This is a genomic window from Paenibacillus sp. BGI2013, assembly GCF_002843485.1.
GTDB lineage: Bacteria > Bacillota > Bacilli > Paenibacillales > Paenibacillaceae > Paenibacillus > Paenibacillus amylolyticus.
In genome coordinates this window covers 403,701-519,043 of record NZ_PJFA01000003.1, presented here as the reverse complement: position 1 = coordinate 519,043, position 115,343 = coordinate 403,701, and the positions used below count along the sequence as shown (strand labels likewise).

At 46.1% G+C, this 115,343-nt stretch carries 102 protein-coding genes (2 of these 102 cut by a window edge); 19 read left to right on the top strand and 83 right to left on the bottom strand.

Annotation, left to right across the window (positions count from 1 at the left end):
* From CXK86_RS09725 to CXK86_RS09690, 8 genes are all read right to left on the bottom strand, one after another.
* On the bottom strand, positions 1 to 485 hold the 5' portion of the coding sequence (locus CXK86_RS09725; RefSeq protein WP_076250053.1) for an ABC transporter permease. The gene continues 1,474 nt to the left of window position 1, outside the view; 485 of the gene's 1,959 nt are visible here — the first part of the coding sequence; it begins with the start codon at positions 483 to 485; its stop codon lies beyond the left edge, outside the window.
* Entirely contained in the window at positions 460 to 1,230 is a 771-nt protein-coding gene (locus tag CXK86_RS09720; RefSeq protein WP_017687815.1) for an ABC transporter ATP-binding protein, read from the bottom strand. The genes CXK86_RS09725 and CXK86_RS09720 overlap by 26 nt, the downstream gene beginning before the upstream one ends.
* A 189-nt stretch (positions 1,231 to 1,419) precedes the next feature.
* Positions 1,420 to 2,418, bottom strand: coding sequence for a sensor histidine kinase (locus CXK86_RS09715; protein WP_076250052.1), 999 nt, complete (start codon positions 2,416 to 2,418; stop codon positions 1,420 to 1,422).
* A complete protein-coding gene (locus CXK86_RS09710) occupies positions 2,415 to 3,128 on the bottom strand; it encodes a response regulator transcription factor (protein ID WP_101313648.1) in 714 nt (237 codons plus the stop codon). Before CXK86_RS09710 ends, CXK86_RS09715 begins: the two co-directional genes overlap by 4 nt.
* An 83-nt stretch (positions 3,129 to 3,211) precedes the next feature.
* Positions 3,212 to 4,186: a diacylglycerol kinase catalytic domain-containing protein gene (locus CXK86_RS09705; RefSeq protein WP_101313681.1), complete on the bottom strand. Its 975-nt coding sequence runs from the start codon at positions 4,184 to 4,186 to the stop codon at positions 3,212 to 3,214.
* A 71-nt stretch (positions 4,187 to 4,257) separates the two neighbouring features.
* Entirely contained in the window at positions 4,258 to 5,301 is a 1,044-nt protein-coding gene (locus tag CXK86_RS09700) for an SPFH domain-containing protein (RefSeq protein WP_101313647.1), read from the bottom strand.
* 453 nt (positions 5,302 to 5,754) lie between these two features.
* Positions 5,755 to 10,131 (bottom strand): glycosyl hydrolase 53 family protein, encoded by a 4,377-nt coding sequence (locus CXK86_RS09695; protein WP_101313646.1) that lies wholly within the window; start codon positions 10,129 to 10,131, stop codon positions 5,755 to 5,757.
* A 257-nt stretch (positions 10,132 to 10,388) separates the two neighbouring features.
* The gene (locus CXK86_RS09690) at positions 10,389 to 11,105 is read right to left on the bottom strand and encodes a YceI family protein (RefSeq protein ID WP_101313645.1); all 717 of its coding nucleotides are present in this window, start codon (positions 11,103 to 11,105) and stop codon (positions 10,389 to 10,391) included.
* Between the two features lie 192 nt (positions 11,106 to 11,297).
* On the opposite strand from CXK86_RS09690, the gene CXK86_RS09685 reads away from it, so the two are divergent.
* The gene (locus tag CXK86_RS09685; RefSeq protein ID WP_036672909.1) at positions 11,298 to 11,984 is read left to right on the top strand and encodes a response regulator transcription factor; all 687 of its coding nucleotides are present in this window, start codon (positions 11,298 to 11,300) and stop codon (positions 11,982 to 11,984) included.
* Positions 11,969 to 13,435, top strand: coding sequence for a HAMP domain-containing sensor histidine kinase (locus tag CXK86_RS09680; protein ID WP_101313644.1), 1,467 nt, complete (start codon positions 11,969 to 11,971; stop codon positions 13,433 to 13,435). The genes CXK86_RS09685 and CXK86_RS09680 overlap by 16 nt, the downstream gene beginning before the upstream one ends.
* A gap of 95 nt (positions 13,436 to 13,530) precedes the next feature.
* On the opposite strand, the gene CXK86_RS09675 is transcribed toward CXK86_RS09680, so the two are convergent.
* A complete protein-coding gene (locus CXK86_RS09675) occupies positions 13,531 to 14,343 on the bottom strand; it encodes an AAA family ATPase (RefSeq protein ID WP_101313643.1) in 813 nt (270 codons plus the stop codon).
* 562 nt (positions 14,344 to 14,905) lie between these two features.
* Between CXK86_RS09675 and CXK86_RS09670 the strand changes: the two genes are divergently transcribed.
* Positions 14,906 to 15,058: a DUF1540 domain-containing protein gene (locus CXK86_RS09670; protein WP_074095586.1), complete on the top strand. Its 153-nt coding sequence runs from the start codon at positions 14,906 to 14,908 to the stop codon at positions 15,056 to 15,058.
* A 202-nt stretch (positions 15,059 to 15,260) separates the two neighbouring features.
* Positions 15,261 to 16,718, top strand: a complete 1,458-nt coding sequence (locus tag CXK86_RS09665; protein ID WP_101313642.1) for a 4-hydroxyphenylacetate 3-hydroxylase family protein — start codon at positions 15,261 to 15,263, stop codon at positions 16,716 to 16,718.
* Between the two features lie 21 nt (positions 16,719 to 16,739).
* Here CXK86_RS09665 and CXK86_RS09660 read toward each other — a convergent pair whose 3' ends face one another.
* The 3 genes from CXK86_RS09660 to CXK86_RS09650 are packed head-to-tail and all read right to left on the bottom strand — an operon-like array spanning position 16,740 to position 18,623.
* Positions 16,740 to 17,306: a nitroreductase family protein gene (locus CXK86_RS09660; RefSeq protein ID WP_101313641.1), complete on the bottom strand. Its 567-nt coding sequence runs from the start codon at positions 17,304 to 17,306 to the stop codon at positions 16,740 to 16,742.
* Positions 17,307 to 17,358: 52 nt separating this feature from the next.
* Entirely contained in the window at positions 17,359 to 18,165 is an 807-nt protein-coding gene (locus tag CXK86_RS09655; RefSeq protein WP_101313640.1) for a hypothetical protein, read from the bottom strand.
* 5 nt (positions 18,166 to 18,170) lie between these two features.
* The gene (locus CXK86_RS09650) at positions 18,171 to 18,623 is read right to left on the bottom strand and encodes a flavodoxin (protein ID WP_017687802.1); all 453 of its coding nucleotides are present in this window, start codon (positions 18,621 to 18,623) and stop codon (positions 18,171 to 18,173) included.
* Between the two features lie 226 nt (positions 18,624 to 18,849).
* Here CXK86_RS09650 and CXK86_RS09645 point away from each other — a divergent pair, with 226 nt between their 5' ends.
* The 3 genes from CXK86_RS09645 (at position 18,850) to CXK86_RS09635 (ending at position 20,984) form a co-directional block, all read left to right on the top strand.
* Positions 18,850 to 19,713 (top strand): class I SAM-dependent methyltransferase, encoded by an 864-nt coding sequence (locus CXK86_RS09645; protein WP_017687801.1) that lies wholly within the window; start codon positions 18,850 to 18,852, stop codon positions 19,711 to 19,713.
* Positions 19,714 to 19,715: 2 nt separating this feature from the next.
* A complete protein-coding gene (locus tag CXK86_RS09640; RefSeq protein WP_101313639.1) occupies positions 19,716 to 20,447 on the top strand; it encodes an RluA family pseudouridine synthase in 732 nt (243 codons plus the stop codon).
* A gap of 192 nt (positions 20,448 to 20,639) precedes the next feature.
* Positions 20,640 to 20,984, top strand: a complete 345-nt coding sequence (locus tag CXK86_RS09635) for an MGMT family protein (protein ID WP_036613313.1) — start codon at positions 20,640 to 20,642, stop codon at positions 20,982 to 20,984.
* A 106-nt stretch (positions 20,985 to 21,090) separates the two neighbouring features.
* On the opposite strand, the gene CXK86_RS09630 is transcribed toward CXK86_RS09635, so the two are convergent.
* The 23 genes from CXK86_RS09630 to CXK86_RS09520 form a co-directional block, all read right to left on the bottom strand.
* Positions 21,091 to 22,602, bottom strand: coding sequence for a DHA2 family efflux MFS transporter permease subunit (locus CXK86_RS09630; RefSeq protein WP_100527271.1), 1,512 nt, complete (start codon positions 22,600 to 22,602; stop codon positions 21,091 to 21,093).
* Positions 22,599 to 23,045, bottom strand: coding sequence for a MarR family winged helix-turn-helix transcriptional regulator (locus CXK86_RS09625; protein ID WP_036613308.1), 447 nt, complete (start codon positions 23,043 to 23,045; stop codon positions 22,599 to 22,601). The genes CXK86_RS09630 and CXK86_RS09625 overlap by 4 nt, the downstream gene beginning before the upstream one ends.
* Before the next feature lie 275 nt (positions 23,046 to 23,320).
* On the bottom strand, positions 23,321 to 23,761 hold the full coding sequence (locus CXK86_RS09620) for a MarR family winged helix-turn-helix transcriptional regulator (protein WP_036613306.1): 441 nt from the start codon (positions 23,759 to 23,761) through the stop codon (positions 23,321 to 23,323).
* A gap of 228 nt (positions 23,762 to 23,989) precedes the next feature.
* Complete coding sequence (gene gyrA / locus CXK86_RS09615) at positions 23,990 to 26,452, bottom strand: DNA gyrase subunit A (protein ID WP_047843513.1); 2,463 nt, start codon at positions 26,450 to 26,452, stop codon at positions 23,990 to 23,992.
* 12 nt (positions 26,453 to 26,464) lie between these two features.
* Positions 26,465 to 28,444 (bottom strand): DNA topoisomerase IV subunit B, encoded by a 1,980-nt coding sequence (parE, locus tag CXK86_RS09610; protein ID WP_036613300.1) that lies wholly within the window; start codon positions 28,442 to 28,444, stop codon positions 26,465 to 26,467.
* Between the two features lie 76 nt (positions 28,445 to 28,520).
* Entirely contained in the window at positions 28,521 to 29,510 is a 990-nt protein-coding gene (locus CXK86_RS09605) for an ABC transporter permease (RefSeq protein WP_036613298.1), read from the bottom strand.
* Positions 29,503 to 30,468 (bottom strand): ABC transporter ATP-binding protein, encoded by a 966-nt coding sequence (locus CXK86_RS09600; RefSeq protein ID WP_100527270.1) that lies wholly within the window; start codon positions 30,466 to 30,468, stop codon positions 29,503 to 29,505. Before CXK86_RS09600 ends, CXK86_RS09605 begins: the two co-directional genes overlap by 8 nt.
* Positions 30,469 to 31,338, bottom strand: a complete 870-nt coding sequence (locus tag CXK86_RS09595) for a GDSL-type esterase/lipase family protein (RefSeq protein ID WP_036672919.1) — start codon at positions 31,336 to 31,338, stop codon at positions 30,469 to 30,471.
* Positions 31,339 to 31,633: 295 nt separating this feature from the next.
* Positions 31,634 to 32,446, bottom strand: a complete 813-nt coding sequence (locus CXK86_RS09590; RefSeq protein ID WP_101313638.1) for a CAP domain-containing protein — start codon at positions 32,444 to 32,446, stop codon at positions 31,634 to 31,636.
* Positions 32,447 to 32,727: 281 nt separating this feature from the next.
* Complete coding sequence (locus CXK86_RS09585; protein ID WP_036613284.1) at positions 32,728 to 33,186, bottom strand: GNAT family N-acetyltransferase; 459 nt, start codon at positions 33,184 to 33,186, stop codon at positions 32,728 to 32,730.
* A complete protein-coding gene (purT, locus tag CXK86_RS09580; RefSeq protein WP_047843517.1) occupies positions 33,176 to 34,363 on the bottom strand; it encodes a formate-dependent phosphoribosylglycinamide formyltransferase in 1,188 nt (395 codons plus the stop codon). The genes CXK86_RS09585 and purT overlap by 11 nt, the downstream gene beginning before the upstream one ends.
* Positions 34,364 to 34,615: 252 nt before the next feature.
* Entirely contained in the window at positions 34,616 to 35,638 is a 1,023-nt protein-coding gene (locus CXK86_RS09575) for an NAD(P)/FAD-dependent oxidoreductase (RefSeq protein WP_076250039.1), read from the bottom strand.
* Positions 35,639 to 35,700: 62 nt separating this feature from the next.
* Complete coding sequence (locus CXK86_RS09570; RefSeq protein WP_101313637.1) at positions 35,701 to 36,690, bottom strand: ABC transporter substrate-binding protein; 990 nt, start codon at positions 36,688 to 36,690, stop codon at positions 35,701 to 35,703.
* 131 nt (positions 36,691 to 36,821) lie between these two features.
* Positions 36,822 to 38,324 (bottom strand): AraC family transcriptional regulator, encoded by a 1,503-nt coding sequence (locus CXK86_RS09565; RefSeq protein WP_180361741.1) that lies wholly within the window; start codon positions 38,322 to 38,324, stop codon positions 36,822 to 36,824.
* A 348-nt stretch (positions 38,325 to 38,672) separates the two neighbouring features.
* Positions 38,673 to 40,523, bottom strand: coding sequence for an ABC transporter ATP-binding protein (locus tag CXK86_RS09560; protein WP_036672925.1), 1,851 nt, complete (start codon positions 40,521 to 40,523; stop codon positions 38,673 to 38,675).
* The gene (locus CXK86_RS09555) at positions 40,520 to 42,292 is read right to left on the bottom strand and encodes an ABC transporter ATP-binding protein (protein ID WP_036613268.1); all 1,773 of its coding nucleotides are present in this window, start codon (positions 42,290 to 42,292) and stop codon (positions 40,520 to 40,522) included. The genes CXK86_RS09560 and CXK86_RS09555 overlap by 4 nt, the downstream gene beginning before the upstream one ends.
* Positions 42,293 to 42,616: 324 nt before the next feature.
* Positions 42,617 to 46,303, bottom strand: a complete 3,687-nt coding sequence (locus CXK86_RS09550) for a dynamin family protein (protein WP_101313635.1) — start codon at positions 46,301 to 46,303, stop codon at positions 42,617 to 42,619.
* Between the two features lie 308 nt (positions 46,304 to 46,611).
* Positions 46,612 to 46,884 carry a hypothetical protein gene (locus CXK86_RS09545; RefSeq protein ID WP_017687779.1) on the bottom strand — a complete coding sequence of 91 codons (273 nt, stop codon included), beginning with the start codon at positions 46,882 to 46,884 and terminating at the stop codon, positions 46,612 to 46,614.
* Between the two features lie 23 nt (positions 46,885 to 46,907).
* Entirely contained in the window at positions 46,908 to 47,603 is a 696-nt protein-coding gene (nth, locus tag CXK86_RS09540) for an endonuclease III (protein ID WP_036607558.1), read from the bottom strand.
* Between the two features lie 163 nt (positions 47,604 to 47,766).
* Positions 47,767 to 50,505 (bottom strand): S-layer homology domain-containing protein, encoded by a 2,739-nt coding sequence (locus CXK86_RS09535; protein WP_036607560.1) that lies wholly within the window; start codon positions 50,503 to 50,505, stop codon positions 47,767 to 47,769.
* Between the two features lie 72 nt (positions 50,506 to 50,577).
* Positions 50,578 to 51,255 (bottom strand): GerMN domain-containing protein, encoded by a 678-nt coding sequence (locus CXK86_RS09530; RefSeq protein ID WP_076250035.1) that lies wholly within the window; start codon positions 51,253 to 51,255, stop codon positions 50,578 to 50,580.
* A gap of 35 nt (positions 51,256 to 51,290) precedes the next feature.
* Positions 51,291 to 52,700 carry an N-acetylmuramoyl-L-alanine amidase family protein gene (locus tag CXK86_RS09525; RefSeq protein ID WP_076250034.1) on the bottom strand — a complete coding sequence of 470 codons (1,410 nt, stop codon included), beginning with the start codon at positions 52,698 to 52,700 and terminating at the stop codon, positions 51,291 to 51,293.
* Positions 52,701 to 52,958: 258 nt separating this feature from the next.
* Complete coding sequence (locus tag CXK86_RS09520; protein WP_076250033.1) at positions 52,959 to 54,365, bottom strand: N-acetylmuramoyl-L-alanine amidase family protein; 1,407 nt, start codon at positions 54,363 to 54,365, stop codon at positions 52,959 to 52,961.
* Positions 54,366 to 54,641: 276 nt separating this feature from the next.
* Between CXK86_RS09520 and CXK86_RS09515 the strand changes: the two genes are divergently transcribed.
* The 3 genes from CXK86_RS09515 to CXK86_RS09505 are packed head-to-tail and all read left to right on the top strand — an operon-like array spanning position 54,642 to position 57,922.
* Positions 54,642 to 55,316 carry a response regulator transcription factor gene (locus CXK86_RS09515; protein ID WP_036607568.1) on the top strand — a complete coding sequence of 225 codons (675 nt, stop codon included), beginning with the start codon at positions 54,642 to 54,644 and terminating at the stop codon, positions 55,314 to 55,316.
* A gap of 29 nt (positions 55,317 to 55,345) precedes the next feature.
* A complete protein-coding gene (locus CXK86_RS09510) occupies positions 55,346 to 56,398 on the top strand; it encodes a HAMP domain-containing sensor histidine kinase (RefSeq protein WP_256719981.1) in 1,053 nt (350 codons plus the stop codon).
* Positions 56,399 to 56,449: 51 nt separating this feature from the next.
* Positions 56,450 to 57,922 carry a serine hydrolase domain-containing protein gene (locus CXK86_RS09505; RefSeq protein ID WP_101313634.1) on the top strand — a complete coding sequence of 491 codons (1,473 nt, stop codon included), beginning with the start codon at positions 56,450 to 56,452 and terminating at the stop codon, positions 57,920 to 57,922.
* A 199-nt stretch (positions 57,923 to 58,121) separates the two neighbouring features.
* On the opposite strand, the gene leuD is transcribed toward CXK86_RS09505, so the two are convergent.
* From leuD to CXK86_RS09480, 5 genes are all read right to left on the bottom strand, one after another.
* Positions 58,122 to 58,724, bottom strand: coding sequence for a 3-isopropylmalate dehydratase small subunit (leuD, locus tag CXK86_RS09500; protein WP_036607574.1), 603 nt, complete (start codon positions 58,722 to 58,724; stop codon positions 58,122 to 58,124).
* 31 nt (positions 58,725 to 58,755) lie between these two features.
* The gene (gene leuC / locus CXK86_RS09495; protein ID WP_076250030.1) at positions 58,756 to 60,177 is read right to left on the bottom strand and encodes a 3-isopropylmalate dehydratase large subunit; all 1,422 of its coding nucleotides are present in this window, start codon (positions 60,175 to 60,177) and stop codon (positions 58,756 to 58,758) included.
* A gap of 373 nt (positions 60,178 to 60,550) precedes the next feature.
* Complete coding sequence (locus tag CXK86_RS09490; RefSeq protein ID WP_076250029.1) at positions 60,551 to 62,008, bottom strand: glycoside hydrolase family 1 protein; 1,458 nt, start codon at positions 62,006 to 62,008, stop codon at positions 60,551 to 60,553.
* 45 nt (positions 62,009 to 62,053) lie between these two features.
* Positions 62,054 to 62,893, bottom strand: coding sequence for a BglG family transcription antiterminator LicT (gene licT, locus CXK86_RS09485; protein ID WP_074095604.1), 840 nt, complete (start codon positions 62,891 to 62,893; stop codon positions 62,054 to 62,056).
* Positions 62,894 to 62,929: 36 nt separating this feature from the next.
* A complete protein-coding gene (locus CXK86_RS09480) occupies positions 62,930 to 64,828 on the bottom strand; it encodes a beta-glucoside-specific PTS transporter subunit IIABC (RefSeq protein WP_076250028.1) in 1,899 nt (632 codons plus the stop codon).
* 361 nt (positions 64,829 to 65,189) lie between these two features.
* Here CXK86_RS09480 and CXK86_RS09475 point away from each other — a divergent pair, with 361 nt between their 5' ends.
* Positions 65,190 to 66,110: a LysR family transcriptional regulator gene (locus CXK86_RS09475; protein WP_036607891.1), complete on the top strand. Its 921-nt coding sequence runs from the start codon at positions 65,190 to 65,192 to the stop codon at positions 66,108 to 66,110.
* Positions 66,111 to 66,343: 233 nt separating this feature from the next.
* On the opposite strand, the gene CXK86_RS09470 is transcribed toward CXK86_RS09475, so the two are convergent.
* The 4 genes from CXK86_RS09470 to CXK86_RS09455 all read right to left on the bottom strand — a co-directional run bounded on the left by CXK86_RS09470 (position 66,344) and on the right by CXK86_RS09455 (position 70,335).
* Positions 66,344 to 66,529 (bottom strand): hypothetical protein, encoded by a 186-nt coding sequence (locus CXK86_RS09470; RefSeq protein ID WP_017687767.1) that lies wholly within the window; start codon positions 66,527 to 66,529, stop codon positions 66,344 to 66,346.
* A gap of 91 nt (positions 66,530 to 66,620) precedes the next feature.
* Entirely contained in the window at positions 66,621 to 67,442 is an 822-nt protein-coding gene (locus tag CXK86_RS09465) for a carbon-nitrogen family hydrolase (protein ID WP_101313633.1), read from the bottom strand.
* Between the two features lie 73 nt (positions 67,443 to 67,515).
* Positions 67,516 to 69,138, bottom strand: a complete 1,623-nt coding sequence (locus tag CXK86_RS09460; RefSeq protein ID WP_101313632.1) for an ABC transporter substrate-binding protein — start codon at positions 69,136 to 69,138, stop codon at positions 67,516 to 67,518.
* A 201-nt stretch (positions 69,139 to 69,339) separates the two neighbouring features.
* Positions 69,340 to 70,335 carry an ABC transporter substrate-binding protein gene (locus CXK86_RS09455; RefSeq protein ID WP_101313631.1) on the bottom strand — a complete coding sequence of 332 codons (996 nt, stop codon included), beginning with the start codon at positions 70,333 to 70,335 and terminating at the stop codon, positions 69,340 to 69,342.
* Positions 70,336 to 70,595: 260 nt separating this feature from the next.
* Here CXK86_RS09455 and CXK86_RS09450 point away from each other — a divergent pair, with 260 nt between their 5' ends.
* From CXK86_RS09450 to CXK86_RS09420, 7 genes are all read left to right on the top strand, one after another.
* Positions 70,596 to 71,804, top strand: coding sequence for a pyridoxal phosphate-dependent aminotransferase (locus CXK86_RS09450; protein ID WP_101313630.1), 1,209 nt, complete (start codon positions 70,596 to 70,598; stop codon positions 71,802 to 71,804).
* 361 nt (positions 71,805 to 72,165) lie between these two features.
* On the top strand, positions 72,166 to 73,269 hold the full coding sequence (gene proB / locus CXK86_RS09445) for a glutamate 5-kinase (protein WP_047843533.1): 1,104 nt from the start codon (positions 72,166 to 72,168) through the stop codon (positions 73,267 to 73,269).
* Positions 73,270 to 73,327: 58 nt separating this feature from the next.
* A complete protein-coding gene (locus CXK86_RS09440) occupies positions 73,328 to 74,575 on the top strand; it encodes a glutamate-5-semialdehyde dehydrogenase (RefSeq protein WP_036671975.1) in 1,248 nt (415 codons plus the stop codon).
* Positions 74,576 to 74,611: 36 nt separating this feature from the next.
* Positions 74,612 to 75,472 carry a pyrroline-5-carboxylate reductase gene (gene proC / locus CXK86_RS09435; protein ID WP_036671976.1) on the top strand — a complete coding sequence of 287 codons (861 nt, stop codon included), beginning with the start codon at positions 74,612 to 74,614 and terminating at the stop codon, positions 75,470 to 75,472.
* Entirely contained in the window at positions 75,469 to 76,692 is a 1,224-nt protein-coding gene (locus CXK86_RS09430) for a 2,3-diketo-5-methylthiopentyl-1-phosphate enolase (RefSeq protein WP_076250022.1), read from the top strand. Before proC ends, CXK86_RS09430 begins: the two co-directional genes overlap by 4 nt.
* Entirely contained in the window at positions 76,689 to 77,366 is a 678-nt protein-coding gene (locus CXK86_RS09425) for a 2-hydroxy-3-keto-5-methylthiopentenyl-1-phosphate phosphatase (protein WP_076250021.1), read from the top strand. Before CXK86_RS09430 ends, CXK86_RS09425 begins: the two co-directional genes overlap by 4 nt.
* 3 nt (positions 77,367 to 77,369) lie before the next feature.
* The gene (locus tag CXK86_RS09420; RefSeq protein WP_076250020.1) at positions 77,370 to 78,023 is read left to right on the top strand and encodes a methylthioribulose 1-phosphate dehydratase; all 654 of its coding nucleotides are present in this window, start codon (positions 77,370 to 77,372) and stop codon (positions 78,021 to 78,023) included.
* A 163-nt stretch (positions 78,024 to 78,186) separates the two neighbouring features.
* Here CXK86_RS09420 and CXK86_RS09415 read toward each other — a convergent pair whose 3' ends face one another.
* The 25 genes from CXK86_RS09415 to CXK86_RS09295 all read right to left on the bottom strand — a co-directional run bounded on the left by CXK86_RS09415 (position 78,187) and on the right by CXK86_RS09295 (position 102,853).
* On the bottom strand, positions 78,187 to 79,476 hold the full coding sequence (locus CXK86_RS09415) for a multi-tm2 domain protein (protein WP_076250019.1): 1,290 nt from the start codon (positions 79,474 to 79,476) through the stop codon (positions 78,187 to 78,189).
* Between the two features lie 37 nt (positions 79,477 to 79,513).
* The gene (locus CXK86_RS09410) at positions 79,514 to 79,966 is read right to left on the bottom strand and encodes a hypothetical protein (protein ID WP_047843538.1); all 453 of its coding nucleotides are present in this window, start codon (positions 79,964 to 79,966) and stop codon (positions 79,514 to 79,516) included.
* On the bottom strand, positions 79,959 to 80,459 hold the full coding sequence (locus CXK86_RS09405) for an RNA polymerase sigma factor (protein ID WP_237174728.1): 501 nt from the start codon (positions 80,457 to 80,459) through the stop codon (positions 79,959 to 79,961). The genes CXK86_RS09410 and CXK86_RS09405 overlap by 8 nt, the downstream gene beginning before the upstream one ends.
* Before the next feature lie 247 nt (positions 80,460 to 80,706).
* Positions 80,707 to 81,411 (bottom strand): DnaD domain-containing protein, encoded by a 705-nt coding sequence (locus CXK86_RS09400; protein ID WP_076250018.1) that lies wholly within the window; start codon positions 81,409 to 81,411, stop codon positions 80,707 to 80,709.
* A gap of 20 nt (positions 81,412 to 81,431) precedes the next feature.
* Positions 81,432 to 82,727, bottom strand: a complete 1,296-nt coding sequence (gene asnS, locus CXK86_RS09395) for an asparagine--tRNA ligase (RefSeq protein ID WP_017687752.1) — start codon at positions 82,725 to 82,727, stop codon at positions 81,432 to 81,434.
* A gap of 101 nt (positions 82,728 to 82,828) precedes the next feature.
* Entirely contained in the window at positions 82,829 to 84,034 is a 1,206-nt protein-coding gene (locus tag CXK86_RS09390; RefSeq protein ID WP_036671987.1) for an acetate/propionate family kinase, read from the bottom strand.
* Positions 84,031 to 84,903, bottom strand: a complete 873-nt coding sequence (locus CXK86_RS09385; RefSeq protein WP_017687750.1) for a 3-hydroxyacyl-CoA dehydrogenase family protein — start codon at positions 84,901 to 84,903, stop codon at positions 84,031 to 84,033. Before CXK86_RS09385 ends, CXK86_RS09390 begins: the two co-directional genes overlap by 4 nt.
* 133 nt (positions 84,904 to 85,036) lie before the next feature.
* Positions 85,037 to 86,539: an AAA family ATPase gene (locus tag CXK86_RS09380; RefSeq protein WP_047843540.1), complete on the bottom strand. Its 1,503-nt coding sequence runs from the start codon at positions 86,537 to 86,539 to the stop codon at positions 85,037 to 85,039.
* Positions 86,532 to 87,059 (bottom strand): hypothetical protein, encoded by a 528-nt coding sequence (locus CXK86_RS09375; RefSeq protein ID WP_017687748.1) that lies wholly within the window; start codon positions 87,057 to 87,059, stop codon positions 86,532 to 86,534. Before CXK86_RS09375 ends, CXK86_RS09380 begins: the two co-directional genes overlap by 8 nt.
* Before the next feature lie 302 nt (positions 87,060 to 87,361).
* Entirely contained in the window at positions 87,362 to 87,892 is a 531-nt protein-coding gene (locus tag CXK86_RS09370) for a DUF5590 domain-containing protein (protein WP_047843541.1), read from the bottom strand.
* A gap of 37 nt (positions 87,893 to 87,929) precedes the next feature.
* Positions 87,930 to 89,237, bottom strand: coding sequence for an amidohydrolase (locus CXK86_RS09365; RefSeq protein WP_076250017.1), 1,308 nt, complete (start codon positions 89,235 to 89,237; stop codon positions 87,930 to 87,932).
* Positions 89,224 to 89,877, bottom strand: a complete 654-nt coding sequence (locus tag CXK86_RS09360; protein WP_076250016.1) for a redox-sensing transcriptional repressor Rex — start codon at positions 89,875 to 89,877, stop codon at positions 89,224 to 89,226. Before CXK86_RS09360 ends, CXK86_RS09365 begins: the two co-directional genes overlap by 14 nt.
* A gap of 219 nt (positions 89,878 to 90,096) precedes the next feature.
* A complete protein-coding gene (gene dinG / locus CXK86_RS09355) occupies positions 90,097 to 92,958 on the bottom strand; it encodes an ATP-dependent DNA helicase DinG (protein WP_076250015.1) in 2,862 nt (953 codons plus the stop codon).
* A gap of 142 nt (positions 92,959 to 93,100) precedes the next feature.
* Entirely contained in the window at positions 93,101 to 93,724 is a 624-nt protein-coding gene (locus CXK86_RS09350; RefSeq protein WP_306068488.1) for a tetratricopeptide repeat protein, read from the bottom strand.
* Between the two features lie 117 nt (positions 93,725 to 93,841).
* Positions 93,842 to 94,225 (bottom strand): aspartate 1-decarboxylase, encoded by a 384-nt coding sequence (panD, locus tag CXK86_RS09345; protein WP_017687742.1) that lies wholly within the window; start codon positions 94,223 to 94,225, stop codon positions 93,842 to 93,844.
* Positions 94,218 to 95,114, bottom strand: coding sequence for a pantoate--beta-alanine ligase (panC, locus tag CXK86_RS09340; protein WP_076250013.1), 897 nt, complete (start codon positions 95,112 to 95,114; stop codon positions 94,218 to 94,220). Before panC ends, panD begins: the two co-directional genes overlap by 8 nt.
* Positions 95,111 to 95,989 carry a 3-methyl-2-oxobutanoate hydroxymethyltransferase gene (gene panB, locus CXK86_RS09335; RefSeq protein WP_076250598.1) on the bottom strand — a complete coding sequence of 293 codons (879 nt, stop codon included), beginning with the start codon at positions 95,987 to 95,989 and terminating at the stop codon, positions 95,111 to 95,113. Before panB ends, panC begins: the two co-directional genes overlap by 4 nt.
* 343 nt (positions 95,990 to 96,332) lie before the next feature.
* Positions 96,333 to 97,310 carry a biotin--[acetyl-CoA-carboxylase] ligase gene (locus CXK86_RS09330; RefSeq protein ID WP_047843547.1) on the bottom strand — a complete coding sequence of 326 codons (978 nt, stop codon included), beginning with the start codon at positions 97,308 to 97,310 and terminating at the stop codon, positions 96,333 to 96,335.
* Positions 97,297 to 98,595, bottom strand: coding sequence for a CCA tRNA nucleotidyltransferase (locus CXK86_RS09325; RefSeq protein ID WP_036672006.1), 1,299 nt, complete (start codon positions 98,593 to 98,595; stop codon positions 97,297 to 97,299). The genes CXK86_RS09330 and CXK86_RS09325 overlap by 14 nt, the downstream gene beginning before the upstream one ends.
* A 62-nt stretch (positions 98,596 to 98,657) precedes the next feature.
* Positions 98,658 to 99,818: an N-acetyl-alpha-D-glucosaminyl L-malate synthase BshA gene (gene bshA / locus CXK86_RS09320; RefSeq protein ID WP_036672009.1), complete on the bottom strand. Its 1,161-nt coding sequence runs from the start codon at positions 99,816 to 99,818 to the stop codon at positions 98,658 to 98,660.
* A 99-nt stretch (positions 99,819 to 99,917) separates the two neighbouring features.
* The gene (gene bshB1, locus CXK86_RS09315; protein ID WP_076250012.1) at positions 99,918 to 100,616 is read right to left on the bottom strand and encodes a bacillithiol biosynthesis deacetylase BshB1; all 699 of its coding nucleotides are present in this window, start codon (positions 100,614 to 100,616) and stop codon (positions 99,918 to 99,920) included.
* The gene (gene mgsA, locus CXK86_RS09310) at positions 100,613 to 101,053 is read right to left on the bottom strand and encodes a methylglyoxal synthase (RefSeq protein WP_017687735.1); all 441 of its coding nucleotides are present in this window, start codon (positions 101,051 to 101,053) and stop codon (positions 100,613 to 100,615) included. The genes bshB1 and mgsA overlap by 4 nt, the downstream gene beginning before the upstream one ends.
* A gap of 11 nt (positions 101,054 to 101,064) precedes the next feature.
* A complete protein-coding gene (gene dapB, locus CXK86_RS09305; RefSeq protein ID WP_036607633.1) occupies positions 101,065 to 101,868 on the bottom strand; it encodes a 4-hydroxy-tetrahydrodipicolinate reductase in 804 nt (267 codons plus the stop codon).
* 80 nt (positions 101,869 to 101,948) lie between these two features.
* On the bottom strand, positions 101,949 to 102,473 hold the full coding sequence (locus tag CXK86_RS09300; protein WP_017687733.1) for a tetratricopeptide repeat protein: 525 nt from the start codon (positions 102,471 to 102,473) through the stop codon (positions 101,949 to 101,951).
* Between the two features lie 50 nt (positions 102,474 to 102,523).
* Complete coding sequence (locus tag CXK86_RS09295) at positions 102,524 to 102,853, bottom strand: nucleotide pyrophosphohydrolase (protein ID WP_076250011.1); 330 nt, start codon at positions 102,851 to 102,853, stop codon at positions 102,524 to 102,526.
* A 171-nt stretch (positions 102,854 to 103,024) separates the two neighbouring features.
* Between CXK86_RS09295 and CXK86_RS09290 the strand changes: the two genes are divergently transcribed.
* Positions 103,025 to 103,894, top strand: a complete 870-nt coding sequence (locus CXK86_RS09290) for a YitT family protein (RefSeq protein WP_076250010.1) — start codon at positions 103,025 to 103,027, stop codon at positions 103,892 to 103,894.
* A 121-nt stretch (positions 103,895 to 104,015) separates the two neighbouring features.
* Here the strand turns inward: CXK86_RS09290 and CXK86_RS09285 are convergent, their stop codons facing one another.
* The 14 genes from CXK86_RS09285 to hisC form a co-directional block, all read right to left on the bottom strand.
* The gene (locus CXK86_RS09285; RefSeq protein WP_076250009.1) at positions 104,016 to 104,885 is read right to left on the bottom strand and encodes a sporulation protein YpjB; all 870 of its coding nucleotides are present in this window, start codon (positions 104,883 to 104,885) and stop codon (positions 104,016 to 104,018) included.
* Between the two features lie 66 nt (positions 104,886 to 104,951).
* Positions 104,952 to 105,578, bottom strand: coding sequence for a DUF1405 domain-containing protein (locus CXK86_RS09280; protein WP_036607641.1), 627 nt, complete (start codon positions 105,576 to 105,578; stop codon positions 104,952 to 104,954).
* 113 nt (positions 105,579 to 105,691) lie between these two features.
* Positions 105,692 to 106,576: a menaquinol-cytochrome c reductase cytochrome b/c subunit gene (locus tag CXK86_RS09275; RefSeq protein ID WP_076250008.1), complete on the bottom strand. Its 885-nt coding sequence runs from the start codon at positions 106,574 to 106,576 to the stop codon at positions 105,692 to 105,694.
* Positions 106,577 to 106,597: 21 nt separating this feature from the next.
* Entirely contained in the window at positions 106,598 to 107,269 is a 672-nt protein-coding gene (gene qcrB / locus CXK86_RS09270; protein ID WP_017687726.1) for a menaquinol-cytochrome c reductase cytochrome b subunit, read from the bottom strand.
* A gap of 15 nt (positions 107,270 to 107,284) precedes the next feature.
* Positions 107,285 to 107,827 (bottom strand): QcrA and Rieske domain-containing protein, encoded by a 543-nt coding sequence (locus CXK86_RS09265; RefSeq protein WP_017687725.1) that lies wholly within the window; start codon positions 107,825 to 107,827, stop codon positions 107,285 to 107,287.
* Positions 107,828 to 108,019: 192 nt separating this feature from the next.
* On the bottom strand, positions 108,020 to 108,442 hold the full coding sequence (locus CXK86_RS09260; protein ID WP_076250007.1) for a DUF2487 family protein: 423 nt from the start codon (positions 108,440 to 108,442) through the stop codon (positions 108,020 to 108,022).
* Between the two features lie 153 nt (positions 108,443 to 108,595).
* Positions 108,596 to 108,775, bottom strand: a complete 180-nt coding sequence (locus CXK86_RS09255) for an IDEAL domain-containing protein (protein ID WP_017687723.1) — start codon at positions 108,773 to 108,775, stop codon at positions 108,596 to 108,598.
* A gap of 23 nt (positions 108,776 to 108,798) precedes the next feature.
* Positions 108,799 to 109,305: a gamma carbonic anhydrase family protein gene (locus CXK86_RS09250; RefSeq protein ID WP_036607653.1), complete on the bottom strand. Its 507-nt coding sequence runs from the start codon at positions 109,303 to 109,305 to the stop codon at positions 108,799 to 108,801.
* A 44-nt stretch (positions 109,306 to 109,349) separates the two neighbouring features.
* The gene (locus tag CXK86_RS09245; protein ID WP_036607656.1) at positions 109,350 to 110,468 is read right to left on the bottom strand and encodes a hypothetical protein; all 1,119 of its coding nucleotides are present in this window, start codon (positions 110,466 to 110,468) and stop codon (positions 109,350 to 109,352) included.
* Positions 110,469 to 110,702: 234 nt separating this feature from the next.
* Positions 110,703 to 111,302 (bottom strand): histidine phosphatase family protein, encoded by a 600-nt coding sequence (locus CXK86_RS09240; RefSeq protein ID WP_036607658.1) that lies wholly within the window; start codon positions 111,300 to 111,302, stop codon positions 110,703 to 110,705.
* A 43-nt stretch (positions 111,303 to 111,345) separates the two neighbouring features.
* Positions 111,346 to 111,981 carry an anti-sigma factor family protein gene (locus CXK86_RS09235; protein WP_036607660.1) on the bottom strand — a complete coding sequence of 212 codons (636 nt, stop codon included), beginning with the start codon at positions 111,979 to 111,981 and terminating at the stop codon, positions 111,346 to 111,348.
* Positions 111,978 to 112,571 (bottom strand): RNA polymerase sigma factor, encoded by a 594-nt coding sequence (locus tag CXK86_RS09230; protein WP_036607662.1) that lies wholly within the window; start codon positions 112,569 to 112,571, stop codon positions 111,978 to 111,980. Before CXK86_RS09230 ends, CXK86_RS09235 begins: the two co-directional genes overlap by 4 nt.
* Before the next feature lie 726 nt (positions 112,572 to 113,297).
* Positions 113,298 to 114,392, bottom strand: coding sequence for a prephenate dehydrogenase (locus tag CXK86_RS09225; protein WP_076250006.1), 1,095 nt, complete (start codon positions 114,390 to 114,392; stop codon positions 113,298 to 113,300).
* Positions 114,393 to 114,418: 26 nt separating this feature from the next.
* Positions 114,419 to 115,343: the 3' portion of a histidinol-phosphate transaminase gene (gene hisC, locus CXK86_RS09220; RefSeq protein WP_076250005.1), read on the bottom strand. It continues 176 nt past the right edge of the window; only the last 925 of its 1,101 coding nucleotides appear in the window; its start codon lies off the right edge, out of view; its stop codon occupies positions 114,419 to 114,421.

Below are 115,343 nucleotides of genomic sequence, written 5' to 3'. Positions count from 1 at the left end.
AATAACAGAAAGGCCCCGATCGTAATCAGAATCGCCTTCACGGGAAAATAAAAGGGCAGATCATCCATCCCGATAAAACGAGTGGTTAACATCAGGAACAGCTTGGACAACAACATACCTCCGCCGATACCGGCAATAATGGACAGGCAGCCGATCAACATGTTTTCCAAAATGACCAATCTCCGAATCTGTGCGGGTTCTGCACCAAGTATGGTCAGAATGCCAAACTCTTTATTCCGAGATTTGAGAAAAGCACTGATGGAATACATAACAAAGAAAAATGCAAACACATATACGATAATTGAAGCGATCTGCATTCCCGTAGCGGTTGTGTCACCCATCGGCAACTCTGTCACATACGGATGATAAATGAACACCGCATAAGCGAAGAATATCATGACCATAAACACACTACTTAGAAAAAAAGCAATATACGCTCGCCCATTACGGCGGATGTTATTAAACGCGAACTGAGGAAAGCTCATGTGAATTCCCTCCCCAGAAGGATAAAGTATCAATGATCCGCTGGAAAAACGTCTGTCGATTATCTCCACGGTGTACCTCGGCTGCCAGCTTTCCGTCCTTAATGAACACGATGCGGTTGCAATAACTTGCAGCAAGCGGGTCATGTGTGACCAACATAATGGTTGTTTTCTCCTGCTGGTTAATCTGTTCAAGTGACTCCATGACCGCTTGGGATGACGTAGAATCCAGCGCACCGGTTGGTTCATCCGCCAAAACAATCGAAGGCATATTGATCATGGATCTCGCAATGGCTGTTCGTTGTCGCTGTCCGCCCGAAATTTCGTAGACTCGTTTATCCAGAATATGATCAATCCCAAGCTTCGCTGTAATGCGATGTAGTCTGCTCTCCATCTCCTTTAGTTTGACCTTGTCCAGTGTCAATGGAAGTACAATATTCTCAGCAACAGTCAGCGTGTCCAACAGATTGAAATCCTGAAAGACAAATCCGAGTTCTCGACGTCGGAACATGGCAAGTTCTTTCTTTTTCATATCAAACGGGTTCATGCCATTAATCAGCACCTTGCCTGAGCTGGGTTCATCAATGGTGGAGACCATGTTTAACAATGTGGTTTTGCCACTGCCCGACGGGCCCATAATACCCACAAACTCACCTTGCTTGATTGTCAGATGAATATCACTAAGGGCTTGAGTCTGCACTTTGCCCTGATATACTTTGTTCAGTCCCGATACCTGTAACATTTCCATGCGTAATTCCCTCCTAATCCGTCATTCTTTATACGTTAATTCTATTCTTATCCTAACTGACCTCCCGTAACGGTGCTATCGAATTACCTTAAACTTCTCTTACAACGCGTTTAAGGTTCTGTTCCCCTGCCTCCTCTATGACACTTCTGTGCATTAAAAAAAGCACCTCGCCCATGGGCAAAGCGCTCTTTACTTCGGATATTTCGAATGAATCCAGCTGAATCTGACCAACGTTCCCTCATTTGGCTCCGAAAACAACTCCACACGGTTATCCAGGCGGGCACTGATCTCACGAACCAGATATAATCCCATTCCAGTAGATTCGTGATATTGTCTGCCCCGTTCACCTGTAAAATAAGGATTGAACACGCGATGAATATCCTCGGACGAGATGCCGATCCCCTCATCCTGAATGTCCAGGATTGTACGCTCTTCCTGCTTATAGCCTGTAATGATCACTTTTTTGCCTGATTTGCTATCGGAATAGTTCACGGCATTGGTCAAAATCTGGGTGAACATGAACCGCAGCCACTTGGAGTCACTGTAGATCTGAAGGTCACCCTCCATACGGATATCCGGCGTAATGCCTCTGCGAATAAACAAACGTCGGTTCTCTGCAATGCTACTCCGAAGCACCTCATGCAGAGACAGCAGCTCTACACGAAAATCCCCTTCGAACTGTTCAAGCCGTGATGAATGCAAGACCATTTCAAGTCCTTTGCGCAGCTTATCCAGCTCATCCTGAATACTGCCAGCCGTCTCATCGTCCACATCTTCCAAGGTCAGTTGGATAATGGACAACGGGGTCTTCATCTGATGAACCCAGCGATTCATGAATACCACCTGCTGTTCCTTGCTAGTACGTAACTGCCCCATCTCGTTCTGCCGATTACGCTCCAGTTCATGTAACAATTGCTGGATGGCTTCCGCCACGACCGAATTTCCAAGCGCTTGGAAAGGCTCGTTTACCAGTTTTCGTGGTTGTTCAAGCAGACGATAATACGCTCGCAGCTGGAAGTAACGTATGATCAGATAGACCAACAGCACAACAGTACTGATCAGCATGCCATAGAGAACAATCTTCATCGGACGGCCCTCACCAGAGAGCCAGTAGACACACGGAACCAGCAGCATCTGTAACACATAAAATCCAACTAACATCTGGTGGTCTTTCAGGAACAGTCTCATTTCCCTTTCCCCTGTGAGGACGAATCCAGATCCAACACACGATAACCCGCTCCGCGAACCGTCTCCAAAATCTCTTCTGCACCCAGCTCCTTCAACTTCCGGCGAACACGTGTAATATAGACATTCAACGTATTATCATCGATAAAATGCTGATCTTCCCACATTTGTTCTAACAATTTTTCTCGGCTGACAACTCGCCCTGCCTTCGCCATCAGCGCTTCCACCAGTATCGCTTCCTTCTGTGTTAGCTCGGTAGAACGCTCATCATATTCCAATACAAATCGCTCAGGATAAAGGATCATGGGACCGTTCTTCACCTTCACTTCCTGTTGAACAGCAGCGTAAGAACCATAGGCTCTGCGTAGCTGACTACGTACTTTGGCAAGAACGACTTCATATTGAAAAGGTTTTGTAATATAATCATCCGCTCCATGTTCCAATGCCATAATCTGATCCATACCACTATCACGAGCCGATATGAATAAAATGGGACATATGGAATGTGTGCGTATCTGCCTGCACCAGTAGTATCCATCATATTGAGGCAAATTCACATCCATCAGCACAAGGTCCGGCTTCACTTCCACAAATTCATCCAGTACATGACGAAAATCATCTGTGACCTGTACCTGGAATCCATTTCGGGTCAGATAAGCCGCCAGTAATCCTGCTAACTTGGCATCATCTTCAACCAACAATATCGACTGCATCGTTAACCCTCTTTCCGTTTCCTGACGTCAGTGTATCACACCTAGTTACCCATTCTAGTCGGAAACGACTTGAAAATAAAGCTTTAGACCACGAGACGCCCTCTCTTCTCTGCCAACCCAATGATGGCTTCCACCCCTGAGTTAAACTCAAGAAAGTCCTGCTCGACCCCATCGCTGAAAATAACACCATCCTCTGGCATCTGGGATACAATGTGCAGTGGTTGTTTTGAATGGATCTGCCCAAACACCAGATTGGCCGCAGTCGTTCGGCTCGGAAAAGGTTCACGTACTGAAAAATATAAGTACGGCGCATCCCAGTTAAAATGATTCAGCTCCTGCCTGCTTCCATGATTGGATGCCGATGCTGTAGCAACCTCTGCTTCGGAATGCATGTTCTGCCATGCAGCCGACCCTACAATTCCTGTGGCGCCGGCCAGCACACTTTTGAACCAGCCTGTCGATCCCATGCCTGTGGATACAATGATGCCACTAGAAGATTGTTGTTCTGTGGATGAACCCAAACGCACTTCATAACGAGCCGATACATGTGTCTTACGACCAATGAACAGATCATTCACACCATATAGATACTGTCCATCATTGAGTTCCACTTTGGCGAGAGTGACTTCTTTCAAGGTTCGTTGCTTTCGAATGACATCAGGAACAATGAAGCTTAGATCTTCCACGGTAAAAGGTAATAACACGCCATCCCAACGCATCGGGTCCGGATTCACACCGATGAGCGGCTGCTCGGTTACGTATTTGAGGGTGTTGGCTACAAGCCCATCCTGTCCAACCACGACCACGATATCCTGCTCTCCAAAGATAAAATTGGGTACATGTTCGCGATCAATCGTCTGAACGCGGCCCAATTGACCCAGTTGCTGCTGTGCCTGCTGCACAGATAGCCTATAACGACGGTCTTCCTCCATATAATCACTGAAGTCTGCGCCCAGACGTTCAATATAGAACTGAGCTTGCTGCACCGTGTTATATCGAACCACCAGCTCTTCCAGTCGGGTCCGACGTTTCACCAGAATCAGCTTGTGTTCACTCATCCGATCATCTGCCGTGGCCTGCTGACGTACTGATTTCCCTGCCTGCTCTGCTTGCTCTCTTCTTCCTAATCTCATCTCGCTCGACCTCCCTGATCTCTGCCTGGCGTAGGAGACATTAATCCCTGTAACAGATCCGGCGAGATATTTAGTTGCCCAATCTTGCCTGCATTTTCAGCCAGTTCCTGGAACGCGAGTGCGATCAGCTTATCAGAATTCATGCCCATATTCGCCATTGCTTGCAGTACATTGGGCTGTACATTTTGCAATGAGTTCATCACGGCAGCAATCTCATACGCTTTGGCATCTGCCTCGGCATTGTGATTAGCAATGGTTAACTCAATCAGTTGTTGCTTCCGTTCCTCCATCGCTGTATTGAACTGAAGCTGCTCCTGCTCCATCTCATTTTGTTTCTGTTTCACCGAGCGCTCAGCCTGCAATTGGGTCTCACGAATCTGCTGTTTCTTCGTCTCTATGGCAATTTCGGTGTTCAGTTCGTTCTCTTTCACTCGTCTTTCCTGTTCAATCGAGGCATTACGACGTACATAGAGCGCTTCATCTGCCTGACGCAAAATCTCTTCCCGCGCTTGTGCTTCCAATGCACGCATCGTCTCTTTATTAGGCAGAATGGCCAGTATCGATAGACTCATCAACTCAACGCCCAATTTCTCCAACTCTTCACTTTGCACAACCTCGCGTTTCATGCTGCTTGCCAGCCGTTCACTGGATTGAATAGCTTCTTTCAGCGGCATTTGCTCCAGATGTTTCTTGGTTAGTACTTTCGCTGTGGTGATCACCCGTTGATCCAGCTTGCCGGGGTCGTCGGAGATATACCGATTTTTGCGCAAATTGTACGTGTAATTCAGGCTCTGGGTTATTTTCAGGTAATCCACAATGCGATAGCTTAGCTGCCCTTGCACAGTAACCGTCTGATAATCCGCCGTAATCTCTTCGAACATGAACGGTACATCCACCGAGGATACGGGTAGAACCACTACCGATGTGGTCGGCTCATAGTAATAGAAGGACAATCCGACACCTTGACGTTGTACCTCACCATTTTTCACTTTCATGACATACTCACTGGGTTGAAATTTCGCAAATCGGAATCCAAACATGGCTCATTCCCCATTTCTTAATATTGTCGTTTTGATATTATCGAAATGATAACAAATGGATTCAATATTGTCAATACGACATTAACAAAATGTTTATATGCCTATTTAGAGAAAGCGGGTCCGTTCTATATAAGTTGAACTAAAGATTATTTACACTGACACTCCGATGACAGAATAACCTTCTAATCGCTGTTATCCCCAGATTTTTTCGATTCCCTTTTCTAAAGGGAAAATCCGGTGATAAAGGCGAACGCTTCGCTTTTTCAGTTTTTTCTGTCCTCTCCGTTATCGTGTAAATCAATAGTTAAACTTATATAATCTCTTTTCACAAAAAATAAAGAGACCGAATCCTATGATCCGATCTCTTTACCTGCTTTGTTATTTTCTATTCATGCGTGTTAATGATGCCATTAGGCACCTTTCGTAATCAAAAGCGGACTTTTCTAACTATCTCTAATACAGTTGTTCCATCATTCTGGCGACTGCAACAGCCCCTTGTGCACGGTTCGCTGTTTCTTTCGGAGCAAACGTGCCATCAGGCATGCCATTTAGCAGTCCAAGTTGTTGCATCGAGGCTACAGCTTCTTTGGCATATCCGGCGATCTCGGCGTTGTCTACAAACACCATATTTCCTTGAACAGAATTGGTCGCATCCTCACGCTGCACAACCTTCAGTGCTCTGTTCAGCATAACGGCCATTTCTTCTCGTGAAATGCGTTCATTCGCTCCAAAGCTTCCATCTGCTCGGCCTTGAATTATTTCCATTTCCATTCCAAGTCGTACTGAATCGGTATACCACTGCCCTTCCTTCACATCCGTTGGTGTTGAAATAGATGGATCCGGCTGGCGTGCATCACCAATACCTTTAATAATCATTTGCAAAAATTGTGCTCTGGTCAGTTCACCTTGCGGGGCAAAACGAGTTGCGCTCATCCCCGAAATAATCCCTTTACCGTAGAGGTTCTGTACCTCTTGGATTGCCCAATTGTGATTTTGCAAATCATGTAATGGCACTTCAACTTCTGCAATGACATAACTGCCGGATTCCAGCGGTTTGAACGCCATCGTTTTGGTCTTATCATCGTACTTGGAATACGCAACAGGTTTCATTTCTCCACTTGGAGATATGGAATGTACAACCATAACTGCATCATTCTTCTTAGGTTGCTCCACATTGGATAGAGCAACTTCAACTGCTCTGTTTGTCCATTGCAATGGCTTATTGTTCATTAACAGATTCACATCAACAATTGCATGATTACCGATCGTTGCTTTTTGCGATGTGGACAATGTATCTGTCGATCCTTTTGCTACTACGATGTCGAACGTTCCCTCAGTCTCCGCAATGGTTAGAGGGAGTGATCTCAGAGGAACACGAACGGTAGTCTGTCCTACAACTACATCCAGGGATTTCACTTCCTCGGAACGAATCCATTCCGCCAGTTGACTTGCAGCCAACTGGAATGTGACTGTCTTGGCTGTGTCGGGTACATCTGCAAGCAGTTTCAACGTACCATTTCCTGCATCCATGGATTGCAGTATCTGAGTTAATTGAGATACATCTGGACGAATCGAATACCTGTCATTCCCGGTTGCTGTTCCTTTTACCGTTATTAGACCCTTAACTGGCGGATTACCAGGTTCAACCGGTGGTGTTACAGCCGGATTCCCCGTTGAAGGAGCTGTTCCCGGGTTGAAAGGTTGTGATGGTACACTTGGTTGTGATGGCTGGCCAGGGCCAGGTGTTACATCTTGACGTACAAGCTTACTCACAGCATCTTGTAACGCACGATCCGCATTGCTTACATCTTGCGTTGAAGATTCAACATCCAGAATGAATGCCTTCGCTTCAGAAAGTGCCTTACTGAACACATTCCAGCTTGATGTCGTGTATTCGGTTTGTTTTAATTTCTCAGCGGTATCTACAGTAGTTTGCAGTGCAGATTTGTCCGCTGGGAACGTACCGTATGCTTCAAATTCCATGAATCCTACCCATGTGGGACCTGTTTTAATCGTTACCCGAATGTAACGTCCCTCCGTGCCTTCTGGAAGTACATGGCTAGGTGCGGTTGATACAACTACATCACTTGTGGTGTCCACTACTTTCACAAAATTTTTGTTATCGTTGGACACTTCGATCGTATATTTGATGCCGCCACTCCACATCGACATTTCGATTTTACGGAGGTTAGCAACCTGACCCAAATCCACTTGCCACCAGCTATCCTTACTCTGGTCTGTTCCCCATGAAGTGTTCGGATTGTTGTCAATTGCACCTTCAGGAGAGTTGGCTTGATTGCCTCCTGTCCCTGCACTACTTGAAGCCGTTGCCGTTTTGCCCGTTGTTAAAGCCTCCAGAGAGACTAGATTAGTAAAGGCTTGTTTCAACGTACTCAGTGCTGAATTCACCTCAGACTGGACAACAGCATTGTTATCTCGGACCTGAATCGCTGCCTGCAAAGACTGTTCCAATACAGACCAGCTCCGGCGTGTATAGGAAGATTTAGTCTGCTGCTGCATTTGTTGAATGTACTGGTGCAGTTGTGTTTTGTCCACATTGGATAGACCTTGAATGGCATCATGCAAACGTTTAACCGCTGTATTCGCATCCGTCTGTGTTGCTCTTGGATCATTCAAGATCTGATCAGCGCCTTCCAGCGCTTTGGTCAATACCGCCCAAGTGGCCGCAGACCAGTCAGCCTGCTGATACGTACGCGCTTCCGCTATTTTAGCTCTGAGCTCGTCAAGCTGCGGGGTGATAACCTGCATCTGCTGCATCACACGTTCCAATGCTGTTGTCGCTGCATCTGTATCTAATTGAGTTACCCCACCCGGCGTGTATGCCTGTTGGTACACATCATTCGCTGTCGAGATTGCCGGAGCCAGAGTCACCCAGCTTTCCGGAGTAAAATCAGTCTGTACCAATGATTTGGCTCGTGTAAGTGCCGCATCCAGTTGCTGGCGGTCTGCGGGCAGAATACCCAGTCCGCGTTTGTAAACATCAAGGGACCATAACGCTCTGCCTTCATACGAATGCCCGCCGTTGGCCGGAAATTCATCGTAGTCAAACATCGCTTGGTTCTCCCATGCATTACCTTCGGATGCAATCCAGCCTACACCCGCCGGAATCCACGCTGGCTCCCAGTAGAAAAAACCTGCGCCATGATTCCCTGGCACGTTCGCAATCATGTCCATAATGCCGGCGATGGCATCATATTGACCTTGAACGGTTGCTGGGAAGTCTGCTCCCCCAACATGAAGCGCTTCGTCCGATCCGATGATATTTCCATGAGCGTCCCCGTTTTTGTAGGAAAACGGATAGGACGTTTCAGCGATAATGACATCTTTGCCAAACTCGACTGACACTTCATTCATCGTTTTCTGTACATCCGCAAACGTCCCATGCCAGAACGGGTAATACGACAGTCCGATAATGTCATATTCCAGTCCGCCAGCACTTAACTCTTTAAAGTACCATTTGAACGTATCCACCTTGCCACCTTCAGCCAGATGGATCATAATCTTCACCTTATCCGCGTTATCGGTGATCTCCCCTTCTACTGCACGTACAGCATCAATTCCGCTTTTCAGCAATGCAACATTTAGCTTAAAATCCACGTCGCTGCTTAAGCCGTTCAGAACACCACTGTTGATCTCATTACCGATCTGCACCATATCAGGCATAGCGCCCTTAGCTTTCATTTCTCCCACAACTTCATACGTATAGTTGTATACGGCCTGCTTCAGCTCTTCGGGGGAAAGACCTTCCCAAGCTTTGGGACGAAGCTGCTGGCCCGGGTGCGCCCACTCATCCGAGTAGTGGAAATCCAACAGGATCTTCATACCTTTTTGCTTCACTCGCTTGGCCAAACGAATGACATCTTCCTTGTCGTTGTATCCCCCTGATTTCTGTGGATCATTCCACAGACGAAGACGCACATAATTGACACCGCGATCCTTGAGAATATCGAGCAAATCACGCTCTGTACCGTTGCTGTCCACGTATTTTCCGCCTTTATCCTCAATGGCAGTCAACGTGGAAATATCGACACCTCTGACATAGTCTGCACGATACCCCTCAACGATCACCTTAGCTTTAAGCTGAGGCTCTGGAGGCGCACCATATACAACTCCTGTTACCGTAAATTCGCCTGCAGAGGCGTATTGCATAGGGTCGATATGATCCCAAGTCACAGGTACCATTCCCGATTTTTCATTCTGAAACTGTGCCTTTACCTCGTTGGGCAGAATTGGAGCACTTCTGGTCACCGTTCTCACTTCGATCTCATCATATCCTTTAATATTGGCTGGTTCAGTTCCTTCTGCTTCTCCCCACACTTTGAACTCCAATATTTCCGGCCAGACTCCCTCACCCTTGTAAAAGGAGATGTTCAGTCTGATGTATCGTACATCATTCTGCTGAAACGTCAGATCAGCGATCTGTTTGGGATCGGCATTTTCATTTTGATCAGCAACGTTGGTCCATGCCTGCTGATCAGCAGATGTTTCTACCATATATTTCACAACCGTGTTTTCTCTCCACGTTATCTCCGCTCCGGACAGATTGTAGTCTTCACCCAGATCAATCATCACCCACTGTGGTTGTTCCGTTGTCACTCCAGCCTTAGCAGCCCAATGCGTGTCACTTTTACCATCAACCAAGTGCTCCTTTTTGCTCCAATGCTCCAAATATTCTGTGCTTACCGAAACCGCCTTGTTAAGTGCCACGTTCACTTTTGCATCTTCTGCAGCCGCTGGACGAACCATCAACCCCAGATCACAGAACAGCATCAGTAATACCAGACACCCGCTTATGTACCTCTTGTTCACTCTTGATCTCCCCCTTTTTGTGTTTGATTGTGCATGGATCAATGAATGTTATGAATCCTCCTCATTGTAAGCGCTTAATAGCGATAGGCGACACGGCATAATCCAAAGGAAACAGCAGTTATTTTAACAATATGATCCTGTGATAGTTACATTTGAGCTATATCGATCACGCTATTTTGCAAAAGAAAGCAAAAAATCTGTCCGTCTACCGTAAGGCAGAACAGAACAGATTTTCAGGTATATGATCATTGTTACACTTATTTAGTAAGTTTCAATTCAAGCTGTACCTGGATATCATTTTCAGTCGAGAGCACAACGGAGTGTGGATTTTCCATTCCGAAATCTTCGAACGTTACCATCGATGTTGCCGACAACAATACTGCATTATTCTCATAAGCAGCTTTTGCATCAAAAGTTACTTCTTTTTCAATACCTTTAACCGTAATGGTACCATTCATTTTGATATCAACCGTTTGACCGACAGGCCATTCCGCAGGTACCCCTTCAAATGAAGTCGCTGTAAATGTAGCTTGTGGATATGTAGCAACGTCGAAGAAATCGGCTTGCTTCACGTGACCATCACGCTGTCCATTTCCGGAATCAATTCCGTCCATCTTGATCTGTCCTTCTGCCTTCATCTGAGCAGCATCGTCTACGTTAATTGTCCAATTGCCTGTTACCTGCTCGTCCACAAAGTTAACGGTCTCCTGTGATGTAGTTACGGAGAAATATACTTTGGAACCTTCGCTGATGCTCCAGTCTCCGTTCAGTTGCTCTGCTCCAGCAGTTTCATTGGCTACAACCGTTCCTGTGCTATCTACAGCTGTGGTGGAAGTCGCTGTGCTCGCAGGAAGCACCTGCTCAATCTCCACGTTGTTCCCCAAGTAACTGTTTGTGATATAGTAACCACCGCCACCGATTACGGCAACCGCCGCTACACCTGTAATAAGCCATGCTTTTGCTTTCTTGTTCATCTCTATGTTTCCTCCAGTACATGATTGTTTAGGTTGCTTCTTGGAGTGAATCATATCAATTGAATGTGTCAGGAAGAAGTCAAGATAAGACAAGTCACATATTTTTTTGAAATCCGTAATACAGGATTGGCTTTATGCTCTGGCTCATGTAAAATCAGTACAAGTTTACAAAGCGAAAGGAGAACGCTTTTTTTGAAATCCATACTTATCGTCGAGGATGAGCAAGCTATTGCACGAGTATTGGCTGCTTATCTGAGAAAAGCAGAATTTGAAGTTCATCATGCAGCAGATGGACCGACTGCACTTACCCTTTTTGATACCGTAACGCCTTCCCTTGTATTACTTGATGTGATGCTGCCAGGAATGGACGGATGGGATCTGCTGCGGATTATTCGTGAAAAAAGTGCTTGTCCCGTGATCATGCTAACTGCACTAGATGACATTTCAGACCGTCTCAACGGACTAAATGCCGGTGCTGACGATTATATGAGCAAACCTTTTGTACCGGAAGAAGTGGTCGCCAGAGTTAATGCGGTGTTGCGCCGTAATCCACATTGGACCTCAGGTGGCAAAGAGAAGCGTTCCTTTGGAAATCTCGTCATTGATCTTGCTGCCAAGCAGGTGCTGCTGAACGGTGCAGAGGTTGCACTCACACCTCGTGACCTGTCGTTACTGTTCTTCCTGTCCGATTATCCGAATCGTACATTTACCAGAGATCATCTTATTGAACAGGTATGGGGGATGGACTATGATGGCAGTGATCGTGCTGTGGATCTATCGATTAAACGACTACGTCAAGCCCTCTCCCACTGGTCGCCAGAGACGGGAGAAATTCGGACGTTGCGAGGAATGGGGTATCAATTTTGGATCGCCAACTGAAACAGAAGAAACCCAAACGAACGATATCCATTCTGTCACACTGGACACTGCGATATTTTCTCATTTTGTGCATTGGTTTCACGATTATTGCGGCAGGGGCACTCTACTGGATTCGAACAACTTCCATTGAGAAAAGCCTCAAAACCGCAGAACTGCTTGGTCTGGAGATTGCCGATCGAGTGACCAGTGAGAATAATATGCTTCGAGTTCCACCCGATCTGGACAGACTGGTAACCAAGCGAGAGAAACTATTCAACACAGATCATTATTTTTGTGTCATGATCTTGGACAATAACAATCAATTGATCTTTTCCCAGCCTAAAATGGAGCAAAAAGATGTGCATTATCGACTGTCAGACGACTATCTTGAACCGCGAAACAACAAATATGCAGGTGTAACGGTCAACATATCCGAGGGCGATCAAACCTTGGGCAAAGTGTGGGTCATGCAGTCCAAACAATCCATTACATTTGGTCCAGAGACGATATGGCTCGTGGCTCTAATCCTCGGAGGACTAATCCTCTGTGGATGGTTTACAATCTATCTCCTGTCCAAAAAGTTATCCAGACCGATTCGTCAGGTCGCCTATGCCGCTGAACAGATTCGAGGTGGCAATTATGATGTGAGTCTTGACTTGAATACACGAGAACGTGAGATCAATGAACTTGTAAATTCATTTCGCGATATGGCCACTCGTCTCCAACAACTTGAAGAATGGCGTACACTTTCGCTGGCAGGGGTAAGTCATGAACTCAAGACACCGGTAACTTCCATCAAGGGGCTCGTTATGGCAGTACGTGACGATGTTGTGAGTCCACAGGAAGGTAAAGAATTTTTGGATATCGCTTTGAAGGAATCTGAACGCATGGAGCGAATGGTCGCAGATTTGCTTGACTATAACGCCATGGCTGCAGGAAGTGTTGCCGTTCGCAAGGAACGGACGGATCTGAAACTGTTGGTCGGTGAGATCATCTATCAGTGGAAGATTGCGTATGAAGACAAAATGCCAGAGGTTCAGCTGCACGCACCTCCAATTAACTTTTTTACCATGGGGGATGCTCTCCGCATTCAGCAGATCATTGTCAATTTGCTTAATAACGCACTTCATGCCACAGCTCCTGAACAGAAGGCTGTCTTCGATATTTATCTAAGTACAGAAGAACAGATGCTTTACGTTGATGTTAAGGACCACGGCACAGGCATCGCAGCCGAAGAACAACCCAAAATCTTCGAACGGTTCTATCGTGGAGAACTCAAAAAACGTCGTAACCGCGGCCTGGGTCTAGGATTAACATATAGCCGCCTACTCGCTCAGGAACAGGGCGGTGAACTGACACTTGTCTCCAGCAGCCCGGAAGGCAGCATGTTCAGATTAAGCCTGCCACGCTGGACTGCAACACAAGAAGCCATGAATACAGAAAAAGCATACGGAGCAGCCGTTAAAGTATAAAGCACCTCGCTAACATGACAACTAGCCCAGAACTCCATTCAGGAGACTGGGCTAGTTCAACGTGTTCCTTGTTGCTTTATCCAGAATAGAAGCAATCAACACTCTAATAAACGTGGTCTGTATTCATCGTAAGCATCCGAGATCAGTTGCTTATGAAGTGCACTACTGGCAATGATTGCTTTCCGCTTTGCTTTCAGAACGATCTGCTCTATATCCGCATAACTGCACCCAGTCAAGCGTTCACATATGTAATCTTCCAGCCGAGTCTCCTGTTCAAATGCCCCTACCAATTTGCTGATATACAATTTGCGACTCGAATCATCAGGCATACCGTAGGTCATCTTCGTATCAAACCGCCGCCAGATGGCGTGATCCAGCTGGGTTTCCAGATTCGTCGCAGCCACCAGAATACTGTCCCCATCGAATTCGTCCAGACATTGCAACAACGTATTGACGACACGAGCCATCTCTTTCACTTCATCATTGCTCTCACGTGTCCGGCCTATGGCATCAAATTCATCCAGAAATAACACACAGGGATTCATTCGTGCATATTCGAATAACTTACGTACGTTACTCCCCGTCTCCCCAAGATGGCTATGAATGATCGCATCTAATCTCACAAGAACCAATGGCAGATCAAGGCGCTCCGCCAGATGTGATGCCGTTAATGTTTTTCCCGTACCGGGAGGCCCGAACATGACCATTTTGTTGGGGATTGATACATCATGCTCTCTGAACTTTTCTTTCATGCCCAGGATGGTGACAAATTCATTAATGATGCGTTCATTTTCAGCGGAAAATACAATATGCTGGGCTTTGCGTCTACACTCTTTCGGCGTGTAAAAAGCAGCCATATCGATCCCTTTCGCGCGGGGAATCCGGTTCATATGGTTTATTTTGCTCATGTATACACATGCTCCTTCATTTATGGTTTCAGTCCATGATTCAAGTTATATAAGTTGAACTAATGAATATTTACACTGACCACTTCGATGACAGAACAACCTTCCGATCGCTGTTATCCCCAGATTTTTTGATTAAATTCCTAGAGGGGAAATCCAGGGATAAAGGCGAAGTATATGCTTCCGATGCAGCTTTTTTTCCAAAAGCTTTTAGCTCCGCTCCTTCAGGTTCTTTCTGTCCTCTCCGTTTTCGTGTAAATGTTTAGTTCAATTTATATAGAATCAATTAGACTTTTAATCGTAATTATTACTATTAAATAATAACATACTACTGCCTTTTTGCAAATATAACCACAGCACGTCCACTATTTTGCCACAGATGGGGGCATTTGGTTGCAAGCTTCAATAAAATTTGCTATTCTAAGTGTGCATCGTTGTGTATAACGCAAAAAAGCCCTCCGAATTTCACGAGAGCAAAAATTTTCCAGATTAACAAGCGGCAACTTGTTATATCCGGATTCTTTATACCAACGACTGTAATCCAATTAAAGTGAGGTTAACAATCATGGCAAAAGACGTATTGTGTGAAGTTAATTCCTGTCGTCACTGGGCTCAAGAGAACAAATGTAACGCTTCTTCGATCTACATTGTGAGTCACAGTTCCAAAGAAGCAAGTCAGTCTGCTGAAACAGACTGCAAGACTTTTGAAGTAAAATAAGTAATTTCAATTGATCCACTTAAAGGAGCCCTTACCGGTTCCTTTTTTCTTTGTCTATTGTAACAAGAATGATAATTATTATCAAGCCCTATTCTGTAAAAATCCTTCTCACCTCTTCAATGCACATTGGACAGATGACCTACGTACACTACGTAAGAAGTCAGTATGCCCATGAACGATTAGAACCAAGAGGTGAATAACAATGCCTGTTAAAAGTGGCACACAGTATCGCGAACGAATTGATGCACAGTCCGTCCCTTGCTGGTACAAAGGTAACCTTATTACTGGAAAACGCTCTGAACATGTAGCATTTGCTGGTTTGATGGAGACTCAGATGTACATGTATGATCTGCAATCTGATCCTAAATTTGCAGAAACGATGACGTATGCCTCCCCGGCAGACGGCAAACCTGTGGGCATATCCTTCCTGCCTCCAACCAGTGCCGACGACCTCCGTAAACGACGGGAAGGGATGAATATCTGGGCAAATGTGCATCACGGCTTTCTTGGTCGCTCACCCGATTACATGAATACAGCCATAATGTCCTTTTACACAGGTGCCGATCTCCTGAACGAACTATCTCCCCAATATGCAGAAAATCTCAAAAATTATTATGCGTACTGCCGTGATCATGATATCACACTATCCCATGCCTTCATTCAGCCATATGCCAGCAAAATCTCAGGGCAATTGGATGCTACTGAAGATGCTATTGCCGCAAAGGTCGTGGATCGCACCGAGGAAGGTCTCATTATTAGCGGAGCATTCATGATGGCTACACAAGCTGCCACTTCGGATGAGATTTTTGTCTATCCGTCACCTTCTCCCGCCCCATTTGATGACGAAAATCCATTTGCATTCTCTTTTGCTGTCCCCAATGATCTTCCGGGTATCAGTCTGGTATGCAGGGATACCTACGCGGCCGAATCTCACGCTAACTATCCGCTGAGCTCCAGGTATGAAGAAATGGACAATATCGTCATCTTTGACCGGGTGCTCGTTCCGCATGAACGGATATTTTTTGCAGGAAGTGAGGAAATGTCCTCGCGTCTCTTCAGTGGTAGCAACTTTCATATTCACGCTGGTCATCAGGTATTGTGTCGTTATATTGCCAAGACGGAATTTGTTCTCGGTACAATCCAGCTTCTCACGGATACGCTGGATCTGAATACGGAAGCACATGTTATAGAGAAAACTGCACGTGTGTTCGCAGGTCTTGAATCGTTAAAAGCATTAGCTTTGGCCGCGGAGGCAGGTGCAATACCAGACGGAAGAGGATTTGTATTACCTGCACCCAAACCATTGATGGCAGCCAATCTCCTCTTTCCGAAACTTTATCCTGAGATGATTGAAATTCTGCAACTCTTGGGTTCGAGCGGGGTAATTATGATCCCTCAGGAAGAAGAGTTTCAATCCGATATCGCTCCTTCACTGAATATATATCTGAAAGGGAACGATATGGCTTCTCACGAACGCAACGCTCTGTTCCGCCTAATCTGGGAGCTTGGATCTGGTTCATTCGGGGGCAGACAGACCCAATTCGAACGATTCTTTTTTGGCAATGTCCTTACCGTATCCAATCGGTTGTTCTCCGTCTACAACAAAGATCAGACGAATCGTCAGCTCGTTCGTGATTTTCTATTCAACACCAGCAAATAAGAGAACTAATGAATCATTTTTTTAGACCAGATGGTCATATACCGTCATCAGTTCAGAGGCCGGTCTGCTTGCATCCATATCCCGCAATGCAGGCTGGTCTCCGTAACCGATATGGAATACCCCCAGCACCTTCTCTTCACTTGTCAAACCCATCAAATTCATAAACACAGGATGTTGTTGATAATCATTGATCTTCCAGACCGCATTCAATCCCTGTTCCGCAGCCAGAATACTAAAGCGTTTGCTCCAGGCTTTGGCCGGCAGAAGATCATCCTCACGGGCATTTCTAGGCGCCACGACAACCAGATGGGTAGGAATCGCTTCCGTGTATTGATATGTAGCCCAATCGCCGTAGCGATCAGCTAGGTGGGGTGGATAGCTCTGTCTGACCGCTTCCAGATAAAGCTGTCGTCCTTCGCCTGCAAACAACATAAACCTCCAAGGTTCTGAACTCATTACATATAATGAAGGATCAGCTTCATCAAGCAACTTTCGTATAACCGACTGGGGTACTGGCAACGGACTGAATTCGCAAGTTCCTGCACGTCTCTTGCTGCTCCTTATATCTTGACTTAGACCGGTAGACATGGCAACTTCCCCTCCTCTATCTGCATGATATATCGTTATCCTTCAACTGTCTTCACATTAACCATGTTTTCTTCGGTTCAATAGCTTCCGTTCTCCAGCGATCTACCTCTTCATGGATGCGAGCTTTATCACGCGTCGTAAACTGTTCTGACTCCACCACTTCTGCTTGCGGCATGCTGTCACGTATCAAGCGAATGTAGTCCATGGAACGTATCAGAGACTGGCGTCCAGGGATGTACCTGATTTTGCGTCCTTCCAACAAGCAGTATATCTCGATCATACCCGGTAATTTTCCGAAGGCTTCCCAGCAGAATGCACTGACCATATGCTGAAACGCCTCAACTACGTTTGGATCATGGACAACCATATATTTCTGAATAAGCAGCGAATCCCAGCCTTCTGGTTGCCAGGCCGCCTGAAATATCATCGATAAATGCATGGATAATGCAGGTAACTCCGTTCTCCACTGTTCAAAAAGAATGGCTGGATGCTTCAAATCATCGTTCATTGCAATGGCGAGTGACAATTCATCCGTAATCTTGTTCTTCACATCCCAGTAATGGAGAACAGATTCGAAACCATCCGTCTTTCTGGGCCACCACTTCTCAAGTAAATACTGTACGGGTACCTCTTTGCGAACATCGGGGTCGAGACTGTAAAAAGCATTGACCGCATGGCTCACCGCATATTGTACACGGTGCCTCCATTGCAGTGGAAGACGCTGCTCAGACACTGGTTCAGGGCGGATGAATCGATGTGGGCTGCGCAGCATTTCTTCCAATCTGTAATCTTCAAGCAGACGTCCAGGAAGATCATTCCTTCCGACTGCCATCGCTGCCTGAACATTATGTCTTAACATGATCTTTAGGACACCTGTAATCCGGCAGCAGCGAAGCGTTTGCCAAAGTCACGGCATGTTTCTTTCTCCTGCTCAAGCGGACTATACTCAATTTTCAACATCTCTGGAGATACCTCCGCCCCACGCTCCTGCAGCTTGGCAGCCGCCAGATCAACTGCACCGCAGAACTGCTCATACGAGGTGTCACCACTACCAAACACCGCAGCTCTCTTACCACTCAGGTCAAGCTCATCCAGCTCCTCATAGAAATCAAGGAATTCATCTGGCAACTCCCCGTCTCCCCAGGTGTACACACCGATCATGAATCCGTCATAGTCCAATACATCAGATGCATTACAATCCGTTACGGATTTCAGGTCTGCCTCGTGGCCTCCCTGTGTAATTCCTTCCACAATCAGTTCTGCAATTTCTTCTGTATTTCCTGTCATGCTCGCATAAGCCACTAACAATTTAGCCATCTATTTTTCCCTCACTTTATTTGATCATGTTATATTCTCTCTATGAAGAAAGAATGAATTTTTGATTAACAAAATCATATGTGATAATGATTATCATTGTCAAATTAAATTTTTGGTTATCTTTGTTTTTCAGTATATGGTGCACTCCCGTCCCCCAACTGGCGTCCAAGCCCTTTTTTGTTGTACAATAGTATCCAAATGACTTTTGAAGGATGGATAAATCATTATGTACGTAGCTAAGAATTGGAAGGACTATGAAGTAATCGACACAGGAGGCGGCGAGAAACTGGAGCGTTGGGGAGATGTGATTTTACGCAGACCCGATCCACAGATTATCTGGCCCCTTGAGCAAGAAACCAATGAATGGCGTCAGGTGCATGGTCACTATCATCGCAGTTCTTCCGGTGGCGGTAACTGGGATATGAAAAAGCCCATTCCCGAGCGCTGGACGATCGGATACGAAAACCTGAAATTCCACATTAAACCTACCAGCTTTAAGCACACTGGCCTGTTCCCTGAACAAGCTGCTAACTGGAGCTGGATGATGGATAAAATCTCCAATGCAGGACGCCCTATTTCTGTCTTGAACCTGTTTGCCTATACAGGCGGAGCAACGGTAGCCGCAGCTTACGCAGGCGCTTCTGTTGTGCATGTGGATGCAGCTAAAGGCATGGTTCAATGGGCCAAGGAAAATGTTCAATTATCCGGACTGGCTGATCGCCCTGTTCGTTTTATTACAGATGATGTATTCAAATTTGTACAACGGGAACAACGTCGCGGAAATCGTTACGACGCCATTATTATGGACCCTCCTTCATATGGCCGTGGCCCTAATGGAGAGACATGGAAACTGGAAGAGAACCTATATCCTTTCCTGAAGTCATGTATGACGATCTTGTCGGATAATCCATTATTCATGCTGGTTAACTCCTACACTACGGGCATTTCCTCTACGGTTCTGCGCAACATGTTGACCATGACGATGTCTGCTCAGTACGGTGGTGACATTACTGCAGGTGAAATTGGTCTGCCGATCACACGTAGTGGTCTTGATCTGCCTTGTGGTATTCTGGGCCGTTGGGAGTCTTAATCATGTCAGAACATCGGCATGACCACGATGCGATTCCGATTCTGTTTGAAGACAACCATCTGTTAGGCATTACGAAGCCGGTCAATGTACCTACCCAGGAAGATTCATCAGGTGATCCGGATTTGCTTACATTGCTGAAGCAGGATCTGAAAGAACGATACAACAAACCTGGCAATGTTTATCTCGGGTTAGTACACCGACTTGATCGTCCTGTTGGAGGGGCAATGATTTTTGCCAAGACTTCTAAAGCAGCTTCGAGATTGTCCGAGACTGTGCGGGGACGTCATTTCCGTAAAATATATGCGGCTGTTGTACATGGCAAGTTACCTGCACAGCAGGGAACGTTAAAACACACGCTCCTGAAAGATACACGTACAAATACCGTTACTGTTGTACCTAAAGGTACGGCTGGCGGTAAGGATGCCGTTCTGGATTACCGTGTTATCGGCGAGACAGACCGTTACAGCCTCGTCCATATCGAACTGCACACCGGCAGATCTCATCAGATTCGAGTGCAAATGAAAGAAATCGGCTGCCCTCTGTACGGGGATCAGAAGTACGGCGCAAGCGTGAATAAACCCGGGCAACAGATTGCTCTATGGTCGGCGATTGCTGCTTTTCCTCATCCAGTTACTAAGGAAGAAGTTATTCTGCAATCTTTGCCTGCAAGAGAATTCCCCTGGGCAGAATGGCCCGCTGCCGTGTACCAAAAAGCTTTTGGACAACCTCAATAAGTACGTGTTCAAAAGACTGGTTTTCAGTACCGATACGATGGGATCAGAAGCGGTATTATCGAACAACCTCTATAAGTGCACAGGATCAGGTTACATCTGTCCATACAACGTGTCGTTCAGATTCTGTATCTGAACGACACGTTTTTTCATGTTTTCAGCTATATACCTAAAATACAGAGAGGAGACATCATGATGACCCCGTTTACCAAACAAGTCGTTGCGATCATCGCGGCGATTCCTGAAGGTAAAGTGATGACTTACGGTCAGATTGCAGCACATGCTGGAAGTCCAAGAGCCGCGAGACAAGTCGTACGTATTCTGCACTCGATGAGCCGCAAGGAACGTCTGCCCTGGCACCGTGTCGTCAATGCAAAAGGAGAAATCTCCATACCGGACGAACACTCGCGCATGATGCAGGAAACAGAACTGATTAGCGAAGGTGTGGAGTTTCAACTGAACGGAACCATTAATCTCAAACAGTTCGGTCATGAGCCCGATCCTGTATTTCTTATCGATCCAACGATCCAGCCCGAATAATAAAAGTACTCTCCTCCTATCGCGCACACCAAAAAAAGAGAACTCAGGCAGTTAGGGTTACCCCTTCGACTGCTAGAGTTCTCTTTTTGGTTTTATCTGATATTCGTTATGCTGTAGCCGTTGCTTTTTCCTGTTCTACAGTAACAGGCTCAACAGCTGGTTTTGTTTTCCGAATAAAGAACGCCATGATCAAAGCAACCACGGTCATTCCGGTAGCCACGATGAATGCATAGTTAACGCCGTAAATCGTTGCATCTGCTGTAGCTGCTAACATCGCTGTCTTATTATTAGGGTCAACTTGGCCAGCAGCCACTGCATCCGCCAGATGTGTTTTGAGCTTACTACTCATGATAGTAACCAGAATGGCTGTACCGATCGCACCGGCAACTGTACGCAATGTATTGGACATCGCTGTACCATGCGCGTTCAGACGTTGAGGCAATTGATTCAGACCTGCTGTCTGGATAGGCATCATCAGCATCGACATACCGAACATACGAGCCGTGTAGATAAACATCATGTAGCCGTAGGTAGTATCGATTGCCAGACGACTCAGTCCAAAAGTTGTAATTGCCGTAATGGCAAGACCTGCAACCGAAAGCCAGCGTGCGCCCACTTTATCAAATATGCGACCTGTAATTGGGGACATAATCCCCATCAATATCGCACCGGGCATCATCAGAAGTCCTGATTCAATCGGTGAGAATCCACGAATGTTTTGCAGGAAAATAGGAAGCAGAATCATACCTGCAAACATCGCCATGGTCACGAGCATATTGATAATCGTTGTTAATGTATACATGTTGTACTTGAAAATACGGAACTCAAGGAGCGGATGATCTGTTGTCAGTTGACGAATAACGAATAGAATCAGGGATATCGCACCTACGACGAGACATCCAATGACAATTGCACTGCCCCATCCATCGGTACCCGCATCACTGAATCCGTAGAGCAAACTACCAAAACCAAGTGTAGATAAAATAACGCCTGGATAATCCAGTTTAGGTCTGGACTGACGTGTTACGTTTTTGACAAAAGCAATACCAATTGCCGTTGCAATAATAGAGAATGGCAAGATGATGTAGAACAACAATCTCCAGGAATAATGCTCAACCACATAACCTGAAAGTGTAGGCCCAATCGCAGGAGCCAGAATCATCGCAATCCCCATGGTTCCCATGGCCTGACCGCGTTTCTCAATCGGGAAGATGGTCAGGAATACAACGGTCATCAGAGGCATCAGGATACCTGCACCTGCCGCTTGAATGACACGACCTACCATCAGAATGGTGAAGGTTGGACTAAGACCACAGACTAATGTACCTATGGTAAAGAGAGTCATGGCTGTAATAAAAATTTGACGTGTTGAAAATTTGGCAATCAGATATGCCGTAATCGGAATCAGTACACCGTTCACAAGCATGTAACCCGTAGTTAACCATTGGGCTTTGTTTGCATTGATCGCGAGGTCTTCCATGATTTTAGGAAGCGCTACGTTCATCAGGGTTTGGTTCAGGAATGCCACAAAGGCACCAATTAACAATGCCGCTACAATTGGGCCTTTCTTGATGTTGTCCATCGCTGAGGATGGAGCTGCAGCAGTAGTCGTACTCATATGTTGTTCATCTCTCTTCCTTCTAACTTTTCAATCATTTGACTATGAATTCTAAGTAGGTGCTCAAGGTCTTCCTTCGATATGTCCAGAATGGGTGATACTCTTTCCATCCACAAATGGTGCGTTTCCTGTTGGGCCTGTTCCCCTTTATCCGTAATCTGAAGCTTAACGGATCGGCGGTCAGCATCCGAACGTGTCCGAACGATATACTCGCCTTTGACGAGCCGCTCCACAACAGCGCTCATGGAACTGCTGCCCATATGGCATAGCTCAGCCACTTCGTTGATGCCAATGGAAGGACGCTCCCTCAGAATGGATAACACCATAAACTGGATCGAAGTCAGCTCGATCTCCTTGTTTTCATTCCAAAATGCTCGAAAAAGCATTTGATTCACTTGGCGGAACGAATTAATAATATAGAATACTTCATACGTATCAGTCATTGTTTCACCCTTTTACTTTTGGAATATAATATTTCGTACACGAAATATCAGGGGAACAATTATTTATTATAACAAAAATATTTACATAGTCAACTCTTTACATATGAATTCACAAAAATAATATTAGGACATACTAACTGTGCTACAGCCATGCCTTTACCCAACTAACCTGGACACCGTGTGTAGCATATGTAATTTGTAAATAAAATAACCATAGGGCTCCTGCATGAAACGAGCAGGCACTCCTATGGTTATTCAGAAGAATCAGCATGGTATCATACCGAAGTAGATAAGGCAGGCTCTTTGGTTTTGGGTGTTGTCATTTTGCCTAACAGATATACCAGCAATTGTTGATTGTGCATCGAAATGTTACTGAGAACAGAGTTCATGAATTCATTACGGATGGTGATTCCCCGCTCTGTCTCCATTCTTCCTTTCTCTGACAGAGATACCCACACAATACGTCGATCCTGATTATCCCGATTCCTGCGAATCAGATCATTCTTCTCCATTCGATCGAGCAGCATGGTTACAGCAGCTGGTGTAGTCGACAGATAAGGAATCAGATCCGAAGGTTTCATCTTCTGATGGTCTTCAAGTACCTCCAGTACAGCCAGCTGAGCCTCCGTTAATGAGGGTGCCAGCTCTTGATCCATATGCAATTTATAATCTTTGGTCAACCTGGACCAGCACTTGGCAAAATCGGAATTATACATCTTCCATCGCTCCTCTCTGCAACCGGTTATCACTTCACCTGCTTAAGTTTTCGCGCTCCAAAGCCGCATTCCTGCTGCCTTTTTTCAATTTCCTAGCGATCGACCGTAATCGACGAAGGTTGTTAAACTTTGCATGAATGCCCTCTTCTAATCCGCCTTCGAACAACAAAAAAAGACTTCTCGCATGACAGGATTAGCTGTTCTGCGAAAAGTCTCGTTTGTTTGTTTTTATGAAGATGATGCTGGTTGATTCTCATTGAAGTCCCTTAGAAGTTCAACGATCTCGTCCTGTTTGTCCACATGAACGATCAGCTTGCCAATATGTTTGCGCTCTGTAATCGGAACACCTTCCGAAGAGATCGGGAACACTTGGCCTTCTTTGGTCATTACAGTGATCTTACGTTGCTCTTTGCAATAGAACGCTCCAACAATACGGCTACCATTCGGTTTCACACGTTTGCCTTCTTTGAACTCGAATGTGGCAAGCCCCTTGCCTCCACGACTCTGTATAGCGTAATCCAGAAGTAATGATCGTTTACCATATCCCAGATCGGACAACACGGCAACTTCACCTTCATCTCCTTCTACCCATAGAGCCGATACAACTTCATCTGTATCTCTTAACTGAATACCACGAACACCACCGGATACACGTCCCATTGGATTAACCTCATCCTCTCGGAAACGAATCGCCATGGCTTCTTTTGTAATCAACATAATATCTTGACCACCTGTACTTAGATGTACAGATAACACTTCATCGTCCTTGCCCACTTTACATGCCGCAACTGCACCGGAACGTTTGGTAACGTAATCCTTCAGCTCCGTTCGTTTCACCTGTCCTCTTCGTGTAACGAAGACCAGACTGTGATTTGGCTCTTCAAAGGATTTCACAGCAAGCACACTTGCAATACGGTCATCTTTCGCAAGGGGAATGACATTCACAATGGCTGTGCCTGGATCTTTCCACTTGAATTCAGGTACCTGGTGAACAGGTAACAGGAAGTACTGACCTTTCCTCGTAAAGACAAGCAAGTTCTCAAGCGTATTTACTTCCAGAACCTGAGCGATATAATCGCCGTCTTTCACACCACTTCCGCTCCGTTCACCACCAGAACGTGTAAAGGACTGCATGCCTGTACGTTTCACATATCCCTCTTTGGATAACGTAACAAATACATCTTCCGCATTCACAAGTACTTCGAGATTAACCTTAAGTTCTTCCACTTCACCCTGGATCGCAGAACGACGGTCTATGCCGTATTTCTCACGAATCTCCATCAATTCCTTGCGGATGACTCCGATGAGCTTGCGGTCACTATCCAGAATGGATTGTAATTGTGCAATCTTTTTCATCAGTTCACCGAGTTCCTTCTCCAGAGAATTGATCTCCAGATTCGTCAAACGGTACAATTGCAACGTAAGGATGGAATCCGCTTGGCGTTCCGTGAATCCAAACATCCACATCAGGTTGTTTTGGGCATCTTGACGGTTCTTCGACGCTTTGATGGCCGCAATGACCTCATCAAGGATGTTAAGTGCTTTTACCAAGCCCTCGAGCACATGCGCACGGTCTTGCGCCTTCTCCAGCTCAAACCGGGTACGGAATGTTACAACCTCCCGCTGATGGGCAATGTAAGCCTCGAGAATCGATTTCAATCCTAATTGATGAGGTGCTTTATTCACAATCGCAACCATATTGAAATTATAGGTGACCTGCAGGTCGGTTTTCTTCAGCAAATAAGCCAAAATACCTTGTGCGTCCGCTTCTTTTTTCAACTCAACCACGATTCGCAGACCTTCACGTCCGCTCTCATCACGCACTTCGGCAATACCTTCAACCTTCTTCTCAAGTCGGATGTTCTCCATCGCTGTAACCAGACGAGATTTCACGACCTGATAAGGAATTTCGGTAATGACGATCTGCTGTTTGCCACCGCGCATGTTTTCAATCTCGGTTTTGGACCGGATATAGATCCGTCCCTTACCTGTGCGATAGGCATCCAGAATGCCGTCACCGCCCATAATCAATCCGCCTGTTGGAAAGTCAGGACCCTTCATAAACATCATGATTTCGTCCAGCTCAATCGACGGTTTCTCCATCACAGCGATCGAAGCATCAATGACTTCACGCAAATTGTGTGGAGGAATCTCCGTTGCAAATCCGGAGGAAATACCGCTGACACCATTAACCAGCAAGTTCGGATAACGGGATGGCAATACAACCGGTTCTTTGGCCGTATTATCAAAATTATCCTTAAACAGAACCGTCCGTTTCTCGATATCGCGAAGCATCTCCATCGCGATGGGCGACAAACGGGCCTCCGTATACCGCATCGCCGCTGCCGGGTCATCATCCTGTGATCCCCAGTTACCATGACCGTCCACGAGCATATGGCCCATTTTCCATGGCTGAGCCATCCGCACCATGCCCTCATAGATGGAGGAGTCACCATGTGGATGATAATTACCCATTACGTCCCCAACGGTTTTGGCAGACTTGCGGTAAGTCTTGTCAGGCGTATTACCTGAATCGTACATGGCGTATAAAATACGCCGTTGTACTGGCTTCAACCCATCCCGGACATCCGGAATGGCTCGATCCTGAATAATATATTTGGAGTAGCGACCGAAACGGTCCCCAACGACCTCTTCGAGAAAGGCCGGCATAAATTGTTCTGATGGACTCATTCCAAGCACCTTCTATTCTTCGTACTCTGTAAAGTCGACGTTCTCTACAATCCAGCGTTTCCGCGGATCAACCTTATCACCCATGAGCGTAGATACACGACGTTCTGCTTTTGCTGCATCAACAATCTGTACCTTCAGCATCGCACGAGTTTCCGGATTCATTGTTGTCTCCCACAGTTGATCCGGATTCATCTCACCAAGACCTTTATAACGTTGAAGCTCAACATTATTACCGAATTCCTTCATATAATTGGCCAGTTCTTCATCCGTCCATGCATATCGAACACTCGCAAGCTTACCAGACTTACGAGTAAGTTTGTACAATGGCGGCTGAGCAATATATACTTTGCCTGCATCAATTAAAGGCTTCATATAACGATAAAAGAAGGTCAACAGCAGCACCTGAATATGTGCGCCGTCCGTATCCGCATCGGTCATAATGATAATTTTGGAATAATTGCTGTCTTCAACTGCAAATTCGGTTCCTATGCCCGCCCCGATCGCCGCTGTAATGGCGCGGTATTCTTCATTTTTGAGAATGTCGGCCAGCTTTGATTTTTCCGGATTGAGCGGTTTTCCCTTGAGCGGCAGAATAGCCTGAATCTTCGAGTCACGTCCCTGTTTGGCAGAACCACCTGCGGAATCCCCTTCGACAATAAATAACTCATTTCGGGTAAAATCCTTTGATTGCGCCGGCGTTAGTTTGCCGTTCAGGTTGGAACTTTCGCTACGTTTCTTGCCTGTGCGCATATCATCACGTGCTTTGCGGGCTGCTTCTCTGGCTCTGGAGGCTTGGACCGCTTTGCGAATTAACGTTTGCGCTACCTGCGGGTTTTCTTCCAGAAACCGTTGAATATTCTCGGACACGACCGAATCCACTGCACTTCGAGCGGAAGCGCTGCCGAGCTGATCCTTGGTCTGACCTACGAACTCAACCTCTGACATCTTGACACTGATGACGGCCATCATACCTTCACGCAAATCATTGCCTTCAAGGTTTTTATCTTTTTCCTTAATCATGCTGGTACGGCGCGCGTAGTCATTCATTACACGAGTATACGCAGCCCTGAATCCGGTCTCATGTGTACCGCCACCCCGAGTAGAGATCGAGTTCACGAACGAAGCCAGCGTTTCGGTATAACCCGCGTTATACTGGATTGCCACTTCGACTTCAATGTCATCCTTCTCCGCATAGAAGTGAATAACATCATGCAGCACATCTTTATTTTCGTTAAGAAAAGCAACAAACTGGCTTGCTCCACCTTCATACATGTATTCATCCTGATTGCCCGAACGTTCATCCTTGAGCACAATTCTCAGACCCGAATTCAGAAAAGCAATCTCCTGAAGACGTTCTGCCAATGTATCATAATTAAATTGAATACCGCTCTGGAACACCCGAATATCCGGTTTAAATGTAACTTTTGTACCTGTCCGATTGGTATTGCCCAACACTTCGAGACCGGAGACCGGTTCACCGACATGTTCAATCCCTTTTTTGTCCTTCCAATACTCGAATCGCTGACGATGAATCTTGCCATCACGGAAAATCTCGACTTCAAGCCACTCGGACAATGCGTTAGTAACTGACGCACCTACACCGTGCAAACCGCCTGATTTTTTGTATCCTGATCCACCGAACTTTCCGCCTGCGTGCAAAATCGTAAACACGACCTGGGGAGTAGGAATCCCTGTTTTATGTATACCTGTCGGAATTCCCCTTCCGTTATCCTGAACCGTAATAGAACCGTCCTTATGCAGCGTGATATCGATTTTGGAGCAGAATTTGGCGAGATGTTCGTCGACAGCGTTGTCGACAATTTCCCATACCAAATGATGTAAACCTGAAGTGCTGGTGCTACCGATGTACATCCCCGGCCGTTTCCGTACCGCTACCAACCCTTCAAGTACTTGAATGTCGTCCGCGTCGTAGCCTGAAGACCCCTGTCCTCCGCCTGTCGAACCTGCCGACATATCGATTTGCTCGACCATTCATGCTCCCCCTTCTTAACTTGCAACTAAAAAAATGCCTAAAATGCAAACAGATGTTTTCTTATCCTTGTCCATTTTAATTCAAGATATCCCGTTTCGTAAAGACAAGGAATGACACAATGAGTGAAGCAATGCCCCAAACACTAAGCACAATAAGGGAAAAACCTAAATTCATACCCTCGATTGGAGGTAACCCGCCAGACAAATAATTCGGAAGTTCGAGGTTAACCATGAACAAATACTTCGCGGTCTGCCAGGACGCTGCCATACTCGTCAAGATTGTTCCTGCAATCAAAGCGGCCATCATGATAACAATACTTGCAGCAGTACTGCGCACAAGCACAGATACCATAAATGCAAGCATAGCCACAATTACACTCACAAACCAGATCAGTCCTGCCTGCATGAGCATGTACAGCCACTGGTCTACAGCATGCACTGCCGACATATCGACATCTGTTCCCACAACTTTGAATCCTGTGAAGATTGGCATGTTGAAGCCTTTATAACCAAAGACCGCACCCGATATGACATAACATATAATGTAGGCTGATACCACTATGATCGAAACAAACATAATCAGCGTAATTAATTTACTCAAAAGCACTTTCCAGCGTCTAACCGGACGCGTTAAAAGCATTTTAATCGTACCTGTCGTACGTTCACCAGAAACAAGATCTGAAGCAATAGCCATGATTAACAGTGGAATAAACAATCCAACCGCGTTGTTCATGAACTCCCGCGTAAAGGTGACACCGCCCGGTTCTTTGGGATTGATGTCATTCTCAAGATAATACTGCATCTGCTGGATATATACTGTTCTATATTTTTTGTACTCTTCAGGTACCCGATCGCTACCGAGCGAATTTTGATTGTCTGTGATGGCCTGTTGCAGTTCAAGACGCCAATCGCCGCCAAACTTGTCGCGATTATTCTCGGCAGATTTCATCTGGGCATACGTAAACATCGGTACGAGGACCGCAAGTACAATAAATATAATATAAAGCCGTTTTTTCTTCACCATCTTAATCGTTTCATTGCGGATCAGCGGCATGATATTACTCAATGGATTCACCTTCTGTCATTTTTAAGAATAGTTGTTCAAGCGTAGGCTGGATCCGCTGTACCCCTTCAACCTGTACACCAGCTTGAACCATCTGTTGCACCATATCAGGAATTCGATCTTCGTGCATCTCGGCAACCACAGCGTTGGGACCAAGGCCCGCAACAATGGTATCATCCATCACATCCGCAGGTCGACCTACCAGAGCAATGCCTGCATCCTGCAACATTTTTTTGCCTTGCTCCAGTGGTGAAACATGCCATATAGCCAACTTCGAATGATCTTCAATCAGTTCGCTTACACCTCCAACAGCAAGCACACGCCCAGCACTGATAATGGCTACTCTGTCACAGAGAAGCTGGATCTCACTTAACAAGTGACTGCTGACAAATACAGCCATACCTTCGCTGGCAAGTTGCTTAATAAAGACACGAAGTTCCTTAATCCCTTTTGGATCAAGACCATTTGTCGGTTCATCCAGAATAAGCAGACGCGGTCGCCCAAGCAGCGCTTGTGCAATACCGAGCCGTTGACGCATACCCAATGAGTACGTTCTGACTTTATCGTGAATCCGCTGATCCAGACGCACAATATCTACAACTTCCTGAATTCGTTCATTGTCCACCCCTGGTTGCATGCGAGCGAAATGCTCCAGGTTCTCCCACCCTGTCAGATATGTATATACCTCCGGATTTTCAACAATGGAGCCTACATACTTCAAAGCACGCTCAGGGTCCCGATTCACATCATAACCACAAACTTTAATTTTTCCTTCTGTTGGTTTGATCAGATCGACCAGCATCCGTATCGTAGTTGTTTTGCCGGCACCGTTGGGACCGAGAAATCCGAAGATTTCACCAGGTTTTACGTCAAATGTAACGTCCTTAATGATCCATTTGCGTCCGATCCGCTTTTTCAGATTCTGTACGGATAGGACGGAATCATACTGCTGCTCTGCCATTTAATTTCCGCTCCCTTCTGCCGGTGTATCTGCCTGGAATTCCTGTGCAATCCGAACTGCAATTTGCTCATAACCTTGTCCGTTGGGATGGAAATGATCTGACGAGAGATACTCCCCCAGATGATTTTCAAACAAATCGAATGTAGGGACCAGTGTCATCTTGTCCTCATTGTTCAAAATAGCCAGTGCAGCATCGTTCCATGCAGCCACCACTGCATTACCTGGCTTCTCCAGTTCCTTCACATCGCCAAATGGATTGTACAACCCTATGTACGCAATCTGCGCATCGGGATTAATTTCTTTTACTTTCTTCAATATCTCTTGAAGGCGCTTCGACGTTTCCGGCAAAGCCGCTGCCAGCTGCTCTGCTGTTGGCGGATCTTCCCCCTGTAGAACTTGTCCTCCCTGGAACAAATCATTTGCGCCGATCGAGAGCAAGATAAAATTGGATTGTTGTAAGACGTAACGTACGCCTTGCTCATCGAGTTTTTCCAATAAAGCATCTGTTCTCAAACCGTTTACACCCAGATTATTAAGAACCTGAACGTCATATCCTTTATCTTTAAGCAGATTCCCTGCACGTCTCACAAAACCGAGTCCTTCATCATCACCCGTGCCTCTTGCCAGAGAATCACCGATGACGGCCATCCGAATCTTGCCATCTTCCACGACAGCCGGTTCCCCCTCGATATCCTTAGATGGAGCAGTTGCCTCCTGGCCTGTCGTTAATGCGGAATCTCCCTCGGGGAAAATCACGTCTTTTATGGCGTAACCAAATCCAAATAACAACAACAAAGTTGCCAAGATGGATACTGTACTGACAGTTCTCCAGATCCATGGTGCTGAATCCAGGCTTTTTTTCTTTTTCATCATCACATCTCCACTCATGTACACCAGTCCGGGTGCTTTATAATTTATAATGACTTTACATTAAGGCGTGTCTGAAAATCCGCTTACTTCGGAGTTTTCAGACACGCCCTGATGATGCTATTCCTAAATAACATAAATGTTCTGTCGTTAATTTGCAAACTTTGGCGCTGCATTCACAGAATTCATTTTTTATATGTCATTTTACGGAAAAAAGGTTATGCCATACACAGATTTGAACTGTGTACTGGCATAACCTTGTGGAAAAGAAAATCATACTTTCTTCATTATAAATCGATTACTTACCGATAAACTCTTGTGCCCAGTATCCGTTGTAGAAACCTACACCGATATGCGTAAAGTTTTTGCTCAGAATATTGGCACGGTGACCTTCACTATTCATCCAAGCTGTAACAACTTCCTGTGGTGTTTTTTGTCCTTGGGCAATGTTCTCACCTGCATAGCTGTAAGTTACTCCGAATTGTTTCATCATATCAAACGGAGAACCATACGTAGGTGACTGGTGATCAAAATAGTTGTTGTTACTCATATCTTTTACTTTAGCAACAGCTACTTTGTCCAGAAGTGCATCTGAAGTCAGAGCGTTCAGACCTGCTTTAGCACGCTCAGCGTTCACAAGTTTTACAACTTGAGTAGCAAAGTCGGATTGTGTACTTTCGCTACCATTATTACTTGTATTGTTACCTGTATTACCTGTGTTACCCGTGTTTGAAGGATCTTTAGCCGGTGTAGTTTCCGGTTTTTCTTGAGCTGGTTGTGTTGGTTTAGCCGGTTGCTCAGGCTTAGTTGTAGGCTGAGCAGGTTTTGTTGTTGGTTGAGTTGGTTTTGTTGTCGGCTCAGCAGGTTTCGTCGTTTGATCAGGCTGCGTAGCAGGTTTCTCTACAATTTGCCCCTCGGATACGGTGTATCCATTTTGTTTGAGCCATTTCTCAATGTAAGCTTTCAAGCTGTCTGTGCTTGTAATTTTGTACGTTGTGATAGTCTTATATGTTGAATCTGCAGCAGACGCGGAAGCAGGAAGCATTACCCCTACGGCCAGTACGGCTGTCAGACTACTCGTTACGACAGTTTTCATCCATTTCTTTTTCAAATTCATTCATCTCCTTAAGATTAGTTATTACAACTTTGTAATTAATACTCTAGCAGTATATCAATTCGACAGGAGATTGTGAACCTACAAAATATGGAAAAGTAACTTTTTTGTCATTTTTTAGAGTGTTACAGATTTTACAAAAGCAAAAAAAAAAAGACATTCGGACTAAAAATGCTAGTCGAATGTCGCTTCACCATCTATTTATCATTCACCACACCAGAATGTGCAGATCAGGATATCATGAGAATTTCCATGCAATAGAAGAAACTTTATTTGTACTATAGAAGAACTTTACTGAACCGATAACCTCTCTTCTGAAAACCAATGTGCTCATAAAAAGAGTACGTTGTTGAAGTCACTTCACGGTTTGCACCCGTGACAAACAGTTGTTTACCACCTTGCTGTCTGCCCCAATCTTCGGCACGAGCCATCAGACGACGGGCAATCCCACCACCACGATGTTCTTGACCTACAATCAGGGAAGTAATTTGTGCGGCAGGTTCTGGATAGGCATGACTTTGCACACATTGCAAGCCAATCACACCAATAATTTGTTCATCCACTTCGGCAACAAGCATGCATGCGTTTGGATTGGTTTCCAAACATTCAATACGTTCTTTCATGACATTGGTTGTTGTCGGATAGCTGACCTCTCGCATCAGTCCCGTTACCGCTTCAGCATCTCGTAGCTCACACTCTCGGATCATCAGTACAGGGGCCTCAACATTATTGGACATGATTTACCTCCACTTTCAGCATATTAGCGGCTTGCACCGCTGTTTTACGAGCTTCTTCCACATCTTGACCAGCACTTAAGGCTACAGCCATTCGGCGTCCTACTTTGGTCTCAGGTTTGCCAAATACACGAATCTGAGTACGAGGAAGAGCCAGTGCTTCTTCAATCCCGCCTACAGTAAAGTCAGATGTTTCATCATTAGCCTTCAGCGTTGCTGAAGCTCCCGGTGTCAACAGATGTACACCTGTGACCGGAAAACCAAGAATTGCACGTACATGCAGCGCAAACTCGGAACTGTCTTGCGTCACCATTGTAACCATACCTGTGTCATGTGGACGAGGAGATACCTCGCTGAACACAACACCATCCGATGTGAGGAACAATTCCACTCCAAACAGTCCATACCCGCCAAGTTCATCCGTGACGGATTTGGCAATATGACAAGCTTGCTGCCATTGCTCAGGAGTCATTGCATGAGGCTGCCAGGATTCGACATAATCCCCATCCTTCTGAATATGACCAATAGGAGGGCAAAATACGGTGCCTGATACAGACCTAACGGTAAGTAATGTAATCTCACTGTCAAATTGCACAAAGCTCTCCACGATAACACGAACGGATTTGCCACGAGCCCCCGAAAGAGCAATGTTCCAGCAATCCTCCACGTCGCCCGGTGTTCGGCATACACTCTGCCCTTTGCCGGAAGAACTCATTAATGGTTTAATGACACAAGGTGTGCCAAGCTCACGTACGGCTTCCTGAAGTTGTTCCAGGTTGTCCGCAAAAAGGTAATCAGCTGTCGGAAGTTTCAATTGTTCGGCTGCAAGCCGACGGATGCCTTCGCGATCCATCGTTAGACGCGCAGCTCGGGCAGTAGGTACTACACAAAATCCCTCTTCCTCAAGCTCCAGTAAAGCTTCTGTTGCAATAGCTTCAATCTCAGGTACGATGTAATGAGGTTTTTCTTTACGGATCAATTGTTTCAAAGCTTCGGCATCCAGCATGTCGATGCAGTAAGACCGGTGCGCGACCTGCATTGCAGGTGCGTTCTCATAACGATCAACAGCGATCGTCTCTACTCCCAGTCGTTGGGCCTCAATAACGACCTCTTTTCCCAATTCTCCACTGCCTAGTAGCAGCATTTTTTTGGCTTGAGCCGTAAAAGGAGCACCCCACATGTTCTTTCCAATCCTCCCAAAGAGAAATCTTCTATATCTGTCTCTCTATTTTCGGGGTTTTGGTTAAAGATTGCAAGAGTGCTCCCTATTTTTCTTGTGAATTTTACAAGATTTTTTGTGTTTTTTCGATCAAATTTTACAATTACTGCTCACAGATTCGATACTCCTTCCATTCCTCCCAAAATTAAGGAAATGTCAAAAGAGTAGATTTTAATATTCCAGTGAACATGAATAAGCAAACAAACCCCAAGTTTAGAACCTTGGGATTTGCTTGTTTTTTTCTCTGAAAATTTCATTATGGGAGGAGACGTACGCCATCATGGGAGCATCTGGAGTCAAGTATTTTTTCGCACTATTTACAGCTAAAATCGCATCGTTGAAGGCTCCGGCAATAAGTCTGACTTTGCTATCGTGAGTTGCACAATCCCCTGCAGCAAAAACACCCGGCAGACTCGTCTGTGCATGGTGACTCATTAGAACCATTCCATCGTCCATTTCTAAGCCACAACTGGCAAGATCACTTAAATTGCTTTTATATCCATGACTAACTACGACTTCATCCACATCTAACAATACATTTTCCTGACTCTCCATATGTGTAATTACAACCTGATGGATACGTTCACCATGATTATGAAGCCGTGTGATGCTATATGGTGTTCTGACATCCGTTACATTGTTCATCTCGCTAACATTGCGTTCCATTGCACGAAACTCATTTTTTCGGTGGACGACCACTACGCTCCGTGCAAGTTGAGCAAGTTCAATTGCCCAATCTACTGCACTGTTGCCTCCTCCTGAAATGAGCACACGCTTCCCGGAAAAATGTTCTGGATTTTGCACGGTGTAATGAAGATTTTCATACTCACATTGAATCGGCTCCTGAAGCTCCAATTTCTGAATTTCTGCGATACCGCGGCCCACTGCAACAATGATTGTACGCGTATAGTGTATGTCGCCTTCAGCAGTATACAGAGCCAAAATCTCGTTGTCCAGTCGAGCGAACCGATCTACTTTGCAATTCAATTCAACCGTTGGATTAAAGGTATTCGCCTGCTGAACCAGATACTCAATCAACTTTGAACACTTCATTGGTGGCAGGCCACCCACATCCCAAATAGTTTTTTCGGAATAGGTATGCAGAAAACCACCAAGTTGGTCTTTGCCGTCAATGATCTTAACTCTCATATCACGCATCCCGGCATAAAAGGCCGCATATAATCCCGCCGGTCCGCCTCCGACGATGGTTACATCATAGATATCTTCTTCATTCATTTTAAACACACCTTGTTAATTTAGTTATGAATTCGAGATACATGTAACTTTACCCGTTTGCTTTATTTGTTTTTTGCTTCAAAAGCAGCAACAATATCATCAATGACATATTCATCGGCAAGTGGAGACATTCCCAGATTGAACCATTCCTTGCCACCCACCATATAGACGTGGTCCTGCTTGACTGCTTTCAGATTTTTCCATAACGATGAAGATAACATATCTTCAAATTTCTTTTTAATTTCCGGATTAGTCTCATCATCCAGCTGAACGATCAGATGATCTGCGTCGTATTCAGGCAGTACTTCCAAGGATACGGACATGGCAGTTTGATCTTTCGGAAAATTAGGAAGTGGATTCATTCCCAATCGTTTATGGACAAAGTTTCCTCGGTCAAGGTTCTCCCCATGAAGGACGATTTCTTTTTCCATCACTCTAATGTAGAGAACAGTCTCCTCACCAATCAGCTTATCCAATTTGGCAGCAGCTACCTTCTCCTTATCCACCAAATCCTGAATCACCTTTTCTGCCTGTTCTTCTTTGTCCAAAATTTTGGCCATATCCCGCAGTTCATCGCGCCAATCATCACGCTGTGGCAAAAGTACGGTAGGTGCAATCAGGGTAAGCTGATCATAGTCCTTTTTGGACCACCAGTCAGGAGCGATAATTAAATCCGGATCTGCCTCCATGAGGGCTTCAAAGTTAGGCGTTCTTCCTATTCCCATTTTCATCGTGTTTGCGAATGGCTCTTGCAAGTAAGAAGGAAAATCCTCATGGTAGTTCTGTACAGCGATGGGTACGATGCCAAGTGAATATAAAAATTCTGGATATACAACGGACAAACCAACTATTTTTTGTGGGTTCACCGGAATTTCAACTTCTCCCAATTCCGTGTTCACTTTTTTCACCTGACTTGTTTCTGTTGTTGAAGAATTGGCGGTACCCGCTTTTTGACCCTCGCTCGAGGATGCTTCGTTGCCTGCTGCACCGCAAGCCGAAATAATGAGCACCAACATCATGGTGCATAGTACCGTTAACCATCTGAATCTCATTCTTTATGTACCCCCTATATGGCATTTAGTTATGACAACGTCTAATTAATAATAATTATCATTATCATTTGATATAGGAGTAAGTATATTAAAATATGTTCAGGTATGATATTGACTATTCAGACTTTTTGCTATGGACGATCTTGCCATAACTTTAATATTTCATCCAACATAAGCTCATGAGTAAACGCAGTGTAGTCCAGCAGGACGCTCGACAAAAGGATATCCATTCTGCCATTCTGTACCGCTAACAACTCAAGCCATTCTTCAGACTTACGTACAGCAGACCATGTCTGCCTGGATGTCTCATCATCACCCACAATCAATAATATTCTTTCCACGTTGAGAACAGATAACTCCTTAATGGTTACTGTGCCCCGTTCCCAATAAGTCTCAACTCCTTCGGGACCCTCCATTTGCATATCAACGTAAAAAACGGAAGCAATGCTCCTTGGGCCTAACATCTGCAACGCTTCACCATAAACTTTGAGTACAACTAATCTGTCTTTTCGTATGAAATCCTCAAGCTGATCCTTTATGGTCGTTGCCTTCTCTTCATATCTTTGAAGCCATACCTCTGCAATATCAGACCTGTCCAAAAAGCTTGCAACATATCTCAAATGTTCTCTCCAATCGCCTTTTTCCCACGGGAGGTCACACACAGGAGCAATGGAATGAAGCTGTCTTTGCAAATCCTCAGACTCCGTCCCAACAGTAATAATATAATCAGGTTTAACTAATCGAAGCTGTTCCAGCCAGGTTGTCTCACTCTCTGCGAGTGGCATAACTTTGTCCGTTTCATATTTACGTCGGTAATAGTATGTCCACGGATGACTTGCCGGCGCGGCACAGGGGATGATCTGCAATGCAAGCAGTATACCAATGCTCACAGAATGAATTGCAGCAATTTTTTGTTTGCTATTACGTATAAACGCTGCTGGTGGAATGCCAGAGATTTGCTTGAACTTACGCCGGAAATACGTCTCATCCTGATAACCCACGTACGATGCCACATCCTTGAGTCGATAACTGTGATCATTTCTCATTAAGATCTGGGCTTGTTTAATTCGATATAGCGTTAAATAGTCAACAGGACTATAACCATACCTTTTCTTGAATAAACGCATGAAATGTCGAGGGCTCATTCGTGCCACATTTGCTAGTTCCTCAATGGTTAATCTCTTCGAATAATTCTGCTCCATGTAACCTTTGACATGTTCAATTGGTGAAGCCAGGTCCGTCTTTTCGGTAAAGGCCACATCGTAAAACATGGTATACAACAGTTCCTGAAAACGAATCTGACCATAGTACCTTTGCAAACCATCCTTCTTCAACGTGTGGTGGTAAATCATCTGACAGATCACGCCAACAGCAACGGGTGAAGATGAGCTGACCTCGCCATTTACTTCATTACGTAAAAGTTGCTTCATCATATCCAGGGCTGTTCCACCCTCCTGCTCCAGTGCGTACATGACATCAAAACTCATGTGATACACGCCTCTTTCATCCAACGAATGCACATTTGCCTCAACCAGTTGCCCCGGGAAGCCTACATACAGTCCGCCCGCCTTCAATTCGATGAAACTGCCATCTATCTTTAACCACCCTTGCCCACTGGCTACAAATAATAACATGTATGTTTCAATGAAGTGTTTCCTCAGAAGCCACTCCGTCGCAGGATCACTCGTATAATTCACGTGAAGGAGTCTAAAATTCATATGATCCAGGTGATCCAAATGTTTTGAATTTATTTCGTTGTTGTCCATCTGCATTGATCTCCCTCCAGCCATGAACGATTGTATTGATTTCATTCTTCAAAAATATAACATACCACACTAACGAATAAAAAAAACACTCCGGCTATCCTCTAACCTGTCTTCAATGAATAAGATGCACTTATTATTGAAGGATCAGGCTAAAAAACACCAGAGTGTTATAAGTTCATATGTGTTCAGACGCTTAACAGGCGTCCGAAGGTTTCATCACAAAAATCTGTATTGAGCTTCTATTAATCCATTATAGACGCCTTGTTTTTGGATCAGTTGCTCATGGTTACCCTCTTCTTTAATTTCACCATGATCCAGGACGATAATGTTATCTGCATTCCGGATGGTTGAGAGACGGTGAGCGACCATAAAGGACGTTCTTCCCTGCAACAGCACCTTCAACGCTTCCTGGATTTTAAGTTCTGTCTCCGTATCAATACTGGCTGTAGCTTCATCCAGGATCAGTATGCGTGGATCAGCAAGCAGCGCACGGGCAAAGGATAACAGTTGTCGCTGTCCCATGGATAATACGTTCCCGCGTTCCTCTACTTCAGTATCATATCCGCCAGGCAGCTTCATGATGAACTCATGTGCATTGACTGCTTTGGCTGCGTCCTCCACCTCTTCATTCGTTGCGTCCAGTCGTCCAAATCGAATATTGTCACGAATCGTACCCGAGAAGATGAAGGTATCCTGTAATACAATGCTGATCTGGCTGCGTAAACTCTCTACCGTTACATCCCGCACATCCTGTCCGTCAATGGTGAGACGTCCGCCGGATATATCATAGAAACGACTGATCAGATTGATGATCGTACTTTTACCTGAGCCCGTATGACCAACAAGTGCAATCGATTGTCCCGCAGCCGCTGAGAAGCTGATCCCTTTCAGCGCCTGTCTGCCCTTCTCGTATTCGAACACCACATTTTCGAATGCGATATCTCCTTTAATAGAAGGAAGTGGCTTGGCACCTGGTTTATCCGCAATACTTGGTTTTTCATCCATGAATTCGAAGATACGCTCCGATGATGCCATTGCAACCAGCAACTGATTGTACATCTGTCCCAGACGGTTGATTGGGTCCCAGAAGTTGCCGACATAGTTGGCAAAAGCGACAAGTAATCCCACAGTCAACTGATCATGTTGAATCAGGTAAGCACCAAACCAGAAGAGAATCAATGTACCGAATCCGCCGGTAATCTCAATCAGCGGTCCGAAGCCCTGGTTCATCGCTGATGCTCTATCCCATGACTTTTTGCTGGACAGGTTCATGTTGTCAAAATACTTCATGTTCTCTTTTTCCTGTGTGTAAGCCTGAGTCACTCGAATCCCTTGAATGGATTCATTCAAGTGGGAGTTAATCCGAGAGTTCTTCATGCGCACATCCTGCCAAGCCCGACGGATCAGCACCCGCAGTTTGGTCGAGATGATAAACATGATTGGCACCGTAATGATCACGGCAAGACCCAGTTTCCAGTTAATCAACAGCAAGATCACAATGATCCCGAGCAACTGTACGCAGTCAATCATGACGTTAACTGCACCGTTCGTGAATAGATCCTGAAGGGAGTTAATATCATTCGTAACACGTACCAGTACGGAACCTGCTGGTCTTTTGTCAAAAAAGTTAAAGGACAGCTTCTGGATATGCTTGAACAGATCCGAGCGAAGATCATAAATAACACGCTGTCCGATAATGTTTGTCAATTTGATCCGGTACGTATTGGCAGCCCACTGGATGAGATACAAAACAAATATGGAGCCTGCAATAAGATAAAGCATAGTCATGCTTGGTAACCCTGTCGCCGGTGCGATGGCACGGTCAATCGCCAGACTGATCAGAAAAGGTACGGACAATTTTGTAATGGTACCCAAGATCATCATTAGAATAACGAGTGGCAATAGTTGTTTCGCATAAGGTTTCATGTATGCAAACAAACGTCCAAATTCTTTCCAGTTAAACGGTTTTTCAATAATTTCATCATCCTGATACACAAATCGTTCATTCAGTTTCTTCTCAGAGGCCACTTTTGCCTCGCGCCTGTCTGCTATCGTTTCGGCACTCATGAATTCACCTGCTCCCCAGCCTCCCGCTTACCGCGGGCAATATAATCTGCATATTGAATTTTATAAACATCCTGGTATGGTCCAGGCACTTCAATGAGTTCGGTATGTTTGCCACGTTGTACCACGCGGCCTTCATCGAGCACCAGAATCTCATCTGCATGTCGTAGTGAAGATATACGGTGTGCAATAATAAATGTCGTTCTGCCGCGCATAACTTCCTGGAAACCGGACTGAATTTCGTGTTCTGTCTCCATGTCCACGGCGCTGGTTGCATCATCTAGTACCAGAATTTTCGGATTTTTCAGCAAAGCCCTTGCAATCGCAATCCGCTGTTTCTGTCCACCCGATAAACCCATACCGCGCTCACCAACCACCGTGTCATATCCATCCGGGAACTCCATAATGAAGTCATGAGCCTTGGCCAGCTTGGCTGCACGGATGATCTCATCCATGGTGACATTCTTAAGCCCGTAGGAAATATTATTGCGAATGCTGGATGAGAACAGGAATGTTTCCTGGAAAACAGAAGCGATCTGACTCCGCAAACTGCGGATGCCTATGTCTTTGATGTTTTTGCCATCCAGCTTGATCGTTCCCGAGTTGACGTTATATGCACGCATCAGAAGCTGAATGATGGTCGATTTACCTGACCCTGTACCCCCGAGGAAACCGATTACAGAACCGGGTGCAGCGTCAAAATTAATATCGGTTACCGCTGGCATTTTGTTGCCGTAGGCAAAGGTAACGGATTCAAATGTCACATGACCGTTCACCTGGTCTGCTTCCACAATGACCGGATCTTGCGTTTCTTCCACATCCACTGGCGTATTCAGCAGTTCGAGCACCCGTTCACCTGAAGCTTTGGATTGCGTATAGTTGTTGATATGGAACCCAAGGTTCCACATTGGACCGATTATGTACCAGATCAAACTGAAAAAGGCAACGAGTTCACCAAGTGTCAGCGTCTTCTGTATAACCATTCTTCCACCGATCACCAGCAACAGCACGATACTCACCGAAGCAAGAATCTCCATGATCGGAAAATAGCGACTCCACAATGTTGCGGCATGAATCTGATTTGTCTTGTAACGCTCATTACGTATGGAGAATTTCTCCACTTCATAAGGCTCACGTGCAAAGGATTTTACCGTACGTACGCCAGTGATATTCTCCTGTACCGCTGTTGTCAGTGAACTGAGCGCCAGCCGCATCTCCTGAAACGCAGGGTGAATTTTGGATTCGAATCTCAGCGCAACGAAGGCAAGTAATGGGATGCATATGAGTGTGAACAGCGTAAGCTGCCAACTCATGGTCATCATCATGATTGCGCCGAATACGACCATGAAAACCATGTTAAGAATCTGGGCGAAACCAAATCCGATAAAGTTACGGATGGCTTCCAAATCTCCCGTGAGGCGGGACATCAGATCACCTGTCTTGGCCGTATCATAATAACGGAAGGATAAAAATTGAAGCTTTTCGTAACATGCATTACGAAGTCTGTACGCCAGGAAGTTACCCAAGCGTCCTCCAAAAAAGCCATGTAAAAACTGCATTCCCGCTTTCAAAATAACTACACCTAACACAGTCAAGGCAATTATGGGAACGTCTTCAAAAGTTCGCGGAACAATGATGTCATCAATCAGTATCCTCAGCATGTACGGATACACTAACCCAAGTGCGGTCGCTAAGGCGAGGAACAAGATTGATACAAATAAATACGTTCGCTTTTCCCAAAAAAAGGTTTGCAGTTGCCTAAGAACATCCATGTTTCTCCTCCTCTTATGTCGTTCAAAAATACTATGAACATTTATGAAGTTTATCACCGTACCCCATTCGCGGCAAAGCGAATAACAGACCATATTCTGCCTGCTTTCAGCTTATTGACGCATTAACGAAGGTAAATACCCACCTTTCAATCAAATGTTTGAATATTCTCTTTATTTCAGGTTGTTCGTACCAAAAAAAGGCTCCCTATATGCCTTTTCGGCAGGGGCCTTTTTGGGTTGATTTTCGCAACATTTTCAATGTGTTGCTGTATCATTCATTTTGTTTTACAAAGACTTCCAGAGAATACGCGTTATGCCGTGATTTTAACTGCGTTCAATCTGTTCCAGTTGGTTAGACAAGCTGGTCCATTGCTCCGCCGGAATTCCGCTCTCCAGTGTATCTTGAATTCCACTCACCGCCTCGTCCAGACGTTCTTCCAACTGACGGGATTGGTGTTGCAAGGATTGACAAATCTGGTTGTCATAAAACTGAATCAGTTTGTCTTGCGCAGCAGGAAGAACTTCAATAATCATCTGTTTGAGGACAGGATCAAGTGCCTCCTGTAACCGCTGACGTCCATCTCCTTCGAAGAACTGTTTCGGATTGCGGAAATAATTCAAATAGCTTTTCCATCCGGACGGTTCTTCCAGACGAACTTCTTCAAGCACAGGTGTACTCCAGCGTTCGTTCAGTGGCAGTGACACATCCACGCCTCCAGATAACTGTCTCACCTCGTCTATACAATCCGTAACTTGCTTCATCAGCCAGGTCTGACCTGCCTGTTCAAGTCTGAGGGTGGTAGCAAGCAGTTCCTGCTCCAGTTCAATGGCAATCATGCGTAACAGTTCACGTCCACAGGCTGCAAAAGCCATCTTCAGATTGCCCCGATCCTCCCGAAGTACGGATGGATGGAATGCTTCTGCCATGAATAAACCAAGGCGATAGGCAAGTCGCTGCCGCACATGGAACAGCAATTCTGCTGTTTCCTGTGACAGTTCTTCCTTCATGGATCTTGCTGCAAGTTGCTGTATGCGCTGGCGTGACTGTCCCTGGATCGTCTCCAGTTCATCCCGCCGTTGCTGCAATACTTCCTCCCCCTGAGCCGCATCTTCCGCACGCTTCTTCAGCCGCTGAATGACACGTGCCATCTCTTCGGAAGCTCCACCTACAGCAAGATCGGCTAATTCTCTGCCTGCAAATTGGTTGAACTCTTCCTCAAAACGGATAAAACCGGATTGCTCAAGCAACTTCGAATCACCTGCCATCTTGCCTTCCATCGCCAGTATGCTAGATACCGGGAAGAGTCGTGGTGCCCGAATTCCGTTACTGCGCAGTTGGGTGCTCACATGATCGAGAACCTGCTCCAGTTCTTCCTCAGAGGAAGACAAGTCACTGGCATTCACAACAAAGAACATCTGATCCATGGCAGAACTATCTTTAACACGTCCCAACTGATTCAGGAACTGGCGATCTCCTTGGGAGAAAGCATGGTTGTAATACGTTACAAAAATGAGTGCATCCGCATTCTTCATATAATTGAAGGTTACACCCGTATGACGAGCATTCACGGAGTCTGCTCCTGGTGTGTCTACCAATACAATGCCTTGTTCAGTCACATCGCAACTGTAATAGAGATCGATACTGTCTACAAAACAGGACTTTTTCTCGTTTGCGACAAAGTTACGATAACCGTCCAGATCCACCAGCACATCCTGACCTAACTGGTCCGCTGTTTCTTCCCAGCCGGCTGCTGCCGCCTGTAAAAAGCTGTAATGCGGGCGCCCAGCGGGGTGTACATCCTGTGGTGAGAGGGAACGTACTCGCTTTTGCCACTCCGCTCCAGGCTCACCCAGTCCGAGTAACCGGAAGGAATAGCCGAGGTCTTCCTGGAAGGCGTCCCGGGTCTTCATGCGGACCCGGGCTGTTCCATGCTCCGCGCCCCCGGCAGGAGCCATGATTCGGTTAATCGCCGCTGTTGTTGGATGCGGCGAGACGGGTAGTACAGCTTCGCCCAGCAACGCGTTGGCGAAGGAGGATTTGCCGGCGCTGAATGCTCCGAACAGCGCCAAAGTGAACGTGCCGCCCGCAAGCGAAGCCGCGCGTGCACGCAGATACCGTACCGCCGACCCCATGGCGGGGTACGGCTCCACCAGCGCAGCAGCGGCTTCAAGCCGTGCCGCTGCTGCGTCCAGGCGTCGGCGGCGTTCAGCGCCAGCCGCCGACGATGGCCCAGGCACCGCCGCCGCGACTGCGCGCTGCGCTGGCGGTGCCTCTTGCGTCTGTGGCTGCGCAGCCACAGACGTTGACGTGCCCGCATGCGAACCGGGAGCTTCGCCCGGTTCTGGCACCGCGGGCACGTGCGGGCCCTTCACCTCCGGCAATAGCCCGGAGGGGAGGGGGCCCGCATGGGGCAGCAGGCTGCGCAGCCCTGCTGCCTCTGCGGCGGCGCTGCGCTGGAGCGCCGTGTAGCGCGCCGCCGCCGCGGATTGCGCCAGCAGCGCTGCGCGGCTGGCGTCCAACGCCTGAAGCGCGGCTTCGCCTCGCGCTGCCAGCGCTTCCAGCATGCGGTCGGCCAGCATCATGGCCGACCTGCGATAGCGGGCCTCAATCTCGCCCCGCACATCTTTACTGAACTGAATCACATACTCTGGAGATACCTCTGCACTGGCACTGCGTTTCATCTCCAATAGTGCTTCATCTACAGCAGGCAGCTCCGTATTAAGCGCCTGCTCCCACTCCGCTCCCCATAGCTGATGGGATTCACCGAGCTGTCTAAGCATCGTACGAATATGTACCTCAACTTGTCCGGAAGCCTGATCCTGTAACAGTCTGACCAGCTCAGAAGCACGGCGTTGTTTCTCCTGCTCGGTTTTGCCACCAGAGAACAATAAGCCTACCCTGAAACCTGGTTTGCAGCTCTCCAAATAGGCGGCAGCCGACGCACGAATATCCGCAGGTGTAAGATTTGCATTTGCCAGAAGTGGTTCCAGCTCTGCCCGGAATTTCTCGCGCACTCGCGAAGGCCCGGTACGAATGTCTGCTGCTTGTTGATCAAGAAGCTCCAACTCTCGTTCCAAACGTTCAATTCCTTCCTTGCCACCAATCTCATCCAGCAGGGAATTCTCTTCGTCTTCACGTTTCTCCGCTTCTCTCGTCAGATGTTGCTCCGTTACATGACTGGCCGAACTTGCCAAACTGTGCGTAATTAACGCTTCCTTCTCTTGCATCATGTGTCCAATGAGTTCCGGAAGCACATCCCACTGGTTGTAGCGATGCTGCTTGTCGCGGAGGGAAGTAAACAACAGTCCGTCATATCTGACTTCCCAGGCCGCAAATATAGCTTCGACACCTTCGGTATATTGGTCAAAAGAGAGCTCACGCTCCCGATGCTTGTCGATCTGGTTCACGATCAAAAACAGCGGTTTGCCCCAATCCGACAGACTCTTGGCAAATGAAAGGTTTGTCTCGGACTGGACATGATTATAATCCATGACATAGAAGACCACATCGGCCAGATGAAGCGCTGAGTGGGTTGCGAGACTATGTCCGCGATCTGTTGAATCCACACCTGGTGTATCCAGCAGGACAGCATCATCTTTCAGCAGAGGAATATCATCCCATACCTCAATCGAGCTGTAAGCTCCACCATTTTTGCAATACGCCTCCAATTCCTCTGGAGAAACTTCAAGTGTCCCTGCTCCATTGTCAGCGCTTACGTTTGGAGTAGTATAAATAAGCGCTCTTGGCTTACCATTACGTATGGATACCACATTCGCACTTGTTGGCACGGGACTTGAAGGCAGCACCCGCTTACCGCATAAACTGTTGATGAGACTCGATTTGCCTGCAGAGAAATGACCACAGAACGCAATCGTCAGATGTTTCATTTCCGCCTTGCTGATTAAATCCGTTATAGCCTGTACAGCCGTATGGTCCCCTGTCTGCTCCATCGCTTCACGCAGCGGAAGCAGAGGTTTGGCCATTTCTTTTGGGTAATCTGTTCTGGACATGACTGGCCTTCCCCCTGGCTCCTCTAATTTGACATCCGTTTCGACGTCTATCTCTTTTACAACATTTATTTTAACATTATCAAGTTTGAATTTGAACGATTGGAATTAAATATACATAAATGAACGTATAAGTCCTATAATCTAAAAAAAATAAAACCGAACAAGTCGGTTTTATCTGTAATACGTTTTATACTCGGTATTTAGCAAATGCTTACGCCAAGTGTCTGTTGCATGAATGCGATGCGATCATCTTAACCACAACGATCATCATGACATTAATACAACAGAACCAATAGTGTAATCACTTCTTATGAAACTGCGTTCTCCATGGAAGGCAGCAAGATTTCAAATACTTGTCCATGTTGCAGAATTGTAATGTCTCTGCCTTTGTCTCTCATAACAACAACTTCTGGTTTAACGGACATACGCTCCAGATAATGTTCAGGTACGTCGCCAGAGTGGCTTACTGTGATGCCTTCTACTTCTTTTTCTTCATTTTCAGCCATTTCCTGTTCAACGATTTGTTCAAAGATATCGGAGAAGGCCTCAAAATTGTCAGTGTACACGGAAATGCATTTCATGATTATTCATCCTTTTCTGCTCATTAATTTATTTTTCGTTTTCGGGTGGTGACACGTTCCTTATCTTTCCTGATTTGGGACGTTTTCATACGTTTTTTCCCTTCCCTGCATATGTCCAGCAATGGACAGATATGACACGCAGGGTTCTGTGCCTTGCAATGGTAGCGTCCAAAAAATATAAACCGGTGGTGAGTTAAAGTCCACTCGTCCCGGGGTACGCGCTTCATTAGTTTCTTTTCGACTTCAAGTACGGAGTCATCCCAACCTGCAAGCGCCAGCCGCTTGGATACACGTTCAACATGAGTATCTACCGCAATTGCCGGTACTCCAAACGCATTGGAAACAACTACATTCGCGGTTTTCCGCCCGACACCTGGTAGCGTCACAAGCTGATCATGTTCCTGCGGTACATCACCGCCATACTGCTCTATTAAAATTCGGCACATGTTCTGAATATGCTTGGCCTTGTTCCGGTACAAACCGATTCGCCGAATATCCTGTTCCAACTCTTCGAGAGGAACTGCCAGATAATCTGCTGGGCTTCTGTACTTTTGGAACAAATCTGCAGTTACCTTGTTCACCGTTTCATCGGTGCACTGGGCAGACAAAAGGACAGCTACCGTCAATTCAAATGCATTGCTGTGATTTAATTCGCAATGTGCATCAGGAAACATTGCTTCCATAGTTTCGAGTATATGTCTAACCGTCGCTGCATTCATGAAGAGCTACCTCCCACAAAATGACTCCACTCTGCGGAGCCTTACTTCGAAGCTTCATCCGAGTACTTTGCGGGGACCTCAAAAAGCTTGCAAAAAAAACGTCTTGATGCGGGAAAGATCCCGTATCAAGACGGTCATTCTTTTGATCCTCGAAAAGAAACGATTACTGTTTTTGAATCTCCAGAATAACATTGTTCAGGAGATACAATACAATATTATCATTATCTCTGAGAGATTGCACGCTTAAAGTATTGTCACCCTGGTGAACAAATACACTTGATCCGAGTGCAAAACGATAGTTTGTATCTGCTGTCGTTTCCCGTTTAACCAAAATCTGGTTACCCACGCCATCATAAGACCAGAATTGTTTGCTCATAACAGTTAGTACTCTGAAGCGTGTGGAATTATCCGTATCTTTTGTCATTTCCACACGATCTCCGACCGTAAGACTAGTCAATGAAGTTAATGTGGAGCCAGATTTTACGACTTTAACAGAACCGCTAACAGGCACGGTTTCAGTCTGGCCGTTAAACTGTTTGAGCGTTACAGATGAAGCATCCACCGCTGTAACTTCAGCCAGCGTACGCTTCACGACTTGAACCGCTTTTGGCGTAGCTCCTTCAAACGTTACATTGATCAGGTTGCCTGCTGTCAGTTGTGAAGGCGTGATCGTCTGACCACTCTCTCCTGTCAGTACCGCTTGATCCACGTAGAACTGACTTGTCAACAGATCGGATTTTACTCGAATACGACTATTTGCTTCCAAGGCAACCACTTCGAATTGAGCCACAGTGTTCAGTGCAACCTTCTGCACTACATCCTGATTTGCTCCAAGCGTTACGGTCACTTTGTCACCAATCTTCAAATCTCCCAGACTTGCGCCCGATTTGTTATAGATCTCAACCGTAGGTGCTGTAGTATAAGGCACTGTAATCGTCTGATTACCAGACAACACACTGATTTTTCTGCCCGTTGTGTCAATGTTGCTGATCGTACCTTCATACTTGTAAATCACTTTAACGGACAACGCACGTGTTCCCACATAGGTCAGATCCAATTTGCGACCATCATTTAAAATCGACTCCAGACCAGCGAGTGTAGGTTTGGTCGTATTGTAATCCAGTTTGGTTTTCTCATCCAATGTAAATACAAACGGTTTTTTGTTGTTGTCCAACACGGTAAGTACCTTTGTTTTGCTGTTGTAAGATACAACCGTTACTCCGTTCATAGGTTCCATTTGACGTCCAATCACCTGAATACGCGTTACCTGGTCGTCAGAGTTCAATGTCAACTCCACCTGATCCCCGTTCGTTGCATCCGTGATGAGATCATTCAGCGTTGCATCCTGAATGCCATTGATAATAACTTCCGGCTTTTCAGTCAGCAGTTTCGCCTCAAGGGAACCCCCTTCACGTTTGAACGTTAACGTGGACTGGTTACCACCGATCTCAACCAATGTTCCGCGCACAGATTGCTCCACACCTTGAGACAATGTAATAGTTTGCAAAACGCTGTCCTTTACGGTGTATTTCACGGCACTGCCGGCTTTGAGATCAGCCACTGACATGATACGGTTTTGATATGTGATAAGCAGATTGTCATTGTATGCAAACTGTTCTGTAGCACCCGCTGCATTGACAAGTTTGATCGTTTTGCCAGAAGTGGATACTTCAGCAATTACGCCATTGTCACTCTTGTTAACAATGCCGGATTTCACACGAATAGCAACTGTTTTTTTGTCAGTCGAGAACGTCTCACGCTGTACTTCGATGATGCTATCTGCCGTAATATCGGACAGTTTGATTGCATTACCATTCTGATCGATGAATGCAGTTGCCTCATCATAACTGTACGTTTCGTAATTCTCGCCCACAAAGATACCAATTTTATTACCAGACAATGAACGTGCAAATGTACCTTCAACACTTTCCACCTGCGGTGTAGCATCAACAACTTCTACATAGGAAGCCCCACCTGCAGAACCTACAACCATAACTTTTGTATACAGCTTCACATCTGTGGCGGAAGCACGAGTTTCACTGTCTTTCGTAAAGTAAGGCGTACTGCTGTTCACTGCGAAGTTAACGGCTTTGCCGTCCACAACCAGCGTGATCTGCCCATCTTTCAATCCTGTCACATAACCCGTGGATGTGTTCGGGTACGTTGTATCCGTTAACGATTCACCACGACTGAAGAAGGTAGCCAGTTGAGCACGGGTTACGGAACCACTTGGATTGAATTTGTTGCCTTCCACACCTTTGGCCAGATCCAGGCTAACAGCCAGATTGACATAACCTTTACCACTTTCGGAAATACTTGCATTATCAGCAAATCCGGTAGATTGATTGTTTTGTGCCTTTGCTTCAGCATCCTTGTCCAATGAACGGATTAACAATTTGGTAATCCATTCCCGTGAAGCTGGTTTTTGACCCCAGGAGGTCTTGGATACATCCACCGTTGATTCTTCCGTTTTGTCAATCAGTCCCAGTTGAAGTGCCAGCGCGACATATGGCTTGAAATAATTTCCCACTTCCATGTTTGTCGGTAATGCCGCAGCCGTGTCGGTATTCAACTGGCCCTCTTGATTCATAAAACGAATTGCCATCGTTACAGCTTCTTGCTGTGTTACCGCGTCTCCTGGACGGAACAGGCCGTTGTTACCGAGAAGAATACCTTGATATGCCAGTTTGTACACATGTTTCTCAGCCCAGTATCCGACCTTGATGTCACTGAACAAACCAGTTGGTGCAGCCGTATTTGTTATTGCAGCAGTCTGACCCTGCCCCGTTTCTGTTGATTCTGCTGCCATGGCAGCTCCGCCGGCGCTAAGGGCCATCATGCCTGCAAGCACGGCTGATACTACTTTTTTAGAGTGTGATGTATGGTTATATTTAAAAGTCACCTATGATTCCCCTCTCTCATGTAAAACGACCCATATTCCGTGGATTCACGGTACAACAGTATGCTGTACAGCCTATTCGGATCTTGTCATTGGATGTTCAAGATCCACATGGCCCATCAGACTCTCTGTCTGCTGACCATCCACCAGTAAATCAAGTGATTTTACTTCATCAAACTGGAAGAACGTTTGTTTTAGAGCATCCAGTGCATAAGACTCTCCACCTGCTCCAAGACGTGCCGTATCTGGCATATGAATATCCAGCGTAAGAGCTCCATCCTTGAACTGAACAGACTTCAATTCAATTTCTTTAGACCACAGCGGAACCAGTTTAGCGTCTTTGCTCTGTTGCAGTGATTCAAAGGCAGCTTTATATTTGGCATCATCCGATGCGTATGAAATCTCTGCCGAAGCTTTGTGCAACTCCAGTTCTTCTTCATCCGTATAGAATACAGTGATCGTTTTCTTTTCATTACTTTCGGAAGTTGCCGGCTTCTCCGTAGACGTTTCGCTTGGCGGAGTAGTTGTAGTCTCTTCCTCCGAACTGCCTTCCGTCGATTCTGTAGGCGTTGTATTCTCTTCAGGCTCAGCAGTTACCGGTTCAGTAATTGTTTCGCCTTCAACCTCGGTTACATTGTTTTCAGTTCCTGCGCCTTGCGTCTGATTCGGAGCAGCTGTTGGCTTGCTTCCACATCCAGCAGCAACTGCCATAACCGTTACCAGCAAGGCTGCAATCCATATTTTCTTGTTCATTCTAACTCCGCCTCCTCAACATAAGGGCTTGTCCCTTATTTAATTCCCAGATACTCCTTGATTCCTGCAACAATCCCTTTGGCAACACTGTTCTGGAAACTCTCAGTGAACAGGGCTGCTTCGTCGCTCTTATTGCTAAGGAATCCACCTTCCAGCAGAACTGCTGGCATTGTCGTTTCACGGGTCACATGGAGACTTGCCGTTTTCACTCCACGATCTTTCAGTCCGGAAGACTGTAAAAGATACTTGTGCATCACTGTAGCAAGTGCTTTGCTGTTGGAGCGTGTATAGAATGTCTCTACACCGTTCGCAGCAGTAGGGCCACTGTTAGCATGAATGGAGATGAAAATATCCGCTTTTATGTCTTGTGCAATCTTCACACGTTCTTTCAATGCCAAAAATGTATCATCGCTGCGCGTTAACACAACGTCAATTTTGGATTCTTTTTTCAACAAGGCTTCCACTTTCAGAGCCATTGCCAGATTGAAGTCTTTTTCACGTTTACCAGTTACACCGATTGCGCCAGGATCCTGATCTCCGTGACCTGCATCGATAACGACAACTTTTTTGCCATTATTACCAACTGGAGGGGCAGGTGTACCACTTTGATTGTCGAGGTTAATCATAACCAGTCCAGAATCATTTTGCACACTGTACCCTTTTGAACTGGACAGATCGATTACAAAACGAATTGTAGATGGACTGTTGCTGTATAACGAGTAACGAATCTTCGACACATCCGGATAGCCGCTAACGACGAGTTGTCCATTCTGGTTGCTGTCTAGAGCCTGTCCTTCACTGAATGAATCAGCAAATGCGGTATTCGGCAAGTCTATAACGATTCGATCTGGTCCTGTCATCGTGAAGACGTTCGGCTTCGTACTTCCGCTTGTTGCAATCATGAAGCGGTTGTCGCTGAAGCTGATGCCGTTCACCAGTACAAGACCTTCTTGATCCGATCCTCCGCCTTCATTGCCAGAGTTCGGAGGTGTGGTTGTCCCGTTTCCGGAACCTGAATTCTGGGTAACTAATGTTACCGTCTTCGTGGTATTGTTCCAACCCACCTTAAGACCCATTTCCTCACCAATAAATCGGAGAGGTACGAGCGTAGTACCATTTTTCACGAGTGGCGGGGCATCCAAGTTTACGTTACTGCCGTTCACCGTTGCCGTCTTCTGTCCAACAATCATCTGCATGGCAGTGTTGTCTTTGCTAATAGTCACTGTTTGCGTTTGCTGCTTCCACTCCACGCTATATCCAAGATTTTCGGACACAACCCGGATCGGAACCATCACCTTGCTGTTGATAATTTCCGCTTTTGTATCCGATGGCTGTACGATTTCTTTTCCGTCTAGGATAATTTTCGTGTCTGTTGCTGCGTGACTATAGCCCGGGAATACGAGCCCAAAGACAAATAACAGTACCAAAAAACCGAACTTCTTCATCCTTCACCCCTACCATTCTCATATTTTTTTGCCGCATGTTGTCATTTTCCAACTCCGACTGACCGCTTGGGCATTACCAGACACCTATTAGACGCCCCTCGCTCTCAAAAGTTGCGAATATATTCCAACATAACAGAAAAAAAACGTTGTCAGATCAAGCTTTTTTTACATTTTAATGTCTTGTTTTTTCCTTATTTATCAAATATACATCTCTAAACAACGTAATACCCTAACCTTCATATTTGCGCACAATTCAATTTATAGTCCCAAAAATTCAACAATTCCGTCCACAATCGCCTGTGCACATTTGTCCTGGTATTCTTCCGTGAGCATGACTGCTTCATCTGTAGGGTTACTTAAAAAACCAAGTTCAAGTAACACAGCAGGCATGGTTGTTTCACGCGTCACATGCAGACTAGCCGTTTTAACCCCACGATCCTTGAGTCCTGTTACCGGTAACACATATTTGTGAAGAGTGTCAGCCAAAGTTTTGCTTTCTTTACGACTGTAGAGCGTTTCAATGCCGTTTGGTACCGGTGTAGTGAATTTGTTTCCATGAATGGATACAAAAACATCTGCCTGATTCAATTCAGCAATATCCACACGCTGTTTGAGCGAAAGTTCTGTATCATCCTGGCGTGTAATGACCGTTTGAATATTTGGGTATTTTTGAAGGGTTGCCTGTACCTTCAGTCCTACAGCCAGATTGAAATCCTTCTCATAAGCTCCTGACAAACTCACTGCACCCGATTGACGACCACCATGTCCCGGATCAATGACCACAATCGTTTTGCCATCATTGGTAGGTACTGCCGGTTGGCTTGTCGGTTCTCCACTCGTGGCTGTCAGGTCAACGAGCAAGACATTGTTATCTCCAACAGACCATTTGGCTGTAGCCGTCTGATTCAGATCCAGAACGACACGCACGGTAGAAGGCGATTTACTGAACATGGCATACCGAACTTTGGAAACTATGGATGAATCCGTAACGAGAATCTGTCCACTCCCATCCGGGTTAGAGGCTTGTCCCTGAATGAATTCCTCAGAAAATGTCGCTGAAGGCAGATCAACAATAATTCGGTCTGGCCCACCAATACTGGATACTTTGGGGCTAATATTACCGTTTGTTGCTACAATCAAGCGATCTCCGCTGAAGCTGATGCCTTGAAGCTCTGTCAAACCATCCGGGACAGGTGCCTCGACGGGGTCACTGTCACCTTCCGTTTCAACTACGGGAGGAATACTAAATAGGCTTACTGTCTTGGTTCCATTGTCCCAGCCAACACGCAGACCCATGCCTTCCCCAACAAAGCGTAACGGAACAAGCGTAGTTCCCTGTTTGATCAGTGGGGGCGAATCCAAGTTCACCACGTTTCCATTCACTGTAGCTGCATCTTTGCCAGCCGTCATTTGAATCATGCTGTTTCCTTTTTGAACCTGGACTGACTGAGTTTCCTTCTCCCACTTCACCTTATAACCCAGGTTCTCGGATACAATTCGAATTGGAACCATGACCGTTTTCCCAATATTCTCTGCAGGTGCACCCGTCTGCTGGTTAATGGTTACACCGTCGAGTACAATCGAGGGAGTGGTGTCTGCATGGGCCATGACTGGGAATAAACATAGGAACAGAAGAAAAACGACTGCTGCCGACCATTTTTTCATAACTCATCCACCATTCTTTTTGTCTTTTGAACATCCGACCTGATTCTCTGCAGCGTAACATCAATGACAATATGTAACCTTCCATAATCTACTAATCAGTTTATCAGATATTGTCTGATCATCCGGTTACAACGTTGTCATATTTAGTCGGAAACTGAGTGGCAAAAAGGTTACTTTCTCCATTCGTCCAGTACCCGAAATCATATGGAAATTACATTCCTCATCCATTTTTGCTATGCTGAGTTCAAATACTTGAATACAGGAGATTGAGACTTGATGCCTAAAATACTGATCGTGGACGATGAAGCAGATCTTCGAAAGCTACTGACTGATTATTTTGAAATTAACGGATATTCCGTGATGACGGCCAAGGACAGCAGGGAAGCGCTGCGGAAAGTGGAAAAACAACCCGATCTCGTTTTGTTAGATATCAACATGCCTGAACAGAACGGCCTTCAATTATGTGAAAAAATTCGCGACTTTGTCTCTTGCCCTATCTTATTCTTAACGGCTCGAATCGAAGATGCTGATAAAATAGCGGGATTTCGTGCCGGAGGCGATGACTATATCCTGAAACCTTTCAGCATTCGCGAGTTGGGCGCCAGGGTCGAAGCACATATACGCAGGGAACAACGAATCCAAACTAAATCTTCGGTAAGGTTTAACAATGAATTGGTCATTGATTATACGGCCAGGGAGCTCTACTACCTGGATAAGCGAATTTCACTGCCCAAAAAAGAGTTTGATATTGTCGAATTGCTGTCCACGCATCCTGATATGGTGTTTGGAAAGGAACGCATATACGAAAAGATTTGGGGCATGGACGAGCAAGGTGACAGTAATGTCATCGCAGAGCATATACGGCGGATTCGCTACAAATTAAAGGAATACGGCTGTGATAATCAAATCGAGACCGTTTGGGGAGTAGGGTACAAATGGCCAAGTTCATGACTAGACTCCTGTTTTTAAAGCGATTGTCCTTGCTACAATCTTTTATGCTGTTGTGTGTGGTCACACTCATTGCCGTGCTTGCCGTTATAACTATAGAGTTTGCTTGGGCGGAGAACCTGCGGCTGCGTTTCGGAGAAACGGATTGGGTGATGCCCTCCCTCGTCACGGCGGTTCTGCTCACCGTAGCGACTGGTATTGTCACCATGGCCGTTCTATTTTACAGATGGAAGCTAAAACGTCCGCTGGAGCTATTAAAACGAGCATCCAAGAACATTTCGGCCAACGATCTAGACTTCCGCATTTCCTATGACAGCCAGGATGAGATGGGCGAGCTGATCGCGCTATTTGAAAACATGCGCTCACAATTGGAAAAAAACCTTAAGACACTTTGGCGTTCGGTTGAAGAGCGCAAGCAGATCAATGCTATTTTTGCCCATGATCTGAGAACACCCCTGTCCGTGTTAAAAGGAAACGCCGAGCTTCTCTCCACCTATCTTCCTGAGAAGAAGTTGTCGGAAGAAAAGGTGCTGGACTTGATCCATACTATGAACCTTCACATCTTGCGTCTGGAGAGTTATGCAGAGGCCATGAACTCCATTCAGAGGCTGGAGGATGTGCCGTTGAACATCCAATCGATGGATACGATTTCATTGACGGCTTTGCTGGATGGCAGCGCTGAACAAATCGCGAAACAGTTCGGTATACGTTTCGTCTCATCCGTGGAATATGATAATGCCTCAGTACATGTAGATCCCTATCTCGTCATGCAGATTTTCGAGAATATAGTGGCTAATGGGGCGAGATACGCAACCAGTCAAGTGAACGTCCATTATGACGTTCAGGGAGGCATTATGAAGATTACCGTCTCAGAGGACGGTACTGGTTTCTCTGACGAAGCCCTGAGTAAGGCTATACTCCCTTTTTACCGAGGCGAAGTATGGGATGCGAGCGAACATCGCGGGCTGGGCCTTTACGTTTGCAAGGTGTTTTGCGAAAAACATGAAGGTAGTCTTCAGATTGCAAACGGTCCTAACGGAGGTGGAAGCGTCACGGCAAGTATTGGGACCCAAGTTGATAAATAGTTGAAAATGATCTGATAACATCTCCTTATCTTGAATTCAAGGAGTGTTATCATGCTAAAACTAAAAAAAAGAATGTATATCACAATTAGCTGTTTGTTGTTATGTACCGGGTGGGCGTCCCCCTTATCCGCCAATGAAGCCAGAGACAGGACAGAAGTGCTGCAGGAGATCGACGAATATATGAATCGGAGCATGAAGGCCAATTACATTAAGGCTGCTTCACTGGCGATTGCCAATAACGATGAGGTCTTTTACGCAAAAGGCTACGGGACATTGGCGGACGGCCAGAAGGTTACGGGCAACACCCCTTTTCCCATTGCTTCACTAAGCAAGTCCTTTACTGCATTAGCCGTTCTGCAGCTGGTGGACAAGGGTCAGATCGACTTGGATGCGACTTACGCTTCCTATTTTCCAGAGCTTTCTCCACAGGACCCCCACGTTCTTGATATCACGGTCCGTCATTTACTGAATCAGACAAGTGGTCTCAATGACAAGATTAATCCCGATATGACAAAGACTCCGCAATTCCAATCACTGGCTGAAGCGAACCAATTATTAAACACGGTTCAACTTGCCCATTTCCCCGGAACAGCCTACAGCTATCATAATCCCAATTACGTGCTTCTGGCGAACCTCGTGGACAGTGTTAGCGGAGAGCGGTTTTCGGATTATCTGAAAAAACATATTTTTGAACCGTTAGGAATGAATCATACCTTCAGTGTCAATACAACGCAGCAATTCTATGAGAATAATACTATCCCGCTAGGACATTACCTGAGCTTGGGACGCGCTATAAGTCAATCCGAACCGCTTTGGTTCATTGAGGGTCCCGCCGGCATCGTTTCAACCGCAGAGGACATGTCCCTATGGATCCTTTCCCAATATAATGGCCGCCTCGTTTCCCCTGTGCTGATGAAACAATATCATGCCTCAGGAGCGATCGGTCCGTACGGCATGGGCTGGCTTGCAAACCAAGATGCGTCTAACGGCCAAACGATCTCCCACAGCGGCATTTTCTGGACCTACAAGTCCGAAGAACAGGTTTATTTGAACGAGCAAATGGGCATTGCCGTAATGTTTAATTCTGGTATAAACGCTTATGTGAATTACTCTTCATTTATTGATGGAATAGCGGACATTATGAGGGGGCAGGAACCCCAAACCTCTTTTGTAAACGGTCGGAATATGGAAATGATTATGATTGCACTGATCATCGCTACGCTTGCATGGGGCATCTACGTCTATTTTCGCATACTTCGGAAAAACAACCGCCTAACGATCAGCAAATTGATTATGATCACGGTTGGTAGACTGATCCCGGTTCTAATTCTCTTATCTCTGTCCCCCTTGGTTACGTTTATCGGCGGAGGACGTGTGCTACCTTGGTTTGGCATCTGGACTACCCTATCAACTCCAATCATATGGCTTATGGTATGGTCACTTGTGAATTTCGTGCATTTGGCTTGTTATATCTACGTCTATTTTCAGAATACAAAAAACGCCCCATTGGAGCTACCTCAGTAATCGATTTTTAGGTTCCTCTATTTAGTCGGCTGTTATAGTATCTGTTGAAGTATTCGGTCAAGAAAAATCAGGAGTTCTATGTATAGCTGACTTATTAAGCTAATTTAGCTTCTGATATTACAAAAAGCTTCTGTCTCACCGATGGGAACAAGGTCCCTTTGGCGAGGCAGAAGCTTTCTGTTATGCAATACTTTAACGATTAACCGAACAGTTTTGCCGCGTGGCGTTGTTCGTAAGCAGCGATTTCATCATCATGTTGAAGAGTCAGACCGATATCATCCAATCCTTGCAACAGGAATTGACGACGGTGCTCATCCAGATCAAAATCGATATGCAGTCCGTATGCATCAGTAATCGTTTTGTTTTCCAGATTTACATTCATCTCATAGCCTTCATGTGTCGCTGTACGTTGGAACAAGTCTTCAACTTGCTCTTCTGACAACTTGATTGGCAAGATTCCGTTCTTAAAGCAGTTATTATAGAAGATGTCTGCATAAGATGGAGCGATGACACAACGGAATCCATAGTCCAAAATCGCCCATGGCGCATGCTCACGGGATGATCCACAGCCAAAGTTGGCACGTGAGATCAGGATGGATGCCCCTTCATAACGAGGTTTGTTCATTTCGAAGGAAGCATTATTGTTGCCCTCTTCATCAAAACGCCATTCATAGAACAAAAATTGTCCAAATCCGGTACGTTCAATCCGTTTCAGGAACTGTTTTGGAATGATTGCGTCTGTATCTACATTGACCCGGTCTACCGGTGCAACAATGCCTTGTAATGTTTTGAATTCTTCCATATTAAACGTTCTCCCTTCTGTCTGTTATAGATTAGATCGCTGCTTCTGTTTTGAAATTCCAGTCCCGTACGTCCACAAAGTGACCCTTAACTGCTGCTGCTGCTGCCATTGCCGGAGATACCAGGTGCGTACGTCCTCCGCGTCCTTGGCGTCCTTCAAAGTTACGGTTGGACGTCGAAGCACAACGTTGACCTGGCTTCAATACATCCGGGTTCATCGCCAGACACATACTGCATCCCGCATCACGCCATTCAAATCCAGCTTCCGTAAAGATTTTATCCAAACCTTCTTGTTCAGCCTGAATTTTAACACGTCCTGAGCCTGGTACAACAATTGCTGTAACCTGACTGGATACCGTGTGACCTTTAGCCACTTGTGCTGCTGCACGCAGATCTTCGATCCGTCCGTTGGTGCAAGAACCGATAAATACATAATCAATTGGAATCTCGGCGATTGGTGTTCCCGGTTCAAGTCCCATATATTCAAGCGCTTTTTCAGCCGCTTTGCGTTCGTTTTCTGTAGGCAATTCAGCCGGAACAGGAACTTTCGAAGAAATGTCGGTTCCCATACCTGGGCTTGTTCCCCAAGTTACTTGCGGAATCAATGTCTCCACATCGATTTCAACCACATGGTCGAACTCGGCACCTTCATCTGTTACAAGTTGTTTCCAACCCTCTACAGCTTCATCAAACTTCGCACCCGCTGGTACGTATTCACGTCCACGCAGATATTCAAATGTTGTTTCATCCGGAGCGATCAATCCTGCTCTTGCTCCACCTTCGATGGACATGTTGCAGACCGTCATACGCTCTTCCATGCTCAACTCACGGATGGATTCGCCTGTGTACTCAATAACATAACCTGTTGCAAAGTCTGTACCGTATTTGGCGATGACTGCGAGGATCATATCTTTCGCGGTTACACCCGGGTTACGTTTGCCGACAAAACGAACTTCCATCGTTTTGGCTTTTGCTTGTTGCAAACATTGAGTTGCCATAACATGCTCAACTTCACTTGTTCCGATTCCGAATGCCAGTGCGCCAAACGCACCGTGTGTGGACGTATGACTGTCACCACATACAATCGTTTTGCCCGGGTGAGTCAGACCCAGTTCAGGTCCCATAACGTGTACAACGCCTTGATCAATCGTGTCCAGATCATACAATTTCACGCCGAAGTCACGGCAGTTTTGCGAAAGTGTATCAATTTGTTGTTTGGAGATAGGATCTGTAATGTTGAAACGGTCTTTCGTTGGAACGTTGTGGTCCATTGTTGCAAATGTCAGTTCAGGGCGACGAACTTTACGTCCGCTGAGACGAAGACCTTCAAATGCCTGTGGAGAAGTTACTTCGTGCACCAGATGCAGATCGATATACAGAATGCTTGGTTTGCCTTCTTCTTGATGAATTACGTGATTTTCCCAAATTTTCTCAAACATCGTTTTTTTACTCATCATTTTCACCTCATTATAAGTTCGGTCCTTGGAAGAGCCTCTGTTTTCTTTAAAAAGTGAAGCTCTTGAATGACATAAATATATCACCCTGTCCTTCATTGTTCCAAGATATAATATCTATAGATGTAATAGGTTTAACCTATAATGAGAGAAAGACAAATAAACCACTGCTCGTCGCAGAGGTTTCAATTGATAACAATTATCATTATCAGATAAGTCTTATACTACGTTTCCGTTGCTTCGCTGTCAATGCTTTTTATCTAGAACATAAAAAAACAGCCCTGAATCCAGAGCTGCTTTGCTAGTTTCTGTTATGAAATGAACATTATCATATCAACACCTTCTTATAGAGAGTGCTTGTCCGACTACTGTATTACAAACCGTTTTTTGCAATCACATCTTTGTACCAATAGAAACTCTTCTTTCGTTTTCTCTCCAGTGTTCCATTGCCGTCATTATCCTGATCTACATAAATAAAGCCATATCGTTTCTCCATCTCTGAAGAAGAATAACTAATCAGATCAATTACTCCCCAACTGGTATAGCCGAGCAGTTCAACACCGTCCAGAATCGCCTCATACATCTGTTCAATGTGAGAGCGAAAATAATCAATACGATAATCATCCTGAATGCTACCATCCGCTTCAATCGTGTCTACCGCCCCAATTCCATTTTCAACGATAAACAAAGGCACCTCGTAACGACTATACAGTTCATTCAGTGAGATGCGCAGACCTACCGGGTCAATCTGCCAGCCCCAATCATTCGTTTGCAGATACGGGTTCTTCACCCCTCCAGTTGTATTGCCACTCACCTGCTCCAATCGGTCGCCATCCACACTTGATACCAGGGACATATAATAACTGAATGAGATAAAGTCCACAGTGTGTACTTTAAGAATCTCTTCATCCCCCTCAAGCATATCCAGGTTAATCCCTTTTTCGGCAAAAAATCTCTTCGTAAAGTACGGATACGCTCCACGCACCTGTACGTCCGTAAACATAAGATTGAATTGATTATCCCGGGAAGCAACAAGTACGTCTTCGGGATTACATGTATGAGCGTACGTTGTCAGTTTGGTCAGCATACATCCGATCTGGGAACCGGGAATGATCTCATGACAGTATTTCACTGCGAGTGCACTCGCTACAAATTGATGGTGTAACCCCTGATATACAGCCTGCTCCACATTTTCGAAACGCTCCGGAACAATACCACCACTCGTAAACGGATGACGAACAATGCTGTCAATTTCATTAAATGTAATCCAATACTTCACTTTGTCCTTATAACGGGTGAACACCGTTTTGCAAAAGTGAACAAAATACTCGACGACTTTCCGATCCGTCCATCCACCATGGTGATTCACCAGATACATCGGCATCTCATAATGCGACAACGTAATTAATGGTTCAATCCCTTGTTTCAGCATGCCATCAATAACGCGGTCATAGAACTGCAAACCGGCTTCATTCGGCTCTGTTTCGTTGCCATTCGGGAAAATTCGGGTCCAAGCAATAGATAAGCGCAACGTTTTGAGACCCATCTCCCCAAACAGGGCCAGATCCTCCTCATAGCGGTGGTAAAAATCAATGCCTCTGCGTTTCGGATATTCTCTGTCCGAGCTAGACTCCATCGCGGTTTTGATCTGTTCTTCATTGATCGCATTATGCTTTTTATACTCACTCTTGGCTACACCTTTTCGATAGATAGCAATGTCGGCTGTAGACAGACCTTTGCCATCCACATTCCACGCTCCTTCTGCCTGATTGGCAGCAATCGCTCCTCCCCATAGAAAATCTTCTGGAAACGTTCTTGTCGTATTGGTCATTGTGTATTCCTCCTTGGATTATCTCTGTAATTCTTTCATTCTTGCTCAATTGCGACTCATGACCCGATTGATATGAATAATCAAATACATCATCTCTTCATTGGAGATCGTATGTTCAAACCGAGCTTCAATATAATCCTTGATTAGCAGTACGCAGGCTTCTTCCTGGGGATATTTATTCGCGATCTGCTCAAAGAGCTCATGATCCTGTGTGTTTAATGTTTTATGCTCAAAAAGCCGTTGAATGAAAAACTGCAAATGGGTCAAAAAGCGTGAATAGTTGATGCTGTGTGTATCCAGCTCCACGTGATAGTGAATTTTGATAATATTGAGTACATCCTTGACGGTATTGGTCATCATCATGACCTGATTCATATTGTCATCATTCTGCTGCGCATTAACGAGATGAAAGGCAATATTCGCCGCTTCCTCTTCAGGCAGGGAGAGTCCAAGCTGTTTTTGAATGAGAGACAGACCATGCAACCCGATGCTGAACTCCTGCGGATAGAACTTTTTCACTTCCCACAACATTCGGTTCTGGATCGTCATATTGTCCTTGAATCGCTTCATGGCCATATACAGATGATCCGTTAATGCGACATAGAGATGATCACTCAGATGGCGGGACAATGTATGTTTGGCATGGGAGATGATTTCGTCAGCCAGAATCAGATATTCTTTTGGCGTTTCCTTCATCAGGGCGGTGAGATCCGAAGAGATCGTTTCATTTTCAAGGACATAGATCTTCTCGATCTCATCCTCGCCCACGACATCTCCCGGTTTGCTCCTGTAGCCGATGCCCTTTCCCATCACAATAATTTCCTTGTCATCCTCAACACGTCTGGCAAGAACAATGCTCGAATTCAGTATTTTTATGACTTCCATATCAGGCTGCCTGCCTTTCATTCATATTTCAGCGAGTTATAACACCGTAATTAATGGTTTCCCCGGTCCTGTTGTCGCCGCAGTTTCATTGCCCAGTATCTCCAGATAATCTGATGAATTGGTCACAATTACAGGGGTCGTCGTGTCATAACCTGCCGCTTGTATAGCTTCAAGATCAAATTCAATCAGGAGTTGACCATGAGAGATCTGTTCTCCTTCATTCACTTTTACATCAAAATGCTGGCCTTTCAGTTTCACCGTATCCAATCCGACATGAATCAGAATTTCTACCCCCTCTACCGATCTCAGACCGATGGAATGTTTAGTGCGGAACACCGTCTCAACGGTACCATCAAACGGGGCAAACACCTTGCCAACACTTGGCTGAATGGCCATACCTTGTCCCATAGCTTCTTGCGAGAAGGCCTCGTCCTTCACCTCTCTTAATGGCAGAACTTTACCTTCCAATGGAGCAAAAACGATCTTTTTCGATTTGATCCCTTTGGATGGCTGGATTTCAGATTCGCCTCTCGCTTTGGTTGTAGGACTGCCTGCTATCGACACTGCTGTTGGAACAACATCCTGAAATCCAATGACATATACAGCGACAAACGCGACAATGGCAGAGATCAGCATGGTAATGATCGCATAGATAATATTCATATGATCTTCACTGATAAACATAGGCATAGATGCAATCCCCGGACCCACGGCAGCATATGCCTTGAGATTCACAATACCTGCGAACAACCCAGCGACTCCGGCGCCGATCATGCAGGCAAACAGCGTTTTCTTGAGCCTTAGATGTACACCGTACAGAGCAGGTTCCGTGATACCGAATACACCTGAAATTCCTGCAGACAAAGCGACTTGTTTAAGCTTGATGTCTTTGGTTTTGAATGACACCGCCAGTGCGCCTGCTCCCTGCGCCATATTGGATGCCAGCATCGCGACCAGCACCAGTGTTTCATATCCAGGTGAAGCCAAGGCTGCGAAAATAATGGGATAAAATACTTTATGCATACCGAACATGACAATCAGAGGCATCAGTATAGCCATAATGACAACGGTCAACCATCCAATCTTATCCTGAATCCAATAGATCAGGTTGGACATTCCCGTTCCGAGATACATCCCCAGAGGTCCAAGTACAATCAGGGCAACTGGAGCAACAATGAGAATAACAATCAAAGGTTTAAGGAAAATTTTGACCGGTCCTGGTGAGATCTTGTCCGCGAACTTTTCAATGTAAGACATGAACCAGACCGTTAAAATAATCGGTACCACGGATGTCGCATATTGAACGGATGCAACAGGTATGCCAATAAAGGACACCGGATCTTCACCGCCAAGCAGACCAATCATATTCGGGTGTAACATGATTCCACCAAACAGAACGGCAACAAAGGGGTTCGTTTTAAATCTATTTGCGCTGGAATAGGCCAGTAGAATCGGAAGAAAGTAAAAGGCAGCATCAGACATGACACTCAAAACGGTATATGTCTGGCTCTCTTTAGACATCAGGCCGGTCACGGTCGCCAGTAGCAAAAGTGCCTTAAGCATGCCCGAGGCAGCAATGGCTGGGATAATAGGTTGGAAAATGCCTGCAATGACACTGGCAAAAGTATTAAACAGTCCTTTGGGGCTATAATCCGCTTTTTGTTTCTCCTGAATTTCGTTTGATTGCCGAGTATCCATCATCTTGGCAAGTTCATTGTAGACGTACGCGACGTCATTACCGATAATAACCTGATATTGTCCGCCGCTATTCACTGCGCCAATAACACCATCAAGGCTCTTAATTTCTTGGGTCTTCGCCATATCCGGATTCTTCAGGGTAAGTCTGAGCCTGGTAGAGCAATGAATTAACGTGTTGATATTATCATTGCCACCGACCAGCTCCATAATCGATTGGGCTAATTGTTTGTGATTCATGGTGCACCTCCGTTTCTTGATGGGAACAAAAAAAGACCTAAAAAGGGTAGGAAAAGAGAAACTCTTCCCACCCAATCTAGGTCTTGCCTGCCGAACAGTAACACGCCATCGTTGGATGAATGTTATTCAATTATATGAACGAAAAAGAATATGAACATTTGAAATGGTTCTGTGCTAACACTTGAAACTGGCACACATGAAAACGTTGATTTTGTTTTACCCGGGTAAGCAGTTCTTATTAAGCGTTTTCAAAATCAGTATAACAACTCTTCTGATGGAGTGCAAGCGGTTAAGCGAAATTAATGATTTCTTCATCTGTAATGATATAATGGTGGCATAACGAAAGGAATGACCGATGACGATGGAATTCAGACAACTTCAATATACGCTGCAAATTGCGGCCGAACGCAATTTCTCCCGGGCAGCAGAGAAGCTACATATTGCCCAGCCTTCATTAAGCCAGCAATTATCCAAATTGGAAAAAGAATTGGGTGTGCTACTGTTTCAGCGTAATACAAGTACCGTGGAGTTAACCCATGCGGGTGTTACGTTTGTCGAGCAAGCCCAGAAGATCGTAGATGCTGTGGAGCTATTGCGTCAGGAAATGTCCGATATCTCCCAGCTTCGCAAAGGTAAAGTCGTTGTAGGCAGCATGCCGATCACGGGATCACACCTGCTCCCACACGTGCTTCCTGCGTTCCAACAAGCTTATCCCGAGATTGAGGTTACCTTATTGGAAGACTCCGGGCTTACGCTTGAGAAATTGACAGCAAGTGGCAAAGCAGATCTCAGTCTGTTATCTCTTCCTTTACAAGAGCCAAGTCTCGCCTATGTTGCCATTGGAGAGGAAAAGATTGATCTGGCAGTTCCCCCGAATCACCCTTTGGCACGCAGGGCAGATCCGGAACATCCGCTTCCTGTGCGAATTGAAGAGCTTCGGGATGAACCGTTTGTTGTGTTGAAAAAAGGGCAGGGCTTCCGCAAACTTACATTTGATCTCTGTGAGCAGGCTGGTTTTGATCCCCAAGTTGTGTTTGAGAGCACAAATATTGAAACCGTTCAGTCGCTGGTCGCCACTGGTATGGGCATTACACTGGTTCCACGCTTTATCGCCCGTGCGCCGCGCAGTGAGTTCGTGCCTGTGTATGTGCCACTTGCTGAGCCTACTCCTAGCAGAACACTTGTTGTGGCTTATCGTCAAGGAAGAGTGCTGTCGAAGGCAGCCGAAGCATTCATCCATACGTTTCAACAAACCGTGGCCGAACTGTCAAAGGGAGACTAAAAAATTTCTCCTATGGGTATGGGTACATTTCATACTGAAACAAAACAAAGGCTTGACCCTTATGGGCCAAGCCTTTGTCATATACTCGTTTCCCGCATCCGCAGGATAGAGTTCTTACATTGCAATCACAGTAACTGGTTACAGTACAATGTTGCTTGTTAAGTTGTTTAGCTCAATGCTAATTTATAATGTTAACGTAGAAACGTACATAAGAAAACTTCATGTCTGGCGGTTTATTTACGCAAATTACGATCGCTTGTCAGCCTGTTTTGCTGATTCATGACACGGCCTTCGTCCTGAACAGTTGAATCAGGGGGTGATAGCCCTCCTGCTCCATTCTCTAAGAATGCCCTTAAGTGATCTTCCCTTGTGTTATCCTGTTCCAGTCTCCTGAGCGTATCTTTCACATGGTTGTCCATTGATTGATCATCCTCCTTGGTGACGGGATAGTTATCATTACCCGCGTCCTGGAAGAATAAACACTTTTTCTGAAGAATTTTATTTCAGTTTTTATTTTCCGCCAAAATAAACGCCAGGTCGACGGTCTTCAAATACAGGAATACGTCCGCGAACCTCATCTACCAGAGATGGACGAATAATTCCGGTCACGATCTCTTCCCCTTCGCCACCTTCAGCCACAATCTCACCCCAAGGATCAATGATGAGGGAATGTCCGAAAAATTCGGCCTCTCCCCCTTTACCTACACGATTACATGCGATCACATACATCTGATTCTCAATTGCTCGTGCGGTAAGCAACGTACGCCAGTGGTGCAGACGAGGTTTCGGCCATTCGGCGGGTACAATCAATGCCTTGGCACCATTCAAAGCAAGGGTGCGGGCAAGCTCCGGGAACCGGATGTCATAACAGATCGAAGCACCCGCTGTAAGACCGTTCTGCAATTCAAAAATTTCAGGTTCCGCACCAGGCTGTAAATATTTCTCCTCGTCCATCAGACGGAACAAATGTAATTTATCGTATCGTGTTACCTGTTTTCCTTCACGATCATAAGCGTACATTGTATTGTATATTTGACCATCCCGTTTTTCGGCAATCGAACCGCCAACGATGGAAATTTGATGTTTTTGAGCAAAAGCAGACAGCCATTCCCGAGATTTCTGGCCTTCCGGGTCAGCGAGTTCATGAATTTGAGTCAAAGCGTATCCGGTATTCCACATCTCAGGTAACACAGCCAGCCCCAGATCCGGATATTGTTCTACCGCACGCTTAAGCAACATCTGCATATGTTTATGATTGGCCTCAGGGTCTCCGAGCTGAATATCGCCCTGAATCAGGGCTACACGCATTTCTCCCTGTTGTTTTTCTGTCATGACAAGCACTCCTCTGAACCGTAATACCTGCTATCATAGCTTGATCCTCCTGAGGACTGCAAGCCTGTTTTTGTTATAAACCTGCACACAACAACTCAGGGAGCAGGGTCAACAATCGATCACTCGTGAGCGCATCACCCACATTCCATGTTGACTCCTCCACAGGATATACCCGTCCATTCTGCACAGCCGGAAGGGCCTGCCAACTGGGACTTTTCATCAGCATCTCTGTAGCCTGTCTTGCCACAACTTCCTCAGGCAGCATAACAAACACATGATCTCCCGCGTACTGACGTACCGCTTCAGCCGAAATTTCCTTATAGGCTCTACCTGCCGCAAGTGCTTCCTTCACTTTGGTAACTGGACTGAATCCCATTGGATGATATAACATAGGCGCCAGACCGATATTGCCCATAACAAATAATCGTGCACCCCGATGGTATGTAAATACGGATGCCGTTTCCCCCTCTTCAATCACAGTATGGATCTTCGCCCACATCTGCTCAGTACGCTCCGCATAGGAGGTTAGCCATTGTTCAGCCTGCGGTTGTCTGCCAAACCAGCTGCCCAATCTGCGCATTCGTTCTTCCAACGTGGCATGTGAATTGTAAGCAAGCGTCGGTGCAATCCGGTAAAGTTGTTCATACTGCTGTTCATTGCTGCTATCAAAAATAATCAAATCCGGCTTCATGATAACAGCGGCTTCCACATTAACCGGAGCGACCGCGTCATATGTCCGATCTTCCAGCAACTGAATGCCCAACATCAGCATATCCCCAGCGGAATCTCCGTAATACATAATTCGCTCCGGGTTTACTGGAATATTCACATCATGACCCAACCAATCTTGTACTAATGTCTGCTGCTGAATCGATCTGTCATATTGACGAGGAGATAATCCGGTCATTTGGCGAAAACGCCTGCTGAAATAATACTCATCCTTAAACCCCACGCGACTCGCTATATCCCGAAGTGGTTCATCTGATTTGCGAAGCCAGTCCTTGGCATGTTTGATGCGTACATGATTCACATAATCGAGCGGCTTGTGACCCGTGAGTTGTCTGAAAAGGGTCGTATATTGTACAGGTCTGATCTCCGCAAGTCGTGCCAGTTTCTGTACAGTGATTTCTTCAGCATAATGGTCGTCCACATACTGAATCGTACTGTGTAGCCTTGCTTCCATACTCTGTTCCGTCTTTGGAGAAGTGTACCGGGTAATGATCATCTCCATCCATTTTTGGAACTGTGCATTCAGATGGCTGTATTCAGCATCTGTTTTATAATTCCGAATGACATACATTTGCTCCAGCAGCCCACTTAACGGAGCATAGGGATAACCATTCAATTGGTTTCTGTGCTCAAATAGAGCGCGGGTAAAGAGTTCGGGATCACCCGTCAACACATGAATAACATCAAAAGCCATTATGATATATTTTAATTCCGAGTTATTACGATGTTCAATCTGGTACCCCTCTCCCGGTGAAAGCGGATAAACACATCCTGTAGTAAACGGAAACTGTTCATGCCCAATATATAAACGCCCATCCCCTTCTTCACAGATCAGGAAGGCATGTTTCTCGCAAGCAACTTCCAGCATCACCTGTTCAGGTGGTTCAATTCGACGTACCAGATGATCCAGCCGAAACATGAATGCTGAAAAGAACAACGCTCCCCCATCGGCATCCAAAGCCTGCATGTCGGTTCACCTCGTTTTTCTAAAATGAGAATAATTATCAATCATTCTGTATGGTCTGATTATAAGCGAGCAATTGTTAATAATCCAGATATGAGTTTAATCAGCAAAAAAGAGCGTTCAACGAAATGTTGAAGGCCCCTTTCACTTTTTTATAACTGCATTACTCAAAGGTGTTACTGGTGCCTTATTGGCTCGTCACCATTATTGAATCATCTGTTTTGGCAGTTCTTGTAACAGCCACTCCCTGGAAAGAGCATCACTAGAAGCTTTTACGATATTAAAACGATATACTTTTCCTTCTTTCACCGCAGGCAGGTTCTTCCAGATTGTACTATCCAGCAATTCCTTGGTGGATTGTTTCGCATCGTCGGTCACGGGATCCAAAATAAATATCCGATCACCGGCAAATTCAGATAATTTTTCAGTCGAAATCTCTACAAATCCCATGTCTTCATCCAATACTTTCTGGATTTCCGCGGTTGGCTTCAGCCCGTCTTTTCCGTATAACAACTGTGGCAATCCTGCACCTGCCATGACAAACAGACGATTCCCGGGATACATGGTGAATACCGAAGCGGTCTCCCCTTCTTTTAATCCATTCTCATGAAGTTGCGTCCACATCTCTTCCGTCGCTTTTTGATGAGCCGTAACCCATTCCTCCGCTTCTTGCTTCTTATTCAACAAATCGCCAAGGATACGCATGCGATCTTCTATTAAACCAAACGAATCAAATGTAACTGTGGGTGCGACCTTTGCGATCTGATCATATTGACCCTCGTCACTGTTGGAGAAAATAATCAGATCGGGATTCAGGTCTAACGCCTTTTCCACACTGATCGGAAATCCTACATCTTCTGCCTGAGCAACCTGATCATCAAATACGGTTCCCTCTTGACGAAGTATGCCTACAGGAACAACACCAAGCGCGAGCAGATCCCCTGTAACTTCTCCATGATAGATAACTCGCTTCGGATTTACAGGAATCTCAACTTCATGGCCAGTCCAGTCTTTGAATATTCGGGTCTCGCCCTCGTTCGTCTCTTCCGTTGCAGTTTGGATCTCTGTCGTTTCTGTGGCTGCTTTGGAATCATCTGCGCCAGCAGCAGGTGTTGCAGCCTGATTTCCACAAGCCAGTAGCAGGATGGATAACCATGTGATCGTTAATAATACTCCCGTATTTCGAATGCCCTTTTTCATTTCTATTTCTCCCCCTATATCATGTGCGTTGTGCCAGAAATTAATGATATTGATTATCATTATCGGATATTATCATAAAACATGGCTTCTCTCAGCTCAATGGACAAAACTAAATGAGCACTTTCAGTTTTGTACAATACTCTGCTCTTTGCTCCTATGTACTGTATATTCAAGTGCATTTCCCTCTATACAGCTCGGGATTGGCGTGATAAATTAATGAGAACTATTTGCCATTATTAATAACCGGAGTGATGAAAATAATGACCCAATCAGACCATACATCTGCTCGTTCAGCTTTTAAGATACCGACTTCTGATGTGATGACACAGCTTCCAACGCAATTTTTTGCTACCCTTGTTCAAAATGTAAATCGTGAAATCGCAAGTGGACATGACGTGATCAATCTGGGTCAGGGGAACCCGGATACACCTACACCACCTCATATTGTGAAAACACTGCAAGAGTCGGCTGAGAATCCCCTCTACCACAAATACTCCCCTTTTAGAGGGCACTCTTTCCTGAAGGAAGCTGTCGCCAAACGTTATAAGGAAGATTACAACGTTGATCTGAACCCCGAGACTGAAGTCGCCATTCTGTTCGGAGGAAAAACCGGATTGGTTCAGTTACCTCAGGTCCTGCTTAACCCCGGGGACACCGTTCTCGTTCCAGATCCCGGCTACCCGGATTACTGGTCTGGTGTTGCACTCGCCAAAGCAAACATGTCATTTATGCCTTTGCTGGAGTCCAATGCATTCCTGCCGGATTATGAAGCTGTTACAGCCGAAGATCGGGAGAAAGCCAAGCTGATGTTCCTGAACTATCCCAACAATCCAACGTCAGCAACGGCACCCCTTTCGTTCTACGAAGATACGGTTGAATTTGCCATTCAAAATCAAATCGTCATTGCCAGCGACTTTGCTTACGGTGCAATTGGATTTGACGGACATCGTCCCGTAAGTTTCCTGCAAGCCCCTGGTGCCAAAGAAGTGGGCATTGAATTCTATACGTTATCCAAAACGTACAATATGGCTGGATGGCGTGTTGGATTCGCGCTTGGCAATGCAGAGATTGTCTCTAAAATCAATCTGCTTCAAGATCATATCTATGTCAGTCTCTTCGGTGGAATTCAGGCTGCGGCAACGGAAGCACTTACTGGCTCTCAGGAATGTGTTACTTCGCTCGTTTCACGTTACGAATCCCGTCGCAATGCATTTTATGACGCTCTTTCCTCGATTGGCTGGCAAGCTTCGAAACCCGCAGGTTCATTCTTCAGCTGGTTACCTGTACCTCCAGGTTATACCTCCGCTTCATTTGCAGACTTGTTACTGCGAGAAGCCAAGGTAGCCGTAGCCCCAGGTATTGGTTTTGGTTCGCATGGCGAAGGCTATGTGCGCGCGGGGCTGTTAAGTGATGAAAACCGATTACGCGAAGCTGCCCAGCGGATTGGCAAGCTGAATTTATTCAAGTAATTTACAGGACGATAACCCCTTTGCATATGCCAAGTTTCCATGGTATGTTATAAGAAATATTGAACGAAACGTGATGACGGGACCAGTAAGAGAATATCAGTCGCGCCCAGAGAGTAAATTCCACCCTGCTGAAAGAATTTACCGCGGCTCTTCTCTGAAACCTACCCCTGAGCGGCCTGTTACGTGCAGGACAGTGCCTTCTGTTACAGGGCATGAAGCCGGATGATCTAATCATCAATAAAGGTGGTACCGCGGAAGTAACGAACTTTCGTCCTTTTTAACTAAAGGGCGGAAGTTTTTTTTGTACCCGCTAAAGCCTGCTCCAGAAGCACTTATTAATCATGTTTAAGGAAGTGAAACCATGACTTCACGTATTGTAGTTAAAATTGGAAGCAGCTCGCTTACAACGGAAGAAGGCGGTCTGGATCGCAGTTCGATCACTTTTTTTGCCGGAGAAATTGCAGCATTGGCTGATCAGGGCCATGAAGTACTTCTGGTCACCTCAGGAGCGGTAGCGGCCGGATTCCGGGAGATCGGTTACCCTCAGCGCCCCAAACTGCTACATGAGAAACAAGCCGCAGCGGCCGTTGGGCAGGCATTACTGATGCAGGCATATCAACAGGCTTTTGCAGCGCACCGCGTTACTACGGCGCAAATTCTGTTAACTCGTACAGACTTTCACAGTCGTAAACGCATGGGTAATGCAGGCATGACCGTAGAAGAGCTGCTCAAACAGCGAGTGATTCCGATTTTTAATGAGAATGATACGGTATCGGTGGACGAATTGAAGTTTGGTGATAACGATCTGTTGTCCGCATTGGTTGCAAATCTGGTGAAGGCTCAGCATCTGATCATTCTTACCGATACCAACGGCCTGTACACCGCAGATCCGCGTAAAGATCCTTCTGCCGTGCGTTACGACCGTATCCCCGAAATCACGGCTGAGATCTATGCTTTTGCCGGTGGTTCAGGATCATCGGTTGGTACAGGTGGAATGCGATCCAAAGTAGATGCAGCTAAGGTAGCTACACGTGGAGGCGTACCTGTATTTGTGGGAAGTGTGAAAGAACCCGGAGATATGCAGAAGGCGGTTGATGGCACGGGCAAAGGAACTTACTTTGAGACACGACTCGCTTCGTTATCCCGTAAAAAGCAGTGGCTTGGCTTCATGTCTACTCCGCTGGGAACCGTCGTTGTAGATGATGGTGCTGAAGAAGCACTTGTCCATGGGGGGCACAGTCTTCTACCTGTAGGGGTCAAGCGGGTACTGGGAACGTTCCACGCCGGAGACGTCGTAGAGGTCATCGGAATGGATGAAACCTTGCTCGGTCGCGGTATTGTCAATTATGATGATGACCAGCTTCGACTCATTGCCGGACTTCCCAGTGGCGAAGTGATGAAACAACTCGCTAGCATCCACAGACTTGAAGTTATTCATAGAGACGAATGGATTACGTTAAAATAAACATGAAGCTATATAGTGGTTGGAATACTCAACTTTATATATATGAGGAGGAATTACGATGAGTGAAGTCAGAGAAAAAGCCAGCAAAGCCCAAGCAGCGGTTCCACAGCTGAACCGATTGAATACAGAACAGAAAAATACGGCCCTGCGTGTCATGGCAGATGCTTTGATTAAGGAGACGGATTCCATCATTACGGCAAACGCCGAAGATCTGGCACGCGGCAGAGAACAAGGCACGCCGGAATCCATGCTGGATCGTCTCGCACTTAATCCAGAGCGGATCGCAGGCATTGCTGAAGGGTTACGTCAGATTGCAGATCTGCCTGATCCAGTCGGCGAAGTGTTAGAGACATTTACCCGTCCAAACGGATTACATGTTGAAAAATTAAGAGTGCCGATTGGCCTGATTGGCATCATCTACGAAGCTCGTCCTAATGTAACTGTAGACGCAGCCGGATTATGTCTTAAAACAGGTAATGCAGTGCTTCTGCGCGGCGGTTCCTCTGCCCTGTCCTCCAATCGTAAAATTGTGGAGGTGCTGCATCAGGCACTCACAACGACAGACATGCCTGCTGATGCTTTGCAACTGGTTGAGGATGCGGATCGTGCTTCCGTGGATGAAATGCTCAAGTTGAACGGACTGCTGGACGTCATCATTCCACGCGGCGGGGCTTCTCTCATTCGTAATGTGGTTGCCAATGCAACAGTACCTGTTATTGAAACCGGGGCAGGCATCTGTCATACCTATGTAGATGAATCAGCCGATCCAGTTATGGCAGCCGAAATTGCCATCAATGCCAAGGCACAACGTCCATCCGTATGTAACTCCATGGAAACGTTGCTGCTGCATGCCGCATACGCGGAAGAGCATCTGCCTGCTCTTGCCGAGCAATTCCGTGAGGCCAATGTGGTCTTGAAAGGTTGCGACACGGTGCGCCGTCTTGTTCCTTCTGCCCTTGAGGCAACCGAGGAAGACTATGCGACCGAGTACAACGACTATATTTTAAATATCCGGGTGGTCGAGAACCTGGACGAAGCGATGCAGCACATCGCACATTACGGAACCAAACATTCCGAGTGTATCGTAACCCGGGATACAGCCCATGCAGAGCGCTTTATGCATGATGTGGATGCAGCAGCCGTCTATCACAATGCGTCCACGCGTTTCACTGACGGATTTGAATTTGGCTATGGAGCCGAAATCGGAATCAGTACCCAGAAACTGCATGCACGTGGACCGATGGGACTGCCAGCACTGACGTCAACCAAATATCGTATTACAGGCAATGGACAGATCCGTCAATAATATCCCAGCAACAGTTATATAGGAGGAACGATAAATATGAGTCAAGAGCAACAGACGTTACTACAACAGAAGATTACTTTCCACGGAGCAGGCGCGATGGCTGAAGCCATCGTGCGCGGACTGATCTCCCGCCTAGTCGTTCGTCCTCAGGATATTACGATGCTGAACCGCAGCAACCAGAAACGTCAGGAGGAGCTCAGCACCCGTTATGCTGTACATACCGGAACTGCCTCGCAATCCTTGGATCACCTTGCCTCCACTCCGGTCATTGTACTCTGTATGAAACCCAAAGATGCTGCCGCAGCGCTGCGCGAGCTTGGTCCGCTGTTATCACCTGATCAACTGATCGTATCTGTCATTGCCGGATTATCGATCCGCACGATGCAGTCCTTGCTTGGTCGTAAACAACCGATCGCGAGAACCATGCCGAACACATCCAGTACCATTGGACTCGGTGCAACGGGTCTTGCCTTTTCTGCGGAGATTACGGATGAGCAGCGCAGTACGGTGATGACTATGTTTGAAGCGGTTGGTATCGTGACCATCGTGCCTGAAGATAAACTTGAAGTGCTCACAGGGATTTCCGGAAGCGGCCCTGCTTATGTATACTATTTAATGGAGGCCATGATTGCCGCAGGTATTCGTGGTGGTTTATCCAGCCAGCAATCTCGTGATCTCACTGTTCAGACGGTGCTTGGCGCATCACGAATGGTACAACAAACCGGTTTGGAACCGATGAAGCTTCGTAGTGATGTGACATCCCCGGGAGGGGCGACCCAAGCAGCACTGAAAACGCTGGACGAAGGAGATTTCTTTGAAAATGTAATCGCAGCCGTCAACCGCTGTGCAGAGCGCTCACGGGAGATGGGAGCTGCTTTGGAAGGGGATTTAAAATGAATAACATGTGCACAGCCACATATCGTCTGCATGATGATCATGCAGACTTTCGCAAGAAGGCTCAATCCATCGCGATTGGCATGACCGTGGGCAGTTGGACTGAGTTGCCGCAAGCCCAGCGTGAAGCGATGCAGAAACATCTGGGTGAAGTAATAAGCGTTGAAGTACATGAAGCTGATGGAATGGCTGCGGGTGAGCGTTACGCCGATATTACTATCGGATATCCTGATGTTAACTTCAGTCGTGACATCCCTGCCCTGCTCGTGACGGTCTTTGGCAAAATCTCAATGGATGGCCGGATCAAATTGACAAAGCTTGGTTTCTCGGATGGTTTCCTCCGTGCATTCCCTGGACCCAAGTTTGGACTGACTGGTGTTCGTGATCTGCTTGGGGTACACGACCGTCCACTGTTAATGAGTATCTTCAAGTCAGTTATTGGGCTAAATGCAGATGAACTGCGTGAACAATTTATTCGTCAGGCCCTTGGAGGCGTTGATCTGATCAAGGATGATGAAATTCTGTTCGAGAATAAATTGACTCCCATCGAAAAAAGAGTCGAGGTCTGCATGAAAGCTGCCGAACAGGCACGCCAGGAGACTGGCAAGAAACTTCTGTATGCAACCAACCTCACAGGGCCTACATCTCGTCTGAAAGAGCAAGCTGAACGTGCCATCGGCGCAGGAGCCAATGCCTTATTGTTCAACGTATTGTCCTACGGATATGATGTCCTGCATGAACTCAGCAGTGATCCAGATATCAGTGTGCCAATTATGGCGCACCCTGCACTTGCAGGTGCACTGTATCCTTCACCACATTACGGCATCTCAGCTTCGGTTGTACTTGGCCAGTTGATGCGTCTTGCGGGTGCCGATTTGGTGCTCTTCCCTTCTCCTTATGGTTCAGTAACGATGCCGAAGGAAGAAAATATGGCAATCACAGAGCAATTACTGACAGCTGATTTTCCTGTAAGAACCAGCATGCCAGTACCCTCAGCCGGTATCCATCCAGGCCTTGTACCGCTTATTTTGCGCGACTTTGGCACGGATGTCATCGTTAATGCTGGTGGCGGTATTCATGGGCATCCTATGGGAACTGAAGCAGGCGGACGTGCATTCCTGCAAGCCATTGAGGCAGCTCAGCGTTCCATTCCACTTGCTCAGTATGCAACAGATCATCCGGAACTGAAAAGCGCACTGGATCTGTGGGGTGGCGAACGATGAGAAGTGATAAAAAAACAGTCATTTTCTGTGATTTTGACGGTACGATTACCCTCTCGGACAATATTGTAGCGATCATGAAACATTTCAAACCTGAGGGCATTGAAGCGATTATGAAAGATACGATTGAGCAGAACATCTCGCTGCGTGAAGGTGTTGGAGCCATGTTTGCTCTGTTGCCTGCATCGCAAAAAGATGAAATTGTGGAATTTGTGCTTGGACAAGCGGGGATCCGTGAAGGATTCAGCGAGTTTCTTGACTACGTTCGCAGCGAAGGGATTGAATTCAATGTAACCAGCGGTGGTATGGACTTCTTTATCGAACCCTTACTCGCGCCATTCGATATCCCTAAGGATCATGTCTATTGCAATGGAGCTGACTTCTCGGGTGAAACCATTAAGATTGAATGGCCGAATCCCTGTCAGCCTCCTTGTGAGAATGGCTGCGGCATGTGCAAAACAACCGTGATTCGTACCTTCCCGGAAGAACAATACAATCGAATCCTCATTGGAGACAGTCTGACAGACTTTGAGGGTGCAAAGATTGCCGATCTTGTCTACTCTCGCTCCATTTTGACGGACAAATGTATTGAACTTGGTGTGGACCATGTGCCATTCGCTACCTTTTACGATATCATCGAAGATATGAAACAGAAGCAAACACAAGGAGTGCTGTAAACGATGGGCTTTGAAAAGATTACATTGGAACACAAACGTCAGGTCCTTGAAGAACTGGCTGATATTAAAGCGTTGTTCGCCAGTCGTAACTGGTTCCCCGGAACAAGTGGCAATCTGTCGATGCGTGTAGGAGAGTTTGACACGGAGCAATTTTATTTTGCGGTTACCGCCTCAGGCAAAGACAAATCTCTTCGCACACCGGAAGACTTTCTTTTTGTGGACAAACACGGCAAAGCGATTGAGACAACAACGTTGAAACCAAGTGCCGAAACATTGATTCACTGCGAAATCTATCGTTTGACGGGTTGTGGTGCTGTATTCCACGTGCATACTGTGTTTAACAACCTGATCAGTGAATTCTTTGGAGCAGATGGACACGTACCGATTCAAGGAATCGAATTGATCAAGGCTTTCAACATTTGGGAAGAAAATGCGGAGATTCGTGTACCCGTCCTGCCTAACTTTGCAGATATTCCATCTATCGCTGAATTGGTGCCAGGTGTACTTGATGCCAACGTACCAGGAATTTTGCTGCGTAACCACGGCATATATGCGTGGGGCAAGGATGCTTTTGAAGCGAAACGTCATCTGGAAGCGTTCGAGTTCCTGTTCGAAGTGATGTACCGTCAACTTCTGCTGAAGGGCGCTACGAAATAGCATTCATTTATTCGAAATCAAAGCTGTACAACCAAAAACACGCCAGAGGCTGATATACATAGCCCTTGGCGTGTTTTTCTGTTATGGGATAACAGCGATTGAAAGGTTGCTCTGTCATCGTAGTGTCAGTGTAACTAATCTTTAATTCAACTTGGATCGTAAATTACAGTCGATCATCCCGATCCTTGAATAAAAAGAGACTGTCTGCTCCCTCATCATTTCGATGAGCAGCACTTTGGATACCCGTCCCCCGTTGCTTGCCAAACAGCAGTTTCAAGCCGCCAAAAATGAGCAGCAAGGATACAATGACAGTGTTCAAATAGGAACGGATCTCGTATGTCATAAATGCATTAGGGAACAGCTCATTTAGCTGTGGAATGACAAGCCGGATCGTCAGATAATATAGACCCAGCGCGGCAATCCCGAATCCAATCAGACGCTGATGGCGGGCCCAGTCCTTGAAGATCGGTTGATCAACCAAAGGCTCGCGTCCATAGCGACTGGAGCACTGGAGCCCGTCAAAGAAGCTGTAAAACCAGATCAGTGGAATCATGAACAGAAACACCGATAAGTGAAGCAGGTCGAGAACATAGATGCTGCCCAGGAACAGGAACATCAATTGCATGCCTCTTTTTTGCAATCCCAGATATAGATGACCTGCACCTGGAAAAGCGGATAGCAGCGTTGCAAGCACTTTGCTACGTCGTCCGGCTACTCTGCCCATCTCCAATTCTTCGAACAATGTCCGATCCTGCAACACCTCACCAGCCTGCTTACGATGGACATGCTGCACCGCATCAAACATGCAGTATACCCATATTACAGGCAGTATGAGTAGAAACATCAAAAATACCGATTCATTGGTGATCGAAGCCACGAAAACCATCATGGCAAATGAACCAAAGAACGCCATCAGAAACGACAATCCGCGATGTAACAATCCCAGATGAAGATGTCCCAATCCCGGAACAAATGAGAGCAAAATGGTGAAGAACCGTTCACCCTCACTGCCTTTTCGGTACATGGGTTGACCATAGGGCCCCTCGGGCATACCATACACTCCACCATGATCCTGATGTGGCTCCTCCTGCTCCATCTGTCCGAGATGCCCTTCCTGACCAGCGTATGCTTCCTTGTAAGCGGGGCCTTGATGGAGACCACCGTAATGTGCCCCATAACCTTGGTAATGAGCATCATGCAGTGAAGGGGCACGGAGCAGAACGATAATCATATCCAGCATGCTGACACACCAGAAGAATATGGCCCCCAAAGCCCCGAAAATCATCAATTCCCTCTCACTCACCAACATGGCCAGCATGAACGAGCCAACAGCTGTTCCAAAGAAAAGCAATGGATAGATTACGGCTCTTGCGGCTCGACCCCAATACATAAAACCAAGACCGGGTATCAGGTTTAATAGAAATGCGAGTAATTTGTTACGATCTGAGTGCACAGTCGTCATCCTTTCTTTTCAGGCAATGCGAAACCATTTATGGTTTAGGCTTGAGGTTATCCAGCCATGAAGTGGCTGCCTCCGTCCATTTCTCGGTAAATGACCCTCTGTGGTCGCCATCCTGGAACTTGTGATATGGTGCTACCTTGTCAAAAAGTCCAGACGAGAGGAAGATCAATGTCAAACAGGCTGCTACCGCGTAATGGAACACTTTATGATCAAGCCAGCGCCGGTTTCGCCCAGCACGGGATTTGCGTTGTACCTTGGGTGATTGAATGCCCTCAATCCGATGCATGACTGAATCCGCAAACCCTGTTGGGTCATGTAGCGGAGGCAGTTCTCCATGGATACCAAGCGCTTCCAGATAGATGTCCATCGCATCCGGATCTTCCATCAGAAGCTGTTCCATTTGGTTCGCTTGAGTTTCACTCATATGGCCTTCAATATAATCGGTCCATTGTGCAGCGGTATACTTCTCCTGTTTACTCATACCATTCATCCTCCTTCCAATTTTTTCGAATCCACTGCCGGGCACGATACAAGCGGGATTCCACAGTCTTCACAGCCACCTGTGCATCACTGGCAATCTGCTCATAATTTTTTTCGCTTAGATAATACGCAGTGATAATGTCACGATGCTGAGCAGGCAACTGATTAATTCGTTCGCGAAGTTTATCCTGACGTTCTTCACGAACGAGACGGGTAAGAACGTCTTCATCCCGTCCGGGCATATTGATTATTTTTTCTTCTCCACCCAGATCCTCAGCAGTTCGTCTGCCCAGCTTGCGTTTGGCATCAATCGCTTTGTGAAAGGCAATTCGGGTTAACCACGTTTTGAAACCTTCAGAACGGTAGTCGGGGAGAGACTTATACATCTGTATGAACGCCTCCTGAGCTGCATCCTGTGCTTCCTGATCGTTCCTGAGTACGGAATAGGCCACATGGTATACATGCTGGCTATATTTATCAATCAGAGTACGCATCTGGGATGTATCTCCTTGACGGATTTGTTCGATTACGCGCGCTTCATCAATAACTCTCCCCTCCTCTCCAATACAATAGACGACAGCTTGTGCGTTAACCCCTGCGTGATCTATCAAATTTTTGTAAAACAAAATGAAATCATTGCCTGAAAGGTTGATGTTGCTGATCACTCATCCAATCTTTAATCCAAAAAAAACAGGCACAGAATGACTTCTGGCCTGTTTCTTGTCCCTGCCTACGCTGGAATTAACGTCCACCATTACGAAACCGCTGTGTGTACGCCTTCGCGTCTTGAACGGTCTTGACACGATTGCGACTCCACTCAAGCAGGATTCGATCGATATACCGGAAATGTACTTTGCCTGCAAAAACCGCTTCCTTCAGAGCCATTAGAATCAATTCCTCTTGATAACGGTCCTGATCCAACCAGCCGGATATCGTCTCGCACTCCATTGGAGAGAGCGGACGTCCAAATTCTTTTTCAAAGATGGAGAACATGTTCCGTTCTTCCTCTTCTTTTTGAACACTGTTCGAATCTTGACGTGCTGTATTGTTACTCTGCTGCTCCGCACGGAATGCGGCTACTTCTTCAGCAGTGCACTTTGCAAGCTTGGCATATAATCCATGTAAATCATATCGCTCGTACTGGATGTCCCGTTCTTCGTCACGGTGCTCGTCAATAGCAATATACCCATCCCTCATCAGACGTTGCAACATTCTGGCAATGCCTTCAGGTGCAAGTCCCATGCGCGCCGCAAGCTCTTCAAGCGTGGGAAACTCATTGAACTCTGCCTGACGGAACCCTAGCAGTTGAATCAGAAGAAGCACTTCTGCATCTGATAGACCAAGCTGGTGATAAAAACGTAACAAGGCATACGGCAGATGGGCTGTACCCGAAGTCATGCCATAAGCTGCTCCATCCAACCAAGCTTTGGATGTGGTGTCTTCCATAGACGCTCCTCGGTTAAACATTAAGGGTACAGACGATAGAGCATACGTGGGAATGCGATTGTTTCACGTACATGATCCAATCCACAGATCCATGCTACCGTCCGCTCCAATCCCAGACCGAAACCGGAGTGAGGAACCGATCCGTATTTACGCAAATCCAGATACCATTGGTAAGCTTCATCCGAGAGATTGTGCTCCTCAAAACGTTGTTGCATCAATTCCGGATCATCGATACGCTGCGAACCGCCAATAATCTCTCCGTAGCCTTCTGGTGCAATCATATCAGCACAGAGAACAACTTCAGGACGATTTGGATCTGGTTTCATATAGAAAGCCTTGATTCCAGCAGGGTAATGCGTAATAAAGACGGGTGTATTGTACTTCTCAGCAATTGCTGTTTCGTGTGGTGCACCGAAGTCTTCTCCCCAAGGAATATCAAAGCCTTGTCCATGCAGGAATTCAATTGCTTCATCGTACGTAATACGCGGGAATGGAGCTACGATGCCTTCGAGTTTGGATACGTCACGACCGATAGATTCCAGTTCTGCACGGCAGTTTTTAACCACGGATTGAACGACATGAGCGATAAATTTCTCTTGTACGCGCAAACTTTCCTCGTGATCTACAAATGCCATTTCCGGCTCAATCATCCAGAACTCAATCAAGTGACGACGTGTTTTGGACTTCTCTGCGCGGAATGTTGGACCAAATGAATATACCTTACCCAGCGCCATGGCTGCGGCTTCCATATACAATTGACCACTTTGTGTCAGATAAGCATCTTCATCAAAGTATTTGATGTGGAACAGGTTCGTTGTTCCTTCCGCAGACGATGGTGTCAAAATCGGAGGATCAACTTGTGTGAATCCGTTACCATCAAAGAACTGCTGAACAGCGCGAATAATCTCTGCACGAATCACCATAACAGCACGTTGCTTCGTAGAACGAAGCCACAGATGACGATGGTCCATCAAGAAATCAACACCATGCTCTTTAGGCGTGATTGGATAGTTTTCAGTCAGGTGAATGATTTCAACCCCTGTAACAGTCATCTCGTAACCGGACGCACTGCGAGGTTCTTCACGAATAATACCTGTAACATACAAAGAGCTTTCTTGTGTCAAGCTCTTGGCATTGTTCCAGATCTCTTCACTAACTTCACTTTTCACAACAACCCCTTGGATATATCCGGTTCCATCACGCAGCTGCAAAAACTGAATTTTACCGCTGGAACGTTTGTTGTTAATCCAGGCACCGATTGTTACGGTTTCGCCCACATGCTCGTTCACATTACGAATTACACAATTCGTATTCATGCCCATATCTCCCCTTGGTTCCTGAATTTGAAAATGCAGCGGGCAGGCTTATGCCTGTCCTCTGCACTTCCTTGTCATTCTATATTTACTTTACAGTTAGATTACTGAGAATTCAATACGATTCGGTGTGTATCGCGTGCAATTACCAATTCTTCGTTAGTTGGCACAACGAGAACTTCCACTTTGGAATTCGCTGTTGTGATCCGACGTGGTTCGCCGGAACGAATGGCATTCAGCGCTTCATCCAGTTCAACACCCAGATAAGTGAGCTGCTCACATACTTTTTGGCGAAGTACAACGGAGTTCTCACCTACACCAGCCGTAAAGACGATCACGTCTACACCGTTCATTGCAGCTGCATATGAGCCGATGTATTTACGCAGACGGTACTCGTACATTTCAAAAGCAAGCGTGGAGTTGGCATCGCCATTCTCCATACCTTCCGTAATCTCACGCATGTCACTGCTGATTCCGGAGATCGCAAGCAATCCACTGTGTTTGTTCAACATGGAGTTCACTTCGCTTACGCTCAGTTCTTCCTTGTTCATTACATAAGGTACGATGGCTGGGTCAAGGTCACCAGAACGCGTTCCCATCATCAGTCCTTCAAGCGGAGTCATACCCATCGAAGTATCCACGGATACGCCACCTTTAACTGCTGTTACACTACCGCCGTTACCGACGTGACAAGTGATAATTTTCAGATCTTCCACTGGACGATCCAGATATTCAGCAGCTGCCTTGCTTACGAAATCATGGGAAGTACCATGTGCGCCGTAGCGACGTACTTTATATTTTTTGTAAAGTACACGCGGAATAGCATACAGATATGCTTTTTCCGGCATCGTTTGATGGAACGCCGTATCGAAGACCATTACCTGTGGCACACCAGGCATATTTAATTCAGCCGCACGAATACCCATCATTGCTGCAGGGTTATGAAGTGGAGCCAAGTCGAACAAACGACGAATTTCAGCTTTGGCAGCATCATCTACCAATGCAGATTCTTTAAATGCTTCACCACCGTGAACAACACGGTGTCCAACAGCTTGAATTTCACTTACAGAATCCAGTACACCATTTTCTTTGTGAGTCAAAATATCAATGACTTTACGGATCGCTGTTGTATGCTCCAGAATCTCACTAACTTCTGTAACATCCTCACGGCCTGTCGGTTTGTGTGTCAGGATGGAGGAATCCATTCCGATCCGTTCTACCAAACCTTTAGCCAGTACAGATTCGTCAGTCATATTATACAGTTGATATTTGAGCGAGGAACTCCCCGCATTAATTACGAGTACTTTCACAGTCGGTCACCATCCTTGTCGTACTTGAAGAATCCTTCGCCTGTTTTGGCACCCAGGTGTCCTGCACGCACCATTTTCTTCAGGACTGTAGAAGGACGATATTTCAATTCTCCGAATTCACGGAACATTCTTTCGAGTGCAGCTTCAACAGAATCCAATCCGAAACGGTCAGCCATTTCGAGTGGTCCATGTTGGAAGTTGTATCCGATACGCATTGCATCATCAATATCTTCAGCAGATGCAACACCTTCTTGCAATACATGCAACGCTTCGTTAATCAGCAGGCAGATCAGACGGGAAGTTACGAATCCAGGGGATTCATAAATCATGACTCCTTTTTTGTCCGCTACTTCTTCAACAAAACGTCTGGTCTCTTCGAATGTTGTATCCGAAGTTTTCAGTCCACGAATAATCTCTACAAGATCAACCCGGGATACCGGGTGAATAAAGTGCATACCAATAACACGCTCTGGGTATTTGGTCGAGCTTGCAAGCTCGGTCAAACTCAGCGTGGATGTATTACTTGCCAGAATGACATTGCTTGGACAAACTTGGTCCAGTTGGCTGAATACTGCTTTTTTCGCATCCAGATCCTCTGAAATTGTCTCAATGACCATGTCGCAAGTTCCAAGTTCAGCTAAATGAGCTACCTTGGTAATACGGGAAAGAATTAATTTCTTCTCCGCTTTTGTAATCGCCCATTTCTCCAGTTGTTTATCCAGATTGGTTTCGATCATGTCATATGCATGATCCAGCTTTTGTGTTGTATGCTCCACGAGAAGCACATCAAGTCCTTTGGCTGCGAGCATCTGGGAAATACCTTGCCCCATCGTACCGCCGCCGACAACTCCTATTTTTTTGAAAAACATGGTTCTGCTCCATCCTTTCGGTTCTCTATTTCTCTATTGTACCCTGTTCGCCGAAAATTACAAATTTCGACCCAACATATAATAATATCTTAGCACGAGTGAAATGTAAAAAAAAATAACCAGCATAAATAAATTATGCTGGTAGAAGGGCACTGTCACGAAATTGACAACGAAATTGTTCGCCAGACAAAACTTCCTCACGAATCAAAATGTCGAGTGAATTGTCGAAAATTGTCCGTTGTTCTTCAAGTAACCGCTTTGTCTGCTCCATCAGTTCTTGCAGAATTAATTTATTCTCTCGCATCAGTTCCTCGGTTGTGACCATATCCATGTTCACAATCCCAAGTGAAGTCAACCCCGAAGCCATCATCGTCTGTACAACATTGGTTGCCTGATCAAAGTCATTGCGTGAACCCGTGGAACGACCACCGTAGTACATTTCCTCCGCAGCTGCTCCTCCGAGTGCAATCATGATCTGCTCTTCCAGAAAGCGCTTCGTATAGAGGAACTGTTCCTGTTGCGGGTTATGACGTACATATCCCAGCGCCTGACCACGCGGACTAAGTGCCACCTGACTAACACTGCCTGGACGAACGAGTTCAGCCATAATGGCATGTCCCAACTCATGAATGGCGACCCTTTTCTTCTCTTCCACGCTGGACTCACGGTCTGTCTTCTCACCCATCATGACTTTATCAATAGCCAGGGACAAATGCCGCTGTTCAATGTTTAACAGCCCGTCTCTCATGGCGTATATTGCTGCTTCGTTCATCACACTTTCGAGCTGTGCACCGGAGAAACCATATGATTCTTCCGCTGTTTTCTCCAGATTAACTTCCTTCAACAGAGGTTTGTTCACCGCATGCAGTTCCAGAATATGCTTTCTGCCCTTTTTGTCAGGCAAGTCCACTTGAATGTGGCGGTCAAAACGTCCCGGTCGCGTCAGGGCACTATCCAGCATCTCTTTACGGTTCGTTGCAGCGATAACCAGAATTCTTGGCGTATCGGAAGAATAGATTCCATCCATTTCCGTCAGGAGCTGATTGAGGGTCTGATCATATTCACGCTGTTGACCACCCTCACGTTTCCCCCCGATGACATCGATTTCATCGATAAAGATAATAGCGTTTTCCTTATTTTCCTTGGTGGCACGGGTTCTCGCGTCCTTGAACAAATCCCGAATTCTGCTGGCACCCACACCAACATACATTTCCACGAACTCACTACCCGATGCTGCTACAAAAATAGAATCGGTGTAATGGGCAGCAGCCTTGGCCATCAACGTTTTCCCTGTCCCTGGAGGGCCCGTCAGCAAGATCCCTTTTAACGGGCGAATCCCGAACTTCCGGATTTCTTCATGTTTGATCAGAAAGTCAAGCGCTTCACGCAATTCCTGCTTGGCACTGTCCTGTCCGCCAATTTCTTCAAAAGTAAGCTTGGAAGGTCCTTTTTTCTTCCGTTTACGTTCCTGTGCAGCGCCTACTGTAATCCCGCCACGCATTTGCATCATGAACAGCAAAGCTCCGACAAGCACTGCTGCAATCAGGATCGGAACAATATTAACACCAGTAAAAGCAAGGAAAATAATCAATACGGGAAAAAATCCGATGGCAACTTCTTTTGTCCACTTAGGCATTAGGCCACACTCCTATCTGACCGGGCACACGCGGCAGAATAATAAACTTGCTGGCATCTCCGTCTCTGAGACTGACATATACATTGTTGTCATCCATCGCTGTATTTACCTTAATTCCATTCGTCGCCATCTTGGACAACGTTGGTGTAATCTCGGTGTATTGCTTGTTCTCCATCGCCTGAGCTACGGTGAACATCGCATCCCCCCACCAACTTTCCAGTGCTTCACTGGAATGATCCACAACATCCAACTTTAGTGAGCGTGTTCCAATCAGGGTCTGTCCTTCTTTGTGAATATATTGTACCAGTCTGCCCAAATCAACATCAGGTTGCAGATCCAGTTTCAATTGTACGTCATTGCGGTTAATAGTTAATTGAACGTCGTTGACTCCATCGTACTGGGTTACCATTTTTTCAATCGGATTCTGCACAGCCACCTGACGATATACAAACCAACCTCCAAACAACACAACGGCTGAAATGACGGCAGTTAAAGCAATAGGCAATACTTTTAGCTTCAAGTGAATTACCCCTCCCAGAATTTGGCCCAACCTACTGGCTTATTGGTATATACGAATATGTGCACATTGACTCCTGCGAGAATTTCGACAGGATTATTTGTTTTTGAATGTAACTTTGAGTACATATCTGAGTATATCACATCGTATATACAATTTCGAAGGCGAAAATATGAATAAATTATTAATTTTAACTATTTAAATCAAATATATTTACAGGCAACACAAAGAACCGGTTCAGTCGGATATCCGTCTGCCGGTTCTTTCATTTCTTTACATTCTCTAGTTATGTCACTCTATTTGTTCTAGCTGTTCGGGAGTGTGTAGACCAGGTCCACCTGTTCTCCGTTGCTAAAACGATAAAAGCGATAGTGGTTATGCGTACCGTCTTTATAATACACTTGCCACACATATATTCCATTCACAACTCCGGGCATGATTCGTTTAATCTCACCGGCAGGAACTTCAGAACTGAAGCGATTGCGTATCTGCGCTTCGGACATGCCATTCTGCAGCAGCTCACTGTGTACAGCGTTTGCACCCTTAACCGGTTGATTGTTTGCGTCGAACTTAACCCAGACCATAACATCCTGGTTATCCTTGTTTTTGCCGATCAGGGTCCAGTAGATGTTGTCAGAGCCTTCTTTGTCTCCCCAGATGTACTTACGCAATTCATCATAGGATGTAATGCCCAGTTGCTCCTGTGCTGCTTGTATGGCGAGCGCTTCTTCCTTGCGTTGGTCCTGCGTGACATGAACGTAATAACGCTGAAGTCCAAACAGAATCAGAACCAGTGCAAGCAGCGAAATCCATATCCACTTCTTTTTTTTCTTCAAAAGCCGAACTTCCTTTCCCTATGATGCTGTCCTGCAATTAACGAGCAAGCAGACCATCAAATGCCAATTGAGACTCACGCAAAATGCGTTCTTCATCCAGCGTCAGACATTCGCCATGTTTCACTACTTGTTTTCCATCCACCCATACGTGTTCAACATCTTTGGCAGAAGCCGAGTAAATCGTATGTGAGATCAGGTCTGTATGTGGATAGAAATGTGCCTGTTCAATGTTAAGGGCGATAAAATCAGCCTTCATGCCAACCTGAAGTGCTCCGGTATTATTCAAGAAGATGGATTTGGCACCGTATGACGTTCCGAGTAATAACGCTTCGCCTGCTGGCACTGCCGTCGGGTCACCAGATACACCTTTGTGAATCAATGCAGCCAGTCTCATTTCCTCGAACATATCCAGGTTGTTGTTACTTGCTGGACCGTCTGTTCCGAGTGACACGGTAACTCCTGCTTTCAGCAACGCAGGTACCCGCGCAACACCGGAAGCGAGTTTCAGATTACTTCCCGGGTTATGGGATACAGCCACATCATGGCGGGCCAGAATCTCAATCTCTTCGTCATTCAGATGCACCGCATGTGCAACCAGGGATGGACGAGAGAAAAAGCCCAGTTTCTCCAGATGTGCCACAGGACGCAGTCCATAATCAGCCACGTTCTGCTCGACTTCACGAAGCGTTTCCGACATATGTGTATGAAGGGGAAGGTTTAGGTCGTTCGCGACCTGCACAAGCTTCTCTATGTAGTCAGGAGGGCATGTATATGGGGCGTGTGGCGAGATTACGGTTGTAATGCGACCATCTGCCTGTCCATTCCACTCACGTGCAAACGCTGCCGACTCCTCCAGCTTCCGCAATTGTTCTTCTTCCGAGCACAGCCCGATTACACCACGTGCCAGTGCCGCTCTAACGCCGGATTGCTCCACAACTTTGGCAACTTGATCCATGTGATCGTACATGTCCAGGAAAGCTGTAGTTCCGCCTTTCAACATTTCAAGCACTGATAGCGAAGTTCCCCAATATACATCTTCTGAAGTCATTTTCGCTTCCATCGGCCACATTTTTTCCTGCAACCATACTTGCAATGCAAGATCGTCTCCGTGCCCTCTGAGCAACGACATCGCTGCATGACCATGCGTATTGATCAGACCCGGCAGGAAGAACAGTCCTTTTCCATCCACTTTGGTACAATTTTTGTCTTCATCCGGCAATGTCTCACCAATATGCACAATCTTGTCATTCTCAACAACCATGTATCCTTGGACCACGTTCCATGTTGTGCCGCCTTCATTAACAGCAAATTTGCCATTGTGAATTACCCATCTATTTGTTGTCATCTTCCTCGTCGTCCTTTCCAGTATCCAAGTAATAGGCCAAACTAAGCAGATCTGTTGTAAAGTCAGCATGGTGAATGCGGATATGCGGCGGTGTTTTTAGAATGGTTGGTGCAAAATTAAGGATCGCTTCAATTCCTGATTCAATAAGCTGATCGGCTACATTTTGGGCTTCCGTATCCGGAACCGTGATAATTCCGATGCGAATGTTTTCCATTTTAACCGCTTCCGTCAATTCATCCATTGGTTTTACCGTCAAACTGTTGATTTGACTACCTATCTTCGGTCCATATGCATCAAATACAGCAACAATCTTCATGTTGTCTTTCAGATATGCGTTGTAGTTGGACAAGGCTTGACCGAGGTTACCCGCTCCTACCAGAGCTACATTAATTTGCTGATCGATTTTGAGAATGTGACGAATTTTCTCGATCAAATAGGATACATCATACCCGATCCCTTTACGACCAAAATCACCGAAGTAAGCCAGGTCTTTACGAATTTGGGCCGGATTCAGATCCAGCCTCTGTCCAAGCTCTTGAGAAGAAACAGTAGCCACCTCACGCTGATGCAACTCGTTCAAATAACGCAAGTAAACAGGCAGACGTCGTACCACCGCTTCCGAAATTTTATCCGATTTCATTCTTGCTCCCCCTTACCAAGGCCACGATAAAATAATAGATGAAAAGATGAGCATTCTGTATAAAACTCAAAGATAAACGTGACATTTTATACAGAATGCTCCTTGTAATTTAGGTTATAAGTTCTTACGTGCAACTACTTTAATCGGATACGGAAATATCTAATAAAGTTTAACGCCAAACGATAGTGTCATGCAATGATATAACGAACAAAACAACCATTATTTTTGTTCATTAGCAGGTTTTTCCAACCACTCGGTAATTCGTGGAACCATCTGCTCCGTGAGCATATGCTCCATTTTGGGTCCAGGTAATGAATATAAAAAGAATTTACCATAATACGCTTCAATCACCCGTGTATCATAAACAATGACAATTCCTCTGTCCTTTGCTGTACGTACCAATCGGCCAAATCCCTGTTTGAAACGAATGACCGCTTGTGGCACGGACAGTTTCATGAACGGATTTTTCTTCTGCTCCTGAAGCAACTCACTCTTGGCTTCCACCAACGGATGATTCGGTGGCTGGAACGGCAGTCGCACAATAGCGAGACAAGTTAACGCCTCTCCCGGGATATCTACACCCTCCCAGAAGCTGCTTGTGCCCAGAAGTACCGTTGCTTTGGCATCTTGGAACCTGCGAGTCAATTTGGAACGACTTCCACTGTCAACGCCTTGCCCAAGCAACGAGATGTCGTTGCCAGACAGTGCCTCCTTCAGCGGATCATAGACCTGTCGCAACATCTTGTATGAAGTAAACAGAACCATCATGCGTCCACGCGTAGCAATTGCCGTCTCTGCAAGTGATTGCACCAGCATATTAACAAAGTGCGCATCACCCACACTTCCCTTCACACTCGGGAAATCACGCGGAATCACCAGAAGTGCCTGATCGCGATAGTTGAAAGGTGATGGCAGCATCGACGTTAACAGCCGATTATTCTCAGAGGCTTCCTGTAAGCCAAGCTGCTCAATCATGAACTGGAATGACTTATCTACCGAGAGCGTAGCCGATGTAAGCACAACACTTTTCTTTTTGTCAAAAAATAAATCCTTAAGTTGGGCACTGACATCTACAGGTACGGCATACAGCTGAAGAGATTTACTGCGGAACTGACCGCTGGCTTCCATCCAGTACACCGTTTTGGCGTCATCCATACGCATGAAGAAACGTAGATTCTCCTTCAATGTGGTCAGATCTTTCAGCAATCCTGTAATGTCCGTGATCAGACTATCCGATTGATAATCATCCTGATCCTCTTTCACTTCAAGCAGCAATTTGTCCCCTTTGCGAACCAAATCGCCCAGAGTCACATAAATCTGGTTCTCCAGATCCTGCAACTCCTGCCATTTTGCAGGTTTCTGAGATGCTTTCAGACGCAGTGAAAATTGCCCCGTCTCTCCCGGTGAAGCATCACTTCGTTCAGGCAAGAGACCAAACAAGGCATCGCTCATACGATCCCACAGCTCCTTAACTTCAAGAGCAAGCGGGAACATCTGATCCACCATGGAGCCCCATTGCACCGAATTTTCATGCCCGGAAAACTGCGAACGAAGCATAGGTAGCTGACCATTACGACTGTCTTTAAATAGGCGGGTCAGTGTATGAACCAAGGTGAAATATTTCATATGCATTCCAAGATGTTTACCAGCGACATCCTCCAGATGATGTGCCTCATCGATCACAAGACTCTCATAGGCTGGCAGCAGCTGATGCGCGGCTTTCACATCCGTAAATAATTTGGAGTGATTGGTGATTACGATATCAGACAACCCTGCTTCATGTTTGGCACGATGGTAGAAGCATTTACGGAACCATGGACAGGATCTTCCCAGACATGATTCGGATTCACTCTGTACGGTCTCCCAGAAGTCCCCTCCGCGTCCGCTAAGGTTAAGTTCCTCATCATCTCCGGTTTCGGTCTGCGTAAGCCAGACGATCATCTGAGCAGCTGTGAAATAATCCTCTTTCGGTGTGGCGAATTCACGTTTATTGATTTTGTGTTCAAATTTGCGCAGGCACAGGTAATGTCCACGTCCTTTGAATACAGCAGCCTTAAACGGGAACGGAACCACTTGAGTCAGCATCGGAATGTCCCGCTCTCTCAATTGCTCCTGCAGATTGATCGTATGCGTGCTAACCATAACTTTCTGTTCTTGCTTCACACTTTCGTAAATAGCAGGCAACAGATACCCTAGAGATTTACCGGTACCCGTTCCAGCTTCGATCAAGAGATGTTTCTCTTCATCCAGGGCTTGCCTTACACTGCTGAACATCTGAGTCTGCGCTTCACGCTCTTCGTAATGATCCAGCGTATCCTTCAGGTTCTCCCGAACCTGGTCCATAAACTGTTCGAAGCTTACACCATCGAGGGGGTTAGCCTCCCGCTCATCGCGTGGTGCACCAATATCGGTCCAATCACTTACATTAAGAGCAAGCTGACGATAATAGGTATGTCCGTCCAGATCCTGAATCGGCTCTGCTTCCTTCTCACTGCGCATCCCGTCCAAGAACCAACCCAAGTCACTGTCTTCTGGTGCAAACAGGTCACTGAGGCGCTGAATCGTTATGAGCGGTAATTCCTTTAACTCATCCAGACACTTGAGTAGCACATAGGCTGTCGCCAGTGCATCACTGTCTGCCTGGTGAGGGCGATCATGTTGAAATCCAAATTCGGAAGACACATAACCGAGTTGATAAGAACCCAGTGATGGGAATGTGATCTTCAGAAAATCAATCGTGTCCAGAATGCGGCCAGTGAACGGCAAATAACCGCAACGGTCAAGAGCATTCTGCAAAAAGTGAAAATCAAAAGCGACGTTGTGTCCAACAAGCACCACATCATTAAGCAGCGGAACCATCTCCATCATCATCTCTTCGAGTGAAGGAGCGTCCGCCACATCTGCATCGGTAATACCCGTCAACCCCGAAATAAACGGGGGAATCGGTACACCAGGGTTCACATAAGAACTATATATTTGAGTTATGCTGTAGTCATGATCTATGATGGCAAGTCCGGCCTGTATAATCTCACCGTCGGACTGCGTGCCGGTTGTTTCGAAATCCAATACGGCAAATTTCATTGCAATGTACGGTCCCTTCCATTCCAGTCTATGTTACAGCATAGCAAAAAAAAGGGGATTTGAAAATTAACTAACAAAAAAGCGGTGTCCCCGCCGCTATGCCAAAGGAGGGAACACCGTTTTTTTGTCGCCGAATTCCCGCTTAATGAAGGGTCGTCAGCTGATTAGCATATTGCAATTTTCCCCTGTTCAACCTGCAAGCTTCCATGTTGTACAGTGGTTCGGTCAATGTCGGGTCATACTGAAGGGCCTGTGCAAAGAGTGAACATGCAGCTTCGGGATTCGCAAGCTTGACTTGAATACAGCCCAGGGCGTTACACACAAGCCCTTTCAAGCGAGGTGAACCTTTAAGGTACATGATCTGCTGTAAATGTGTTCCGGCTTCCGCCATTTGTTCCAGATTCAGATACGCCAGCGCCAGGTAAAAACGAGTTAATGCACTCTCCGGATGGTCGGTCACAACCCGGGAGAATTGCATGATCGCCTGCGGATACATCTGTAATTTGAAATAACCCTGACCTCGACTGAAACATTCCAGATGGAGTTCAGGCAGAGCGGTAACAGCTTCCTGTTCCGGTTCAAGGGAAGCAGGCTTATCCATCTCTCGCTCCCTCACCTGGCTCATCTTTTCTTCAAACATCAGCCATTCATCCAGCATTCCGTCACTCATCCGCTTAAGCAAGTTCCACTTTTGCAACAATTCTTGTTTGTTCAGGCCTTCAGCGGAAGGATAGCTCTTGATAATTTCATCTAACATGTCGTTCATTTCTGCGAAAACATGCTGGAACATCGATGCATCCCCACCCTTGAAAAAATGGATTAGTGCAGTGACCTGTACTCATTTTTTGCTTCAAGGGCCGATTTCATTCTCCTTACCAGTCGATTACATAATTGTTGCGTGGACTTCCTGTTTCATCGTTTGTACAGGTTTATTCTGTCCATCTACAAATACAACGGTTGGTTTGTGAGTATTTGCCTCTTCTTGCGACATCATGGCGTAAGAAATGATAATGACGTTATCTCCAGGCTGTACCAGACGTGCAGCTGCGCCGTTAAGACATATGACCCCGCTTCCGCGTGGTCCTGGAATCACATATGTTTCCAGACGTGCACCATTGTTGTTGTTCACAATTTGCACTTTCTCGTTTTCCATCAAGTCGGATGTTTCCATCAAGTCTTCATCTATGGTAATACTACCCACATAGTTCAAGTTGGCTTCCGTTACCGTAGCCCGGTGAATTTTGGATTTCATCAGTGTTCTAAACATGGGACAGTACCTCCGATTTTTGCAACCTTATATTGTCAATCAATCTTGTTTTTCCGAATTTCACCGCAAGTGCAATGAGCAGATCGTCACGGCCTTGAACTTCTTCCTGATCTGTGAGCGGCTCCAGACTTGGAAAAGCCTGAATCTCGGCGTAGTCGATAACGGCAAGCGGTGAGGTTGCAATGTGCTCGCGCAGAATACGACGGATATCTGCGGCTGTAGTAGCTACACCTGTATCTGCGGCTTCCTGAGCTGCACGTAGTGCCTTCGATAGAACCAAGGCCTGTGTGCGCTGTTCTGGGTTAAGGTAGACGTTACGTGAACTGAGGGCAAGGCCATCCTCTTCGCGAACAATCGGACAGGGTACAATTTCTACAGGCATATTCAAATCATTCACCATCTGTTGAATGACCGCAACCTGCTGAGCGTCTTTCATTCCAAAAAATGCACGCTGTGGCTGTACGATGTTGAAGAGCTTGGAGACTACAGTTGTTACCCCGTCAAAATGTCCTGGACGTGAAGCGCCACATAAGCGCTCCGTCAGTTTTGAGACAGATACGGTCGTTTGCGTTGCCTGTGGATACATCTCTTCAACAGAGGGAATAAATACGATATCCACTCCTTGTGAGCGTGCTGTTTCCACATCTCTGGCTTCATCCCGCGGATAGCTGTCAAAATCTTCATTAGGGCCAAATTGAATTGGATTAACAAATATGCTTAATACCACGATATCGCTCTGTTGTCTGGCTGCCTGCATCAAGCTTGCATGACCTTGATGAAGATAACCCATTGTTGGTACAAGACCTACAACAGACGCACTGGACCGAATCGCTTGACGCTTCAAACTTAGTTCCTGTCTTAACTCTGCGATTGTCCGTAATACTTTCATGAGTTACTCGCCACCTTTTCCTTGCGTTGTCCGCCGTACAGTTGATCCAGAACACCATCCGCCGCATTGAATACATGCTCTTCGGCCGGGAACGAACGATCTTTCACTTCTTTCACGTAAGCTTCGATGCTGGTTCTGATTAATGTACCCACATCTCCATAGGTTTTGACAAATCGTTTGGGCGTATACGGAGAGGCGTATTGAACCACATCGTGGAATACCAGTACCTGACCATCACAGCCTCGTCCTGCTCCAATTCCGATGGTAGGGATGGACAGTTCCTCCGAGATCGCCCGTGCAACTTCTTCCGTAACCAGTTCAAGCACAATGCCAAACGCACCTGCAGCTTCCAAGGCTTTGGCTTCGTCCATCAGACGTTTCGCATCCGCTGCATCCTTGCCCTGAATGCGGTAACCACCAATCTGATTAACCGATTGAGGTGTCAGTCCGATATGTCCAAGAACAGGCACGCCTGCTTGCACAACTGCTCTGACGGTGTCCGCTATCTCAACTCCGCCTTCCATTTTAACCGCATGGGCATGCCCCTCTTGCATCAGTCGACGGACACCCTTAAGCGTCTCATCCACGCTGCCATGATACGTCATAAAAGGCATATCAGCCACAATAAACGTCTTCTCAGCACCGCGCACTACGGAACGTGTGTGGTATACCATGTCGTCGATGGTCACCGGAAGCGTCGAATTATAACCCAGTACTACATTGCCGAGTGAATCACCAACCAGGATTAGATCGATACCTGCTTCCTCTGCGAGGAGCGCTGTTGGATAATCGTAAGCCGTGATCATGGTAAGCGGCACGCCATCCTGCTTATATTTTTTCATTTTCACAATATTCAACGCTTGTTTGTTCGCCATTTTTTCATGGCTCCTTTCTTCTTTTCAAATAAACGCAACAAAAAAAACCTTTTAGTTTTCCACTAAAAAGTCCCGAAAAGTCAAAAAAGAGTCACTTGCGATCGTCCCTTCTGTCTCGGTCCTCTTCGGCTCAGAGCAGAATCCAACAACTCACTTAAACGTATTTCATTCTTGCACTGCGGTCTGCTTGTATAAAACACATCAAAGCAGAACAAAGGTTACTGTTACGGGAGTGCAATTCGGTCTGCATTTGCCGATATCGCCTCACGAACACAGTATACCAAAGTTCTGCTCAAACTTCACGTCTTATGTTCATTTTACCAGTGGAAATTCGACAAATTGTTTATGATTTCCAGGAAATCTCACCAGAGATGATTAGTGTATGTTCTCCATCGTGCTTCTCCACGATAAGTGCACCAGAAGGGTCAAGACCAATTGCCTTCCCTTCAATGACACCATGAGGATTCGTCACTGTAATCTCTCGATTCATCGATACGGACAGGGCCTCCCATAGAGCTGAGATTACGCCAAATCCTTCTTTTTGATACAAAAAATACAACTGTTCAAGCTCCGTCAAAATGGCAGCCGTTAGTTTGGTGCGATCAACGGATTGACCCGTCTCCATCTTGAGCGAAGTAGCGATTGTGGTCAGATCTTCCGGATAATCCTCGGGATCAAAGTTCACGTCAACGCCTATACCTGCGATACAGTATCTGACTTCATGATCTTCTACCGTAGATTCAAGCAATATGCCACATACCTTGCGTCCGTCAATCAACACATCATTTGGCCATTTGATGCCCGCATCAGCTCCTGAACAAGCTCGAACGGCACGACATACAGCCACTCCTGTTAATAAAGTTAGCTGCGGCGTATGCTGAAGTGGTAGATCAGGGCGTAACAGGACACTCATCCAGATTCCTTTACCCGGAGGAGAGAACCACTGTCGACCGAAACGTCCTCTTCCTCCTGTTTGTTCTTCCGCAATGACCACAGCGCCTTCTGCCTGCCCTTGCTCAGCTAGCTTGAGAACATCCCCTTGCGTAGACAGGGTCGAAGCCAACAAAACAGCCTTACGGCCAAATACGGTTGTATCCAGGGCCAATTGGAGGCCAGTAGCGTCAATGCTATCCGGCTTCGTTAACAGACGGTATCCTTTGCGGGATACCGCTTCAAACTCATAACCCATGTCTCGCAACTTGTTCACATGTTTCCACACAGCGGTCCGACTGATGGACAGATTACGGCTGATCTCTTCACCCGATACGAATCGTCCTTCTGCATTTAATAACATATGTAACAGATCTTCATGTTTGGTCATCTTGAACCACCCGCTTCACTTCTGCACTTAGTGCTTCATGCTGATTCGCTATCGTTCCAATCGCCGTTTCTCGTAACAAATGTTTCATTAGTTGCCCCAGCCAAGGCCCGCCTTTGCGCTGCACCATTTGTAACACTTGTTCCCCTGTAATATCCAACTCTTTCAAGTCATGCACAGGGATCGATTGACTCCATTCGGCTGCAAGCTCTTGTACTAATACAACCTGCATTTCTGCCGGTTCGGACTGATTCCGCCATTCTGCTGGCAGTGCAGACTGTATTCGAAGCCAATCATCCGCCGCCTGAACGCCACAAGCCAGAACAGTAACGATCCAATCGGAACGGAGACTGACCGTATCCTTCGGCTCCTGAACGGAAGTATGAATCAACTGTTCCACCTGAAGGACCCCTGTTATACGAGAACGATGTTCATTGGAGAATGTCCACTGACGTAATAATACATCTGCTTCATCCTTGCTATAACCGCCAGCAATCAGGATGAGTGACCAACGAAGCAACACATGCTGACCTGACAATTGTTCCAAATTGGATAACAACATCTTGTTAAATCGGGTCGAGCTTACCGGCGCTTTGATATGCGCAAGGGAATCACTTCTGTATAACAGCTCCAACCCTCTTAAAGGATGCGGTCCAGACATCATTTTTACCATCTCGGTACGTACCCGTTCCATTGCTATATGTTGAAGCAGGTCTTTCTGCCTTACAAGACCCTTCCACGTGTTATGGGCAATTTTGAAATCAAATACGGAAGCAAACCGGACACAGCGGAGCATCCGCAGTGCATCTTCACCAAATCGTTCCATCGCAGAACCCACACATCTGACTCGCTCTTCCTTGATATCTGCCTGTCCACCGAACGGATCAACGATTGTCCCAGTGACGTCCATAGCCAGAGCGTTCATCGTGAAGTCGCGCCGCTGTAAGTCTTCCTTGATATCCTGAACAAATTGAACCGCAGCAGGTCTGCGATTATCCTGATATTCGGATTCTGTTCGAAATGTGGTCACTTCAAAGTAATAACCGCCTGAACGAACGGTAACCGTACCGTGTTGTAAACCTGTAGGAATACAATCGTCAAACAGTTCCATGACTTGCTCAGGAGAAGCAGATGTCGTGATATCCATATCGTCCACAACACGTTCCAGCAATTCGTCACGAACGCAACCACCTACCCAATATGCCTTGTAGCCATGTTTGTTTAATGTTGTGAGTACATTCTCACTCTGCATTGCCATTTCACGATCTACCTGTGTCCATTGAACCACCACATATCACCTCTTCTCTTGCCTGTTGTGGTATGCACAGTATGATTTCGTCAAAGAAATGATTAACCGCAAACCGGCTTCAGATTCGGAACTTCCCTTCCCAACACCCGGTAATATATCTGTTCATATTCATGCCGAATAGCATCATTGCAAAAGTCGTGATGCGCGCGCTGAAGACATGCTTCCCTGAACTCAGCAGCCAAACGATCGTCCGTCAATAAACGGATGGTGTTCTCGGCCATGGATTGTGTATCCCCAATCGCGGATAAATACCCCGTCTTACCATGTAAGACCAGTTCCGGAATTCCTCCGGCCTGTGAACCGATTGTGGGTACGCCACAAGCCATTGCTTCGAGCGCCACAAGTCCGAAACTTTCCTTCTCCGATGGAAGCATCAACACGTCTGCCATGGAAATGACCTGAGCAATGTCATCCTGTTTGCCAAGGAAATGAACTTTATCATTCAAGCCGAGATCATTAATCTTCCATTGCATCTTCGGCAAATCAGGTCCTTCACCAACAAATAACAGTTTGGCAGGAACCTGCTCCTGTACCTGACGGAAGACCTCTACCACATCCTGAGTTCTTTTCACCGGTCGGAAATTGGAGATGTGCATTAATATTTTTTCGTCAGGCGTAGCAAAGTCTCTTCGCAGACTGGCAGCATCCCGCGGATAATATATTCGTTTGTCAATAAAATTATAGGTTAGATCGATTGGACGCTGAATATCCAGCAATTCGACCGTTTCTCGAATCAAATCTTGTGATACGGCAGTAACCGCGTCACTTTCATTAATGGCTAGACGGATCAGATCCTTCAGAGATTCATCCTGAGCCAGAACCGTAATATCCGTTCCGTGTAACGTGGTAACCACTTTAAGGCCGTCCCCTACCATTTGTTTCGCAAGAAAGGCACATACTGCGTGGGGCACGGCATAATGAACATGCAGCAGATCCAGCTGCTGTGACTTAGCCACCTGAGCCATCTTTGTTGCCAGTGACAGGTCATACGGAGGGTAACGGAAAACATAATAATCATTTACTTCAACTTCATGATAAAAAATATTTTTCTGGAACGTACCCAGTCTGAACGGGATACTGTTGGCAATAAAATGAACCTGATGCCCCTGTTCGGCAAGTAATTTGCCCAGCTCCGTTGCGACAACGCCAGACCCGCCGAGGGACGGATAACAGGTGATGCCGATTTTTAGCTTTTTATCCATCCTGTGGACGCTCCTTTGATCTCCCGCTTCATGCAGGTTGATATAATGCAATGGAATAATGAAACCCTTCGTTTCATTAAACGTAAAATGTGAAATCGTTTATTGGGCACCCGGGCCAAATTGATGAACCACGTAAGGTGTAATTGTAGCAAAACCTTCTGCAAACGGGATGAGACTGCGTTGTCCGAGCAAGGAATCACGGGCTCTTACACGTTCAATATACCCTTGATTCAATGGCGTCGAGACCGCTCCGTCTCCCAGTTCGAATTGGGAACGATAAGAGAGCAATGATGTTTCTTTTTGCTCATAGTGTTCCGTAATATCAACAATCAAATCCGTAGGCCCGATGTCATTAATAAAGTAAAAATAAAGTTCCTTCACCTGCACGGCAGGCATGTCCGGCATGTAGTTGCGAAGCTTGGCGTTAAATACAGCCTCCTGTACAAGCTTACTGCAATTGACATGATCCGGATGACGATCTTCCCAATACGGAGCAAACACCATCCGAGGGGCATGACGCCGTATCTCAGCCGTCACCTCCTGTACATGTTCAGGCGTAAGATATAAGCCACGATCAGGAAGCCCCAGATTCGTTCGACACGAAAGACCGAGGACGCGGGAGGCTTGCTCCGCTTCCTCGGTTCTGCGCTCTACTGTTCCGTTGGAAGACATCTCAGCACGAGTCAGATCACACACGCCTACTTTCAAGCCGGCAGCGGTATGTTTGGCAATCGTTCCACCCATACCAATCTCCGCGTCGTCTGCATGTGCTCCAAAGATGAGAATATCCAGACTCATTCGGAATCACCTGAATTCAATCCAGCCTCCGGCTTGTACTTATGTACCAGCTCTCTCCAGGCAAAATCGCCACGATCCAGAGCCTTAACCAGAATCTCAGCGGTTGCGATATTGGTGGCAAGTGGAATTCCCTGCACATCACAAAGACGTAGCAACGCATTAATATCCGGCTCGTGAGGTTGTGCCATCAATGGATCGCGCAAGAAAATAATCAGATCCATCTCATTTTGCGCAACCAAAGCTCCAATCTGTTGATCTCCGCCCAATGGGCCTGATTCGAATCGATGAATCTTCAGAGACGTTCCTTCCATAATACGAAGGCCTGTTGTTCCTGTAGAATATAATTGATGGTCCGTAAAAACAGGCTCATATGCCGTCACGAAGTTAACCATCTCTTCTTTTTTACGATCATGGGCGATAAATGCTATTTTCAACATGACAATCTCCTTTAGTCGATAAAGTGGTCAAATCCGTAGATCATTCCTGTATACTCCATAACCTTTTGCACACCAATCTTAACACCAGGCATATAACCTGCGCGCTCGTAGGAGTCATGCCGAATTTTGAGTGACTGTCCATAGTCTCCGAAAACAACTTCCTGCTGCGCGAATACACCAGGCAATCGTACACTGTGAATTCGGAAGCCATTGTAATACCCGCCGCGTGATCCTTCAATCGTTTCTTCCTCATTCGGATTACCTTGACGAAGTTCTTCCCGATTGGCAGCAATCAGTTCCGCTGTTTTGATCGCAGTTCCTGAAGGAGCATCCAGCTTCTGATCTCCGTGATATTCGATGATCTCCACATTTGGCATATGTTTGGCAGCCTGTGCTGCGAATCGCATCATCAAAATGGCACCAATCGAGAAGTTAGGGGCAATAAGCCCTCCAATTCCTTTGTCCTGGCACTGCTTGTCCAACTGTTCGATCTGCTCCGGCGTGAAGCCAGTAACACCCATGACAGGTCTGACTCCATGACGGATCGCGATCTCAGTATGTGCAAACGCAAATTGTGGTACTGTAAAATCAACCATAACCTGAGGTTTTGTTTCGGCAAAAGCCATTTCGATATCATCAGTCACCAGCACCCCACACTCTGGCAAACCAACAAGGGTTCCTGCATCCGTGCCTGCTCCGGAGCGGTTGACAGCCGCTGCAAGCTCCAATTCCGGGTCCTGAAGTACCAATTTCACAACTTCACGGCCCATACGGCCAGCCGCTCCGATCACGGCAACTCTGATTACTTCACTCATATTGACTGCATCTCCTCGCTATGTTGGATCATATCGTTGAATCCATTTCTACTCAAAAGAAATCTTTGCAAAATGAATTCTTATTGAATGGATTTCATACGTTGCTTGATTTCCTGTAACATCTGATGCAGTTGCCCATTCTGCGGGTCCAGCAAAATTGCCTCACGCAGCGCCTGAATTGCATAGTCAAATTCATTTAAATCACTATAAGCCAGCGCAAGCATAACATGAGCTTCCACTGAGAGCGGATCAAGTTTGACTGCTTCTTGCAGAAGCGTAGACGCTTCCACATAGCGCTCCTGTGTTGCAATACCCGCCTGCTCCAACAGCAACTTCGCTCTGGAGGTCAATTGTTTTGCTTCCAACGTCTGCAGATGTAAAATATACTCTTCGGTTCCTGGCGACAATTCAACCGACTTGCGCGCATATTCAAGCGCTGGAACCAGATGTTTGCTGCGGGCGTGTGTAATGGAACAGCGATAATATAACTCCGCATGTTTTGGATGAGCATGAATGGCTGACTCGAACCAACGAATCGCCTGCTCAAAATCATTTTGCAATATACAGCGGTAAGCCTGCTGCATATATTCTTCCGGTTTCATCATTAAGCTGACCCTCCCCGATCGGGTGATGGTACAGCATATGTAATCTACGCCTAATCGGTGTTTTTGGGAGTCCACCGATTGGCATCGCGGGTGTTAAATTTATGCATGACTTTGTCGTGCGCCTCAGCCAGATCAATTCCCAGTGAGTTCGCAAAACAAATCGTGATAAATAAAATATCTCCAAGCTCAAGTGCAATGGAATTGGCTGCTTCGGAAGATTTCTTCGGCTTCTCGCCGAATTCATGATTCACTTCCCTGGCGAGCTCCCCAACCTCTTCAGACATCCGGGCCAACATGGCCAGAGGACTGAAATACCCCTCCTTGAACTGGGAGATATACTGATCAACCTCACGTTGCATTTCTGCGATGCTTTTCTCCATGAGAACGGATTCTCCTTTGAAATGATGTCGTATTTGTTCCTAATAATATCAGTTATTTAGATTCACTTCCACCATCATCAGCGACAAATCATTTTTAAAGAATCAATAAACAGGTATACTAGATGGGAATGATTGCTTCTTCATTCTAATTTATCTACAGCGAGGGATCTTATGAGCACTGCCAAAGCCTGGATACAAGTTAAACTGGTTCTTCCCATCGTGCTGGGTACAGCCTTATATGCCTTTGGGCTCCTCTATTTCATTATCCCCAACCAGCTTATGGAAGGTGGCCTCACTGGGGTTACGGTGCTGATCAATTACGCTTTTGGCATCTCACCTTCACTTACAACCTTGATTCTGAATGTTCCCCTCTTTCTGATCGGGCTCAAAATTTTGGGCGGTAGACAGATGATCTATACGGGTATCGGAATCGGGGCACTGACCGTTTTTCTATGGTTGTTTGAGAAGTTGATTCACCTGGGCTGGATTGAACCATTACATACCGAGAATGACCTCCTGCTCGCAGCCCTATATGCAGGTGTCACCCTTGGAGCCGGCCTTGGCATTGTATTCCGTTGGGGCGGAACGACGGGCGGTTCAGACATCATTGCCCGTATTCTCAACCGCAAGTATGGATGGAGCATGGGCCGAGTATTACTGGGCATCGACTTTGTCATTATCGGGCTCTCTCTCATCTACATCCCCAAAGAAAAAATTCTGTATACGCTTGTAGCTGTATTCATCGCCTCCAAAGTCATCGACTTTATTCAGGAAGGTGCATATTCTGCCCGGGCATTTATGATCATTAGTGACCATGCACCCGAGATTGCGGATCAGATCACACGGGATATGGATCGTGGCGTTACTCTCATTCCAGCCATTGGCGCGTACTCTAAACAGGCCAAACACATGGCCTACTGCGTGATCTCCAGGCAAGAGTTCAGGCGATTGCAGACCATTGTACGTTCCATTGACCCGAGAGCTTTTGTCATCATCAGCGATGTTCACGATGTACATGGCGAAGGTTTCAAAGAAAGCTGATATAACACAGAAACTACAAGAAAACCTCTTTTACATGAAGAGCCGTTAGCGTGGCTATTCATGCGGAAAGAGGTCTTTTTTTTATATACCACTTATAGATCAGGATCAAGTTCATATCCGATTAGCGCCGAAAAGGAAAAATCCCCTGCTGCTGCGCACGATATTTACGATATCCGGCGTAACTTAACGTCGCCACAATGACTGAACTAATGAGCAGCCCGGCTGCCCTGCGATCGGGACCCTGTACAAACGGTACAAAGGCACTCTCGTCCTTCTCGCGACCAAACAACTTGTTCACCAGTTCCTCCCCATGGCCAACCATGCTCTTTAATTGAGCCAGATCAGGTTGCTTGGCAGCGGTAAGCCCTTTGGTATGAGATAACCAGGCGTCTATCTGAGCAATTTCATACGGTTCACGGCGAATCAGTGCGGCAGGACGAATCGTCTCATAATGCTCCTCCAGAACGGTGTAGCGGTTTGCCAGTACGGCCGCAGTTTGCCCTTGATTTGTAGCAGCGGATAAAGCGTCCAGATCGTTTTTCACGATTTTATAATATTGAAGCCATAAAGGCTTGGTTGGATTCGCGAGACTATCTGCTGCAAGTCTGAGCTTGGCTGAGGACTGCTGAAGAGAAGCATCGTCATTTTTCACCTTCACAACGGCTTGTTTCACTTCAACTATGGTTTCGGACAAGGCGTGAATGCCCTCGACTGTTGTTTGTCCCTCAAAGGAGATATGCTCCAGACTTTTACTGATACGCAGAATGCTTCCGCGCACTTCTTCAATATTATTCTCGAGCGCCTGACGATACAATATGGCTGCTTCCTCATTCAGTTGTGCAATTGAACTGCTTGTGGACACTTGCTGATTTGAATTCGAATTCAATGCTTCACTTTGCGCGGATACACGATATGCTAAGTTCGTCCACAGCATTAGAGCCATGAACGATACCACCAGTAAGCCAGTTTTGATCCCAAACGTTCTCTTCATGGACATCCCTCCCACCACCAATGTATGGCGGGGGACAGTTCATTAGAACAAGCTCAAGATCGGATATCAGGTTCGTTTCGCCTGTCTTAAGGCCAGCCACGCGCACAGAATGCTTACCAGTGTCAGTCCGAATGTGAAATTACGCACACCATCTACATGATCATAGAGTGATGCGGGTAACCAAGGGTAAATATCATATGTATAATCCATCGTATCGTTCAACAGCGTCCAGAGACCTGCAACGACAAGGGAAGTCCAGCGGAAGCCGAAAAAGCGTACAAAAATTAGAGCTTCTATGGCCATCGCACTATGCGAAGCAATCAACATCCAGTCTTGCCAGTGCTGTGTACCACCTTGCATCCAGCCAGCGAAAATAATGGATACGGCCCACACGCCATATTTCACAGATGTAACCACGGCAAGCGCCTGAATCACATGTCCGATCCGTTTGATAATGATGGACCGCGGTGGGTACAACACCCATAACAACGCTAAAGTAAAAAACAAACTCGCTGTTGGACTATCCGGCACAAATACGATCTGCCAAACCGGCTGCTCAGCCAGCGTCAATTTCATTTGCTCTCCGTACCAGATGTATCCGTATACCGTTCCTACCGCATTACACCAAAATAATAGCCACAGGAAATAACGATTGGTTAGAAATTCCCTACTCCAGAAATACGATAAAGCCACATTCCCTGCCCCTTCCTTCATCAATATTGTGCACGATACAGTGCTGTCCAAAAAAAAACACTTCAAAAAAACCTGACCGCATAAACGATCAGGTTTCATTGGTTATTTCGATTTTACTGTTCTGCTTTCTGTTTCGCAAGCCATTCGGTCAGATGAGTGATCTCTTCATCCGTGACACCTTGAGCGAGGGCGTTATTGTACTGAGGAGGCATCTGGTTATAACCATCTTTAATGATGGTCAGAATCTCTTCCTGGCTGTGCTTGTCACCCACACCCCGAAGTGAAGGTCCACTTGCGCCCTTCATATCAGCCGCATGGCAGCCAATACAACCGGCCTTCTTGTACGTTTCCATTGCAGGATCATCCTGTTCCACGATCGCAACTTCTTCTTGCTGTCCAGGTGCATTGGAAACGGGTGGGAGTCCCTGTTCACGCCTCTCCAGCGCTTCTTCTTCACGTTGAATGTGTTCAGGTTTCTGTCCACTTGCTTCCAACTCATGCTCGTAGTGCGTCCACGCTACATTTGTCAGGTAGAATACAGAAATGACCGACAAAATCATCAGTGATGAAGCAATTGGGCGTTTGTAGAAACGCCGCTCCTTGCCTGTGTCCAGGAATGGTGCCAGCAGCAAAGCTCCAAAAGCGACTCCGCTGACCCCCAGTACCCCGAGCAGAACGTAATCGCCCGATGCGTATGGATACTTTAAGTACTGATACAGAAAAAGGAAGTACCAGTCCGGCATAGGAATTACGGATGCGCTCGGATTGGCCGGATAGCCTAAAGGTGCAGGTTCTGAGATCGTGAGAACCAGAATCCCCACCAATACAACGACACCAACCATCCATTCTTTCAGCAGGAAGTTGGGGATAAAGGCTTCTGATTTGCCGGGATACGCCGTGTAATCAGGAGGGGTAATGAAACCCGCCCCTTTACGGACCCGTGAATCACCGACAAAGATAACCTTTTCCTCATCATCCTTCTTATGTCCGTGAGCCATTGCGATTCCTCCCTTCTCAGTTTATAGTGGTCCCGAAATGCCCTGTCTGCGGATCATGATAAAGTGTCCGACCAGAAGCACCAGAAGCACAGCGGGGAGGAAGAATACGTGCAGGGCAAAGAATCGGGTTAGTGTCTGTGCACCAACAATCGTACCGCCTTGCAGGAATTCTTTAATAATCGGTCCCAGCCAAGGAACCGTATTGGCAATCTCCAGTGTTACTTTTGTTGCAAAATAGGCTTTGTTATCCCATGGCAACAAGTACCCTGTCAGCCCCAGGCCCAACATGACGAAAAAGATCAGCATGCCGACAACCCAGTTCATTTCACGCGGTGCCTTGTAAGAGCCTGTAAAGAACACACGCATCGTATGTAAGAACATCATTACGATAACCAGACTGGCTCCCCAGTGGTGCATGCCGCGAACAATTTGGCCGAAGGCTACTTTGGTCTGCAGGTACTCCACACTTGCGTAGGCATTGATAATATCAGGTACATAATACATGGTCAGGAACATGCCTGACAGAATCTGAATAACAGTAATAAAGAACGTCAATCCACCAAAGCAGTACACGAATGCGGAAAAGTGATGAGCCGGATTTACATGCTCTGGAACTTCATGATCCGCAACGTCCCGCCAGATTGGCGTGATGTCAAGACGCTCGTCAATCCAGTCATAGACATTTTTAAACATCTGCGTTCACGCCTCCTAATTCACTCGGGTGTTCGGAACAATGTCGCCCAGATATACCCAACCCTGCTCTTCCTTGACTACGTACTCATCCAGCGGTTTGGGGGCTACGGCAAGATTCTTCCCTTCCTTGTCATAGTGCGCGCCATGGCAGGGGCAATGATACTCGTCAGGGTACTGCTTGTCACTATTCCAGCCTACTGTACATCCCAGATGTTTACAGATAGGTGAGAGTGCATAAATTTTACCCTGCTCGTCTTTGCGAATCCACGCCACTAACGATGCATTACTCAGATACCAACCATCCTGTTGTTTAAGTTCAAAGGTGAATTCTTGAGGCTCATTCGTAATTTTGCTGATTTCAGCTACTTTGACAGAGGTGCCTTCTCCCTTATGTTGCAAAATCGGGTCCACCGCAAAACGGACCATAGGAAGGATTGCACCGGCGGCCATGTAGGCTGTAGCTCCACCAAGCGTGTACGTCAAAAACTGCCTGCGTGACATCTCCATGCGGCTTGGCAATTTCAATGAAGCTTCGTGGTGGTCATGCTCACTGCTCATACTGTCTCCAACCCCCTTTTTCAGCCAACTCTCTCAAACGTTTTCATTTTCATAAATTCCACGACTTACTAGAACATACATAATCATATAGTAGCCCTAGAACACCGTCAAGAATTTGTCACACATTTTTAAGGTTCAATTGTAAGCGTTATTAAAAAATTGTTGTAAAATTGTCACATTTGTCGCTAAAAACTATTTTTTCCACAACTCTCGTATCTTTTCCCCTACAAATCTCGCAATCCCTTCTTCTCCAACCTCATGAGTTAAGACGGACCGACTCAAAACCAGGTCAGCAGCTGGAATTTCCACGCCATGCAAATGACCATCTGATGACATAATAACCACATATTTGAATCCTGAAGATTTAAGCTGTGCGGACAAGGAATTTAATGTCATTGACAATTCCGAATTAGAATAATGAAAGGCTGGATAAGTCATGATTCTCCCTTTGAAAGGAATTTCGACCAGATCCAGAAAATCTCTCAGCCGCTCCAACGCCTCGGTAGCTTCAACTGGCGACTGCTCACCGCTAAGAGCTGTGTATGGAATAAGGCATGTATCCAGATAGAGTTGCAGTTCAGCCCAGCTGTCTTGAGTCATCTCACTGAATTTCAATTCCCTATATCCCCTCTCTATCCATTTTATTCCCATATTATATATGACTATATCTTATAAATCCAGACATTCATTTCGGAATTAAACATATTAAAAAAAGGAAACACGCATCTGCGCATTCCCTTTTATCTCAGAAAGGAACTATTTTGCTAATCAGTTTATGGTCCTCAGTTCATCCGTCAGACTCCGGAAAGCTACTTCGTCTCCGGTAGCTAACGCTTTATCGATTTCCAAATAGAGCTTCTCGCTGCGCTGTTTGCGAAGCGCTTCGTCCCAAACCATCTCAGCTGCCAGCCCCAACATGACTTCATACGTAACTTTCATTTTATCCAATAGGATGCACCTCCAAAACGGATTTAAGAGCTCCTATATTCTTTTCCTTTGGTAACATAACCCAGTGAAGTTCTGGACATCCGCTCCAGATCGGCATCAGTCAGCTCACGTATCACTTTGGCAGGTGTCCCCAAAGCAAGAGTATAGGGCGGAATTTTACTATTCTCAGTAACAACAGAACCGGCTCCAATCAGCGTATATTCGCCAATATCGGCTCCATTCAGCAGAATGGCTCCCATGCCGATTAATGATCCTGTTCCAATACAACAACCATGAATGATCGCTGTATGTCCTACTGAGACATCATCTCCCACGATCAAAGGTTGATCAGTATTGACATGCCCGACAACGTTATCTTGAATATTACAGCGCTTTCCAATGATAATAGGAGCCAAATCAGCCCGAAGGACTGCATTGAACCAGACGGAAGACTCTTCTCCCATTCTCAAATCACCGATCAGTTTTGCACCTTCAGCCATATATACCGAAGGGTGTAACTGAGGTTGTAGACCTTTGTATGGAATTATCATTATTATCACTCCTTAATTTGGGAGTGATTTTAGCAACTTGTCCTTCACTTGTCAAACATAATAGGCGTAATGTCTCCTGAGATGGAGCGACAGGATGCAGCAAGACGTGTGCCCCAGGCTGTCATTTGAATAGTCCTGCCTTCCTCATGTTCCCCAATACGGACCATGCCAAGATGCAACATCATTTTAACAATTCTGTTATCATAAATGGCCTCGGCCGTATCATAGTAAAACGGCTGAATGAACGGACCGATCTGACGAAACAGCGACTCGGCGGTTGACCATTCTTGGGCACATTCGCCTGTCCAATACACAATAGAGGACAGATTGGGAATAGCACCTTTATACAATCTTAACCAAAACCTAAATAGCTGTATCATTTCGGCTGTTTTCTCAGCTCCCAGCTTGTCTTCTCCAGCTGGTGATAACTTCAGCGTGCCTTGCTCCTCACGAACCAGCCGATGGTGAAATGCATAGTCGTAGAGAAGTGCGAAACGATCCGGGTAATCCTTGAAGGAACGGCCATATCCGAATCTCCATCCACCTTTGCCCACCAATTCCTCACTAATGTGCAGATGCTCCATAATCTGCTGTTGAGAGCGACGGTACATCATGCCTTCAGCGTTAAGGGCAATTTCGTGCTGCTGGACAAACTGCAGGAACAACTTGAGATCATCCGCTAAGAGATGATACTCATCCCGATACATGGGTGGTTCCGTTGTTTTGGTAATCCCTGCTCGCAGATGTGTGGATAACACATCCCTGAATCTTAATTTCAGATCCTGGGGTACCTGATACAAATACCTGGTCTGCTGCGTTGTCCCATTGAACAACCATCCACTCTTATTGAAGCGAACGATGAGATCACGTGGACTCGCGCCAGCCTCACTCTCCTTTTTGTCCATCGATTGACGGGCTATGGCAATGAGTTCTTCCATACCATAATACTGGCGAGGATCAAACAACAAGTTGTTCAAAAAGCGCTGATCTGCTTGATTCAGTTGACGTACCTGCTGCTCAAAAAAGGGTCTGCTGCCCAATGTAGTGAGAATACTCTGGATGAGTTCATGTTTGGAATTGGGCTTGCATTCACATTGGTAATAGTCTGCTATTCGATTAAGCTGGCCAATATCGGCAAAAGTAAGCATATCCGCTAGATTCATGGGTCCATCGCCTCGCCCGTTAACTACTTCGACTACTGATTCAGAGCCTGAAATAGTTTGGTTTTGTAAACATCGTTGACGGAATTCCCATAATCTAAACCTCTTTTTGGAAATCTTTTATGTTTTAAACCATACTATGCCCCGAGTTGGTCAATCAGAAGAAAAATGAGAGGTTTGAAATCATATACAGTCTTTATTTCCCCATAAAACGCAAAAAAAACAACCCAAGTTGGATTACTCAGGTTGTTTCGCTGTGTCCAAAGACAGATGTCGTGTGCAATTATACAACAGCGGACTCCAGTCATCACGTTCCTTTTCCAGGATCGTCAGTGACAGGTTTCCAATGCGTTCTGTATACCGATCTTTAAACAAAGCTGTTAACAGGTTGGCTAAGAAAGCTCCGTGAGTGACAATGAGTACGTTTTGGTCCGAATAGGCAGACCATAGATCTTCCAGAAACGCCAGTGCACGAATCTGGATATCCGCTATCTGCTCCTGTCCCAAGTCCAATGTCTCCCAGGCTTGGCCCCAACGGGCAACCCGTTCTTCTGAAGTCAGACCTTCAATCTGACCAAAAGCCCTTTCTTTCAACCGTGCGTCCGGCTCAAGCAAAGGTACATTCAACAGCTTGGAGATAATCTCCCCTGTTTCCTGTGCCCGCGATAATCCACTTGTGATGATATAGTCCCATTGGTATTCTTCCGTCAGCAGACGTCTTCCCAGGCGCTCTGCCTGTTCACGACCTTCTCCATTCAGAGGAATATCCGTCTGACCCTGTATACGGCCCGCCGCATTCCAGTCTGTAAGACCGTGACGAATAAGTCCGATTCGCACTTACATCCCTCATTTCTCCACACGGCGAACGAAAGGTTATTACCTATGCACTCGCACCTTGTTTGCGTTTATTCGTTGTTCGATGCATACGTCCAAGAGAAAATAACGCCATTCCTATTGCAAGTAAAGAGAGGGCCATCCAATACTGCGGATAAGCAGGTCCCATGCTCACAACAAAAGGTTCTATGATACTTCCTCTGTCCGCTCCAGTCATGTTGTACTGATACATGCCAGAGGACGATGGTCCGCTTCCGGCAACCCCTGTCTCCAGGATACCCGTAGTAACAACTTTGGTTTGCTCAGCTTCTGATACGTCTGGCTTAAACATTGCCATATACAGAAAGCTGCATAAAAAAATAGCCAGGAACGCGGCAATCCACAAAGACATATGCTTGCGGATCACAGCAGAGAAACGATTAACCTTTACCTCTTCCGGCAGTAACCATGGAGACTCCGCGTAGATCCGGTCCATAACGTTACGGTTCACTCTCTCTGCTTGTTGTTCTGTCACTGGAACCGGAATGCTGTGCAGCAAGATCTGAGCTTCTTCCCAGACCTCAAACTGCTCGGAGCACTCTTCACAACCAGCGAGATGAGCATGAAATGCAATCCGCTGAGGATGAGTTTCCGGCAAGTCCCAGACCAGTGCAAACAGTTCCTGGGCTTCATTGCAATTCATCGGTTCTTCATCCCTTCATATGGCTCGTACACCGGTTCGAAGAAATAAGGTTCCAATTGAGTTTTTACGCTTGATCTTGCTCTGAATAATAGCGATTTCACAGAACTGACGCTCTGCCCAAGAATATTCGCAATCTCTTGGTAGTCTAGTTGATCATACTCACGGAGTATAATCGCAGAACGCTGCTTCTCCGGCAAATTGTTAATCGCATCCCTAACCAGCATCACCCGCTCGCTGCGAAGTACAGCATACTCCGGTGTATTCTCCGAAGGAGCAACGGGAACAATCCCGCTCTCTTCAAGTGGGACATTTCCGCTACGCTGTTTGCGAAGCTCACTCAGTACCGTATTTCTCGCAATGGTATATAACCATGTTGAGAATGAGGCATCCACCTCACGGAAAGAGTGCAGACTGCGGAACGCCTTATAGAAAGTCTCAGAACAGAGATCTTCCGCAAGCAGCTCCATATTGGAACTTTTCAACATATGATATACGAAAGCCAGTATTTTACGCTGATAACGACTCATCAGCTCGGAATATAACTCCAGGTTACCTTCCTTGATCTCTCGAATCAACTGGGAATCCGTCATTTGAGTGCGACCCCTCCTCGCCCATCCATGTGCTTCTCCCCGTTCGACTCTATCCATGTATTACCGAACAGGCACAAAAAAGTTGCGGTTCTCACCGCATATAAAAAGCGTTCAGCGCCATAACTGGCCTTCCCGCCAAATTCCCCTATGTAATGGCAATTTCCCCAACGTTTCTACATTAACAGTATTTATTGTACAACGGTCTGCATCATCCTGGCAAATCCATTGGTATCCACAGAACCCGACCTGTCATTCATATGCAGTCATTTTCACGTTCATGACTTCATTTTGAGCCTTTTTGGTAACTCTTGCTTATATAGACGGACGACATACCGAAAAGGTTACAAAAATGTGATATTTATTGGATCTAAGGTATCCTAACAGATTAAGGAGGGAGATGTAAATAGAGGATGTAAGTTCAAATGTAACTATTAACATATCAATGCCTTTCCCATAACTTTTTAAGACAAAAAAAAGACCGCTTACATAAGCGGCCATTGCTCACGTGGAGCAATACAGTTATTGGATAGGAGTGGAGAGAAACCATACTGTACCCTTATTATATGTATACGTTTTCATTTTGTCAACACTTTCAGTAAAATTGTTTGAATTAATTATATCTTTCGGTAAATCAGGATAATACATCCTTTTTTTGTGTGACTGAAAATCAAATAACAACTCCAATATAACCTCACAAAAAAGAGGGCTTTCGCCCTCTTTCTCGTCTTATATCCACACTTGATAGCCTAAGGAATCCAATAACGTCTTGGCTCGTTCCATATCTTCTTCCTGACGGAAAGACAGACGCATAATGCCCGGCACATCCACCCGGTTTTCGATAATCTCCAAGTTGCTCAAGTTGATATCATTCGCCCCAAGCTCAGTTGCAATCTTACCGATCATACCCGGTGCATCCTGAACATCAGTATATAGATCAAATAACGGCGAAATCATGCCTTTGCGTCGTTCTGGTAATATACTGCGGAACTCGCGGGCCTGACGGAATGCCTCCTCTATACCTTCACCGTTCTTATGTTCCAGCATATCCGTAAAGGCCGTCATCTGGCTATTCCAGTCCTTAAGCAAGCCCAGCAGTACATCACGGTTGCTAAGCAAGATATCTCTCCACACAATCGCATCACTGGACGCAATCCGGGTAATATCCCGAAAACCGCCTGCAGCCAGCATTTTATACAGTGGATTCGACTCATTATATTCACGTACCTGATTCACCAGCGCAACAGCAATAACATGTGGCAGATGACTAATCGCCCCCACGATGTCATCGTGCAGCAGAGGCTCCACACGCACGATCTGTGCCCGCGTATACGCAAGCAGCTCAGACAACCTGCTGTAGGCTTCCTCAGGTACATGTTCTGAAGGGGTTAAGACATAGTATGCATTCTCAAATAACACGGCTGAGGCCGCATCTACGCCTGCACGCTCCGACCCCGCCATAGGGTGACCACCAATGAAATAAGCGTCAGTCAACCGCACATGCTCGGCACAAGCGGCAATGGAAGCTTTAGTGCTTCCTACGTCCGTGATGATACATCCTTTTTTCAATGGCAGCTTGGAGAGCTTTTCGAAATAGGATTCTAGCAAACCTACGGGAACGCACAAAAAAATAAAGTCGGCATCCTCTACCGCTTCTTCCAGAGAGAGCGTAGCATCATCCACTACACCGCTCGCTATGTACTTGTCCTTCAGTTCATCCAAGTGGGCGTAGCCCATCACGGTTACACCTGGCTTGCCTTTGAAGCAGAGCGACAGTGAACCGCCGATGAGTCCTACACCAATCATTGCAATTTTTAGTTTCATGGGTCCTCACTCTTTCATCGCCAGTATTAAGGGCGTGCTACCGCCTTCTCAGCCAGCGTGTTCTCCAGTGCCGTGACAAATGCACGGTTCTGTTCTGATGTTCCGACGGACACACGAATGTAAGTTGGGTATACGTGGAATCCTGAGCGAACGATAATGCCTTGTTTGAGCAAGGATTGGAACGCATTTGCCGAAGGCATATTCAGGTCAACCATAATGAAATTACCCTGTGAAGGGAAATACGACAATCCGAGCCGTGTAAATTCATTTTGCAGGTAATCCCGATCCGTTGCATTCCGCTTCGAGCACTCTTGAACAAAATCCTGATCCAGTAGTGCAGCTTTTGCCGCAACCTGTCCAAAACGGGAAGTGTTAAACGGTTCACGTACACGGTTAATCAAATCAATAATTTCGGGACGTGCAATACCATATCCGATCCGAAGCGAAGCCAAACCGTAAATTTTGGAGAATGTCCGCAGGATGACCAAGTTCGGATACCGTTCGATCAATGGTATACTTTGCGGGTATGCTTCATCGGTTACGAATTCATAATAAGCTTCGTCCAATATGACCATCACATGAGCAGGCACACGGTCCATAAAGGCTGTAAGTTCCTGCTCGGAGATAATCGTACCTGTCGGATTATTTGGATTACACACCCATACTGCTTTGGTTTTGTCGTTAATTTGCGCGAGCATCGCGCTCAGATCATGCGTGCCATCTTTCAGAGGCACTTCGATGGACACGGCACCCTCAATATCTGCATTGCTTTTATATACAGAAAATGTTTGATCTGCCATGATGGTCTCGTCACCCGGCAAGAAGAAAGCTCTCGTGATCAAAGCAATAATCTCATCGGAACCACAACCAAATATTAAGTTGTTCCGTTCAACGCCAAGATGCTTGGCAAGAACTCCCGTCAGCTCAACCGAGCTACCGTCTGGGTATATG

Excerpts from the sequence above, each read along its gene's own strand:
- CXK86_RS09720 (WP_017687815.1), bottom strand. The coding sequence starts at position 1,230 with ATGGAAATGTTACAGGTATCGGGACTGAACAAAGTATATCAGGGCAAA.
- CXK86_RS09715 (WP_076250052.1), bottom strand. The coding sequence starts at position 2,418 with ATGAGACTGTTCCTGAAAGACCACCAGATGTTAGTTGGATTTTATGTG.
- CXK86_RS09710 (WP_101313648.1), bottom strand. The coding sequence starts at position 3,128 with ATGCAGTCGATATTGTTGGTTGAAGATGATGCCAAGTTAGCAGGATTA.
- CXK86_RS09705 (WP_101313681.1), bottom strand. The coding sequence starts at position 4,186 with ATGAGTGAACACAAGCTGATTCTGGTGAAACGTCGGACCCGACTGGAA.
- CXK86_RS09700 (WP_101313647.1), bottom strand. The coding sequence starts at position 5,301 with ATGTTTGGATTCCGATTTGCGAAATTTCAACCCAGTGAGTATGTCATG.
- CXK86_RS09690 (WP_101313645.1), bottom strand. The coding sequence starts at position 11,105 with ATGAACAAGAAAGCAAAAGCATGGCTTATTACAGGTGTAGCGGCGGTT.
- CXK86_RS09675 (WP_101313643.1), bottom strand. The coding sequence starts at position 14,343 with ATGAGCAAAATAAACCATATGAACCGGATTCCCCGCGCGAAAGGGATC.
- CXK86_RS09670 (WP_074095586.1), top strand. The coding sequence starts at position 14,906 with ATGGCAAAAGACGTATTGTGTGAAGTTAATTCCTGTCGTCACTGGGCT.
- CXK86_RS09665 (WP_101313642.1), top strand. The coding sequence starts at position 15,261 with ATGCCTGTTAAAAGTGGCACACAGTATCGCGAACGAATTGATGCACAG.
- CXK86_RS09660 (WP_101313641.1), bottom strand. The coding sequence starts at position 17,306 with ATGTCTACCGGTCTAAGTCAAGATATAAGGAGCAGCAAGAGACGTGCA.
- CXK86_RS09655 (WP_101313640.1), bottom strand. The coding sequence starts at position 18,165 with ATGTTAAGACATAATGTTCAGGCAGCGATGGCAGTCGGAAGGAATGAT.
- CXK86_RS09650 (WP_017687802.1), bottom strand. The coding sequence starts at position 18,623 with ATGGCTAAATTGTTAGTGGCTTATGCGAGCATGACAGGAAATACAGAA.
- CXK86_RS09645 (WP_017687801.1), top strand. The coding sequence starts at position 18,850 with ATGTACGTAGCTAAGAATTGGAAGGACTATGAAGTAATCGACACAGGA.
- CXK86_RS09640 (WP_101313639.1), top strand. The coding sequence starts at position 19,716 with ATGTCAGAACATCGGCATGACCACGATGCGATTCCGATTCTGTTTGAA.
- CXK86_RS09635 (WP_036613313.1), top strand. The coding sequence starts at position 20,640 with ATGACCCCGTTTACCAAACAAGTCGTTGCGATCATCGCGGCGATTCCT.
- CXK86_RS09630 (WP_100527271.1), bottom strand. The coding sequence starts at position 22,602 with ATGAGTACGACTACTGCTGCAGCTCCATCCTCAGCGATGGACAACATC.
- CXK86_RS09625 (WP_036613308.1), bottom strand. The coding sequence starts at position 23,045 with ATGACTGATACGTATGAAGTATTCTATATTATTAATTCGTTCCGCCAA.
- CXK86_RS09620 (WP_036613306.1), bottom strand. The coding sequence starts at position 23,761 with ATGTATAATTCCGATTTTGCCAAGTGCTGGTCCAGGTTGACCAAAGAT.
- gyrA (WP_047843513.1), bottom strand. The coding sequence starts at position 26,452 with ATGAGTCCATCAGAACAATTTATGCCGGCCTTTCTCGAAGAGGTCGTT.
- parE (WP_036613300.1), bottom strand. The coding sequence starts at position 28,444 with ATGGTCGAGCAAATCGATATGTCGGCAGGTTCGACAGGCGGAGGACAG.
- CXK86_RS09600 (WP_100527270.1), bottom strand. The coding sequence starts at position 30,468 with ATGGCAGAGCAGCAGTATGATTCCGTCCTATCCGTACAGAATCTGAAA.
- CXK86_RS09595 (WP_036672919.1), bottom strand. The coding sequence starts at position 31,338 with ATGAAAAAGAAAAAAAGCCTGGATTCAGCACCATGGATCTGGAGAACT.
- CXK86_RS09585 (WP_036613284.1), bottom strand. The coding sequence starts at position 33,186 with ATGTCCAATAATGTTGAGGCCCCTGTACTGATGATCCGAGAGTGTGAG.
- purT (WP_047843517.1), bottom strand. The coding sequence starts at position 34,363 with ATGTGGGGTGCTCCTTTTACGGCTCAAGCCAAAAAAATGCTGCTACTA.
- CXK86_RS09575 (WP_076250039.1), bottom strand. The coding sequence starts at position 35,638 with ATGAATGAAGAAGATATCTATGATGTAACCATCGTCGGAGGCGGACCG.
- CXK86_RS09570 (WP_101313637.1), bottom strand. The coding sequence starts at position 36,690 with ATGAGATTCAGATGGTTAACGGTACTATGCACCATGATGTTGGTGCTC.
- CXK86_RS09565 (WP_180361741.1), bottom strand. The coding sequence starts at position 38,324 with ATGTTATTATTTGTAGCCAGTGGGCAAGGGTGGTTAAAGATAGATGGC.
- CXK86_RS09560 (WP_036672925.1), bottom strand. The coding sequence starts at position 40,523 with ATGAGTGCCGAAACGATAGCAGACAGGCGCGAGGCAAAAGTGGCCTCT.
- CXK86_RS09555 (WP_036613268.1), bottom strand. The coding sequence starts at position 42,292 with ATGGATGTTCTTAGGCAACTGCAAACCTTTTTTTGGGAAAAGCGAACG.
- CXK86_RS09550 (WP_101313635.1), bottom strand. The coding sequence starts at position 46,303 with ATGTCCAGAACAGATTACCCAAAAGAAATGGCCAAACCTCTGCTTCCG.
- CXK86_RS09545 (WP_017687779.1), bottom strand. The coding sequence starts at position 46,884 with ATGAAATGCATTTCCGTGTACACTGACAATTTTGAGGCCTTCTCCGAT.
- nth (WP_036607558.1), bottom strand. The coding sequence starts at position 47,603 with ATGAATGCAGCGACGGTTAGACATATACTCGAAACTATGGAAGCAATG.
- CXK86_RS09530 (WP_076250035.1), bottom strand. The coding sequence starts at position 51,255 with ATGAACAAGAAAATATGGATTGCAGCCTTGCTGGTAACGGTTATGGCA.
- CXK86_RS09525 (WP_076250034.1), bottom strand. The coding sequence starts at position 52,700 with ATGAAGAAGTTCGGTTTTTTGGTACTGTTATTTGTCTTTGGGCTCGTA.
- CXK86_RS09520 (WP_076250033.1), bottom strand. The coding sequence starts at position 54,365 with ATGAAAAAATGGTCGGCAGCAGTCGTTTTTCTTCTGTTCCTATGTTTA.
- CXK86_RS09515 (WP_036607568.1), top strand. The coding sequence starts at position 54,642 with ATGCCTAAAATACTGATCGTGGACGATGAAGCAGATCTTCGAAAGCTA.
- CXK86_RS09505 (WP_101313634.1), top strand. The coding sequence starts at position 56,450 with ATGCTAAAACTAAAAAAAAGAATGTATATCACAATTAGCTGTTTGTTG.
- leuD (WP_036607574.1), bottom strand. The coding sequence starts at position 58,724 with ATGGAAGAATTCAAAACATTACAAGGCATTGTTGCACCGGTAGACCGG.
- leuC (WP_076250030.1), bottom strand. The coding sequence starts at position 60,177 with ATGAGTAAAAAAACGATGTTTGAGAAAATTTGGGAAAATCACGTAATT.
- CXK86_RS09490 (WP_076250029.1), bottom strand. The coding sequence starts at position 62,008 with ATGACCAATACGACAAGAACGTTTCCAGAAGATTTTCTATGGGGAGGA.
- licT (WP_074095604.1), bottom strand. The coding sequence starts at position 62,893 with ATGGAAGTCATAAAAATACTGAATTCGAGCATTGTTCTTGCCAGACGT.
- CXK86_RS09480 (WP_076250028.1), bottom strand. The coding sequence starts at position 64,828 with ATGAATCACAAACAATTAGCCCAATCGATTATGGAGCTGGTCGGTGGC.
- CXK86_RS09475 (WP_036607891.1), top strand. The coding sequence starts at position 65,190 with ATGGAATTCAGACAACTTCAATATACGCTGCAAATTGCGGCCGAACGC.
- CXK86_RS09470 (WP_017687767.1), bottom strand. The coding sequence starts at position 66,529 with ATGGACAACCATGTGAAAGATACGCTCAGGAGACTGGAACAGGATAAC.
- CXK86_RS09465 (WP_101313633.1), bottom strand. The coding sequence starts at position 67,442 with ATGACAGAAAAACAACAGGGAGAAATGCGTGTAGCCCTGATTCAGGGC.
- CXK86_RS09460 (WP_101313632.1), bottom strand. The coding sequence starts at position 69,138 with ATGCAGGCTTTGGATGCCGATGGGGGAGCGTTGTTCTTTTCAGCATTC.
- CXK86_RS09455 (WP_101313631.1), bottom strand. The coding sequence starts at position 70,335 with ATGAAAAAGGGCATTCGAAATACGGGAGTATTATTAACGATCACATGG.
- CXK86_RS09450 (WP_101313630.1), top strand. The coding sequence starts at position 70,596 with ATGACCCAATCAGACCATACATCTGCTCGTTCAGCTTTTAAGATACCG.
- proB (WP_047843533.1), top strand. The coding sequence starts at position 72,166 with ATGACTTCACGTATTGTAGTTAAAATTGGAAGCAGCTCGCTTACAACG.
- CXK86_RS09440 (WP_036671975.1), top strand. The coding sequence starts at position 73,328 with ATGAGTGAAGTCAGAGAAAAAGCCAGCAAAGCCCAAGCAGCGGTTCCA.
- proC (WP_036671976.1), top strand. The coding sequence starts at position 74,612 with ATGAGTCAAGAGCAACAGACGTTACTACAACAGAAGATTACTTTCCAC.
- CXK86_RS09430 (WP_076250022.1), top strand. The coding sequence starts at position 75,469 with ATGAATAACATGTGCACAGCCACATATCGTCTGCATGATGATCATGCA.
- CXK86_RS09425 (WP_076250021.1), top strand. The coding sequence starts at position 76,689 with ATGAGAAGTGATAAAAAAACAGTCATTTTCTGTGATTTTGACGGTACG.
- CXK86_RS09420 (WP_076250020.1), top strand. The coding sequence starts at position 77,370 with ATGGGCTTTGAAAAGATTACATTGGAACACAAACGTCAGGTCCTTGAA.
- CXK86_RS09410 (WP_047843538.1), bottom strand. The coding sequence starts at position 79,966 with ATGAGTAAACAGGAGAAGTATACCGCTGCACAATGGACCGATTATATT.
- CXK86_RS09405 (WP_237174728.1), bottom strand. The coding sequence starts at position 80,459 with ATGCGTACTCTGATTGATAAATATAGCCAGCATGTATACCATGTGGCC.
- CXK86_RS09400 (WP_076250018.1), bottom strand. The coding sequence starts at position 81,411 with ATGGAAGACACCACATCCAAAGCTTGGTTGGATGGAGCAGCTTATGGC.
- asnS (WP_017687752.1), bottom strand. The coding sequence starts at position 82,727 with ATGAATACGAATTGTGTAATTCGTAATGTGAACGAGCATGTGGGCGAA.
- CXK86_RS09385 (WP_017687750.1), bottom strand. The coding sequence starts at position 84,903 with ATGTTTTTCAAAAAAATAGGAGTTGTCGGCGGCGGTACGATGGGGCAA.
- CXK86_RS09380 (WP_047843540.1), bottom strand. The coding sequence starts at position 86,539 with ATGCCTAAGTGGACAAAAGAAGTTGCCATCGGATTTTTTCCCGTATTG.
- CXK86_RS09365 (WP_076250017.1), bottom strand. The coding sequence starts at position 89,237 with ATGACAACAAATAGATGGGTAATTCACAATGGCAAATTTGCTGTTAAT.
- CXK86_RS09360 (WP_076250016.1), bottom strand. The coding sequence starts at position 89,877 with ATGAAATCGGATAAAATTTCGGAAGCGGTGGTACGACGTCTGCCTGTT.
- dinG (WP_076250015.1), bottom strand. The coding sequence starts at position 92,958 with ATGAAATTTGCCGTATTGGATTTCGAAACAACCGGCACGCAGTCCGAC.
- CXK86_RS09350 (WP_306068488.1), bottom strand. The coding sequence starts at position 93,724 with ATGAACGACATGTTAGATGAAATTATCAAGAGCTATCCTTCCGCTGAA.
- panD (WP_017687742.1), bottom strand. The coding sequence starts at position 94,225 with ATGTTTAGAACACTGATGAAATCCAAAATTCACCGGGCTACGGTAACG.
- panC (WP_076250013.1), bottom strand. The coding sequence starts at position 95,114 with ATGAAAGTATTACGGACAATCGCAGAGTTAAGACAGGAACTAAGTTTG.
- panB (WP_076250598.1), bottom strand. The coding sequence starts at position 95,989 with ATGGCGAACAAACAAGCGTTGAATATTGTGAAAATGAAAAAATATAAG.
- CXK86_RS09330 (WP_047843547.1), bottom strand. The coding sequence starts at position 97,310 with ATGACCAAACATGAAGATCTGTTACATATGTTATTAAATGCAGAAGGA.
- bshA (WP_036672009.1), bottom strand. The coding sequence starts at position 99,818 with ATGGATAAAAAGCTAAAAATCGGCATCACCTGTTATCCGTCCCTCGGC.
- bshB1 (WP_076250012.1), bottom strand. The coding sequence starts at position 100,616 with ATGAGTCTGGATATTCTCATCTTTGGAGCACATGCAGACGACGCGGAG.
- mgsA (WP_017687735.1), bottom strand. The coding sequence starts at position 101,053 with ATGTTGAAAATAGCATTTATCGCCCATGATCGTAAAAAAGAAGAGATG.
- dapB (WP_036607633.1), bottom strand. The coding sequence starts at position 101,868 with ATGAGTGAAGTAATCAGAGTTGCCGTGATCGGAGCGGCTGGCCGTATG.
- CXK86_RS09300 (WP_017687733.1), bottom strand. The coding sequence starts at position 102,473 with ATGATGAAACCGGAAGAATATATGCAGCAGGCTTACCGCTGTATATTG.
- CXK86_RS09295 (WP_076250011.1), bottom strand. The coding sequence starts at position 102,853 with ATGGAGAAAAGCATCGCAGAAATGCAACGTGAGGTTGATCAGTATATC.
- CXK86_RS09290 (WP_076250010.1), top strand. The coding sequence starts at position 103,025 with ATGAGCACTGCCAAAGCCTGGATACAAGTTAAACTGGTTCTTCCCATC.
- CXK86_RS09285 (WP_076250009.1), bottom strand. The coding sequence starts at position 104,885 with ATGAAGAGAACGTTTGGGATCAAAACTGGCTTACTGGTGGTATCGTTC.
- CXK86_RS09275 (WP_076250008.1), bottom strand. The coding sequence starts at position 106,576 with ATGGCTCACGGACATAAGAAGGATGATGAGGAAAAGGTTATCTTTGTC.
- qcrB (WP_017687726.1), bottom strand. The coding sequence starts at position 107,269 with ATGTTTAAAAATGTCTATGACTGGATTGACGAGCGTCTTGACATCACG.
- CXK86_RS09265 (WP_017687725.1), bottom strand. The coding sequence starts at position 107,827 with ATGAGCAGTGAGCATGACCACCACGAAGCTTCATTGAAATTGCCAAGC.
- CXK86_RS09250 (WP_036607653.1), bottom strand. The coding sequence starts at position 109,305 with ATGATAATTCCATACAAAGGTCTACAACCTCAGTTACACCCTTCGGTA.
- CXK86_RS09245 (WP_036607656.1), bottom strand. The coding sequence starts at position 110,468 with ATGAATCTAGCGGATATGCTTACTTTTGCCGATATTGGCCAGCTTAAT.
- CXK86_RS09235 (WP_036607660.1), bottom strand. The coding sequence starts at position 111,981 with ATGAATTGCAATGAAGCCCAGGAACTGTTTGCACTGGTCTGGGACTTG.
- CXK86_RS09230 (WP_036607662.1), bottom strand. The coding sequence starts at position 112,571 with ATGACGGATTCCCAGTTGATTCGAGAGATCAAGGAAGGTAACCTGGAG.
- CXK86_RS09225 (WP_076250006.1), bottom strand. The coding sequence starts at position 114,392 with ATGAAACTAAAAATTGCAATGATTGGTGTAGGACTCATCGGCGGTTCA.